Below are 115,343 nucleotides of genomic sequence, written 5' to 3'. Positions count from 1 at the left end.
CGCCAACACCCGCGAGGTCGCGGCCGCCTATCTCGCCGCCGGCATCGACCCGAAGACACAGATCATCTTCAACCAGAGCCAGGTGCCGCAGCACGCCGAGCTCGCCTGGCTGTTCAACTGCGTCGCCCGCATGGGCTGGCTCAACCGGATGACCCAGTTCAAGGAAAAGGCCGGCAAGGACAAGGAGAATGCCTCGGTGGGCCTGTTCGCCTATCCGACGCTGATGGCCGCCGACATCCTTCTTTACCGCGCGACCCATGTGCCGGTCGGCGACGACCAGAAGCAGCACCTGGAGCTGACCCGCGACATCGCGCAAAAATTCAACAACGACTTCGCCGATTCGATTGAAAAGAACGGCTTCGAGGACGCCTATTTCCCGCTGCCGGAGCCGCTGATCACCGGTCCCGCGACGCGCGTCATGAGCCTTCGCGACGGCTCCAAGAAGATGTCGAAGTCGGACCCTTCCGACTACAGCCGCATTGTTCTCACCGACGACGCCGACACCATCGCCAAGAAGATCAGGAAGGCAAAGACCGATCCGGAGCCGCTGCCGAGCGAGGCGGAGGGCCTTGACGGCCGGGCCGAGGCGGAAAACCTTGTCGGGCTCTATGCCGCGCTCTCCGACCGGACGCGGGACGACGTGCTGAAGGAATATGGCGGCTCGGCCTTTTCCGTCTTCAAACCGGCGCTTGCCGAGCTGACCGTTGCGAAGATCGCGCCGATCGCCGACGAGATGCGCCGGCTGACGGCCGATCCGGGCGCCGTCGATGCGATCCTGTCCGACGGCGCGGAAAAGGCGGCGGAAATCGCCGAAAAGGTCATGGCGGAGGTCAGCGCCATCGTCGGCTTCGTCTCGGGCCGCAAGCGCTGAAGCATGAAGATCTTCGTCGACGCGGATGCCTGCCCGGTCAAGGACGAGGTCCTTCGCGTCGCCGACCGCCACGATCTTGTCGTCCACATGGTCGCCAATAGCTGGATGCGGCTCGACGACCATCCGCTGATAAAGCGCGTCATCGTCTCCGAGGGCCCGGATGCGGCCGACGACTGGATCGTGGAGAACGTCACCCAGGGCGACATCGTGATTACCGCCGACATCCCGCTCGCCTCACGCGTCCTGAAGAAGGGCGCGGCAGCCCTTTCCGGCACCGGCAAGCCGTTCACCGACGACAATATCGGCATGGCCCTCGCCATGCGCGACCTCAACGCCGAACTCCGCGACAGCGGCACCATCCGCGGCGGCGGGCCGGCGTTTTCGGCCAAGGATCGCTCGCGGTTTTTGAACGAGTTGGAAAACATGGTGCAGCGGCTGAAGCGGGGATGAGGCGGCGCTTTCGTTTGCACGTGACGCCCCTCCCTGTTTACGTCGCTGAGGCGCTAAGATTGCTTTCGGTAATTCGCTTTTGTTTTCACCGTCATCGCGAGCGTAAGCGAAGCGATCCAGAGCGATTGAAGCCCTGAGCGTTTGGAATGCCACCTGGATCGCCGCGTCGCCTGCGGCTCCTCGCGATGACGCCTGAGTGTGATGCGAGGCCAATCGAAGCCGCAAGGCTTCGCAAGGCCGACCGGCCGCCGGCGCCGATGCGCCGCCCCGTCGGAGGCGCGAGCGAAGCGAGCCTGCCGTGAGACAGAAATCAAGCCCCGTCGTGTGCGGCGGCGCTGCGCAGGTCGTGGAGCAACTGGGTGAGCGAGGGCTCCGAAAGGCCGGCGATCTTGTCGGCCAGCAGATTGGCAAGTTCGGTTGCCTTGGGATCGAGGCCGGCGGTGTCGACGACGACGCGGGGGTCGGAGATCTCGGCGAGCCGCTGCAGCTCCTCCGCCTCGTCCCAGATGACGTTGAAGAAGGCGATGATCCTCTGGACCATGAACCAGGTCGGGCGGCCGCGCTTGCCGTGTTCCAGGGCCGAGAGATAGGCGCTGGTGACGTCGAGGCTTGCTGCCATCTCCTTCAGGGTGATGCCGCGTTCGCGCCGCAACTGGCGGATCTTTGCGCCGAATGGGGTCATGGCCCTATCTCTTCAGTCGGTCTCTTCAGTGGTTCTTTTCTTGTCGGCTCTGCCGTTTGTGTGGCCCGGCTGGAAGCCTATGGGCGCCGTGGCGCCTTGTACAGGAAGCGCGGGGCCGCAGACCCGAAATCAGGGCCTGCGCTTCTTGATGCGGACATAGAAGGCGCCGGCGCCGCCATGGGCGATATGGGCCTCCTCGAAGCTGGAGACGTAATGCCGGAATTCCGGCATCGACAGCCAATGGGGGACGACCCGGCGCAACACGCCGCGCTCGGAAAAATCGTGACCGTAGCGGTCGGCGCTCCAGGGGCCGCCATTGCCGCCCTTGCCGGTGATGACGAGGACGTGGCGCCGGCCCTCCATCTGGGCGACGGAGAGGAACGCGCGCAGGCGCGTATGCGCCTCCCTCTGGGTCATGCCGTGGAGGTCGAGGCGGCCGTCGATGGGGATGTTGCCGCGGGCGATGCGCTGCTTCGTGCGCCGGTCGAGGGTCGGCGGGGCCGGCGGATGGTGGGTCCTTGCCGGCGGCGCGGGCTTTTTCGGCGGCGGATTGCGGCCCGGTTTCAGGGCGGCCGCGGTCTTGGCGGTGCGCTTGGCGGCGCCGTCGACCGGCGCTTTCGGGGCGGAGACCTCGTCCTCCAGCGCCCGGGCCGTGCGCTCCACCACGCGCTCATCGCGGAGCGGCTTGACGGTCTTCTTCACCGCGTCCCAGAGGGCGCGGTCCTCGTCGGAAAGCTGGCCGCGCCGGCGCCTACCGCTCGCCATCGGAAACGGCTCCGGTGCGAGGGACGAGAACGTAAAGATCGCCGCGGTGGCGGATGCGGCCGGCAAAGAGGCCGGCGGCCTCGCCGGAGCCGACGAAGATATCGCCGCGTGCGGGGCCGACGATCGCCGATCCGGTGTCCCCGGCCACCATCAGGCGGCGATACGGCATCGGCTGCTGGCCGGGCTCGGGCGGCAGGTCGACGGCCACATAGACCGGGGTGCCGAGGGTGTGGAGCCGCCTGTCGACGGCGATGCTGCGCCCGGCGGTCAGTTGGACGCCAGCGGCGCCGACAGGACCGAGATCCGGATCGAGGCCGGTCAGCTCGCGAAAGAAAATGTAGGAGCGGTTCCTGGCGATCAGGTCTCGGGCGCGCTCCGGATGTGCCTTCAGCCAGGCCTTCAGGACGTCGGCGGTGAGATCCTCCGGCGCGAATTCACCGGCCTCGACCAGCATCCTGGCGACCGAGGAATAGGGATGACCGGTCTTGCCGGCAAAGCCGACACGCATGCTTGTGCCATCGGTCAGGCGAATGCGGGCGGACCCCTGGACGTGGATAAAAAAGGCGTCGACGGGATCCTCGAGCCAGACGAGTTCCAGGCCGCGGCCATCCAGCGCGCCGTCCATGATCGCCGCCCTGTCGGGGTGCTCGACAAGACCGCTTTCCGTCCGGCGCGCCCATTCCAGCTTGGCATCGAGGGTTTTGGGGTGGGCCTCAGGGGTCAGCTTGACCAGATCGTCGGGCCGCTTCAGGAGCGGGGTGGAAAAACGCTTTGTCTTCTGCCGAGACCCGAGGACTTCCGGCTCGAAATAGCCAGTAAAGAAGGCCTTTGCCGGCCCATTGACCCGCATAGGCACGAAATTGCTTTCGAAAAAGCGGCGGGCCGCCGCGGCGTCCTCGATCCGAAGCCCTTGCGCCTTGATGCACAGGACGTGGACCGCGGCGGCGTCGATGCCGAGGCTACCGGTCTCCGGGGCGTGGGCAGTCGGTCCGCAACTGTGCCTGAAGGTTTCGAATGCGGCGAGGTGGTCGTCCCCGGCCCATCCCGGCAGGTCGTCGAAGTCAGCCAAGGGGGAGACGATCGGCGACACGGGACCCTTCTCGTGGTCTTGCGCCGTTGCCTGAGGCGACAGGCCGACGGCCGTAAAAACGAAAAGCGCCGCGTGAAAAACGCGGCGCGTTCGCGGCCCGTGGCGGCGCACCGGCCCCGGCCCCCAAAAACGGCTCAGTCGCCGCTTTCGGTCGCCACCAGCTTCCAGTTCGGATCGGGCGATTCGGTGTCGCGGGCGAAGGTCCAGATATCGGTCACCTCGTTGACGGCGTTGGGATCGCCCTCGACGATGCGGCCTTCGCTGTCCTTGGTGACGGAGATGAGCTGGCTCTTGAAGCGCACGGTGATCTGCGCCGTCGTGCCCTGCAGGGCGGCTTCCACGATCTCCGCCTTGTCGATGCCGATGAAGGTGGATTCGATGGTCTCGCCGCGGGATTCCCGGTCGGCGATGGCTCCGACGAAGCTGTCATAGACGTCGTTGGCGAGAAGGTTCTGCAGCGCGCGCCGGTCGCCGTCGGCAAAGGCCGTGACGATCATCTCGTAGGCGCTGCGGGCACCGGTCAGGAAGTGCTTGGCGTCGAACGAGCGGTCGGCGGAGACGATCGTGCGCAAGGCCGTGTTGAGGGCGGAGCCCTCCGGCGCCATGCGGTCGACATTCTCCATGCGCTCGTCGGTCTCGATGCCGGTCGCCGGCGGCTCGTCCCGGTGGCGCGGCAATGTGACCACGTTGTCGCCGCCGGAGCGGGCCGGTTTTTCCTGCTCGCCCCTTGAGGAATAGGGGTCGAAGGGCGGGCGCTCATGGCCGGTGCGCCGGCCGAGCACGCTGCGCAGACGCAGGAAAATCGCCACCGCGAGGATCAGGAAGAAGATGTTATAAACGTCGAGAAATTCGGTCATCACCGGATACCGGAAGCCTTCATAGCGATTTGTGGCCTGGCGGTTTGTGGCCGGATGTCGCAGAGAACGGTCCCGACGGTCTTTCTATTGTCGAGGCACCACTTATCTATGTCTCGATACGGCATCCGCACACGATTCCGCAACCGCCGTTCACCCCCCTTTTTCGCAGTGTCCACCCTAAACGACGCTGCAAGGGACGGCAAAGAGCGATTTGTCTTTTTCCTTATGTAGGTAGCAAGGGCGGATCGCCAAAGGGTCAAAAGGACTAAAGGTTTTTTCATGCCGCTCGGTTTTCTCCTGTTTCTGCTCTTCCTCGGTGTCCCGCTGGCGGAAATCGCCGCCTTCGTGGTCATCGGCGGCAAGATCGGCCTTTTCTGGACGCTGGCCATGGTCGTCATCACGGCGATCATCGGCAGCGCGCTCCTAAGGTTCCAGAGCTATTCGGTGATCAACAGGATCCGTGCGGAAATGGATGCCGGGCGGTTGCCGGGGGAGCAGATCGGCCATGCGGCGATGATCTTCGTTGCCGGCATCCTGCTCCTGACGCCCGGTTTCGTCACCGACGCCATCGGCTTCCTCCTGTTCGTCCCGCCCGTGCGCGAGGCGATCTGGGCGTTCGTGCGTTCGCGGCTGAAGGTAACCGTGGTCACCGCCGGCCAGGGCCGCGCCGGGCCGCGGCCGGATGCCCGATCCGATCCGCACACCGTCGAGCTCGATGCGGACGACTATGCGGAAACGCCCAACCCGGACACGCCGTGGCGCCCGGAAGACCGCAAATAGCGCTTTGACGCCGGAAATTCGCGGCGGCGCTTGTCCTTAACCCCGGCAGCGTGGTAGCCACCGGCCAAATCCCGTGGCGGCCGATGCCGGCCACTCCAATCACGTTCCAGATCGGAAACGACATACCATGAGCACGAATTCCCAGAACGGCGACGGTGCCGCTGCGGCCGGCGCCGCCAACGCCCAGAACGCCCCGGGCATGAATATCCTCGGGCAGTATGTGAAGGACTTTTCCTTCGAGAACCCGAACGCGCCGCGCTCGCTGGCGCCGCGCGAGAACTCCCCGGCCATCAACATCCAGGTCAACGTCAACGCCAACCCGCTCTCGGACAACGAGTTCGAGGTGTCGCTGGTGATGAACGCCAAGGGCGGCACGGACGACGACCTGATGTTCAACGTGGAACTGACCTATTGCGGCGTGTTCCGGATCCAGAACGTGCCCCAGGAGCACCTGCACCCCTTCGTGCTGATCGAGTGCCCGCGGATGCTGTTCCCGTTTGCGCGTCAAATTGTCGCAGAAGCGGTGCGCGCCGGCGGCTTCCCGCCGCTGATGATCGACCCGATCGATTTCGCCGCGCTCTACCAGCACAACGCCGCCCGGAACACCGGCGAGGGCGCCGCCGCGCCGACGCCGAACGCCTGACCGGCGGCAACGGGTTACGACCATTCAGACGGCGCTGCGGAGAAATCCGCGGCGCCGTTTTTGTTTTTGCCTTCGGCGTAGGGATCGGTCTTCGGCGAAGGCAGTTCAGGCTTCTTAATGACACCCCGCACGTCATCCTTGCCGGGTCAAGCCACTTGCGATCCGGGCGACGGCTCGCGAACTCCCAGCACCACCCACTCTGCGCCACCACCGGGCTCGACCCGGTGGTCCATGATGAGTTGCGGCGCGATCTCGCCTAACGGTTTGAAATGAAAGGCCTCATGGATTGCCGGGTCAAGCCCGGCAATGACGCATGAGAGGGGTCTGGATAGGGGAGTGCGACCGCAATCGCATCACCTGTCCATCCGCCATCCCGCTGTTTTATAAATGGATTTTCGCTTGATGAGTCGTCGAGCGATCAGTCCGCGTCGCGGTAGCGCCGCCAGAGGGCGTTGTCGCCGAGGGTTTCCACGAAGGCCCGGTGGGCCGCGGCCTCGTCGGCCGTGATGCGCGGCGGCAGGGGTCCCGGGCGGCTTGCGACGGCCTTGGGGCGCATCCGCGGGGCGTAGGCGTCCTCCGCGTCGCGATCGGTGGCAAAGCCGAGGGCGGCCTGCTTGCCGCCGATGAGCTCGATATAGACCTCGGCCAGCAGCTCGGCGTCGAGCAGTGCGCCGTGCTTGGTGCGGCGCGAATTGTCGATACCGAAGCGGCTGCAGAGCGCGTCGAGGGAGTGCTGGCCGCCGGGATTACGCCGGCGCGAGATCTGCAGCGTGTCGACGACGCGTTCCTCGCCGATGGCGGCGATGTCGAGGCGGGCGAGCTCGGCGTTGATGAAGCCCATGTCGAAGGAGGCGTTGTGGGCAATCAGCCGGGCATCGGCGATGAAATCGAGCCACTTTCCGGCGATCTCGGCGAATTTCGGCTTGCCGGTGAGAAACTCCTCGGACAGGCCGTGGACGTTATAGGCCTCGACCGGCATCGACCGCTCCGGGTCGATATATTCGTGGAAGACCGCGCCGGTCGGGATGTGATTGACGAGCTCGACGGCGCCGATTTCCACGACGCGATCGCCGCCATTGGCCTTGAGGCCCGTGGTTTCCGTATCGAAGACGATTTCCCGCATGGCTTCAGGGAATCACGGCAGGCTCAGCCGCGCAAGTCCGGCGCGATGCCTTTCCCCGCCATTTGCGCCAGCACCCGGCAGACGCCCGCGACCTGACGGCGGGCCGGCTCGAAGCCGTGGCCGCTGTCGATGAGGAAATGGGCGCGGCGGCGTTTTTCCGCATCCGGCATCTGGCGGGAGAGAATTTGCTCGAATCGGTCCTCGGTCATGCCGGGACGCGACAGCACGCGCCCGGCCTGGATGTCGGCATCGGCGGTGACGACGACGACGGCATCGACCCGCGCATCGCCGCCGATCTCGAACAGGAGCGGGATATCGAGGACGACGGCAGCGGCGCGGCTGTTGGCGGCGTCCCGCAGGAACGTCCGTTCGGCCTCACGCACCAGGGGGTGGACGATAGCCTCGAGGCGCGACAGCGCCTTGCGGTCGCCGAGCACCCTGTCGGAGAGTTTGGTCCTGTCGACGGTGCCGTCCTCTGTCGTACCGGGAAACTCCGCCTCGATCAGCGGCGCGGCGGGTCCGGAATAGAGCCTGTGGACGGTGGCGTCGGCGTCGTGGACCGGCAGGCCGGCGGCGGCGAACATGGCGGCCGTCGTCGACTTGCCCATGCCGATCGATCCGGTCAGCCCGAGGACGATCATTCGTCTTTGGAAAGGTCGGCGACGACGTGCGCGCGCAGCTCGTCGGTGACTTCCGGGACCTTGCCGAACCATTTGGCAAAGCTCGGAACGGCCTGGTGGAGGAGCATGCCGAGGCCGTCGACGGCGACAAGATCGCGGGCGCGGGCCGCCTTCAGGAGCCCGGTTTCCAGCGGCGCATAGACGGCATCGGCAACGAGGCAGGTGTCCCGCAACGGCGACAGGTCGATCTCCAGCGGCGGCTTGCCGGTCATGCCGAGCGAGGTCGAATTGACGAGGATATCGGCCTTTTCCAGAACGCTGGGCAAGTCGCCCCAGCCATGGGCGCGGGTGCCGGCGCCGAAGAAGGCGGCAAGGCTTTCCGCCTTTTCGAAGGTGCGGTTGACGATGCGGACCGGATCGAAGCCGCGGGAAAACAACGCCCAGACGATGGCGCGCGCAGCACCGCCCGCCCCAAGCACCACGGCCGTGCCCGGGTTCTTGTCCCAGCCGGGTGCGGCCTGGTCGAGATTGGCGAGGAAGCCGTAGGCGTCGGTGTTGGCGCCGTGCAGCCGGCCTTCGTCGAGCCATAGCGTGTTGACGGCTTCGAGCGTGCGGCCGACCTCGTCGACGTCGTCGCAGGCGGCAAAGGCGGCCTGCTTGTGGGGCAGGGTGACGTTGCAGCCGATGAGGCCGTGGTCGGAAAACCGGGACAGGAACGCCTCGATCTGGTCCGGCGGCACGCCGTAGCGGTCGTAGGCGCCGTCGATGCCGTATTTCGCGATCCAGTAGCTGTGGATGACCGGCGAGCGGGAATGGCCGACCGGCCATCCGATGATGCCGGTGCGCAGGAGTGCTGTCTTGGCGTCCGTTGTCATTTGTCGATGGCTCCCTCGGCACGCAGGAAATCGAGAAGCGGCAGCATCGGCAAGCCGAGAATGGTGAAAAAGTCGCCGTCGATCTCTTCAAAGAGCTGCACGCCGCGGCCCTCGAGCTGGTAGGCGCCGACGCTGGTCAGCGCCGCCTCGCCGACATCGGCTAGGTAGCGGCCGACGAATTCCGGTGAGAAGGCGCGCATCTTCAGGTGCGCCGTGGAGAGGTAGCGCCACAGCGTCTCGCCGTTGCGGGCACAAGCGACGGCGGCGTGCAGCGAATGACTTTGACCGGAAAGGTCGAGCAGCAGCCGGCGGGCATCCGCCATGGTCTCCGGCTTCGACAGGCACGCGTCGCCAAAGCCGAGCGTCTGGTCGGCGCCGATGACAAGGGCGTCGGGATGGCGTTCGGAAACTGCCAGCGCCTTCGCCTCGGCAAGGACCGTGGCGATGTCGTCCGGCGGCATGCCGCTGACGAGGAGCGGCGCCTTGACGGTCTCCTCGTCGATGGCAGCGCCTTCCGACGTGAAGGAAACGCCGGCATTTTCCAGGAGCGTGATCCTTGTGGTGCTTTCGGAGGCCAGGATAATCGAAGGCAAAGGCCTTTTCCTTTCAGATACTTATTGGTCGTGCTGGCGGGCCCGGTGCTGGCTGAGGAGGGACAGGATCTCCGCCGCCGTCTCCTCGATGGAGCGGCGGGTGACGTCGATCAGCGGCCAACCCTGCTCGGCGCACATGCGCCGCGTATAGGTCACTTCTTCCGCAATGGCGCGGCGGTCCACATAGCTGGAATTGGCGTCGCTGGCATTGAGGGCGAGCAGCCGGTTCTGGCGGATCTGGCCGATCCGCTCGGCGGTGGCGATCAATGCCACGATCAGCGGCTTTTTCGCCTCGAACAGCGCCGGCGGCAGGGGAATGCCGGGGACGATCGGGATGTTGGTCGCCTTGATGCCGCGGTTGGCGAGATAGATCGAGGTCGGCGTTTTCGACGTCCGGCTGATGCCGATGACGACGACGTCGGCGGAATCCACATTGTCCGGGATCTGGCCGTCGTCATGGGCCATGGTGAAATTGAGGGCCTCGATGCGGTCGAAATATTCCGCGTTCATCTCGTGCTGGCCGCCGACGCGGCGGGCGAGCGGCGTGTTCAGGTAGTTCTGGAACACGTTGAGCACCGGGTCGAGCACGTTGACGCAGGGAAGGCCGAGCTCCAGGCAGCGGTTTTCCAGGCGGGCGGCGATCTCCAGATCCATGACGGTATAAAGGACGATTCCCGGCGCATGTTCCAATTCCACCAGCACCCGGTCGAGGGCGCGGTCGGAGCGGATCATCGGATAAACGTGCTCCACGGGCTGGGTTTCGCGGTACTGCACGCCGGCGGCGCGGGCCACCGTCATCAGCGTCTCGCCCGTGGAATCGGACACCAGGTGGAGATGGAAGTAGTCGAGATTGTTGCGCACGCCTTCATCCCCAGCGCTGTGAACAAAATCCGGAAAACCGCGTGACGGGCGCGGCGGGTGGAGCGGCGGGCGGGACAGCCCGTCGGGTTTTCAACAAAACCGCTCGCGGGAAAAAGGACAAGCCCGCAGCGGTGAAAAGCGGGGATCGGGGACCGGCTTTCCCCGGCCGTCAACCCGGAGTTTTCCGAAATAGCGCCGCCATCCCTTTGAATGCCATATGGCACGCGGTCCTGTCCCCGAACTTAACAGGCTCCGGGGTTTTGCGACCCTATGGCGCAAGGCGTCCCCGGAAAAAACTGTATCGTATGTGGATGATGCTTTATCCCGATAATCCACGCGCAAACAACAAAATCAGTCTGGATTCTAGACTCTATTAGAGGATCGCCGTGGATTATCGCAGTCAGGAAAACACCCGCACCGAGCGCCGGATCGTCCAGGCTCTGGATGGCAGGACACTGTCGCCGCCACCCATCTGGATGATGCGCCAGGCCGGACGCTATCTCTCCGAATACAAGGCGACGCGGGCCGAGGCCGGCAGCTTCCTCGATCTTTGCTACAACCCGGAGCTGGCTTGTGAAGTGACGCTGCAGCCGATCCGGCGTTACGGCTTCGATGCGGCGATCCTGTTCTCCGACATTCTCGTCATTCCCGATGCGCTCGGTCAGCCTGTGCGCTTTGAAGAGGGGATCGGTCCGATCCTGGAGCCGATCGGCCTTGAGGCGGCGGCAAAGCTCGACCCGGGCGTGGTGACGGAAAAGCTGGCACCGGTGCTCGATGCCGTCGGGCTCATTCGCGCCAACCTGCCGTCGGAGACGACGCTTCTGGGCTTTTGCGGCGCGCCCTGGACGGTTGCCACCTATATGGTCGCCGGCCGCGGCTCGTCCGACCAGGCACCGACGCGGCGAATCGCCTTTTCCGATAGCGCCGGCTTCGACCGGCTGATCGACCGGCTGGTGGAAGCCTCGATCCGCTATCTCGTTGCCCAGTTCGAGCGCGGGGCCGATGCGGTTCAGGTCTTCGACAGTTGGGCCGGGGCGCTCGACGAGGAAGGGTTCGAGCGCTGGGCGGTGGAGCCGATGCGGCGTATTGTCGCCGGCGTGCGGGCGGAAGTGCCGGGTGCCCGGATCATCGGCTTTCCGAAGGGCGTCGGCATGTTCCTGGAGCGCTATGTGGATGTGACCGGCGTCAACGCGGTCGGCCTCGACTGGTCGGTGCCGCTCGATTTCGCCAAGAACCTGCAGAAGACCTGTGCGGTGCAGGGCAATCTCGATCCGATGCGGCTGGTTGCCGGCGGCGAGGCGCTGAAATCCGGTATCCGCCGGGTGGTGGATGCGCTCGGCTCGGGACCCTTCATCTTCAATCTCGGGCACGGGGTGACGCCGGACACGCCGGTGGAGAATGTTGCGGAAATGGTCGCGCTGGTGCGCGGCGAGGCGGTTTGACCAGAGGACATTGACAACCTTCGCCCCGGACCGGGCGGAGGAAATGGACAAAATGGCTTTTCCGGCGGCTCGGCGAGCCGCGGTCGGTGTCCGTACCAATTGAGCAAAAGGGGCGTTCGACGGTGTTCGACGATCTTTATTCCTGGCAGAAGACACTGCACATCATTTCGATCATTGCCTGGATGGCGGCGTTGTTTTACCTGCCTCGGCTTTATGTTTATCACACCATGGTGCCCGTTGGCTCCGATCAGTCCGAACTCTTCAAGGTAATGGAGCGGAAGCTTCTTCGGATGATCGGCAATCCGGCGATGATTTCAAGCTGGATATTCGGCTTGTGGATCGCGTGGGATATGGATTACTATTTCGATGTCTGGTTTATTCTTAAGTTTATCTTTGTCGCGCTGTTGACCTGGTACCATATGTGGCTCGGAAAGCTCAGAAAGGCCTTCGCGGCCGATGCCAACGAGCATTCCGAACGTTTTTACCGGATGATCAATGAAATCCCGACCTTGATCATGATCGTTGCGGTAATCCTCGTCATCTTCAAGCCGTTCTGAAACTTCAGGCCGTTCCGGTCGCTCCGGGTCGAGAAGCGGCCCGGATGCACCCATTGGTTATATTACCACGGGTCTTGTCGGCTTCGGCCGAAGCGACTATGTTCCCAATAACCTCTCTGAAAGACAGGCGGGCGCCCGGGCTATATGCGACGAGGCGCCGAGGTTCGGCGAGCGATCGAACCTAAGATCTGTCGAATTTTCCCAAACCCTCAAAAGCAAGCGACGTCTTCAACCGTCGCGGTCCCAAGGAATCTCAACCCCATGCGGGAAATCAAACTTCAGGAATTGAAGGCGAAGACGCCGACCGATCTGGCTGCCTTCGGCGAAGAGCTCGAAGTCGAAAATGTCAGCACCATGCGCCGCCAGGAGCAGATGTTCGCGATCTTGAAGCAGCTCGCGGCGAATGACGTGGAGATCATCGGCGAAGGCGTCGTGGAAGTGCTGCAGGACGGCTTCGGCTTCCTGCGCTCGCCGGACGCCAACTATTTGCCCGGTCCGGACGATATCTATGTGTCGCCGTCGCAGATCCGGCGGTTCTCATTGAAGACCGGCGATACGGTCGAAGGCCAGATCCGCAGCCCGAAGGAGGGCGAACGCTATTTCGCGCTCCTCAAGGTCAACACGATAAATTTCGAGGATCCGGACAAGACCCGCCACAAGGTCCATTTCGACAATCTGACGCCGCTCTATCCGGACGAGCGGTTCCACATGGAAACGGAAGATCCGACGCGCAAGGACAAGTCGGCGCGGGTGATCGACCTGACCTCGCCGCTCGGCAAGGGCCAGCGCGGACTGATCGTGGCACCGCCGCGCACCGGTAAGACGGTGCTTCTCCAGAACATCGCCCACTCCATCACCAGCAACCACCCGGAATGCTACGTCATCGTCCTTCTGATCGACGAGCGGCCGGAAGAAGTCACCGACATGCAGCGCTCCGTTCGCGGCGAGGTCATTTCCTCGACCTTCGACGAGCCGGCGGCGCGGCACGTGCAGGTGGCCGAGATGGTGATCGAAAAGGCCAAGCGCCTGGTCGAACATGGCCGCGACGTGGTGATTCTTCTCGACTCCATTACCCGGCTCGGGCGCGCCTACAACACCGTCGTGCCGTCCTCCGGCAAGGTGCTGACCGGCGGTGTCGATGCCAACGCCCTGCAGCGGCCGAAGCGGTTCTTCGGCGCGGCGCGTAATATCGAGGAAGGCGGCTCGCTGACGATCATCGCGACGGCCCTCATCGATACCGGCAGCCGCATGGACGAGGTGATCTTCGAGGAGTTCAAGGGCACGGGTAACTCCGAAATCATCCTCGACCGCAAGGTGGCGGACAAACGCGTGTTCCCGGCGATCGACATCCAGCGCTCCGGCACCCGCAAGGAAGAGCTGCTGGTCGATCCCAAGCAGCTCAAGAAGATGTACGTGCTGCGCCGCATCCTCAATCCGATGGGCACGGTCGACGCCATCGAGTTCCTGCTCGACAAGCTGAAGCAGACGAAGAACAACGACGAGTTCTTCGACTCCATGAACACCTAAAGCGCCAAATCCGGGTCGCGCGGCATGTATGTCCTGAAACCGGGCATCAAGCGCGATCCGGAACGCCGCTGGGCCCTTCCCGACCGGATATTCTTCGGCTTTGGCGCCTGCCATATCCTGGCGGGCGTTTTTCTGCGCCGTTCGCCGCTGGCGGGTTTTTACGGTGAGCGCGTTGTGCCCGACGAGGGCTTTTCCGGAAACCATATTTTTGTCACGGACGGGACGGTTGCCTTCGACTTCCACGGCTATGTGCTGCGCGAGCGTCTTGTTGCTCATCACTGCAATTGCTGGCGCCGGCAGCAGGCGGGATGGCACGGCCGCATGGAGCGCGTCGATTTCGATCTCCTCGACACGGCCGACCTGAACCGGCGCAAGATGCTCGGGCCGGACCAGTATTTCGGCGACGCCGTTGCGCGAGCCGAACGTTTCCTCGCGCGAGTCGACCACGCCAAGAGGTATGAAAAAGCGGCCGGCTCGGGCGGTTGCGACGCCTAATGTTTCACGTGAATCGTTTTCAGAAGAGCATCCGGATCCGTCACTGGCGGACCGCAGCGGTCGTCGTGGCAGACATAGGCGGTCTCCTTGTCGTCGATCGGCGTCTTGCCGGCGGCCGGGTGCGAGGGCGGCAGGGATGCAGTCGATTCGGTGACGAAAGGAACGACGTTGAGATGGTCGCAGCGGCGGACGGCCTCGACCATCGGCGAGACCTCGCCTGGCATTCCGCCGACGATGACGACGGAAACCGGATCGAGCCGGAAGTCAAAGGCATTCAACAGTGCCGCCGTCATGAAGACGTTCTTGGCGATGTCCTCGGCAAAGATGGAGAGGATGCCGTCCGCACGCTGGCGGTAGATATCGTTGCCGGTCAGAGTCCAGAGTTTTACCAGGGCCTTGGCGGCGACTGCATTGGCGTTGGGCGTTGCCTCGTCGGCCGATGATTTCGGCCTGAGGATCAGGTCGTCGGCGTCGTCGGCCGTGAGGAAATAGCCACCGGCATCCCTGTCCGCATAATGCTGTTCCAGGTTCTCCGCGCGGGCGACGGCATCCTGGAGATAGGCGTCTTCGCCGGTTGCCTCGTAAAGAGTGAGGGCGGCCTCGCAGATTGCCGCGTGGTCGGAGGCAAGGCCCGGATAGACGAGTTTCCCGGCGCACCAGCTATGGCCAAGGCGACCGTCCTTCACCATCGATTCGGAGATGAAACGGTAGGCGGACATCGCCCGTTCCAGCCAGACCGGTTCGTCGAAGACGGTGGCGGCGCGGGCAAGGGCGGAGATGGCAAGGCCGTTCCAGTCGGCAAGCACCTTGTCGTCGCGGGCCGGGGGGATGCGGCCTGCGCGATCTTCGAACAGCCGCTGGCGAAGGATCGTCAGCCGCTCGTCCGTTTCCGCATCGTCGGTGCCGGGTGTGTTCAGCCGGTTGAGGACGACCTTTCCTTCCCAGTTGCCGCCGGGCATGGCGTCGTAAAGGTCGCAGAAAAAGCCGCCGTCGTCCTCGCCGAGGAGGGTCAGGATTTCGCCCCGGGTCCAGACATAGAACCGGCCCTCCTCGCCTTCGGAATCCGCATCGAAGCTGGCGGCGAACGCTCCGCAGTCGAGTGTCATCTCCCGTTGCATCCACGCGACGGTTTCCGTGATGCGGCGGCGGAAGAGGTCGTCGCCGGTCTCAAGCCAGGCGGACGTCATCAGCGAGACGAGCTGGGCATTGTCGTAGAGCATCTTTTCGAAATGGGGGACAAGCCAGCGGTCGTCGACGGAGTAGCGGGCGAAACCGCCGCCGAGATGATCGTAGATGCCGCCCTGGGCGATCCGGCGCAGCGCCAGGAGGACGGCATCGCGCATTTCCATGTTTCCCGTGCGCCGATAGGCCCGCCAGAGAAGCTCGAAGACGGAGGCGTTGGGGAATTTCGGCGCGCCCTTGGTGCCGCCATTGACCGGGTCCATGACGCCGAGAAGGCCCTCGGCGGCCTTGTCGAGGACGCCCGGATGAAGGCTCGAGCCTGTTTCTGTGCGTGCGGAAATGTGGGCGACGATGGCGCTCTGGTTGGCTTCCACCTTGTCCGGTTCGTCGCGGACGATGCGCGCGATCTCTTCCAGCACAGTGACGAAGCCCGGCCGGCCGAAGCGCGCCGTCTTCGGAAAATAGGTGCCGCCCCAGAACGGCTCCCCCTTCGGCGTCAGGAACATGGTCAGTGGCCAGCCGCCCTGTTCGCCGAGCGCATGGAGCGCGGCCATATAGATCTGGTCGACGTCCGGCCGCTCCTCCCGATCGACCTTGACGTTGACGTAGAGACGGTTCATCACCGCCGCCACGTCCGGGTCCTCGAAGCTCTCATGGGCCATGACGTGGCACCAGTGGCAGGCCGCATAGCCGACGGACAGAAGGATCGGCTTGCCGGCGGCCTCGGCCTCCTCGAAGGCGGCCTTTCCCCAGGGTCGCCAATGCACGGGATTGTCCTTGTGCTGGAGGAGATAGGGGCTGGTCTCGTGCTTCAGGAGGTTTTCGGTCACGGGAAATCCTTTTGGCGAAATCGCAAAAACGGGTTCCGTTCGTAACTAGCGGGACGGTCCGGGGAGAAAAGGCCGGCGTGGACAATCGGGGTGAGACGATCTTTGCGCTTTCAAGTGGCGCGTTGCCCTCGGCGATCGCCGTCGTGCGGCTGAGCGGGCCGCGGGTTCGAATCGTTCTCGAAACGATGGCCGGGTCGGTGCCGGAGGCGCGGCGGGTGGTTCTCCGGGCGCTGAAGGACCCGCGGGACGGGTCGGTGCTCGACGAGGCCGTGGTGCTTTTTTTCGAAGGGCCGGCGAGCGCTACCGGCGAGGATGTGGCGGAACTCCATGTCCATGGCGGACGGGCCGTGGTCGGCGCGGTGCTGGAAGCGCTTGGGACGGTCGACGGCTTGCGGCCGGCGGAGGCGGGGGAATTTTCGCGGCGGGCCTTCGACAACGGCAAGCTGGACCTGACGCGGGTCGAGGGGCTGGCCGATCTGATCGCGGCGGAGACGGAAGCGCAGCGGCGCCAGGCCCTGTCGCAGCTTCGCGGGAGCTTTGGCGATCTGGTGGAGGAGTGGCGTCGGCGCCTGATCGGGCTCCGGGCGCGGATCGAGGCCGGGCTCGACTTCGCCGAGGAGGAGGACGTGCTCGGCTCGGTGACCGATGCGGACCGGGCGGAACTGACCGATCTTCGAATCGGTATCGAAACGAAGCTCGAAGAGGGCCGCGGCGGCGAGCGGCTGCGCGACGGGCTTCAGGTGGCGTTGATGGGTCCGCCCAATGCCGGCAAGTCGAGCCTGATGAATGCGCTGGCACGGCGCGATGTCGCCATCGTCACGGAGGAGGCGGGGACGACACGGGATGTGCTGGAAGTCCATCTCGACCTTGCCGGCTATCCGGTGACGCTGATCGACACGGCCGGGCTTCGCGAGGCGGAGGGGGTCGTCGAGAAGGAAGGCATCCGCCGGGCGCTGGCGCGGGGGAGTGATGCCGACCTCGTCCTGTGGATGGAGGATGCATCGGGACCGATGGCCGGTGCGCCGGGCGAAGTGGTGTCAGCGGCGGGAACGGTCTGGCCGATCGCTAACAAGGCGGATCTCGTCGGAGACGGTTTTGAGGTTGGAGACGATGCGCTCGCGATCTCTGTGAAGACCGGTGCCGGTCTCGGCGGCCTTCAGGAAAAGCTCGCGGCCTTTGCCGGGGAAAAGTTCGCCGGGCTCGGCTCGGCGATGGCGACGCGGGAGCGGCACCGGGCGGCGCTGTCCGATTGCCGGGATGCGCTCACTCGGGCGGAAAGCGTCGTCGATCCGGAACTGATGGCCGAAGAGCTTCGGCATGCCGGCGATGCGCTCGGGCGGATCACGGGGCGGATTGACGTGGAGGATGTGCTCGACGTGATCTTCGCGGAGTTCTGTATCGGCAAATAGGCCGAGTGTTTCACGTGAATCCGATATACGGCCGAGACGCCGGATTCACGTGAAACAGGTTTTCGCAAAAGTCGACTCAAAACCGGCTTTGCGAATTGATTTTCCACATGTTTGTACCCATAACCGGGACAAATCGGCGGCGCGAATTGCGCCGCGCGGGCGATGAAATTACGGAAAGCGGATGACGAGGACGGCTGATTTCGACGTGATGGTGATCGGCGGCGGGCACGCTGGCATGGAGGCCGCAAGCGCTTCCGCACGGCTCGGAGCACGCACGGCCCTCGTCACCCATAGGCTCGACACGGTTGGGGCGATGTCGTGCAATCCGGCGATCGGCGGGCTCGGCAAGGGCCATCTGGTGCGCGAGGTCGACGCCCTCGACGGCCTCATGGGCCGGATGGCGGACAAGGCCGGCATCCAGTTTCGCCTTCTCAACCGGCGCAAGGGTCCGGCCGTGCGCGGGCCGCGGGCCCAGATCGACCGCAAGCTCTATCGCGAGGCCATGCAGGCCGAAATCGCGGCAACGGAAAACCTGACGGTGATCGAGGGCGAGGCGGAGGATATTTCGTTTTCCGGCAATCGGGTCACGGGGCTCGTGCTGGCGGATGGGCGGTCCTATTCGTGTGGCGCCGTCGTTCTGACCACGGGCACCTTCCTGCGCGGCATGATCCATATCGGCCGGAAAAAAATCCCGGCGGGCCGGGTCGGCGAAGCGCCGGCGGCGGGACTGTCGGCGAGCCTTGAGCGGTTCGGGTTCCGGCTCGGGCGCCTGAAGACCGGGACGCCGCCGCGGCTGGACGGGCGGACCATCGACCGGACCGCGCTTGCAGTCCAGGAAGGCGACGATCCGCCGGTGCCGTTCTCCACGCTGACGGATCGGATCGCGACACCGCAGATCGTCTGCCACATCACGCGGACGACGGAACGGACCCACGACATCATCCGCGACAATATCGGGCTGTCGCCGATCTATTCTGGCCAGATCGATTCCACGGGTCCGCGCTACTGCCCGTCCATCGAGGACAAGGTGGTCCGGTTCGGCGATCGCGACGGCCACCAGATCTTTCTGGAGCCGGAGGGCCTCGAAGATCACACCGTCTATCCGAATGGGATTTCGACCGGCCTGCCGGAGGATGTGCAGGAGGCCTATGTCCGGACCATCCCTGGCCTTGAGCGCGCAACCATCCTGCAGCCGGGCTATGCCATCGAATACGACCACATCGATCCGCGCGAGCTGCGTCCGACGCTTGAGACGAACCGGGTTGCGGGGCTTTTCCTTGCGGGCCAGATCAACGGCACGACGGGCTATGAGGAGGCGGCGGCGCAGGGGCTGCTCGCCGGCCTCAATGCGGCGCGGCTGGCGGGCGGCGGCGACGGCGTCACGGTCGGCCGTGATGAGGGCTATCTCGGCGTCATGGTCGACGACCTCGTCACCCGCGGTGTTTCCGAGCCCTATCGGATGTTCACCTCGCGCGCCGAATACCGGCTCTCGCTGCGCGCGGACAATGCCGACCAGCGGCTGACGCCGCTCGGGGAGGCCTGGGGCTGCGTCGATGCAGGCCGGGCGCAGTGTTTTTCGAAAAAGATGGCGCTTCTTCAGCGCGGCCGGGAGATGCTGAGCACTCTCAGCCTGACGCCCAGCGAAGGCCAGCGGCACGGCCTCTCGCTCAACCAGGACGGCACGCGCCGCAGTGCCTTCGAACTTCTGTCCTTTCCGGGGATCGATGCGGACCGGCTCTCGGGCATTTGGCCGGAGATCGGTGCTCTGTCGCTGGATGTCCGCGAGCAGCTTCAGATCGAAGCGGTCTATGCCGTCTATCTGAAGCGTCAGGATGCGGACATCGCCGCGTTCCGCCGCGACGAGGATCTGCGGCTCGCGGCCGATCTCGACTATGGGTCGATTTCCGGGCTTTCCAACGAGGTGCGGCACAAGCTGGAACAGGTCCGCCCGGAAACGATCGGCCAGGCCTCGCGCATCGACGGCATGACGCCGGCCGCGCTCACCCTCCTCCTCGCCCACGCCCGGCGCCGGCGGGCGAACGAGGATGCCGCGTGACGAGGCCGCTGCCGGAGAGCGTCGAGGCCGTTCGAGCCATCCTCGATGTTTCACGTGAATCCGCCGAACGGCTCTCGATCTATGTGGATCTCCTGAAGCGCTGGCAGAAACGTATCAACCTCGTCTCTGGAAAGACGGTGGAAAACCTGTGGACACGGCACGTCGCTGACAGTGCGCAGGCGCTCGCCGCGGCACCCAATGCGCGGCGCTGGATGGACCTCGGCAGCGGGGCCGGATTCCCCGGGATCGTAACTGCGATCCTCCTTGCCGAGACGCCTGGGGCGTCCGTAGATCTCGTGGAAAGCGACCAGCGCAAGGCCTCGTTTTTACGGACGGTTTCACGTGAAACCGGTATTCCCGCCACGGTCCATGTGGCGCGCATCGAGGACGTGGTGGCCGACTGGACCGCGCCGGTCGATGCGGTCTCGGCCCGTGCGCTGGCGCCGCTTTCCCGGCTTTGCGGTTATACTGAGTCAATGGTTGGACACGGCGCTGTTGCTGTTTTCCACAAGGGGCGGGATTTTTCCCGGGAACTGGAAGAAGCAAATCGTTTCTGGATCATCGATCTGGTAGAAAAGGTGAGCAGTATCGAACCGGACAGCCGGATCGTCGTGATTCGGCACCTGCAGCGGCGGTAGCAAGCGGGCCGGTTGCGAGAGGTGACCACCATGATTTCCAAGACGAACGGTTTGCGCGTCCTGTCCCTTGCCAACCAGAAGGGCGGGGTCGGCAAGACGACGACGGCAATCAATCTCGGCACGGCGCTGGCCGCGATCGGCGAACGGGTGCTGATTCTCGACATCGACCCGCAGGGCAATGCCTCGACCGGGCTCGGCATCGACCGGCGCGCCCGCGAGGTCTCGACCTACGACGTCATGACCGGCGAGGCGCCGCTTCACCGCGTCATCCTGGAGACCTCGGTGCCGCGGCTGTGGATCGCGCCGTCGACCCTCGACCTTCTCGGGGTCGAGCTGGAAATCTCCCAGGAGCGGGACCGGTCCGTCAGGCTGAGGAAGGCGATCTCGGCGCTTCAGGACCAGATGCAGGCGCTCGATCCGGAGGAACGGTTCTCCTACGTCCTGATCGACTGCCCGCCCTCGCTCAACCTGCTCACCATCAACGCGCTCGTTGCGTCCAACGCCATCCTCGTGCCGCTGCAGTGTGAATTCTTCGCGCTGGAAGGCCTGACCCAGTTGCTCTCCACCGTTGAGCAGGTGAAGACCGCGCTCAATCCGGGGCTGTCCATCCACGGCATCGTGCTGACCATGTATGACAGCCGCAACAATCTGTCGGATCAGGTCGCGGCCGATGTGCGCGAGACGCTCGGCGACAAGGTCTACCAGACCGTCATCCCGCGAAATGTGCGGGTGTCGGAGGCGCCGTCCTATGGCAAGCCGGCGCTGCTTTATGATCTCAACTGCGCCGGCAGCCAGGCCTATCTGAAGCTGGCCTCGGAGATCATCCAGCGCGAGAAGCGCCTCAACAACGCCGCGGCATAACCGAAACGATGTAGACTGGCGAAGGGCGGATTCGCTTCCGAAATGATTCGGAGTCTGCTTACCGGAATGACATTCAGGAGAAATCGATGAGCGAGGCAGCATCGAAAAAGCGGCTCGGCCGGGGGCTTGCCGCCCTGCTCGGCGATGTGGAGACGGAAGATGCGGCGGTCGAGCGCGCGCACAGCCAACGCCGGCTTCCCGTGGAATTCCTGCGCGGCAACCCGCGCAACCCGCGGCGCAATTTCAACGAGGACGACCTTGCCGACCTCGTCGCCTCGGTGAAGGAAAAGGGCATCGTCCAGCCGATCGTGGTCCGGCCCGTCGACGACAGCGGGCGCTCCTATGAGATCATCGCCGGCGAGCGGCGCTGGCGGGCGGCGCAGCGGGCGGGCCTCCACGAGGTGCCGGTCGTCGTCCTCGACGTCACCGACCGCGAGGCGCTGGAACTTGCCATCATCGAGAACGTGCAGCGCTCCGACCTCAATGCGATCGAAGAGGCGCTCGGCTATGAGCGGCTGACCGAGGAATTCTCCTATTCCCAGGCCGAACTCGCCAAGGTCATCGGCAAGAGCCGCAGCCATGTGGCCAACACCATGCGGCTGCTGCGCCTGCCGGAGGTGGTGCGGACTTATGTGCTCGACGGCAAGCTGACCGCCGGCCATGCGCGCACGCTCATTACCCGGGATGACGCGGAAGACCTCGCCAAACAGATCGTCGACGGCAATCTCAGCGTCCGCGAGGCAGAGCTGATGACCCAGGCGGCTTCGGACCGGCCGAAAAAGCCGGCCAAGGCCAAGCCGGAAAAGGACGCCGATACCCGTGCGCTGGAAAAGAGCCTGACCGACGCCATCGGCCTAAATGTCGTCATCGACCATCGCGGCGAAGCCGGCGGCTCCGTGCAGATCCGGTACAAGACGCTGGAACAGCTCGACGAGATCAGCGCGCGGCTGAGGGGATAGTGGTCGCGCGGCGCTGTTGTTCTCCGGTCAGGCTGAGCAAGTGAAAGCGGCTGATTTCCAGCGGTTCATTCGGTTCCGAAATGAAAAAGATGCGTTGCTTTCCGTGCCGCGTAGTGCGTTTTTGGTCCTGCCGGCTGGCGGACGTTACTTACCATCGCCGCGGGGCTCGAAAGGCCGCTTCTGGAGCGTATTCCCGAAAAGTGGGAACCGGCTTTCGGACCAGAATACGCGTCAAAACAATAAGTTAGAGCGTTTCGGGCGATTCCGTGATCGCATGAAACACTCTAGATTGCTTCGCTTCGCTCGCAATGACGGCTGCAGATGCGGTTCCTCAGAATTTGTGTCGTCATCGCGAGGAGGCCGAACGGCCGACGCGGCGATCCATACGGCGCTAACTAACTGTTCTGAAATAGTTATCCGGTTCTGCGGGGCAAGCGCATTACTGTCCGGTTTCCGGGTTACGTATGGCAGCACCCCCACGCTCTGCGTCACCACCGGACTTGATCCGGTGGTCCATGGGGCAGCGCGGCCACTCTCATCTTAAGTAATTGAAATCAGGGCATCATGGATTGCCGGGTCTAGCCCGGCAATGGCGCATGAGAGGGATGAGATGGCGAGAAAATCTGCGGATTGATTGCCTGATGCCCACGCATCAGTTTTTTCAAGCGATGGCCGGCCGGAAACTATCCGGAACCGGCGGGCGCTGCCAGGTCCGGAAAGGGAGGCCGGTTGCCCGATCGATGGAATCGGAAGCCTTCGGTCCCTCCCGTTCCTATCCCGGCGCCCGCGCCGCCCTGGCGATCAGCAACAGCGCCTCGCCGAGGATCTCGTCTTCCAGATCGCGCAGACGCCGTGCGTTGAGGATCGCTTCGTTCAGCACCCCCATGGCATGTTCCAGCCGGTGCGAGCTCCAGCGGGAAAGCGCGCGGGTGATGTGCGGGCGGCGGCGGAAGAAGATCGGCGGGCGCGCGCGGGCGACGACGGTCTCCGCGCTGGAGCCGGCATCGACGTCGGCGCGGGCCCGGTGCAGCATCTGCATGTGCCGGAGTGTCGCCGTGCCGATCGAGGCGGGCGAGGTGCCGGCCGCGATCATGCGGCGATAGTTGCGCACGACCTGGTCTATGCTGCCCGCAAAGACCGCGTCGATCAGCTCGTCCACCGCCAGACCGGAGGCGTCGCCGACGACGGCGGCCACATGCTCGATGGTGATGCGCTTGTCGCCGCGGGCGTAGAGGCAGAGTTTTGCCAGTTCACCGCGCGAGGCGAGGCGGTCGGCGCCGATCAGCGCATGGAGGGCCTGCCGGGCGTCGCGGTCGATCTCAAGGCCGGCCGCATTCGCCTCCTCGTCCATCAGGCGGTCGAGGTCGGCGGCGGCATCGGCGTAGCAGGCGATCGCCACGGCTTTCGAATCGGCTTCGAAACGACGCCGTAACCCCGTGCCTTTTTTAAGGTCTCCAGCCTCGATGACGACGAGGGAATCGGTCGGCGGTTCGGCGATGAGCGGCTCGACGGCGGGGACGATGTTCTGGGTGCCGGCGTTGCGCACCCAGACCGTGCGGCGATCGCCGAACATGGCGATCTGCAGCGCCTCGTCGGCAAGCCGGCTCGGATCGGAGGCGATTTCCGAGGCATCGAGGGTGACGAGGGCGAAGGGGTCTTCGGAGCCGGCGGTCGCCGTCTTCACCAGGGCCTTGCAGCGCTCGTTGACGAGGCCGGTGTCGGGCCCGAAGACGAGGACGAGCGCAAGGTCGGCGGGCGGGGACTTCAGGAACCGGTCGATGTCGCGGCCCTTGATCAAGGCCATGGCGGGCTCCCGGGGTCGGGCATCGGGTCAGCCGGCGGTGGCGAAATGGGCGGCGATGCGGGTGCGGATGTCGTCGGAAATCACCTTGACCGCCCGGTCTTCCGCGTCGCGCTTGGCGCGCAGATTGGCAAAGCGCTGGGTGGAGAAGTCGTAGGACGCGCTGGCAAAGCTCGATCCGGACAGCACCGTGGTTCCGGTGGCGATCTCGGTGAGAACGAAGGACGCGCGCACGAGAATGAAATAGGCGGCCGGAACGTCGGCGAGCTTTTCAACGCCGACGGCCGATTCATGTTCGGACAGCACGATCCTGAGGCTGTAGCGGTCCTCCGCCGCGGCGCTGCCGCCGCCGGTAAAGGCGAAAATCAGCTCGTTGCGCAGTTCCTGGCCGACGCGGGTGGTCGCCGGCTCGATGCGGATCGCCCGGGTGTCGTCGCGGACCGTGCCGCCGGACGGCAGCGTGCCGTAGAGCGGGGTGACCTGGCAGCCGGCAAGGCCGAAGCCTGCCGCAGCAAGCATGCCGAGAACCAGGGTCCGGCGTGTCGGCTCCCGTCGATGAGACATATCAGGCGACCACGTTCACGATGCGTTGCGGGACGACAATGATGCGGCGCGGCGGCTTGCCCTGCAAGGCCTTCTGCACGGCGTCGATCTCAAGGGCGGCGGATTCGATCTCGGCGTTGGCCGCATCCCGGGCGACGGTGACCTCGCCGCGCCGCTTGCCGTTGACCTGGACCGGCAGGACGATGGTATCCTCGGCGAGAAGGTCCTTCTCGACCGCCGGCCACTCGGCCGAGGCGAGCAGCGTCTCCTGGCCGAGGGCCTTCCAGCATTCCTCGGCCAGATGCGGCGTCATCGGTGCCATCATCCGGATCATCATTTCCGCGGCCTCGCGGAGGGCGAAGGCGGTGTCGTGCGACGGGTCCCTGGCGGCCGCCAGGGCCTTGCCGAGGCCGTTGCCGAGCTCGTAGAGGCGGGCGACGGCGCGGTTGAAGGCGAGCTGCTCGATGTCGCTCTCAACGGCGGCAAGGGTCTTGTGGGCGAGCTTGCGGACCTCCAGCGCCGGGGCGGAGAACTCCGCCGGGCGTGTCGCCGGCACGTCCTTCAGCTCGGCGACTTCCGAGGCGATGCGCCAGACGCGCTGGACGAAGCGGTGAGCCCCTTCCGCGCCGGCATCGGTCCACTGGATGTCGCGGTCCGGCGGGGTGTCGGAGAGCATGAACCAGCGGGCGGTGTCGGCGCCGTAGGTCTGCAGGATGTCGGTGGGGTCGACGGTGTTCTTCTTCGACTTCGACATCTTCTCCACCGGGCCGATCTCGACCGGGGCGCCGCCCTCCAGCATTTCCGCGCGGCGCGTGCCGCCGTCCTCAAAGATACGGATATCGGCCGGGTTGACCCAGTCGCCGCCCTTTGAGCGGTAGGTCTCATGGGTGACCATGCCTTGGGTGAAGAGGCCGCCGAAGGGCTCCTTCAGGTCCAGATGGCCCGTCGCCTTCATGGCCCGGGTGAAGAAGCGCGAATAGAGCAGGTGCAGGATGGCGTGCTCGATGCCGCCGATATACTGGTCGACGGGCAGCCAGGCGTCGGCGACCTTCGGATCGGTCGGCGCGTCGTTCTTGGGGTCGGTGAAGCGGGCGAAATACCAGGACGAATCGACGAAGGTGTCCATGGTGTCCGTCTCGCGCCGGGCCGGCTTGCCGCATTGCGGGCACGGCACGTCCTTCCAGGTCGGATGGCGATCGAGCGGGTTGCCGGGGGTGTCGAAGGAAACGTCCTCGGGCAGCTTCACCGGCAGGTCGGCCTCGGGCACCGGCACGGTGCCGCAGGCCTCGCAATGGATCACCGGGATCGGGCAGCCCCAATAGCGCTGACGGGAAATGCCCCAGTCGCGCAGGCGGAAATTGACCTTGCGGGTCGCCTGCGGCGCGCCGTCGATGGTGACGGCTTCCAGGCGGCTTGCGACCTCCTCCTTGGCGTCCGGGATCGACAGGCCGTCGAGGAATTCGGAATTGATCAGCCGGCCGTCGTCGACGAAGGCCTCGTCGCCGACCTCAAAGCTTGCCGCATCGGCATCGGAAGGGGCGACGACGGGCGTCACCGGCAGGCCGTAGGCACGGGCGAAGTCGAGGTCGCGCTGGTCGTGGGCCGGACAGCCGAAGATGGCGCCGGTGCCGTAGTCCATGAGGATGAAGTTGGCGATATAGACCGGCAGGGTCTTTTCCGGATCGAACGGGTGCTTGACCCTGAGCCCGGTGTCGATGCCCTTCTTTTCCGCCGTTTCGATGGCGACGACGCTGGTGCCCATGCGCCGGCATTCCTCGGCAAACGCCGCAATTTCCGGGTTGGTCTCGGCGAGCGCCTTCGCCACCGGATGCTCCGACGACAGCGCCATGAAGCTCGCGCCGAACAGCGTGTCCGGCCGCGTGGTGAAGACTTCCAGCGTGGCATCGCCCGAGGGCGGCGTGTCGGTGAATTCGAAGCGGACGTGCAGCCCTTCCGAACGGCCGATCCAGTTCGCCTGCATCAGGCGCACCTTGTCCGGCCAGCGGTCGAGGGTGCCGAGCGCTTCCAGAAGGTCCTCGGAAAAGTCGGTGATCTTGAAGAACCACTGGGTCAGGTCGCGCTGTTCGACGAGGGCGCCGGAGCGCCAGCCGCGACCGTCGATGACCTGCTCGTTGGCGAGCACGGTGTGGTCGACCGGGTCCCAGTTGACCTTCGACTTGCGGCGGTAGGCAAGGCCGGCCTTCAAAAAGTCCAGGAACAGCTTCTGCTGGCGGTGGTAATAGTCGACGTCGCAGGTGGCGAATTCGCGGGCCCAGTCGAGCGACAGGCCCATCGACTTCAACTGCGCGCGCATCGCCGCGATGTTGGCGTAGGTCCACTCCTTGGGGTGGACCTTGTTCTGCATGGCCGCGTTTTCCGCCGGCATGCCGAAGGCGTCCCAGCCCATCGGATGCAGCACGTTGAAGCCCCTGGCGCGCTTGTAGCGGGCGACCACGTCGCCCATGGTGTAGTTGCGCACGTGGCCCATATGGATGCGCCCGGACGGATAGGGGAACATCTCCAGGACGTAGTATTTCGGGCGCGGGTCGTCATTGTCGGTGCGAAAGACGCCCGCCTCGTCCCAGATCTTCTGCCATTTCGGTTCCGCCTCGCGGGCGTTGTATCGCGCGCTCGCCATCGTGCTGTCTGTGTCTTTCGGAGTGTGAGGGACGTTCGGTGGCGCGACCTTCACCAGAAACCGGGTCACCGGTCAATGGCTTGGGCCGATCAACGCGCCCTTTTTGGCCATTTCCCCGAGGGCCTGTGGTGCAAGCGCGACGGTGCGGTCGAGCCGGGCGGAGGTCCGCCGCCACGATCGCAAGTCGGTTTACTGCGTTGTCTTCGGTCGCGGGCCGGTGCGCCGGACTGCGACGACTTGACCCTTTCGCGTTCTCTGCGCCTAATACCGCACGGGACGGGGCGTCGAGCGGGCATCAAGGCCGCCAGGGAGGAATTCATCGTGGAGCTTTCCCGACGGGACTTCATTGCCGGTGCGGCCGCGCTCGCTGCGGTCGGCACCAGTGGTACAGCTCATGCCTCTGCGGCCGCCTATTACGGCGCGCCGGTCACCGACAACGGCATCACCTTCCGCTCGACGAACTTCAAGAAGATCGACAAGCGCTGGCAGCGGCAGATGGTGAAATACCTCAGCTCGGAAAAGCCCGGCACCGTCGTCGTCGATACCAAGCACCATTTCCTCTACGTCATCTGGGAGAACCAGACGGCGCTGCGCTACGGCGTCGGCGTCGGCCGCGAGGGCTTCAAGTGGTACGGGCGGGCGCGCATCGATCGCAAGGCGATCTGGCCGCGCTGGGTGCCGCCGCCGGAAATGCGCAAGCGCCAGCCGAACCTGCCGACGGCCGTCGAAGGGGGCGCCCGCAATCCGCTCGGGCCGCGCGCGCTCTATCTCTATCGCAACGGCGGCGACCTCGGCTACCGGCTACACGGGACGACCGAGCCCTGGACGATCGGCGGCGACGTCTCGTCCGGCTGCATCCGCATGTTCAACGAGGACGTCATCGACCTCTACCAGCGCTGCCCGATCGGCACGGAGGTGCTGGTGCTGAAGCATATCGCCGAGCACAAGGGTTAAATCCCCGGGGGGAGTTCCAGATGAGCATGTTCACGGGGGCTGGCGGCCGGCGGATCGGCCTTTCGGTACTGGTGGTTGCCGCGGCATTGGCGCTCGGCGCCTGCGCAGGCGGTCTTTCGTCCGTCGCAACGCCCGACAAGACCAACGCGCCGGCGCCCGGCTTTGAAAACATGCGGACCGGCAGCGAAGAGGACTTCATGCTGAATGTCGGCCGGCGAACCTATTTCAAGGCCGGCTCGGCGGAGCTCGACGACACCGCGAAGGTGACCCTCGACAAGCAGGCGGTCTGGCTGAACGAGCACACCCACTGGAAGATCAAGGTGCAGGGCTTTGCCGACGACCCGGGCTCTGACGCGGCCAACAAGGCGCTGTCGGAAAAGCGGGCGGCGAACGTGCGCGACTACCTCGCGGCCAGGGGCGTCGACGCCAAGCGCATGTGGATCAAGGGCTACGGCAAGGAGCGCATCGTGCGCGACTGCGCCGACCTCGTCTGCAAATCCCAGAACCGGCGCGCGATCACCAATCTGCGTGAGGATTTCGAGAGTTAGTTTTGTCTCTGGGTTTTTGCCGCTCACGCCAGGCTCGCTTCGCTCGCGGCTCCGCGGGGGCGGCGCATAGGCGCCGGCGGGCAGTCGCCCTTGCGAAGCCTGGCGGTTTCGGGGAGGGCACTCGCCCAAAATTCAGCCGTCATCCCGGATTTAGTCCGGGATCCAATGCCCATATCCACACGGTATGCCCGCACGGGTCCTTTCCCGGCGTCGATCCGGGATCACATCCATTCCACCAAACACCCGACATACCGCGCTGACAGGGGCTCCGATCCCCCGCTTCGCTGCAGCCGGGGGTGACGGCGGGTGGTTGGGCGGGTCAGAATCCGCACGATATGGCGCCGTCGCGCTATGGATTGACGGACCAAGCCCGGCAATGACGCGGAGCAGGTTGCCGTGGCCTTCCGCGGCACCCCGCCCTAATGCCGGAAGTGGCGGACGCCCGTGAAGACCATGGCGATGCCGGCGTCGTCGGCGGCCTTGATCACCTCGTCGTCGCGCATGGAGCCGCCCGGCTGGACGACGGCCGTCGCGCCCGCCTCGACCGCGGCCATCAGGCCGTCGGCGAAGGGGAAGAAGGCGTCGGAGGCGACGACGCAGCCCTTGGTGAGGAGCTCGTCGAGGCCCGCCGCTTCGGTCGCGTCGGCGGCCTTGCGGGCTGCGATGCGGGCCGAATCGACCCGGCTCATCTGGCCGGCGCCGATGCCGACCGTGGCGCCGTCGCGGACATAGACGATGGTGTTCGACTTCACGTGCTTGGCGATGCGGAAGGCAAAGCGCAGGTCGGACAGCTCCCGGTCGCTCGGCGCGCGCTTGGTCACCGTCTTCAGGTCGAGATCGTCGACGACGGCGTTGTCGCGGGTCTGGACCAGCATGCCGCCGGCGACCGATTTGAAGGTGAGGCCTTCGGCACGAGCCTCCGGCAGGGCGCCGACGAGAAGCAGGCGCAGGTTCTTCTTCCTGGCGACGATCTCAATGGCCTCGTCGGTGGCGTCCGGCGCGATGATCACCTCGGTGAAGATCTCGACGATCTTTTCGGCCGCCTCGGCGTCGAGCGTGCGGTTGAGGGCGACGATGCCGCCGAAGGCCGAGACCGGATCGCAGCGCAGCGCCTTTTCATAGGCTTCCAGCAGCGTCGCGCCCTCGGCGACACCGCACGGGTTGGCGTGCTTGATGATGGCCACGGCGGCCGTGCGGCCCGGATCGAACTCGGCGACCAGCTCATAGGCGGCGTCGGTGTCGTTGATGTTGTTGTAGGAGAGCTCCTTGCCCTGGAGCTGCCGTGCGGTGGCAACGCCCGGCCGGTCGTCGCCGGTGCGGTAGAAAGCGGCGCTCTGGTGCGGGTTCTCGCCATAGCGAAGGGTCTGGGCAAGGCTGCCGGCAAAGATGCGCCGGTCCGGGGCGGTGTCTTCCAGATGGCCGGCGAACCAGCCGGAGATCGCCGCGTCATAGGCGGCCGTCCGCTGGAAGGCCTTCGCCGCCAGCCGGGTGCGCAGCGCCTTGGTGGTGGCGCCGCCGGTCTCTTCCAGGCCCGCGAGCAGGTCCGCGTAGTCGGCCGGGTCGGTGAGGACGGCGACATAGGCGTGGTTCTTGGCGGCGGCGCGGATCATCGCCGGCCCGCCGATGTCGATGTTCTCGATCGCGGTCGCCGCATCGGCACCGCCGGCAACCGTCTTCTCGAACGGGTAGAGGTTGATGGCGACGATATCGAAGCCGGAAATACCGTGCTCCTCCATGGCCGCGGCATGCTCCGGGTCGTCACGCACGGCCAAAAGCCCGCCATGGACCTTGGGGTGCAGGGTCTTGACCCGTCCGTCCATGATCTCCGGAAAGCCGGTGACTTCCGAGACGTCGACGACCGCAATGCCGGCGTCCGCGATCGCCTTGCGGGTGCCGCCGGTGGAGACGAGTTCGACGCCGCGCTCGCTGAGCGCGCGGGCGAAATCGACGAGCCCCTCCTTGTCGGAGACGGACAGGAGCGCGCGCTTTACGGCGACGTGATCGGGAGTTTCAACGGCTTTCACGGTGACGGACATGTCGGGCAACCATTCAGGGATCGGGAAGGGGTTGGCCGCGCGATAGCACGAAATTCCGTCCGCGAACAGCGGGCGGATGGTCGTGACCGGGAATCCGTGGGGTGGGTGGCAGCCGTCGCTGCTCAGAGCGGCAGTTCGGGTTCGCCGTAGGAGCGGCCGCGGGCGGCGGTGGCGGCGGCCTGGCGGGTCAGCGACCAGGTGACGGTGGGGGCATGGCGGATGCGGCCATAGACGACGATCTGCTCGGTGCGCCGGTGGCCGTGGGTGTCGGAGAGGTAGATGGACTCCTCCAGCATGGCATCGAGCTGCTCGGCGTCCGGATCGCCCGGCTCGCTGGAATGGGCGGTGAATTCCCAGGCCTCGCCGTCCGGGCAGACGATGAGGATGGCGTCGCCGCTGCGCAGCCGGCTCGCCTTCACCGTCGGGTGCAGGTGGAAGCGGATGGCATATTGGTCGGCCTCCCGGCGCGGGCCCTTGCCGACGGTGCGGAAGCGGTCGACGCCGATGATGCGGCCGCCGTCGGCGGTCATCAACAGGCCGCGCTCGTGGACGATGTTGAAGCGCCGCGCATAGCCGTCATGGCTGGCGGTGACGCTGATGACGCCGTCGTCCTCGCGTCGGTCGACCTCGATCTTCTTCGGGCCGGAGAGGATCGGCGTGCCGATCCAGCGGCGCAGCCAGGCGGCGGCGAGGAACCGGCAGGACGAGGTGTCGTTGAGAACGGCGGTGGAATGGGCCGCGGTGGCGCGCACCACCTGCCACAGGGCCTCGCGATCCCTTGTCGGGGCGCCGCAATTGACGACGACGATGTTGCGTCCCGAACTCATCTCGAAGGACAGGCACCCGGCATGGGCGCGGTGGCTGACCGCGGCCGGCGGCGGCGGCCCGGTGTCGAGGATGACGACGGTGCGCCCGGTGGCGATGCGCTGGTAGCCGGAATGGGAGGCGTTGTTGGGCGGTGCGCCGCGGGCATCGTCATAGGCGAGGATGGTGGCGACGAGGTCCGTCGGCGTCGTGCCCATGCCGTTGAAGAGCGCGAAGCTGCCGTCGCCGTGCCAGAAGAAGCGCAGCATCGGCATCATCCGGTCGATGGCGTTCATCATGGCCTGGGAGGGGGCAATGCCGCGGGCGTTGAAGGCCTGGCGGACCGGCAGGAGGTCGGCGAGAATCTCGATGATGGCGCCGGGGCTGCGGGAGATATGGCCGCCATCCGGCAGGATCTGGTGGTCCAGCTCGTAGTCGAGGCGCTTCGCGGCCTGGCGCACGAAGCGCGACGAGCCGGAGGCCGAGGCGGAGGCGGCGGCGAGCGCGATGGCGACGCGCATGCGCGCCATACCCTCCGGCGCCTCGTTGATGATGTTGCGCAGGTAGACGATCTGCTTGTGCAGGGAGCGCATGAAGCGGCGGTAGAAGGTGCGGTTGCAGCCTTCCAGGAACAGCGGCGACTGGGAGAGCCAGGACTGGACGCGGCGCGCCACCACCTCCGGCGCCCAGGCGATCGGGTGCTTGCGCGGGGTCAGGCGGATCCAGTCCTCGATCAGCGCCCTTGCGTTCGACTGCGACAGCGCCCGGTCGGAGACGCGCAAATGGCGCAGCCAGCCGAATTCGTGCAGCGCGCGGGCCCATTCGGCAGACGGCGGCCGTACCTCGAAGGGCGACTGGCCGCCGACCTCCACGAGCTGGCCGACGAAGGCGAAGCGACCGGCATAGATGTCCTCGGCGATGATCGGATCAGCGGTGCGGATGTCCTGGGGCGCGATGACCAGGCGGTCGGGCAGCGGCGCGCCGGGCAGAATCCGTCCGACAAGGCCGGCGCGCATCCAGCCCATGGCATGGCGTGAGATATGGCTGAGTACGAGCCGCCAGATCTGTAGCTGCTCGGACAGGACGCGCGCTACCATCGGGTCAGTTTGCCTTTTCCTCTATTTCCTGGCGGTGCGGCTGATCCGGGCGGTCCGAGCACACCTTCCGTCCCGTCATAATCAATCATTAAGGTTACGAGATCGTTGATATTTATCCGACTTTGCAATCCGGAAAATCAGGGCCGCCGGAGTCGCGCGGCAAAAAAACCATCGAGGCCGGAAAGGCGGGCCTCGGCCGAGGAAAGGTGGCACGGCAGGGTGCGCAGGTCGCCGTCTGCGGTGACGAGGTCGGCAAGGCCACCGATTTCGCCTGCTTCGATCGGGCGGCGCTCAAGGCCGGGCATCTCCTGCAAGGCGCGCGCGACCTGCGCCTCGCCCTCCTCCGGCTCCAGCGAGCAGGTGCAATAGACGATCTCGCCGCCGGGCTTCAGCCAGGAAAGCGCCTGCCGCAGCATCTCAGCCTGCAGGGCGGCAAGTGATTCGATCTCGGTGCCGGAGCGGCGCCAGGGAAGGTCCGGATGGCGGCGCACCGTGCCGGTCGCCGAACAGGGCGCGTCGAGCAGAATCGCATCGAAGGGTGCTTCGGGCGTCCAGTCCGTCAGGTCTGCGGCGACGATTTCCGCGCCAAGGCCGAGCCGGGCGAGATTTTCTTCAACGCGTTTGAGGCGCGCGGCGGAAATGTCGACGGCAGTGACATTGGCGCCGGCAGCGGCGAGCTGGGCGGTCTTGCCGCCGGGGGCGGCGCAAAGGTCGGCGACGCGCTTGCCCGCGATGTCGCCGAGCAGCCGGGCCGGCAGGGCCGCGGCGGCGTCCTGCACCCACCAGGCGCCTTCGGCAAAACCGTCCAGCCGGTCGATGGGGCCGGAGGGTATGAGCCGCAGGGACCCGGTCGGCAGGACCGCGGCGCCGAGGCGCTCTGCCCAGCCACCGGGATCGCTCCGCACCGTGATGTCGAGGCTCGGCTCCAGGGCGTGCATGGCGGCGAATCGGCGGGCGTTTTCCGGGCCGTAGGCCTTTTCCCAGCGCTGCCACAGCCAGTCCGGCGTGTTGAGCCTTTCGGCGTCCTGGCCGGAAAGGATGGCGTCGCGCTGGCGGCCGAGATTGCGAAGCACGCCGTTGACGAGGTTCTTGAAGGGGCGCAGGCGCGGCTCGGCGACGGCCTGCGTCACCGCAAGGGAGACGGCGGCATGGTCCGGCACGTCCATGAAGAGGATCTGGGCGGCGCCGACGGCAAGGATGTGGTCGAGGCGATGGGCCTTTGCCGGCGGCCGCGATTTCATCAGCCTTCCGAGGGCATCCGTTATCTGGCCCTTGCGGCGGAGCGCGGTGCCGACGATGGCGCGGACCAGCGCCCTGTCCTTGGCGATGAGGGCGCTCGCGGCACCCGCGTTGAGGGCGCTCTCAAGGACATCTTCCAGACGCCGTCCGCGATCGGTCACGGATTCCAGGATATCGACGGCAACGCGGCGGGCAGCAAGTCCCGCCTGGGCAAGGTCGGCCGATTGTGAGCGTTTGGAACTCACCCCCAGGGCCCGCGGCGCCGGCCCGTGCGGGGCGGCCGCCCCGGTGTGCTGTTTGCGTTGCCGCGTGGCCGCGACGGGCCGCTGCCGCCCCACGGACCCGAAGCGGATCCGTTCGTCGGCGCGGGGCCGCCGGACGCCTCGGGTCGGTCCGCACGCGAGGACGGCATCGGCCGCCAGGGCGGCGCGCCGCGCGCCATTTCCTGAAGCGCGGCGATGCGGTTTTCCGTTGCCGGGTGGGTGGAGAACAGATTGTCCATGTTCTGGCCCGACAGCGGATTGATGATGAACATGTGGGCGGTCGCCGGATTGTCCTCCGCATTGCGGTTGGGGATGTGGGCCGCGCCGCCGGCGATCTTGCCGAGCGCCGAGGCGAGCCACAGGGGCTGGCCGCAGATCTCCGCGCCGGCCTTGTCGGCGGCGTATTCCCGTGTGCGGCTGATCGCCATCTGCACCAGCATGGCGGCGAGCGGCGCGACGATCATGGCGGCGATGACGCCGATGATGCCGAGCGGGTTGTTGTTGCGGTTGCCGCCGAAGAACAGCGCGAAATTGGCGAGCATGGAGATGGCGCCGGCGATCGTCGCCGTGATCGTCATGATCAGCGTGTCGTGGTTCTTCACGTGGGCGAGTTCGTGCGCCATGACGCCGGCGATTTCCTCCTCGCTCAGCGACTGCAACAGGCCGCGCGTGGCCGCGACGGCGGCGTTTTCCGGGTTGCGGCCGGTGGCGAAGGCGTTCGGCTGGGCCTCCTCGATGATGAAGACCCGTGGCATCGGCAGACCGGCATTCTGGGCGAGCCGGGCAACGAGATTGTAGAAGCGCGGCTCGGAATGCGCGTCGACCTCCATAGCGTTGTGCATCCTGAGGACGAGCTTGTCCGCGTTCCAGTAGCTGAACACGTTCATTGCCGCCGCGACGACGAAGGCGATCGTCATGCCGGTCGCGCCGCCGATCAGATAGCCGAGCCCCATGAACAGCGCCGTCATGGCGGCAAGCAGAAGGGCCGTGCGGAAATAGTTCATCGCGTCGTTCGTCTCCAGCAACGTCACACAAAGGCACGAACCCGCACAGGGATTTGCCCTGTGACGCCCGTGCCATAGTATATGATGGGTTCGGCGGTGGCCCGCTGCAAGGCGCCGCAGTCGGGGACCTTCTGGCAGGGTGCAGCGTTCAGCGGAGATTTGGTGATGGCGGACGGCGGGGAAAAGGGCGTCGAAGGGACCGGGCTGGAGCTCTCGGAGGCGGAGAAGGCCCGCCGCGCGACGCTCTCGCCGGCCGCGCAGCGAGCGCTTGCCGAGGCCGACGAACGGCGGCGCCTCGCCGATGCCGCCGAACCGCAGCCCAAGGAAATCGGCGGCCGGCGCAAGGGGCTCGAACCGGTCCGCTACGGCGACTGGGAGAAAAAAGGCATCGCGGTGGATTTCTGAAGTTTTTTTGTCTCGCGGCAGGCTCGCTGTCGCTCGCGCCTCCGACGGGGCGGCGCATCAGCGCCGGCGGCCTTCGGCCTTGCGAGCCCGTTGGGCTCGATTTGTCGCTCCCGCCAGGCTCGCTGTCGCTCGCGCCTCCGACGGGGCGGCGCACAGGCGCCGGCGGCCATTCGGCCTTGCGAGCCCATTGGGCTCGATTTGTCGCTCACGCCAGGCTCGCTATCGCTCGCGGCTCCACGGGGGCGGCGCATAGGCGCCGGCGGCCGTTCGGCCTTGCGAGCCGGTCGGGCTCGATCGTCTACAATCGCGCAAATATTTTGCGTGCGGGGCCTTCTACAAATCCACGGCGGGCAATCCGCGCCTGAGGCGCGCGGCGGTTACCGTGTTGGCGAGGAGGCAGGCGATGGTCATCGGGCCGACGCCTCCCGGCACCGGGGTGATCGCGCCGGCGACCTTCGACGCCTCCTCGAACGCGACGTCGCCGACGAGGCGGGTCTTGCCCTCGCCCCTTTCCGGTGCGGGGATGCGGTTGATGCCGACGTCGATGACGCAGGCGCCCGGCTTCACCCAGTCGCCCCGGATCATTTCCGTCCGGCCGACGGCGGCAACGAGGATGTCCGCCTGGCGGCACAGCGACGGCAGGTCGACGGTGCGGCTGTGGGCCATGGAGACCGTGCAGTTCTCGTTTTGCAGCAGGAGCGAGACCGGCTTGCCGACGAGGATGGAACGGCCGACGACGACGGCGTGCTTGCCGGTGAGGTCGCCGATGGCCTCCTTGGCCAGGATCACACAGCCGCGCGGTGTGCAGGGGACGAGGCCCGGCCGGCCGAGGACGATCCTGCCGGCGTTCATCGGGTGGAGGCCGTCGACATCCTTGGCCGGATCAATGGCCTCGACGACGCGGTCCGTATCGATGTGCTTGGGCAGCGGCATCTGGACGAGGATGCCGTCGACGTCCGGATCGGCGTTGAGATGGGCAACGAGTTCCAAGAGCGCCGCCTCCGAAGTCTCTTCCGGCAGCTTGTGCTCGAAGGAGACCATGCCGGCTGCCACCGTCTGCTTGGCCTTATTGGCCACATAGACCTTGGAGGCCGGGTCCTCGCCGACCAGCACCACGGCGAGGCCGGGTGTCACGTCGTGGTCGCGCTTCAGGGTCGCGACCTCCGCCGCCACGTCCTCGCGAAGGGCCGCCGCCCGTGCCTTTCCGTCGATGATCGTCGCCGTCATGGCCCCACTCCCCTTGAAAGCATTTTCCGGCGCTGGCCGCACTTAGGCGGTGTCGCCGAGCGCCATTTGCAGCGCCGATGCGAGTGCCGCGCCGTCACCCGCGATCCTGACCGTCTTCAGCCGCGACGTTGCCCCGGAAACGACCGTCGCTTGGCTCTTGCCGACGCCGAGGGTCTTGGCGAGAAGCTTTTCCAGCGCCGCATTGGCCGCCCCCTTTTCCGGCACCGCCCGGACCCTGGCCGCCAGCACAGAGCGGCCGTCGGAGAGCGCCTTGATGCCGTCGATGCCGTCTTTCGACGCCTTCGGCGTCAGCCGGACCGTCAAAGTCAGGGCGTCCGGCCCGATCTCCGCTATTCCGTCAAGGTCCGCCATCGACGCCGGTCAGAAGCAGAACATCGGCACCAGGTTGTTGCGGATCAGCATGTCGAGGAAAAAGATGATCAGGAGCACGATCACCGGTGACAGGTCGAGGCCGCCGAGATCGGGCAGGAAGCGGCGGATCGGCCGGTAGAGCGGCTCCGTCAACTGGTAGAGCGCATTGCCGATCATGGCGATGAACTGGTTGCGCGGATTGACCACGTTGAAGGCGTAGAGCCAGGAGAAGATCGCGCTGGCGACCACGATCCAGATCATCAGGTTGAGGATAACCAGCAGCAATTGGGTGACAGAGCACATGAAGCGGATCCGCTCGCTTTGGGACGTTGCATCGATTTCGGCAAGATGTAGCGGTGCGGGCGTCGCCCCGCAAGACCGCGGCACCCGCAAATTGCCGCGCGAAAACGGGACGGTCCGCCGCATTGCGCTTGACAGGTTCCGGGGCCGGACTCTAAATGGCCGACATTCCGGGGCCGTAGCTCAGATGGGAGAGCGCTGCAATCGCACTGCAGAGGTCAGGGGTTCGATTCCCCTCGGCTCCACCATTTCTCAAATCTCACGCCAGTTCGCTTTCGCTCACGACTCCGATGGGACGGTCTGACCGACCGGCGCGCCCGTTCGGGCTTGCGAGCCCGATGGGCTCGAAGTCGTTCCAGTTGCGTCCACCCTTTCTCCGATAGTATCGCCCACGCCAGCTCACGTCGTTCGCGGCTCCGCGGGCTGACGCGGATTGTTCTTTTGCTCGATGCGACCCAATTCCCGCCGGCATAGTCGCAAACGCCAGGGTGCTCGGACGGTGTCAATGCCGTTGTGATTGCGGTTCAATCAGGTTCCTACTAAACAACCCACAAACGACTATGCCAGGAGCAGACCGTGATTGGACGCGGAGAACTGACAGCCGATCTGCGCAGGAAATTCGAAGCGTCCGAGGACGCCGGTTTTCTGCCGATCTGGGAGATGGCCAAGCCGCATACGATGACATCGTTTGAGCGCGGCCACGCCCTTTTCCGCGCCTGCCGCTATATTGTCGAGCGCCGGCTGCCTGGCGCGTTCGTCGAATGCGGCGTTTGGCAAGGCGGATCGGCGATGATCGCCATGGCGACCCTGGACCTCCTCGGTGCGGGAGATCGGGAGTTCTTCCTCTTCGATACGTTCGACGGAATGACGCCGCCGACACCGGAAGACATGGACTGGCAAGGCCACGATGCGGGGGCATTGATGGAAAAGGATGCCGGTAACCGGGAAGACTCGCTTGTCTGGGCGATGGCATCGATAGATGTCGTGCGCGAAAATGTGGCAAAGACCGGCTACAATCCCGATCTCGTGAAATTCATCAAGGGCGATGTGGGCGATACGCTTCCCGGAACGGAGACGGGTGAGATATCCCTTCTTCGCCTGGATACGGATTTTTATCGCAGCACCTTGACCGAACTGGAGATATTGTATCCGCGGCTGACCCGGCAAGGAGTGTTGATCGTCGACGACTATGGTCATTGGCAGGGGGCCCGCCGCGCCGTCGACGAATACTTTTCGCGAAGCGATGCGCAATTCCCCGATGCGCCGATCCCGCCGCTGTTCCATTGGATCGACTACACCGGTCGAATGGCGGTCCGCATCTAGATCGTCTCCGGTGATAGGTGCCTCACGCGGGATGCTCTAGACAAAACTTCTCAATCGTTGCGACCTCATGTCCACCACCTACGTTCATATCGGCGTCCCCAAGACCGGCTCGACGGCCATCCAGCATTTTGCGACCGAAAACCGTCAACGGCTGCGCGATCGGGGACTGCTTTATCCGGCTGCCGCGTTGCGCGGTTTCGGGCACCACGATTTCGCGTTCCTGCTGGACGGGGGCTATCCCGACTGGGCGAAGCCGCAGGATCAGCCGCTTGATGACCTCGCCGGCGCGCTGCGATCGGAATGCGAGGGGTTTGACGGCGATATCCTGCTTTCCAGCGAAGATTTCTATCTCTTTCCGCAGCCGGAGAAGTTGAGCGAATTCCTGACAGAGACCGGTCTTGCCACCGGTCGCGCGGTCAGGATCGTCGTTTACCTGCGTCGCCAGGACGATCTCATGGTGTCCTGGTACAACCAGATCGTGAAGGCGCAGGGGTTTTCCGGCACCTTCTCCGATGCGCTCGAGGCGCATCGGTGGCTCGGCGACTACCGGGGCCAGCTTGCGCGCTGGGCCAACGTCTTCGGCGCGGGGAACATGCTGGTCCGGCGCTATCCGAGCCCGGGCGGGGACGGCCATGGGCTGATGGCGGATTTCTGGGGCCTCACCTGTCCGGACATCGCTGCCGAGGCGGAGCGGGCGGCGGGGCAGCCGACGAATGTCAGCCTCAATCGCGATCTCCTGGAAATCCAGCGCATCATCAACCGCCTGCCGCTGGAAATCGTCGAAAAGCGCCGCTTTCACCATGAGCTGATGAAGCTGACGATGCAGATGGACGGGTTCTTCTGCGACGCGCCGGTGGCGAGTGGGAGCGACCTAGACCGCCTCCTAGCCGGCTTTGACGATGGTAATGATGAGGTTTCCCGAACCTATCTGGAGGGCGAACCGCTCTTTGCCAAGCCGCTCCGGTCGGCCGAGCCGGACGAGCATTATGAGGGCGTCGCGCTCGAAAAGGCCGTGGCGGCGCTCGCCTGGATGCTGCTCGGCAAGTAGCGTTACGTTCGATTGGACCGCCATGGCGGCGTCCTGACCGTCAGCACATGACCCTGGAGCGTGAGATGAATCAGTTGGGCCCGAACCGCTGGACCGTCGGTGACCTGGAGGGCCACATGTTCCCCATTCCACAAGTCGAGGCATTGGCCGGGCGCCACGACTTGGTGCCCAATGCGACCGAGATGCCACAGAACGATGCCGTCGTTTCGGTGGCGACCCGAACGGGCGCGGCAAACGGATGACGGCACCGGGCATGCAGTCGGGAGTGGTTGTCGACGGGGATTTCTATCGCCAGCACTACCAAGGCCTGTTGGGCGGGCAGGCGCCGGCTCTGCACTACGAGACGGAGGGGCGTGCCCGGGGGCTGATGCCGAACGCCTCCTTCGATCCGCTCGTTGCCGCGATACGGTTCCCGGGTGTCCCGGAGGCCGAAGCGGCTGCGTTGATCGAGGAGCAAGGCCTCGAGCCCCTGTTGAAAGCGCTTGCCAAAGAGGTTTTTGAGCGGGTCGATCACGCCGATGCCTTCGATTGGCGTTTCGCGGATACACAGGTCCACACGGATCATCCCGAGCGCCAGCAGGCGCTGCTCGCCCATTGGGAGGAAATCGACGCGGACGGGGCCGTGGAATTCGATGCCGGCGGAAAGCACTACTGCATCCGCAAGCGCTCGCCGGACTATTGGAAGGACCTGATCACCAGCGGCAAACCCTCGGTCAGGGCCCGCCTGCCGCACGGGCTGATGGACGCTCTCGGTCGTATCGCGATCGTGGAGCGCGTGGTGCAGGAGCTTTGGGGCGAGACCCTTGCGACGGCGGAGCGAATTGGTCGCCTTGCGACCCGCCTGGTCCGCGTCCTTTATGCCCAGAGCCCGGTCTTCACCGAGAATTTCATTGCCGAGGTGGCGGAGCTTTGTCGCACCGGCGATGATCCGGTTTCGCCGTGTCTGGCATTCAAGGCGCACCCCGACTATCCGGACCGCCTTTTCGGCTCGGCCGATCCCTCGCAGGTTCGCTGGGACGCGGCGACCGATTTCATCGCTCGGAATTTTGCCGACGGAACCGTCTTTGAAGATGGCATCGCCTGGAAACGCTTCGCCTCGACGGGCAGCATCGGGACCCTCATCGAGGCGATGCGGGAGAGGAAAGTCGTCCTCGTTTCAAACAAGGGATTCGCGGCGCTCGGCGAGCGATGGGAGCTCCCGGATTTCCACCATCTGGAAGTGCCGCCGGCGAACAGCCACCTGACGCGCTATGACATCCTCGATGGTATCGAAAGCGAACTGAATGAGGCGGGCGTCGGACAACGCGATCATCCGCCGGCCATTGTGCTTACGCAGGCGGGCGGGTCGTTCTCGTTCTGGCTGCTCTGCAACCTGTCGCGCCGGCTTCCCTATGCGGTCTATTTCGATCTCGGGCAGGCGATCAATCTGTGGTTCTTGGACGACGCTCCGACCGGCAAGCCGGAAATGCTATGGCTGCAGGACTTCTGGGAACGTATCCTCGATGCCAATGATCTCTTCGATTTTTACGACCGGCTTCTCGACGTTCCCGACAGCCGCTCCCACTTTCGCGAGGCCGTCTTCACCGGCGAAATCCTCGCCAAGATGCCGAAACACAGCGGCGACTTCAACTTTGCCTGGCGCATGGTGCATCTCGGCCTTAGCGAGCGCGCGCTGATGTTCGCCGAGCGGGCGCATGCCAAAACGCCGGACGCCGTGCCGCCGCTAGTGCTCCTGACGCGCCTTTATCGACATTTTCGCCGGACGGACGAGGCGCTCGAGGCCTGCCAAAAGGGACTTGCGATGGATCCCTCGCACGCCGTGCTCAAGCAGTTCCATGCCGAACTGACCGGCCACGATTGAGGCGCCGAGAGCAACGGGGACGGGAGTTCCAGGGCTCACACGGTGCGGTCCTGCTTTGCCTTTCGCTGATCGATGAACCGCAGCAGGGCCGGGTCATCGGGCGTTTGCGAGAGCGCACGTTCGACGAACAGATCGGCGACATCGTCCAGGCCGCGGGCGGCAGCGAGCTGCGCATATTGCAGGAACCGACTTGAGGGCGACCAGCGTTGCGCCGGTTTCGCCTCGCCGTGCCGCTCGATGTGGAATGCCGCAAAGTCGGCAATTCCGCATTTGGATCGATAGAACTCCGCCAAATTGTTGATTTCAATCTGTTTTCTGAAGTTGGGCGACCATGGCAGGCCGCCTTTTCGCACAAAGCCGTCGCGGTCGAGGAACCACAGGTCGGCGGATTGTCCCAAATCCACGAACGAGGTCTGGGGAAACTCCCGCGCCAGCCGATTGATCAGATGAAAGGCAAACGAGCCTCCGCAGCGGGTCAGAACGATCGGCGGTGCGTCTGGGGAAGCGGCGCTCACGATAGGGGAGAGTGCCTGCCGGCATCGCTCCCAGATATCGTCGCGGACAAGGTGCGCCTCGCGCGGCGGGACCTCCACGAAGACGAACGCCGGCAGGTCGAAGCGCTCGCCGAAATCGGACAGGAACTGGTTTGCCACCAGAACCACCGGCCGATGGCGAATGCGGTCCATGAAAGGCTGGAACATGCCCGACATGACGACGCGCTTCATCAGCATGGCATCGCCGAATTCGCGCTGTCCGGGCTTCAGCCACTCCACGGCCTTGAAGACGAAAGGCGCACGCGGCGGATGGACCTCGCTCCGTCCAAAAAGGCCGGTTCCGCCATCGGGAAAGGACTTGAAGGCGAGGGCCGGCGGTCGCTCGGGCGCGCTGCCGGCTGCCAGCGTTCTGACCTCATGAAGGAAGTTCTCGGTGAACAGGATCGATTGGGGGTCGTTCGGACGGAGATGCCGCGCCAGGCGGATGGCGAGACGCAACCGCGCCTCGTCCCCGAGCCCGCGTCCGGGAAACTGCTCGGCGAGGATGTGCTCGAGGATAAAGACGCGCGCGATTCCGTCCCAGAAGCCGTGCGGGAGTCTGGCCTGAACTACGGGGTCTTCGCCATTTTCAACCCGGTCGAGGAAGGCCTGGCACGAGGGTTGCCGGATGTCATGCCGGGCGCCGCCATAAAGATAACCCATCCGCCCTGCGGATTCCGGATCGCCGATCAGCGCTTGATCGAACTGTGCCTTGGCCCCGGGCTCGGGCGGCTTGTGGGTTTCGAGAAAGGTCCAGAAATAGCCGTCATAGGCGGGATTGGGAAAGTGACGGATCATCTCCCGGCAGAGCGCATTGTAGCGCTGCTGCAGGGGCCGGTCGGCGTTGCCGGCAACGTCCTTGAATTGCTCGAGCGTCGGATCGAGCTCTGCATTGGGAAGCAGTCCGTTTGCCAGTCCAATCGCTTGAAAATGATCGCCGGGCTGCCTGCCGGCCAGTTCGGCGGCGTAGGTCTTTGCGTAAAACGCATCGTCAACATGGGGGGACGTGAACGTGGCCATCTGCCGGTCTCCAGCTCCTTGAGCGTGCTCGCAAATCCCGATCTAGGGTGCCGCCATGGGCTCGCCCCCGCGGTCCAGGGACAATTCATCGAGATAGGCCAGAATCTCCGTGCCCGGTACCCACATCAGGCAGTCCACTATGGACAGGTGGGGGACGAATTCAAACTTGCCGCCGACGGGATAGCGGAAGTCCGGTAGCCGCGTGAACGCGATGTCGATGCCGGCGGCCTGCCATTCTTCTCTCCGGAAGATCGATTTGCCGCCGGACGGATTGACATAGCCGGTGGCGCCGAGCTGGCGGCAGATTTCCAGCGCCCATTGGCCGGCGTGCTGGACGCCGGCATAATCCAGGTCGAGCTCGGAGCAGATGCGGTAGTCGAACGCGATGCCGAGATGGGCGCAGACCCGGGCAAGGCCGGCGACATTGAGATCGCTGAGGCGGACCGGGTCGTCGCCGACGTCGTCAAAGGTCTCCTCGACGATGCCGCAGACCGCATCGAAATAGGGCGCGACGTTGCGGTAGACGGCGAGTTGCCGGAGGATCTTCTCGCGCGCCTGGGGCATATCCTTGACCGTGATGTCGCTCAGCATCCGGGAGGAGTGCTTGTCGACCGGCACCGTGATGTATTGCTCGCCCTTGTTCGGCTCCAGGATGCGATTGCGGTTCATCCAGTGCTTGGCCTGGTACTTCACCACATCGAAGACGATCCAGCGGTCGGTCTTCCGGATGACGTCGAAATAGCCGAGATAGGGGAAGAAGTAGGGCTGCATGATGCCAAGTCGCATTCGGCTCTGCTCCGCACTGGGGTGGCGATAATCGGGATAATGCGACGGCTTGGCCCTGACAATGGCTGGTTGCCGGTCTTGCGGACATTGGCCGTCAGCCATTCCGGCGGCACACGAACGACGTCACGCCGACGCCGCACCGTCCTTTGACGTTGCCAGGCGCTGCGAAAACGCGTCGGCATTGTCGAGAATGACCGAGACAAGATTGGCGATCAGCCGCGCGTCCTGCGGTGTCACGAACGCGCCGACGGGAAGCTGGAACAGGGTGTCGCAGAGCTGATCTGTGATCGGAAGGGGAGGACCGTTCCTTCCCTCTTCGAACGGATGAAGCTTGTGGACGCCGGGGGCGAAATAGCGGCGCGCGTGCACGCCTTCGCGGCGCAGCACCGCCAGCAGATCATCGCGCGAAATCCCGGCCTCGTCGCCGAGCTCGAAGACGGCGTACTGGTAGTTCTGGAGCTCCGAGGCATCGAACGCGATCATGCGGACATCGGAACGAGGCCCCAGTTGCTCCCGATAGACCTCATAGATGGCGCGGTTTCTGTCGACGTATTGCTCGAACTCGGAAAGGGCCATCAGCGCCATGGCCGCCTGCGCCTCGGTCATCTTGGCGTTGATCCTGACCTTGCAGTCGCGGTCGGCCGGAGACCGGTGGAAGTTCGCCACGGTGCGCAGACGTGCAGCCAACTCGTCGTCATTCGTGGTGATGCAGCCGCCTTCGGCGCCGTTGACGATCTTGGTGGCGTGGAACGAAAATACCTCGACGTCGCCGAAATTGCCGAGCATGCGTCCGTCATGGCTGCATCCGAAGCCGTGGCAGGCGTCGAACGCCAGACGGAGCGCGTTCTGGCGACAGAATGCCTTCAGGCCCGCGGGTTCGCAGGGCCGGCCCCAGACATGCACACCGAGGACGCAGGTCGTTTCCGGTGTCATGGCCGCGGCGACGGTTTCCGGCGTCAGGTTGTGTGTTACGGGATCGACGTCCGCAAAGACCGGACGGAGGCCCGCCCAGACGACCGCCTGAACCGTCGCCGGAAAGGTGAACGCCGGCACGATCACATCGCCGCTCAATTCAAGGGCCGTGAGGGCCACCATGAGGGCGACGGTTCCGTTCGTGACCGAGACGGCGTTGGCGACCTCGAGGCGATCGGCAATGACCGCGTCCAGCCGCGCCACGAGCGGGCCGTGGTTGGTGTAGAACGCGCGCTCGGAAATCGCCGAAAACCACGTGTCGAAGACCTCGCGGTCCGGCATATAGACTTGGCCGACCACGCGATCGACGTCGAATGTCGGCGATCCCCCAAACACCTGGAAATCTGAAATCGTTGCTTTCACGGCTAGGACTCCGTCCGCGCCTGAAGGCGCATCCGAATGTCTTGCGCGTTCTCACGGACAAACCGGAAAAAATCCGCAAGACCCTCAATGTCGGTCGTGGCCACGTGACCACCCACCGGCATCTGGATGATACGTCGCGCGAGCTTGTCGGTAACCGGCATGAACGGCATGACGACATTGCGCGGCACATTCGGCGCCGAGCAGCTCCCGACTTCGGGATAGTCGTCATATCGGTAGAGCGGCTCGTTGTAATAGGCGCGCGCCAGGGCGTTCTCCGCGCGCAGAAGGCTCACGATCGTATCGCGCTCCAACGGCCAGTTCTCGTCGATTTCCAGCAGCGCGAATTCGTAATTCTTGGCCTTGTAGCTGTCTTCGTAGGGGACGAAGGAAAGTCCTTCGATATCGTGAAATGCATTACGGTATTTCAGGAAACGCTCTTCGTTTTCCGCGATCACCGTGTCGACCTGTTCCAGGGACGCAAGGGCCATGGCGGCGTGGACTTCGTTCAGCTTGCCGTTCAGGCCTATCGCATCCGTGGATATCTCGGTCGTGTAGCCGAAATTCCGCAGGCTCTTCAGCGTGTGCGCAAGGTCCGGGTTGTTCGTCGTGATGTAACCGCCTTCGAAGCCGTTCAGGATCTTCGTCGCGTGCAGGCTGAACACTTCGGCTTCGCCGAGCCCGCCGATCGGCGTTCCATCGGGCAGGCTGCAGCCGAGCGCGTGAACGGAATCGTACACCACGGGAACGCCCGTTCTCGACGAGAAGTCCGCAAACCATTCGTGATCGCACGGCGCGTTCACCTGATGGACGGCGAGAATCGCAGCCGTCTCCTCCGTCACGGCCGCTTCGACTGCGGATGGCGACAAGGACTGGGTCCGCTCGTCGATATCGCAAAACCGTGGTTGGTAGCCGGACCATACGATGATGTGCGGCAGGCCCACATAGGTGAATGCCGGCAAGATGATTTCGCGTGCGGTCGGCAGCGCCACGGACTTCAGCAGCGCGACGATCGCGAGCGAGGCATTGGCGAAGGTCACGCAGTGCTCAACGCCGTGGTACTCGGCGAGGCGATGCTCCAGGGTTCGCACCAGGGCACCGTTGTTGGACCAGCGGCGTTCTTCGTAGATCGTGTCCACGTAGCGGGAGAAGGCCGTGGAAGACGGCTTTGCGAGCTGTCCGATCGGGCGCGGCTGCGTCCGGTCGAACAGCGGGGGACCGCCGAAGGCGGCAAGATCGTCGAGTTTCGCCTTTGTCGGCCCGAGGCGCAGGGGTCCTTTGGGTCCTCGCCAGCCCGCTCCGACGGCCAGGGTCCGGGCGTCGCAAAAACGCGCGAGCGGGGTGCCGACGAGCTCCCGGCCGATCGTGTAGCGGATCTCCGGATCGATCTCCCCGGTCCAACGCTCCGAGACGTTGGGATCCTTGAACACCGCCCGCTTGTGGCTCTTGTTGGACGATTGGGACGCCGTCAGGAATGCGCTTGTCTGGGGATGCAAATCGAGGCCGAGACGATCGAACAGGCGCGCGGTCTCACCGCCGGCATCGCGCACCAGGTCTTCGTAGACCACCACCGTGACCCTGTCCGGCCGGGCACGGGCAAGGGCCAGTTGCTGCCGTGTGACGGCCTTCCAGTCGTCGAACCCCCAGAACTCTCCGGTGCCGGTCTTGCGGCAGGCGCCTGAACGCCATTCCGTCGCCGGATCGGCGCCGTCCGGAAACTCATGCGGGTTGGTCAGCCAGGAATGGATGGACGCTGCGGGATTGCGGACCAGGACGACAAGGTGAAGCTCGGGAACGAGGTCGAGGAGGTTCGGCAGCAGATGGTGGTACCGGGTCGACTTGATGCACAGGACGCTTGGAGCGTCCGACTTTTCCTCGAACGTCGGCAGAAGACCGTCCTTGCGAAGGTACTCCTGGTCGAGATACGCGTCGCTCGTGGTGTAGACGGCTTCAAACAGCTTGTTCCAGTCGTCCGCCGTGCTGTTTTCGTCGCAGGCATTCTTGAAGGGATAGGAAAACAGCGGGCAGAACTTGAGCCTCACGTCGGGGTGGGACGCGAAGATCTGGGAGGCCCAGTTCGTCCCCGAGCGGGGCATGCCGGCAAGCCAGACGACTTTCTTGAACATTCCTGACATCAAACCTGTGCCGGCCGCAAAACCGCATCGAAACGATAATGACTGGCGTAAAACGTGTCTGGCATGCGCCTGATCTCGGCGGACCAGCCCGTATCGCGGGCCATCTCTTCGAACGCCTGGCGCGACCACCAGACACCTATCGCCGAATCCGCCCTGTCTTCAATGCCGTCTTCGTACTGGTCTGCGAAAAATGCATGAATCTGGGCAAGATCCGCGACATTGCCGACGACGAAACGCGATACTCCCGTGAACCGTTCGCGCAGGACGCGGAGCATGCTGCGCGCGGCTTCGCGCGGGAAATAGCTGATCGAGCCGTAGATGACCGCCTTGGTGAAGCGCTCCGGGTCGGCTGCATTCTCCAGAAAATCGAGCGCCTCGCCGACGTCGTACGCGACGCCCGGCCCGCCGGAGAAATACTTTCGTGCGACACCGATCAGCGTCTGCGAATAGTCGATGCCGAGGCCGCCGGCGCAGTCCTCGAAAAACCGGGCGCTCAGCGCTCCGTTGCCGCAGCAGATGTCGAGCAGGATGTCGTCGGCCTGCAGGTCGAGGGCGTCTTTCATCTGGTCGATGATCAGGGCGATCTGCTCTTCGGGAACCGGCTTGCCGTTCACCGTGCGGCGGACCTGGCCCCAGAAGTCGGTCTCATCGCAGTTCTTCGCGATGTTCTCGTACATCGCTGCGAGGTCTGCCGGGATGATGTCCTTGTCGGCGGTCACGGGGGATGCACCTGTCGTCAGATGTGGCGGGGCCGGGTGGAGCGCAACTTGCCCGCAAGGCGCGGCGGCAGGGGCAGGCAACCCATGTTTCCAGTCGCCGCCAACTTATGAAGATCGGCACGGAATAGCAACATCCCGGCGGGCCGGACCGGCCAGGTCTCGGGCTGAAACCGTGGCCGGAACGGCCGCTCGGCAAGGGCGCCGGGAGTGACAAGGTGCGCAGCAGCATCGCCGCCGTGACAGGCGGCGCCGAGGCTTGGGGCTGGTGGCGGTATCGGGAGCTTCGCCGGCGAGGCCCGTCCTTCGGAACGGAAGTGGTCGTGGGGCCTGCCGGGCGCGTCAAAACGCTTCGAAGTGGCTGCGAAGCGCCTTGATCAGATCGGCCCAGCCTTCGCGGTCGTAGCAATCGGCCTGCGCATAGGTCGCCAGCTCCCTGACATAGCCGATGAGGACGCCGTCGTCGCGGGTCTCGAACGTGCCCGGCCGGTCCGGATCGGCCGTCAGCACCATCAGACGGTTCCCCGGATTGAATTCCCGCAGCAGCGCGTCCAACCGGCTGATCTCCGCTTCCGTCAGTTTCCTGGTGCGGCGGATGACGTGAAGGCGCGCCTCGTCCCGCAAGGTGCTCTGGAACTTCTGCAGGAGGTAGGAAAACTTGCTTTCCTCGTTGCCGTGTATCTCGCGGCGGGGCTCTTCGGGCAGGTCGAAGACGAAAACGCCGGTCTCGGGATCCTTGGACGAGCGCATCTGGGAATGGAACAGCAGCCCGGTGACGGGCTCGCGAACCATGCCGGCATTGTGCGGTCGAATCTCCGGAAAGTCATAGAAGCCTTCGAAGGAATCGCCGGCGGAGATCCTTTCAAGAAGGGAGATGACGTTTTCCGGCCAAGCGATGGCCCAGCGGAGCAGACCCGACGGCTCAAGCCCGAGATGCCGCTGCACGAAGCCGAATTCGCAATTGTCGCCGAGGGAAACAATTCGACCGGCCAGTTCCAGATCGTCTTCCGTCATGTCCTGGCACCTCTGCCAAATCTCAGCGGCGGCATGTGTCGGCTGTCGCGCGATGCGCGCTCGTGAGAAAAATCAATCGCGGTGATAGCCACTCGACCAGTCTTTCGCAAGCCTGCCTGGAATGGCTTCCGGCCCGTCCTCCAGTCGGGTCGCGACGGGAGCCGTGTGATGTCAAAGCGCCGCCCGCCGTGGCCCTTTACCCCTCGTTGCCGCGGGGCGTCACGTCTTTCAGACGCGTGAGGTCCCCGGCAGCGAGAATGCGGGCGTCCGTTCGTCCGGGATATGCTCGAACGGCTCGAAATCGCCGCGCCAGGCGACGCCCATCACCTGCATCGTGTTGTAGATGCGCGTGTTCCAGCCCATCTCGCCCGCTGCCCGGAAGCCGCCCGCAACGGCCGGCGAGACCAGATCGTGAAACACCAGGCACGCCGTTTCCGCGCAAAGGGGCGCAACCGTCTCGACGTCGAGCCGGGGCGCCTCGCCGTCGTGGTTTCCGTCGATGAACGCGAACGAAAACGGCCGGTCGTCGGCGGCCGCGACGGCCGGCACGACGGAGGGCGAAAATCCGGCCCACAGGCGCACGGTTGCATCGGGATTGCTGCGCCGGATCGAGTCCGCCACCGCGTCGTGGTGCTCGCCCTTGATCAATCGGGGATCGATGACGTCGAGGTCGATGCCGCCGGCAAGGATATGGGCCGTCGACCAGCCGAGATGACAGCCGATCTCAAGGCCGCGCTTGCCGGCAAAGGCCCGCGCCAGGTTGTAGAGGATGTGGGCCTCTTCCATGGAGAGGACGCCGATATTGGGCACGACCGACCTGAGGTCGGTGCGGAAGATATGCGGCACTTCCTTGCGCAGGTAACGCCAGCCGATCGTCCTCGTGTCCGTCTCCGCAAGCGAGGGGAAATGCGGCAGAAGATCGATCTTCTCAAGGTTCGGCGGAACGTAGTCATAGCGCCAGGCCTGGAGCCGCGGCGTCGGCGCGGAGCGGATCGCGACGCACCTCGTGAAGTCGATCCACTGGAACAGCGGCTTCCTGATCTGGTAGCCGTTGTCGGCGGCATCGCGCGAGAAATACGCCTCGAGCGCCTTGCGCATCCCCTGCCAATGGTCGCCGCCGTCGACGGCGATCACGCCGTGCTGGGTAAGGCGCTGATAAAGCCCGTCGATCTCCACGAGGGTCACCTCATAGGATGCGGCATCGAGCTTGACCAGCGCCGCCGCGCCGGTGCGCGTTTTCGCAAGGGTCTCGGTCACGTCGCCGTCGACGAAGACCACGCGCTCCATGTCGTATCCGGTGCCGGCAAGGGTCTCGCGGAGCGCATCGACCGAGCCGGGCGCCTTCACCTCGCCGTCCGTCGCCGCCTCGAAGCTGCCCAGCACGAAGAACGGCCGGTCCGCGGACCCGAACGCCTTCAGGGTTGCCATGATCACCATCGCCGACCCGACATCCTCGATACCGCATTGGACGATCGAGCCCGGCACCGGGCGCTCCGCCAGATAGCGGCAGGCCCGGAACAGCGCCAGCCCGTATTCGGCCGAGATCGCCGTATGGGCCCGCACGGCATCCCAGATGTCCAGGAACGCCGCCTCGCCCGACATCTCCAGTTTGCCGCGCGCGTCGTCGCTCAGTTCGCCGCTTCCAATCACTTCCAGTTCTCCAGACCAAGACCGATCGGCCGTACGTACAGAATTTCGAATGCATGCGAAAGCCGGCCGCGGCCGCGCGGCAGCTTTTCACATGGCGGCGCCGTTTTCCCCGGGCGCCGGCGGGGGAATACGCTCTAGTCCTGCTTCGCCGGATCGTGCCAGCTGTAGCGCTGAAAGGGATGGAACGGCGGCAGGGCCCGCCGTGCCTTGGCTTCCACGCTCTGCGAGCGGATGCGGCGGCGTTTGAAATGGACCGTATCGGGGGCAACCACGTGTTCGACGCCGGCGCAATAGGTCTCCCAGCCCCAATGCCAGTCCTCCAGCGCAAATCCGTTCGCGATATCGCGGCGCTCATAGGGATGGTCGAGGAAGATCGAGCGGTCGGCAAAGCACAGCGCATCCCAGTAGTTGAAGGCGCGGAACGCGTCGTCGTCGAACAGCTCGGAGTCCGAGGGGATGTTGACGAAGGTGCCGTGGTAATTCTCGAAAAAGATGTTGAATTCGGGGTGCACGATCACCGGCGCCGGCGCCGCCTGGCAGAGCTTGTGGGCCTCGGAAAGCCAGTTGAAACTCCACAGGTCGTCCCCGTCGAGCATCGCCACGTACCGGCCGCGGGCCTTCGACGCACCGTGGTTCCGGGTCAGGCCCTGGTCGCCGAAATCGACCTCTTCGACCTGGAAGGCGCCGTCCATCGGGGCGCCGGGGCCGAACATGGCGCGGGTGCCGTCGCTCGCCCGGTCGAGGACGGCGATGCATTCGACGGAAAGCCCCTGGCCGCGCGCGACGTCCGCCGCCTCGCACAGACTTGCCAGCGTCGGACCGAGGAGCACGCCCTCGCCATGACCCGTGACGACGGCTGTGATGTCGATGTCTCCGCTCATGACCCCTCTCCCAGCATCTGCTTCAGATCGTCCGCATAGCGGTCCTGCGCGTGGCGCGTGATGGCCAGCTCATGCAGCCGGCGGGTCTTTTCCACGGCGACCTCCGGGGCCTGCTGAATGGCCCTGATCTGCTCGATATAGGCGCGCGGGTCATCGAAGGCATCGACCGGATAGCCGGTCTCCTCCGACACGAGTTCGCCGACGCCGCCCACCCGGGAGGCAACGATCGGCAGGCCGGCGAGCCCGACCTCGATCAGCACCGTGGGCAGGCCGTCCCACTGGGACGTGTAGAGCCAGAGGTCGCATTCGTCGATCGGCAGCGTTTCGAACGACTCGTAGGGGTCGTTGAGCGTGAGATTGTCCGGGAACGTGCTCGGGTCGTAGGGGTTTTCGTCCAGCACCGCCGCGCCCCAGCAGACGAAATCGATATCGGGCATGGCCCGGGCGATCTCGATCACCACGTCGAAGCGTTTCTGGCGGTCGAGGCGCCCGCCCCAGAACACCCGCCAGCGGCCGTCCGGCCGGTCGCGCGCGGCAAGCGTGTTCACGAGCGGCTCGTCCCGAGGCGGCATCGGCACATAGGAGTAGATGGGCCAGAGCTTGTCCTGGATCGCCTTCGGCAGCTTGAAGATGTCGGTAAGCTGGTTCTTCAGGTACTGCGTATCGAGCATCACGCCGCTCAGATTATCGATCGTGGTGTCGAAGAAGCGCGCCGGATAGCCGGTCAGGACGTCCTGCTTGTTGTGGTCGAAGCAGAACATATAGGCGTAGAGGTCCGCGAAAAGCTTCAAGCGGTCGCCGAACTCCAGGAACGTGTTCCACGCCAGATAGCTGTTGACGTTGACGATCATCGACGGTGCGACGCCGATCAGGAGATCCATCAGCAGCCGGTCGCGATCGTGGGGCGGGATGCTCCTGGCGAAAGAGCTGATGTCAACGTTGCCGATCTCTTCGGGAAACCATTCCGGCCGCTGGAAATAAGGCCCGTCGGTGCGCACCAGCAGCATGGAGCGTTCCGGATAGGCCTTGCGCATCGCCTTGCAGAACGCACCGGCGACGAGGGCGGCCCCGGACATGCGGCAGTGCGGCACGCAGACCACGGTGTCGTATTGCGATCGTTCCAGCATGCGGCGCATCGGCTCGACGACATTTGCAAGGGCCGACTGGAATGGCGGTATCGCCAGGCGAAATGTGTGATCGGAGTGACCGACGCGCGGCTCCAGCTCCGTCGCCCGGCGCCAGATCTCCGAGATCACCGGCCCTTTCAGGCGCGCGCGGATTTTGTCCGGCCGGGCGTTCTTGAGGTATGTCTCAAGCCGGCTGAGCGCGAACGACACGCCGTTGGGATAGGTGCGCGTCCCGACCGCTGCGACTGACGGACCGGCATCGAAATACTCCTCCTCGTTCTCGGCGAAGAGCAGGTAGCGATAGATGCCGGGGATTTCGCCGGCGCTGATGCGCATCGCCTTGTCGAGAAGGGCCCGCGTCACATCGGGTGCCGGGGACAGGCGGTTTGCGACCCCTTCGGTCAGGTAATGGACCAGCGGATCGGCGGCCGCCGCCGCCGCGTCCGCCCTCTCCACCTGGTCGAGGTAGTAGTCGCGATCCATCAGGAGCGTCGGGACGATGCCGTGGTCCTTGCGGTGTTCCAGCCAATGGCGAAACGCCTGCTCCGGCTCGGGCAGCGCGTGGCCGGCCTCTGCGAGCCGTTCGACATAGATGTCGGGGTCGAAGAAGGGCGTCGGCGGCAGGCCCCGGTCGAGGCCGGTCCTCAGGAAATCGAAAAAGGCGTCCACATGGGGCGTCATCGGGTCGAGCTCGGCAACCCGGACGTAGAATTCCCGCTGGAAGATCGTCACCAGCATGGAGACATGCCGGAAGTGCCGCCGCACGTCGTCGCCCTCCCATCCCCGGCAAAGGGAATCCAGAAGGCGTCTCGGCGGCATCCCGCCCACCGGCTCGATCGGCGGCGAGCCTTCCGGCAACCAGGCCGGGCCGTAGGGGCGGCCCCAGGTCCGCAGGTACGGATTGAAGGGCCGGCTCAGCTTGTTGCCGGTGTGCAGGCAGGCCTCGTAGACGCGGTCGGGCGGGAACGGGGTGCTGCCCGGCGCGAGAAGCTGCTCGGGCGAAAACCACGGATTGGGACGAAACCGGAGCGGCTCGAGACGCCCGCGCGTCAGGTAGTGCTCGAACCCCCACTGGCCGTCGGCCAGGTCGTCGGCGTACTGGTCCTCGTACCATTCATTGTCGAAATGGATGGTCGGCACGATCCGCCTGGCGACGCCATTCTTGACCCAGTCGAAGAACACACCCTTGGCAAGTTCCGGTCCGGCGCCTTCGTCCGCGCTTCGAACGCGGCGGTAATACTGGATGGAAAAGAGCGGACTGGGGGAAATATTTCGCTCGGCTCCGAAGGTGACGAAATTCTCCACCGTCGAATCGTTGTCGCGGAATTTCTTGTCGATCTTCTTTTCGGAGTAGAACGGCTCGTAAAAAAGCGCTTCCGCCCAATGGAATACGCTGTCATCGTGCAAAACTTTCGTATCGTCTGCAGACGTCATGTGTTCACCTTGTGCTATCGCTTGAGGGCAACAGGGCGGCGCCTGCCTTGTGGCAAGCCTTTCTTATGTCGTCGGACCGGACCGGCTCCAGGTCGAAGGCTTCCCGGCTCTTCGACATGTCGAGCCAGAAGTTGTCGAAATCGCGAAGGTCGGTGACCAGCAGCTCGCCGCCACCGAAGCCTTCCGAAAGCCATTGCGCGATCCGGCCGACCGGCGTTCCGAAACCGGAGCCGAGATTGAAAATCCCGGGCTTGGGCGCATTCGCGATGCGCACGATGTCCTCCGCGCACTTCTCGACCGGGAGGAAGTCGCGCTCCACGCAGGGGCTCATGTCGAAGACCATGCGGTTGTCGGCCTTCAGGGCACCCTGCGCCAGGGACAGGAAGCTGCGCCGTCCGTCTTCAAGCTCGTTGCCGAAAATATTGGACAGCCTGAGGACGGTCAGGCGATCCCCGAGGACCGCCCGGGCCGCTTCCTCGGCCTTCAGCTTGGCGATGCCGTAGGGCGCGACCGGCGCGCAGGGATCGTCTTCGCAAAGGGGGCGTCCGGGCCGTGCCGGTCCATAGGCGGCGCGCGAGCTCAGCATCACCATGCGAGCGTCCGGCCGCTCCGCCAGTCGCCGCGCCACCGTCAGATCGAAGTCCCGGTCCTCGTGGTAGCCGTCGTGCACCAGACCCTTGTTGTAGGCGGCATTGACGACGACCGAGGCGCCATCCAGGCAGGCCGGGTCGGCGAGCACATCACGGTGGGAAACGGCCTGCCATTGCGGGGCTATCGTCGATATGGCCCGACCAATGAAGGAATGCGCACCCACCAGGAGGATCATGCTTGTCCAGCTCTTTGATCGCCGGCATTTCCGGTGATTGCTGAACCACGCGAAATGCACCGGCCGTGTGTCTTGGCGCGTATCCCTGTCCGAAGGCCGGGTCCCGCCTTTGGCTGGCGCGGAGCGTCGGGCCGGGAATACGCTCTAGAAATCGCCGATCGTCCCGAACAGCGGTTCGTATCGAAAGAAGTTCTCTTTGTACCAGGCGACGACGTCGGGCAGGTTGTCGGCCAGCCGGCGCCGCGGCGACCACCCCAGACCTTCCAGCTTGGAGAAATCGACCGAATAGCGGGCGTCGTTGAACGGGCGATCCGGCACGTATTCGACAACCGATGCCAGGTCCTTCTGGAAAAACCCGGCGATGGTCTCGGCGATATGGATGTTCCGGTACTCTTCGTCGGTGCCGATATTGTAGGTCTCGCCGACGGTGCCGTGCTCGGCCACGTGAAGGACCGCCTCGGCAAAGTCCTCCACCGCCAGGTAGTGGCGCCGGTTCGAGCCGTCGCCATGCAGCGTCAGCGGCCGGCCCAGCATCATGTGGCAGATGAAGCGGGGAATGATCTTTTCCGGGTATTGGCGCGGGCCGTAGAGGTTGTTCGCCCGGATGATCTTGACCGGCAGCTTGAAGCTCTGCGCGTAGCCGCGCACGATCATCTCGGCCGCCGCCTTGGAGGCCGAATAGGGATTGGTCGGCAGCAGCGGCGCATCCTCCGGCGCCGATCCGTCGATGACCTCGCCGTAGACCTCGTCCGTCGAAATATGGACGAATGCGGGCACCTCCAGATCGCGGCAGGCTTCCACCATCGCGTGGGTGCCGAGGGCGTTCGACTTGGTGAAATTCAGCGAGCTGTGAAACGAGTTGTCCACATGGCTTTCGGCGGCCGCATGGATGACGAGATCCGCCCCCTTGACGGCCCGATGGCAAAAATCGATGTCGCTCACATCGCCAACCATGAGGTTGACCCGGTTCGACGATATCAGGGGGAGAATATTGCGGATGTCCCCGGCATAGGTCATCTTGTCGGCAACGGTGACTTCCGCATCGGGAAATCTTTGACACACTAAATCAACGATATGTGAGCCAGCGAAACCGGCGCCGCCGGTTATGACTACATTTTTACAATCTAGCGACAACAGATTTTCCTTTGCAAGGAGCCTTCAGGCTACCTGTTCACACAAGCAAATACTGAATGCGTGAGGTTTTGTACTTGCTGCATACTTACAGATCGGCAACATCAGCGATTTGTCGAGCAGTGATAAGCGGAGACCGTAAGGTAGTCAACCGCTTCGCGGGCGCGGTGTCCCGGCCTGTCGGAGCGCCGGATTCGAAATGTTCAGAGGGGGACGCGACCGGTTGCAGGACGGGACAAAACGGCCGGAATGCCGGCGATGTCGGCCGGGTCGATCGCGCATTCGCCTGGCCGGCGCCGGATGGCCGGGCCGTCAGCCGCCGAGCAGCAGGGACAGGCGCCTTTCGCGCAGGGCGCCGGCGATCGGCGTCACGCCGCCGACGGGGCGCACCGTCACGGTCTGCAGCCGCTCGGCCTCCGGCAGCGCCCCCAGTGCGGCTTTCAGGTCGAAGGTAAAGGTGCCGATGCCGTTGCGGCTGAGCTGGCGGGTCAGCAGCCATTTGCTGAAGCCGTCGGCGCGGACACGGCCGATGATCGCCTCGCCAGAACGCACCTCCAGCTCGACGGCGCGCTCGCTCACCCCGTCGACCGCCCAGCCGGTCAACGTGCCCTCAAGCGTCGCCCGCATCCGCCCGGCAACGCCGATGCCGGCAAGCGCCGGCGGCAGGGGGTCGGCCACCGCTTCCCCGGGCGCGCGATCGAGGAAGAACTCGTAGAGCGCCTGGTCCTCGGCGTTGAGCTCGCGGATCCGGTGCCGCAGCGCCGCGTCCTTCATGTGCCCGGCGACGGTCTCGTCATGGACGCCGATATTGGTCCGCGGCACCTTCAGCCTGACGCCGAGGACATCGGAGAGGCGGGGAATATCCCGCTCCAGGCGTTCCGATATGCCGATGAAGCCGAAGCGGCGCGGGTCGGTGCCGCGCAGGTAGCGCGCCATGACGTTGCGCAGCCGCGGCCGCTCGATGAAGACCTCGATGGGATCCTCGTAGCCGTAGCGTCCGCGATGGTGGGAGAACTCCGACAGCACCCGCTCGACGGGATCGCGCAGGACGGCGATGAAGCTCTCCGGGGCAAAGAGGTTCCAGTATTTGAAGGCCTCGAAGTGCCCGGCAAGGAGCACCCGCCCACGTTCCGCGATCGCCTGGCGGAAGCCGGCGAGCGCCATCGGGTTGTCGGCAACGGCGAGCGCCTCGCGCCAGGCCTCGGACGTCGCGGACGACTTCGGCCCGTAGTCGAAGACGGCCTCGTAATCCGGCAGCGCCTTGACGAGCGCACCGCGCACCGCCGTGCCGGCGGTCTTGGGGATGTGGACGAAGACGATTTCGCGGGGAGCGCTCGATCCGGACATGGGATCCCGTGACAACGCGGAGTGAACGGGCCCGCCGGAATACGGCTCGTGCCCGCGGGGCGCGAGAGATGTACTCCGCACGCCCGGCGCTGTCGAGAGGAAGGGGCCGCCCCGCGATTGCGCTTGGCCGCGAAAGCGGGCTACATCCGGCGGGCGGCACGCCGCCGCAGGAAGGACGCCACCCATCGCCATGGCCGCCCCGCTCTCCCTCTGCGTTGCCGTCCCGCTCGATCCGGCCGCTCCCGGCGCCGGCCGCCGCTGGCAGGCAATCGCCGGCGCCAAGGCGCTGGCGCGTCTTCTCGCCGAGGCCGGCCATACGGTGACGCTCGCCCATTGGCCGGGAGCGATGCCTTCGGTGTCCGGCGATGAGGGCATTCGCGCTGAGGAAATCTCCGCGCCGCAGACGCCGCGCCGCAACTTCCAGCCCCATATGAGTTCTCCCGGCTCGGCCCTCCTTCGTGCCGAGACGTTCTATCGCTGGCTCAAGGGCCAGAGCTTCGACGCGGTCTATGTGGTCGGCGCGCCGGAATGTGCCGCGGTCGCCGCCATGGACCGGGCGATGGGGCTCGGCGGCATCGCGATGCCCGTCGTCGCCGTCATCGATGGGCCCGTCGCCGATCCGGCGCTGTTGCAGGACGCGACGCTCGCGCACCCTGAGCTTCTGCTCTGCGATGCCCTGGAGCGCGACGTCGTCCGCCTCGCCGATGCCGTCGTCGTCCCGCACCTTGCCGTTGCCGATCGCCTTATGGAGATCGTCCCGGAGGCGCCGCAACCCGCCGTTCTGCCGGTCCCGATGGCGGAGCGAGCGGCCGGAACGGGCAGCGCCGCGGCGATCGAGGAAATCGTCTTTGTCGGGAGGATCGATGCGGCCTCAGGCTTCTGGCTGTTCTGCGATGTCATTGAAACGCTGATCGCCCGCGGCGGCCTTTCCGGAGTTAAGGTGACGGCGATCGGTCCGCTGGCGCGTGGCGGCGACGGGTTGTCCGCCCGCTCCCTCGGCTATCGCACGGCGCGCTGGGGCATCGATTTCGAACATGTGCCGGCGGAGACCTACGGCACCGCCCTCGCCGCCCTCGCAGAGCGTCGCGACCATGTCCTCGTCGTCGCGCCGTTCCTTGCTGTTCCCGATCGGCGGCTGGTCGCCGATCTCCTTGCCGGGAGCTTTTCGTTCCTCACCACCGACATCGATGGCGTCGGCGAGATGCTGGCGCCGGAAAGCCGCGGCAGCGTCGTGGCGCCGGAGATGAACGCGCTTGCGGACGCCGTCTCCGCTGCGCTGGCGGACGGCCTCGCGCCGCCCGCACCGGCGGTTTCGCGCAAGGACATCGCCGCCGTCTGGTCGGCCCATGCGCAAGACCTTGCCGGCCGCACCAGACTGCCCGCGCCGCTCAAGCACAGCCTTTCGGTCATCGTGCTCCACCGCGACCGGCCGGATTTTCTGCGCCAGGCGCTGAAGAGCCTCGATGCCCAGACCCGGCGGCCGGACGAGGTCGTCCTCGTCGACAACGCCAGCGAGACCGGGGCCGCGCGGGCCCTGCTCGACGAACTCGCGGCCGACTTCAGAGCCAGGGGCTGGAAGATCGTCCGTCTCGACAAACATCTGTCGCCGATGCTGGCTCGCAATGCCGGCTTCGACGCCTCGACGGGCGAGGCCGTCGTCTTCCTCGACGACGACAACGCCCTGACCCCGGAGGCATTGGACGCTTACGGCAAAGCCGTCGACAGCGGCCGGTTCGACGCCGTCGCCTCGCCGCTCGACTGTTTCGAGGGCGATGCACCGCCGACGGACGCGGCCGGCATCCACCGGCGCCAGCTCTTTGCCGGCAGCGCGGGTGCCCTGTCGCTCTTTTCCAACGCCATGGGCGACACCAACATGGTCGTCACCCGCAAGGCGTTTCAGGCCGTCGGCCGGTTTCCCGATCCGGGCTACAGCTATGTCAGCGAGGACTGGTACCTGATGGCGCTGCTCAGGGCCCGCGGCCAGCGCATTGGCGTGCTGCCTGAGGCCGTGGTGCTGTTTCGCGAAAGCGCCGGGACGGTCAAGAAGAACTGGAAGAAGGCCAACCACGAGGGCGCCCGGCACCAGGTGTTCCGGCTGCTCGCGGGGACCGATCCGCGCGACACGCGGTTGGCGCTGCTTTACGCGCAAGGCCTCTTCCACCGCGGCGGCGTCGATCCCTCGCAAGGGATGGAGCCGCCGCCGGCGCCCGTGCGCAAAAAGGGGCTTTGGGCGAGGGTCCGGCGACTTCTCGGAGCGTGACCCGGGAGTACTTTGATCAGAAGGATGCCTGCAGGCGCGGGATATATCCGAACAGCATGATTCTGGATTGCCGCGTCGGCCTAGCGGCCTCCTCGCAATGACGTTGAAATGATTGAGAAAACGTCATTGCGAGCGGAGCGAAGCAATCCAGCGCGGCCTATCGGTTAATCAACTGATTTTCGCGATTTTCGGCGTTCGGTCGGCAATCCGGTATGGCTTTGCAAACAATCCGTTGACGGAAAGCGAGCGAACGCTGAAACGCATCAGCCATCCCGATGACCGGTCCCGGCGCAGCGCTTGCGCGCCGCCGGGGATGTCGGGGATGTCGGCCGAGCTGGGACCCGCCCCTTACGCCGCGTCCTTCTTCGGCTGGATCAGGCCGCGATTGACGAGGGTCTCGGCGATCTGGACCGTGTTGAGGGCCGCGCCCTTCCTCAGATTGTCGGAGACCACCCACATGGCGAGGCCGTTGTCGACGGTCGGGTCTTCGCGGATGCGGCTGATATAGGTGGCGTCCTCGCCGGCCGCTTCATAGGGCGTGATGTAGCCGCCGGGCTCGTGCTTGTCGATGACCAGGCACCCCGGCGCCTCGCGCAGGATGTCCCTTGCCTCGTCGGCGGTGATCGGCTCGGCGAATTCCAGGTGCACGGCCTCGGCGTGGGAGATGAACACCGGCACGCGTACGCAGGTCGCCACCAGCTTGATCTTCGGGTCGAGAATCTTCTTGGTCTCGGCCGTCATTTTCCACTCTTCCTTGGTGAAGCCGTCCTCCATGAAGACGTCGATATGCGGGATCGCGTTGAAGGCGATCCGCTTCGGAAACTTCTTGGCTTCCACCGGGTCGGAGACGAACACCGCGCGGGTCTGGGTGAAGAGCTCGTCCATCGCCTCCTTGCCGGCGCCGGAGACCGACTGGTAGGTGGCGACGACGCAGCGCAGGATCTTCGCCTTCTCATGCAGCGGCTTCAGCGCGACGACGAGCTGTGCGGTCGAGCAGTTCGGATTGGCGATGATGTTCTTGCGGGTAAAGCCTTCGATGGCGTCGGCGTTCACCTCCGGCACGATCAGCGGCACGTCCGGGTCCATGCGGAAGGCGGAGGAGTTGTCGATGACGACGCAGCCGGCCTTGCCGATCTTCGGCGACCATTCCTTCGAAGTCTCGCCGCCGGCCGACATCAGCGCGATGTCGATGTCGGAGAAATCGACGTGCTCCAGCGCCTTCACCCGCAGCGTGGCGTCGCCATAGGAGACCTCCACGCCCTGGCTGCGGCGGGAGGCGACGGCAACGACCTCGTCGGCCGGAAAGCCCCGTTCCTTCAGGATATCGAGCATTTCGCGGCCCACATTGCCGGTGGCGCCGACGACTGCGACTTTATAACCCATGGTTCTGGTTCCTCGTTCCCTCTCCCCGCGCCCGTTTCGTCAACGGGCTCTTCGATCCCCCGCGCCGCGCCGGGGGAGATATCGGCGGACGAGAGGACCGTCAGGCGGTCGGAGTGGTTTTCGTGGTCTTGGTGATCTTGACGGTCGCGCGCGCGGCAACGCCCGGAAAAGCCCAGGACGGCGTCTTCTGCTCGATGATCCGATCGAACGGGCGCATGGCAACCTCTGTTACAGCGCGCTTCTCATGACGTGGAACGCGGGGGCTGTCAAGGTTGGGGGTGGCGGCGTAGTGGCCGCTGCCGCGCGCTCTTCCGTCACGCCGGTCGGTGAGCGGGACGGTTTGGACGGCGCGGGCGCAACGCTCGACCGTCATCCCGGCCTTGAGCCACTGCTGTCCGGTTTACGGCGAATGCACTCTGGCATCCACGCGCTCTGCATCATCACCGGGCTTGACCCGGTGATCCATGAGGCCTTTGATTTCAATCTGTTAGGGGAGTTTTCGCCGCTCGTCATCATGGACCACCGGATCAAGTCCGGTGGTGACGCGGAGTTTGGGGAGATGGCGGTGGCAAACCCGAGGCGAGCTGCCAAGCGTTGACGTCCGGGCTCCATCGAAGCCGCAAGGCTTCGCAAGCCCGACCGGGCGCCGCGCGACAGCGCGCCCTCGCGGAGCCGCGAGCGCAGCGAGTTGGCGCGAGCGGCAAACTAGGAAGCCGGAAGGCTTCGCAAGGTCGAACGGCTGCCGGCGCTGATGGGCCGCCTGTGTCGGACCGCGAGCCAGGCGTGAGCGGCAAAAGACCTTGCCGCCCCGCGGAGACTAGCGAGAGCTTAGCCGTGAGTGAAAGCTCGGAGCCGTCAGGCTTCGCAAGGGCAAGCGCCCGCCGGCGCTGATGCGCCGCCCTCGCGGAGCCGCGAGCGAAGCGAGCCTGGCGTGAGCGGCAAATAAACTTGCCGCCCCCGCGGAGGCTAGCGGGCGAAGCCCGCGCTCAGCCGTGAGCGCTAAAAAACCTAGCGCTAAAAACTCGCGAAAACCTACCCCGCCAGTCGATCCATCTCGGCAAGGATCGCCGTGCCCATCTCCATAGTGGAGACCGTCGGGGCGCCTGCCTCGGCGATGTCGCCGGTGCGGAGCCCGCGGTCGAGGGCGGCGGCGATGGCGGATTCGACGAGGTCGGCTTCCTTGGTCAGTTCGAAGGAGTAGCGCAGCGCCATGGCGAAGGAGGCGATCATGGCGATGGGGTTGGCGATGCCCTTGCCGGCGATGTCGGGGGCCGAGCCGTGCACCGGCTCGTACATCGCCTTGCGGCGGCCGGTGGCCGGGTCCGGGGCGCCGAGGGCGGCGGACGGCAGCATGCCCAGCGACCCGGTCAGCATGGCGGCGACGTCAGACAGCATGTCGCCGAAGAGGTTGTCGGTGACGATGACGTCGAACTGCTTCGGCCAGCGCACGAGCTGCATGCCGCCGGCATCGGCCAGCATGTGCTCAAGGGTGACGTCTTCGTAGCTGGCCTTGTGGGTCGCGGTGACGACCTCGTTCCAGAGCACGCCCGACTTCATGACGTTGCGCTTTTCCATCGAGGTGACCTTGTTGCGCCGCGTGCGGGCAAGGTCGAAGGCGACAGAAGCGATGCGCTCGATCTCGTAGGTGTCGTAGACCTGGGTGTCGACGGCCCGCTTCTGGCCGTTGCCGATGTCGGTGATCTCCTTGGGCTCGCCGAAATAGACGCCGCCGGTGAGCTCGCGCACGATCAGGATGTCGAGGCCTTCCACGACGTCGCGCTTCAGGGAGGAGGCATCGGCGAGCGCCGGATAGCAGATGGCGGGGCGCAGATTGGCAAAGAGCTTCAGATCCTTGCGCAGGCGCAGGAGCCCGGCTTCCGGGCGCACGTCATAGGGAACGCCGTCCCATTTCGGCCCGCCGACGGCGCCGAAGATGACCGCGTCCGTCGCCAAGGCCTTTTCCATGGTGGCGTCGGAGACGGCCGCGCCGTGGGCGTCATAGGCCGCGCCGCCGACCAGATCTTCCTCATACGTAAAGGTAAGGTCGGTCTTGTCGTTGAACCAGGCGATGACGCGCTTCACCTCCTCCATGATCTCGGTGCCGATGCCGTCGCCGGGGAGGAGCAGAAGATTGTAGTCGGTCATGTGCGGGTCATCCTTTCGGGGGCGTCATCCCCTGGGCGCGTAATCGCTTGGGGAGAGCGTCGTTCTGGCGGGTTTTTCTGGAAGGTTGGTTAGCCGGAATGGCGACCGACTGCAAGCGGACGTATACGGCTCGCGGCAAGGCGCGGCGACCGGGCGGAGACCACCTTCCGCAATTTTGCGGAAGGTGCATGTTCGGAACGGCTCGCGTCAGGGAGAGATGCGCGGCCCGTCGTCGTCGGATGTTTTGGGCCCGTCGTCGTCGCTCGCCTCGTCGCCGGTCTTCTCGTCGCCGGTCTTCTCGTCGTCCGGGCTTTCATCCTCGAAGGCCTCGTCTCGGGAGGCCTTGTCGTCAGCAGGCTCGGAGCCGGCATCCGGGTCGCCGGAGCCTTCGGCGTCGAGCAAGACCTCTGCGCTCGCGTCCTCCTCGGCAGAGAGCTCCTCCGCCCCGGCGGCGACAAGGGCCGGCTCTTCGCCGACGGGTTCGATGTCGTCGTCGTCAGCGTCCCCGAACGCGTCCTCAGGCCCGTCTTCCGGCTGCTCGTCCGTCTCCTCGCCGACGTCCGGCATGGGCTCGTCGGGTGCCGGGCCGTCGGGCGTCGGACCATCCTGGGCCAGGTCGAAGGCGCCGAGGTCGAGGGCGGCGGCGAGGTTGTCGGCCATCGCCTGGGGATCGAACTCCGAATGGAGCGGCGGCGCCTCCGCTGCGGCGTCCTCGACGGGCGCATCGAAGTCCACGGCGCCCTGCTCGGCGAGGGTGTCGCCGTCGGCCGGCGCTGTCTCCACGGTGGCCTCGTCGGTCTCTTCGGCGGTCTCGTCCGGGTCGGGTGCGCCGACGGCAAGGGCCTCGGCGAAGACGTCCTCCAGGTCCGGCGCATCGTCCCCCGCGGGCGCATCGGCCCCGGCGGCTTCCGCGTCCCCGTCGCTGTCGTCGCCGGCCGTCGCCTCGGCGACCTTTTCCAGCGCGTCGGGCATCAGCTCGCTCGACAGAAGTTCGGCGGCGATGATGTCGGTCGCCACCCGCTCGATCGAAAACGGCGCGCGGGCGCCGGCCGGGCTCGCCTGGGGTGCGGGGCGGGCGAGCGCCTCTTCAAGCTGGGCGAGATCGGCGTTGCCGCCGCAGATGAGGACGCCGACCCTCTCGTTGCGTTCCGGCCGGTAGGCGCCGGTGAGGAGAGCGGCCAGCGCCGTGGCGCCGCCGGGTTCGGTGGCGATGCGGAAGTCGCGCCACAGCCGCTGCTGGGCGAGGAGGATGGCCTCGTCCTCGACCAGGAGCACCTCCTCGACACGGTCGCGGGCGATCCGGAACACGTTGTCGCCGCAGCGGCGGGCGCCGAGCGCGCCGGCGGCGACGGAGTCCACGTCGACGTCGACGGGCCGGCCTTCGGCGAGGGCATTATGCAGGGTCGGGCAGCCGGTCGGCTCGACGCCGATGACCCGGGCTCGGTTGTCGAACCAGGCACCGATGCCGGCGATCAGCCCGCCGCCGCCGACGGCGACCAGCACCGTATCGAGGCCGAGGGCCTGTTCCTCCCATTCCAGGCCGAGCGTTCCTTGGCCGGCGATGGTGTCGAAGCTGTCATAGGGGTGGACGAGGAGGGCGCCGGTGTCGGCGGCGTATTCCTCGCAGAGCGCGGCGGCGTCGGCATAGGTCTCGCCCTCGATGTGGACGTCGGCGCCGTAGCGGCGGATGAGGTCCGCCTTGGCCGGGGCCACAGTCTCGGGCACGTAGATGCGGGCAAGCTCGCCGAGCCGGTCGGCGGCAAAGGCGACCGCCGCGCCGTGGTTGCCGCCGGAGGCGGCGGTGACGCCCGTCGGCGGGATCTCGTTGCTGAGCAGCGTGTTGAAGGCGCCGCGGGCCTTGAAGGAGCCGGCGAACTGCATCTGCTCCAGCTTGACGACGACGGGGGCGGGCAATTCGAAATCGCCCGGCGCGGTGTGCAGTACGGGCGTGCGGCGGATCTGGTTGCGGATGCGCGAGTGCACGGAGCGGATCAGTTCCGGGCTGACGGTATCGAACATGGTTTTCTCCTTCGCACCCCTTTTACACGTCTTCACGGGAACTTGACCGCGAAATGGGGAGAGAACGTGTCACGGCGCCAAGGGCTTATCGCGGGCGCCCCGGCGCGGGCCGCGCTTTGGCGGGGTCAATCGAGGGGCATTGCCGTTTCCACCAGGCTCACCCAGTAGGAACAGCCATAGGGGATGGCGTCGTCGCTGAAGTCGTATTCCGGGTGGTGCAGGCCGGCGCTGTCGCCGTTGCCCATATAGATGTAGGCGCCGGGCCGGGCCTCCAGCATCCAGGCGAAATCCTCGCCGCCCATGATTGGGGTCGGGTCGCGGTCGAGCCGGTCGGGGCCGACGATCTTTTCGGCGACGGATGCGGCAAGGTCGGCCTCAGCCGGGTGGTTCATGGTGACCGGATAGTCGCGCTGGTAGGTGAGGCGGACGCTGGCGCCGAAGGCCTCGGCGGTGGCGGCCACATAGGCGCGGATGCGGGATTCGAGCGTGTCGCGGGTCGCCGCATCGAGGGCACGCACGGTCCCCTTGAGGTAGGCCGAGGGCGGGATGACGTTATCGGCCTCGCCGGCCCGGAAGATCGTGATGGAGATGACCGCGGCCGCGCGCGGATCGACGTTTCTGGAGACGATCGACTGCAATCCGGTGACGATGTGGCTGCCGACGAGGACCGGATCGACGGTGGTGTGCGGGAAGGCGCCGTGGCCGCCGATACCGTCGACCTCGATGGTCAGCCGGTCGGTGGCAGCCATCATCGCCCCTGATTTCACAGCGAAATTTCCGGATCGTATACCAGGTATATTATGTAGACCGTATATTTCCTGAATGCCGAAACGCTCCATCAGGCCGTCTTCGATCATTTCCTTGGCCCCGGCGCCGCCCTCTTCGGCCGGCTGGAAGACCATGACCGCCGTGCCGTCGAAATTGCGCGTCTCGGTCAAGTATCGGGCGGCGCCGAGCAGCATTGCCGAGTGGCCGTCATGGCCGCAGGCATGCATCAGGCCCTCCGCCTCCGACGCATAGGCGTGGCCGGTCGCCTCCTTGATCGGCAGGGCGTCCATGTCGGCGCGAAGGCCGATTACCTTGCCGGAGCCCGCCTTGCGGCCCCTGATGACGCCGACGACTCCGGTGCGGCCGATGCCGGTTGCGACCTCGTCGCAGCCGAACGCTTCCAGCTTGCGGGCGACGATGCCGGCGGTGCGGTGGACGTCGAAGCGCAGCTCCGGGTGGCGGTGGAAGTCATGGCGCCAGCCGGCGATCTCCTCGTGCAGGTCGGCGAAGCGGTTGATGATCGGCATCGGGGCCTCTTTGCAAGGATTCGCGTATCGCCGTGAAGCCTATCGCGGTTCGGCCGTTCGGCAAACGCGCCGGCCTCATCCGGAGCGGGCGGCTACGGCCCTGCGCCGGCGGTCGGCGCGGATGTTGAGGGCGAAGATGCCGAGCACGACGGCGGCGCCCGCGGCCTCCAGATAGGGCGTGTTGGGCCAGACAAGGGCAACGCCGGCGGCGGCAAGGAGGATGCGCAGGGGCCAGGGGATCGGCGCTTCCATATGGCCTTCGATGGCGGCACCAAGCGCATAGACGCCGAGGGTGGCGACGGCAAAGAGCGTCAGCATTTCCGGGATCGTGCCGGTCAGGAACGGCGTGTAGGCAAAGAGGATCGGCACCAGATAGAGGCCCTTGGCGAGGCGCCAGGCGGTGAAGCCGGTCAGCATCGGCGGCGTCTTGGCGATGGCCGCGGCGGCAAAGGCGGTGAGGCACACCGGCGGCGTGACGTTGGAATCCTGCGAAAGCCAGAAGACGATCATGTGCGCTGACAGGAGCGCCCCGGTGGTCAGCGCGACCGGCAGGGCGAGGCGCTGTTGCGCCATGATCTGGGTGACGACCTCCGGCGGTAGGGCGTTCCAGAGCGCCTCGGCGTCGGCCGGCGGCATTGGCGCCGACAGCTTGGCCATCACCGAGGGGTCGGCGAGCATGAAGAAGGGTTTTATCGCGTCCGACAGGGTGCCCTCGGCAAGGGCCGCGATGATGTCGGCCCGCATCATCTCCGGCGACACGATCTGGTTGATGATCAATGTCTGCAGGGCCGGGGCGGAGAGGGTGGCGAGCACGATATAGGCGGCCGTCACCGGCAGGCCCATTCCGAGCACCAGCGAGGCAAGCGCCACCAGCACGATGGCGATCATCAGGTTGCCGCCGGCCCATTGGGTGATCATCAGCGAGAAGGTGTTGCCGATGGAGGCCATGGCGATGACGTTGACGATGAGGCCGATGGCGATCAGGAGCACGCCCGTGGTGACCATGTTGCGGGCGCCCATGGCGAGCGCCTCGATGATGGCGCGCGGTCCCATCGGGTTCGGCGTCAGCCAGGAGGCGACGACGACGGCAAGGATCGCCCAGCCGCCGGCATAGGTCGGCGTGAAGCCGTAGACCAGGAGGCCGATGAGGACGCCGATCGGGATCAGGAAGGCCGGGCCGCCCTTCCTCAGGACTTCGGCGACCCGCGGCGCGTCGTCGTCATGGGAGACGATGTTGTGGCGCTTGGCCTCGATGCGCACGAAGAAGGCGACGGAGAGGAAATAGACGAAGGCCGGCAGGAACGAGACGGTGACGATGTCCAGATAGGGGATCTGGGTGTAGTTGGCCATGACGAAGGCGCCGGCGCCCATGATCGGCGGCATGAGCTGGCCGCCCGTGGAGGCCGCGGCCTCGACGCCGGCGGCAAAGCGCGGCGGAAAGCCGGAGCGCTTCATCAAGGGAATCGTGATGACGCCGGTGGAAGTGGTGTTGGCGACGGCCGAGCCGGAGATGGTGCCGGTGAGGCCGGAGGCGATGACGGCGATGAAGCCGGGCCCGCCGGTGAGCCGGCCGGAGATCGCGCGGGCGATGTCGATGATGAATTCGCCGGCCCCGGAGCGCACCAGGAAGGCGCCGAACAGGATGAACAGGAAGACGAAGCTCGCCGAAATCCGGCCGATCATCCCGAACATGCCCTCGTCGGAAAAGATCGAGCGGAAGACGACGGTCTCCACGGACAGCCCGGCAAACCGGAACACGCCGTCGATGTGGTCGCCCCACCAGGTGACGTAGGTCAGCGCCGTGAGGATGAGGACCGGAATGATCCAGCCGGTGGTGCGCCTGGTCAGCTCGATGGCGCCGAGGATGGTGAGGAAGGCGAGCGCCCATTCGTGCGGCGCCAGGTGAACGCCGCGGGCATAGATGGCGTTTTCCGAGGCGATGAGGACGACGGTGCCGACGGCAAGCGCGAGGCCGAAGACGACATCGACGGCAAAGACGGCGTTGCGCCCGCGCCGGCTGCCGGCATGGACGAGCGGAAAGCGCAGGGCGCAGAGAAAGGCGAGGCCTGCGAAATGGACGCCGGCGAGCCACAGGGTCGACAGGGTCGCGAACAGGTTGGCCCAGAGGTGGAACAGCGAGACGGCGACGGCGACCGCGGTGAACACCGCCTGCCAGCGGCGGTCTTCCAGGCGCCCCTCGTCGGCGATGATGGCAACGTCCGGCAGCGCGGCGGCAGCCGTTCCACCGGGAGTGCCGCCCGCAGCGCCATCGGGCCCGTCGCCGGGCGCGTCTTTGTCGGACATTCTGTTCCCCGACCTTGTGCCCCGGCCACGGTCCTGGTCTGAGGTCCCGGCTCTCGGGGGCAGCCCGCCTGCAGCGGGCGGAGACGACCGGTCCGGACGGGATTGTCCCGCCCGGACGTTGCAAACCGATCAGACGGCCGGGGTTACGGCTTCAGGGCGTCCGGAATGGTGAGGCCGGCTTCCTCGTAGTAGCGCAGGGCGCCCGGATGCAGCGGCAGCGGCAGGCCGGCGATGGAGCGCTCCAGGCTCATGTTCTTGGTCGCCGGATGGATGCCGTTGAGGAAGGCGAGGTTCTCGTAGATCGTCTTCGTCATCAGGTAGATGGTTTCCTCCGGCACGTCGTCGCGCACGGCAAGGAAGTTGGGCTGGGCGATGGTGTTGATGTCGGCGCTCTGGCCCGGATAGGTGCCGGCCGGCACGACGAAGCGGGTCCACAGCTCGCCGAAGTCACCGTTCGCCTGCTTGATCTGGTCGTCGGTGAAGTCGAGCACCTTGAGGTTGGCGCCCATGGCGGCAAACACCCGGGTGACGGCGGAGACCGGCGGGCCGGCCGGGGTCGACATCGCCTGGATCTGGCCGTTCTGGATGGCATCGGCCGAGGGGCCGTAGCCCATATAGGCGAGGTCGTAGGCCTCATCGATGTCGATGCCAAGATTGCCGAGGATGGTGCGGTTGGAGCCGAGGGTGCCGGAATTCTGGCTGCCGAGGGAAACCTTCTTGCCGGCGAGCCCTTCCATGTCGTCGATGGTGCCGCTCTTGGCGTATTCCTTCCTGACGACGAAGTGCTCCACATTCGGCCACAGCATGGTGATGGAGCGCAGCGATTTCTGCGGCCCGTCGGCCTCAAGCGGGCCGGTGCCGTTCTTGGCGTAGGCGCCGTAAAGGCCCTGGACGATGGCGAACTGGACCTCGTTCTCGCGCAACAGCTTGATGTTCTCGCCGGAGCCGGCGGAGTTGATCGCCGACATGTTGATGTTGTTCTTGGGCTGCAGTTTGACCTTGATCAGCGTCGCCAGCGCGACGCCGACCGGATAGTAGGTGCCGCCGGTCGAGGCGGTCGCCAGGAGATAGTTCTGGGCCTCCTGGGCCTTCGCCGGTCCGTGCGCTGCCGCGCCGAGGAGTGCGGCGCCGGTGGCGGCGGCAAGAACGGATTTCAGTACGGTGCGTCGTGCCAGCATGGTGTCTGGTCCTCCCTGGTAAGATCTGGTTGGTTTGTTTTTGTTTTATCAAATCTGTTGCATTTGGCCGCCGCTGCCAACCGCTTTTGTTAAGAAAAAGTCCGTAGTGCGGAATGCGTGTATGATCGGGCTAGCATCGCTGGCTGGTAGAAATGCAGCCCGGTTGCGGTTTGCCATTGCCAAGCGGCGGCTGCGGCGCCATCTGTCGGGCAAGGTTCCGGGGCAGGCGCCCGCATGGCCAGCGATCGCGGTACGGTGCAGGTGCCGGCCGCTCCGGGACAAACCCGTTGAGGACCTCCGAACCGGGCTGCGCCGCCGCCGCGGAATCTTTGCAATCCGGGCGGCGTTTGCGTTAGTGTGTCGCGGCCGTTGGGGGGAGCAGATTGCGCGCCGGGGTGTGGAGCCCCGCGCCCGGATACCGGAAAAAGGACACGGCATCTTGCATTTCAGGTTCGGTTCGTCAGCGGTCGCCAGGAAACCCGCGATCGTCGCCGCGATCCTTCTCGCATGCGCCCTGGTGCAGGGGGCGCAGACGGCGCCGGCGCGCGCCGAGGACGACATCGCCGCCTATCTGGTCATGGATGCCGACAGCGGTACGGTGCTCGATTCCATGAACCCGCTGCGGCCGTGGCATCCGGCGTCGCTGACCAAGATGATGACCGCCTATGTGACCTTCAAGGCGCTGAAGCTCGGCTTTTTGCGGCCGTCCTCGCCGGTCTACTATTCGGCCAATGCGCGGTCCGAGCCGCCCTCCAAGATGGGCTTTCGGGTCGGCACCGTGCTGACCGTCGACAACGCCCTGAAGATGATGCTGGTGAAGTCCGCCAACGACGTGGCGGTGGCAATCGGCGAGACCGTCAGCGGCAGCGAGGCGGCGTTCGTTGCGGCCATGAACCGCGAGGCGCAGCGGCTCGGCATGCGCTCGACGCGCTACACCAATCCGAACGGCCTGCCCGATCGGGCGCAGATCACCAATGCCCGCGACTACGCCATCCTGGCGCGGGCGCTGCACAAGGATTTCCCCGAATACGGCCATTATTTCCGCGTCGGCGCGATCACGTTCGGCAAGCGGACGATGAAGAACTACAACATCCTTCTGCACCACTATCGCGGCGCCGACGGCTTCAAGACCGGCTATATCTGCGATTCCGGCCTCAACCTGGTGGCGTCTGCGACCCGCAACGGACGCCGCGTCGTCGCCGTGGTGCTCGGCGCGCGCACCGGCTACCAGCGCGCTGCGATCGCCCGCAAGCTGCTCGACCGCGGCTTCGGCAAGGGCGGCGGGTTCTTCTCCAGCGGCGGCACGCCCGTGGAATCGATCCGCGCGACCCGCACCTGGCCGGCGCTGCCGCCGAAGGGCTATTGCCGCGGTGCCAAGCCGAAGATCGCCGACCTCCTGGAACAGTATGACCGCTACAAGGTGACCGAACCGCGCCGCGACCTGTTCGGCGGCGCCCGCCCGGACCGGGCGAGCATGGTCTCGGCACCAAAGGCGCTGAAGAAGAAGGGCAAGGGCAAGCTTACCGCCGACGAGGTTCTGGACCGGCTGGTCGGCCCGCCGCAGTCCTATTCGGTGGTCAAGGTCTATGTGGGCGGTGCGGACGACAACCTGCCGGCCAAGGCGCTGGAGCCGATCGACGGCTTCCAGATCAGCCACCGCGGCCGCTCCAACGTGCTGCCGAGCCCGCATCCGCTGCGCACGCCGGGGATCGCCACCGGCAATTCGCCGGCCCTTGCCATTCGCCCGGTGACGCCGCCGGAAGATGCCGCCAAGGCGGTCAGCCTGTTCTCGCGCAGCGGCCGCATCACCGGCCGGCCGGAGGTGCTGCTGCCCCAGAAGCTGGTGCCGCCGGCCTTCGTCGACGGCAAGCCGCTGCCGCGGCCCAATCCCCGGCGCTAGTCCCGCCCGTTTCTTAGAGTATCGCAGCCATGAGCCAGTCGCCGGATCGTCGTCGCATGCCGATTCCGATCACCGTCCTGACCGGGTTTCTCGGCTCGGGCAAGACGACGCTGCTCAACCGCCTGATCAGCGATCCGGCGATGGCGGATGCGGCCGTCATCATCAACGAGTTCGGCGAGGTCGGGCTCGACCACATGCTGGTCGAGGCGGCCGAGGACGGCATCGTGGAGCTCTCCTCCGGGTGCCTGTGCTGCACCGTGCGCGGCGATCTCGTAAAGACGCTCGAAGACTTTTTGCGCCGGCTCGACAACGGCCGGCTGGAGACGCTCTCGCGCATCGTCATCGAGACGACGGGGCTCGCCGACCCGGCGCCGATCCTCCACGCCATCATGCTGCACCCCTATCTGGTGCTGCGCTACCGGCTCGACGGCGTGGTGACCACCGTCGACGCGGTCAACGGCATGGCGACGCTCGACGCCCATGAAGAGGCGGTGAAGCAGGTCGCGGTTGCCGACCGCATCGTGCTGACGAAGAGCGATATCGCCGAGGACGCCGGCGTCGCCGCGCTGCGCGAGCGCCTTGCCGCGCTCAATCCGGGGGCGCCGGTGGTCGATGCGGCCGGCGCGACGGCCGGGGCCCTCCTCAATTGCGGCCTGTTCGATCCGACCCGGAAGATCCCCGACGTTGCCCGCTGGCTGCACGAGGAGGCCTATCGCGACAGCGGGCACACCCATGATCATGGTGATGGTCACGGGCACCATCACCACCACGACGTCAACCGCCACGACGACCATATCAGGGCGTTCTCCCTGGCGACGGACCGGGCGGTGCCGGCGACCGCGCTGGAAATGTTCATCGACCTTCTGCGCTCCGCCCACGGGCCGAAGCTCCTTCGGGTCAAGGGCATCGTCAAGCTCGCCGAGGATCTGGACCGGCCGGTGGTCATCCACGGCGTCCAGGAGGTGTTCCATCCGCCGGCGACCCTGCCGGAATGGCCCGATGCCGACCACCGCACGCGGCTCGTCTTCATCACCCGCGACATGCCCGAAGACTTCGTGCGGCGGATGTTCGAGGCGATCGCCGGGACGCCCGTCATCGATACCCCCGATGCTGCGGCGCTGACCGACAACCCCTTGGCGGTCAGCGGATTTTCCGGCACATTCAAGCCTTGAGTCGACCACCCGAAGGCAGCCGCCGGCAGCCGCGGAACGGCCCCTGAAGGACCGTCCCGCGCGGCCGATGCCGTTGCTGCCGCCAAATCCAGGAGTTCCTCCCTTGTCCGACACCCTGCCCGGCCCGCTCGACGTCCTCGATTTCTGGTTCCGCGCGGGGCCGGCGAAATGGTTCACCAAGGACGCCGGTTTCGACGTGGAGATCCGCGAACGGTTCGGCGCGCTGATGGCGCACGCCGCGGACGGCTCGCTCGACCGCTGGACGGAAAAGCCGCACAGCGCCCTCGCCCTGATCCTCCTGCTCGACCAGTTCCCGCGCAACGTCTACCGCGACAGCCCGAAGGCCTTCGCCACTGACGAAAAGGCGCGGACGATCGCCGACATGGCGCTCGGCAAGGGGTTCGAGCGGGCCTATCCCGTAGAGGTCAGAAAGTTCTTCTTTATGCCCTTCATGCATTCGGAAAGCCTCGACGACCAGGGGCGCTGCGTGGAGCTGATGATGGGGATCGGCGACAAGGACGGGCTCTTCTATGCCTTCCAGCACCTGGAGCTGATCCGCCGCTTCGGCCGCTTCCCGCACCGCAATCCGGTGTTCGGGCGCGAGACGACGGCCGAGGAAGAGGCATTCCTCAAGCTCGGCGGGTTTGCGGGATGAGCGCGGAGGCCGTCCGCCGGCTGGCGGAAATCCATACCCGGATCGCCCGGGCCGAAGAGGATGCCGACCGGCCCGAGGGTGCCGTCACGCTGGTCGCCGTTTCCAAGACCTTCGAGGTCGACGACATCCGCCCGGTGCTGGCCGCCGGCCAGCGGGTGTTCGGCGAGAACCGGGTGCAGGAAGCGCAGAAGAAGTGGCCGCTCCTCAAGGATGAGTTCCGCGACGTGGAGCTTCACCTGATCGGGCCGATGCAGTCCAACAAGGTGAAGGACGCCGTGGCGCTCTTCGACGTCATCCACACCGTCGACCGGGAGAAGATCGCCCGCGCGCTTTCCGAGGAGATCGAGAAACAGGGCCGCGCCCCGGCGCTCCTCGTCCAGGTCAACACCGGCGCGGAGCCCCAGAAGGCCGGGGTGTTGCCCGACGACACGACCGATTTCGTGAAGCGCTGCCGCGAGGAGTACGGGCTCGCCCTCAAGGGGCTGATGTGCATCCCGCCGGTGGAAGACGTCGCCGCGCCCCATTTCGCGCTGTTGCAGAAGCTCGCCGACGGGCTGGAGCTGCCGTGGCTCTCCATGGGCATGTCGGCGGATTTCGAGACGGCGGTCGGCTTCGGCGCCACCCATGTGCGGGTCGGCTCGGCCATTTTCGGCGCGCGGGACTACGGGTAAGACGCGGCTCCGGACCCCTTTCGGGCTCCGGCGCCCCTATCCCATCGCTCGACCTCGAAAGGGGTCTAGTACTTGAACATCGTCGCCGCGGCCGGACGGGCCGGCGCGCCGTCGCGCGGCTGCGGCATCGGTCCGCCGGTGCAGAACAGGACCTCGGAATTGGAGGTGATGTCGGCGATTGAGATGTTGTCGAGATGGTGCATGAACTGCTCCATGGCGCCGTCGAAGGCGTTCTTCAACAGGCAGGTCTCGACGATGTTGCAATGGGCCGGATGCTGGGTCTGGCATTCGGCCATGATGATGTCCGTCTCGATGGTGCGCACGATCTCTCCGACGGAAATTTCCGACGGGTCGCGGGCCAGCGCGATGCCGCCGTTGCGGCCCTTGCGCGAGGTGATGTAGGCGCCGTTGCGCAGCGACTGGATCGCCTTCACGGCCTGCGGCCGCGGGCAGAGGCACTTGACGACGACATCGTCGATGATGGTTTTCTCGTCCCGGTTGATGGCGAGATACATCAGGATGCGAAGGGCGATGTCGGTTTGCTGGGTGAGTCGCATGTGCGTTGCTTGCCTGTTGCCGCTCCGACGGGCGGGGAGCGGTGGGAGTTCAGTCCGGTTACGACTGTAACAATAAAAGGCTCGTGTGCGCCACCGGTGCCTCTGTGTGAGTGCGCCTAAAACGCGGCAAATCAAAAGTGGAGTTTGGACGCATTTTCCCGCATGGTCCATAGTTCTATACAATTTATTCATCAGCGTCGAAGGGACGTGATGACGCGGGTTGCAGGCCTTGCATTTTTCCCCTTGGGGGTTTTCCGGGGGTGCGCCCGCCGGATTTCCGGCAAAGCGAGCCATTGCCGGACGCCCGTTCGCGGATCGGGGGCAAGGGTGCCGGGATGCGGCCGTTGCGCGGGTTTTCGGGAATTGCTTGACGCGGCGGCCGCAACTCCATAAATTCCACGCCGGTTTTCGACATCTGCCGACGACTTGAGCCGACCGGGGCCCGCAAAGGTATAAAGAGACCCCGGAGGCCAACACCCGCCAGCGCGTTGCGCCCGCGGGTGCGTTTTGCGTTCGGCCGATGGATGGTTTCATTGCCGCGCTTGTCAGGGCCTCTCGGCCCCGCGCGGCTGACAAAAGACAGAACGAAGCGAGAGCTCATGTTCGACAATCTGTCAGATCGCCTCGGCGATATTTTCGACAAGCTGACGCGGCGCGGCGCGCTTTCGGAAAAGGACGTCGGCGAGGCGCTGCGCGAGGTGCGGCGCGCGCTGATCGAGGCCGACGTGGCGCTGGAGGTGGTGCGGTCCTTCACCGACAAGGTGCGCGAGCGCGCCGTCGGCGCGGAGGTTGTCAAGTCGGTGACGCCGGGCCAGATGGTCATCAAGATCGTCCACGACGTGATGATCGAGACGCTCGGTGCCGAGGGCAAGCCGATCGACCTCAACGCGCCGAGCCCGGTGCCGATCATGATGGTCGGCCTGCAGGGCTCGGGCAAGACGACGACCACGTCGAAGATTGCCCTCAGGCTCACCAGGCGCGAGAAGCGCAAGGTGCTGATGGCCTCGCTCGATACGCGCCGCCCGGCCGCCCAGGAGCAGCTGAAGGTGCTCGGCGAGCAGTACGGCATCGACACCCTGCCGATCGTTGCCGGCGAGACGCCGCCGCAGATCGCCAAACGGGCGATGACCGCCGGCCGGCTCTCCGGCTACGACGTCGTCATCCTCGATACCGCCGGCCGCACCCATATCGACGAGCCGCTGATGATGGAGATGGCGGAGATCCGCGACGTCGCCCAGCCGCACGAGACGCTGCTCGTCGCCGATGCGCTGACCGGCCAGGACGCCGTCAACCTCGCCAAGAGCTTCGACGAGCGGGTCGGCATTACCGGCATCTGCCTCACCCGAATGGACGGCGACGGCCGCGGCGGCGCGGCGCTGTCCATGCGCGCCGTCACCGGCAAGCCGATCAAGCTCATCGGCACCGGCGAAAAGGCCGACGCGCTGGAGGAATTCCATCCCTCGCGCATCGCCGACCGTATCCTCGGCATGGGCGACATCGTCTCGCTCGTCGAAAAGGCGTCGGAGGCCATCGATGCGGAAAAAGCCGCCAAGATGGCCAAGAAGCTGCAGAAGGGGGCCTTCGATCTGGAGGACCTCGCCGACCAGCTCGGCCACATGCAGAAGATCGGCGGCATGTCCGGCATGCTCGGCCTGATGCCCGGCATCGGCAAGATCAAGAAGCAGCTCGATGCGGCCAATCTCGACGACACCATCGTCAAGCGGCAGATGGCGATCATCAATTCCATGACGGTGAAGGAAAAGCGGGCGCCGAAGCTGCTCAATGCCAGCCGCAAGCGGCGCATCGCCGCCGGCTCCGGCACCGAGGTCCAGGACGTCAACAAGCTCCTCAAGATGCACCGCCAGATGGCGGACATGATGAAGAAGATGGGCAAGGGCAAGGGCCTTCTCGGCGGCATGATGGGCGGCAAGGCCCCGCAGGTCGACCCGGCCGCTCTGGAAGAGATGGCCAAGGGCGGCGGCATGCCCGGCCTTCCTCCCGGTGGCCTCGGCGGCGGCCTCCCCGGCGGCATGGGCGGACTGCCCGGCGGCTTTCCAGGCCTTCCCGGCGGCAAGCTGCCCGGCATGGGCGGTTTCCCGGGCCTTCCCGGCGGCAAGGGCAAGAAGAAGTGACGATCCCGGAGCTTTCCACCGAGCGGCTGCGCTTCCGGCAGTGGCGGAACGAGGACCTTGCGCCCTTCGCCGCCTTCTATGCCGATCCTGCTGCATCGCGCTTCATCGGCGGTCCGAGCAACCGGGAAGCCGTGTGGCGGCGGATCGCCAGCTATGTCGGCCACTGGACGCTGCGCGGCTACGGCCTTTGGGCGCTGGAAGACAAGGCCACCGGCCGCTTCGCCGGCTATTGCGGCCTCTGGTATCCGGACGGCTGGCCGGAGCCGGAGATCGGCTGGGGCCTGATGAAGGAGTTCCAGGGCCGCGGCCTGATCACCGAGGCTGCGCTTCGGGTCCGCGAATACGCCTATGGCGTCCTCGGCTGGACGACCGCGGCAAGCTGCATTGCCGACGAAAACGGCCCCTCGCGGCGCGTCGCTGCCCGGCTCGGCGCGCACCCTGAACGCAACATCATCATCCTCGGGAATGTCGCCACGCTCTACCGGCATCCCGCCCCGGAACAGTCCGGACAATCGTAACACCCGATCAACTACTGACATCGAAACCAGGAGACCCTGAATGGCCCTTAAAATTCGTCTTGCCCGCGGCGGTGCCAAGAAGCGCCCGTTCTACCGGATCGTCGTTGCCGACGTGCGCTCGCCGCGCGACGGCCGCTTCATCGAGCGCATCGGCACGTTCGACCCGATGCTGCCGAAGGACGGCCAGCGCGTGACCCTCAACGAGGACCGCGTCCGCCACTGGCTCGACAACGGCGCCAAGCCGACCGACCGCGTGCTGCGCTTCCTCGACGAGGCCGGCATCCTGACCCGCAAGCCGCGCAACAATCCGAAGAAGGCGCTGCCGGGCAAGAAGGCGCAGGAGCGTATCGACGCCGCCAAGCAGGCCGAGGAAGAAGCCGCCGCCAAGGCCGCTGAAGCCGCTGCCGCTCCTGCCGAAGAAGCCCCGGCCGAAGAGGCGAGCGCGGAGTAACACCGCGCCTCGCCGCCTAGAGCGTTTCACGCGATTACGGAATCGCCCGAAACGCTCTAGCTTTTTATTTTGACGCGTATTCTTTTCCGAAAACCGGTCTCCACGTTTCGCTGACGCGGACCTTCGGTTCGGGAATACGCTCAAGCGGTGATCCATGGCCGACCCGGACCGCATCCTTCTGGGACAGATCGGTGCCGCCCACGGCATCAGGGGCGAGGTGCGCCTGAAATCCTTCACCGAGCCGCCCGAGGCGATCGCCGACTACGGCGCGCTTTCGGCTGGCAACGGGCGGGAATTCGAGATCATCGACTGGCGCGCCTCCAAGGGCGTGCTGATCGTCCGGCTCAACGGCGTCAAGGACCGCAACGCGGCGGAAGCGCTGAACGGCACGGAGCTGTTCGTCTCCCGCGACCAGCTCGGCGCGCCGGAGGAGGACGAGTTCTTCCACGCCGACCTGATCGGGCTCGACGCGGTCGATGTCGACGGCATGCCGTTCGGCAAGGTCATCGCGGTCCACGACTTCGGCGCCGGCGATCTCCTGGAGATCAAGCCGGCGGACCGGCCGAGCGCCTATCTGCCGTTCACGCTGGAAGCCGTGCCGGAGGTGGATATCGCCGCCGGGCGCATCGTCGTCGCGCCGCCGCCGGGCCTCTTCGATGACGGCACGGACAAGGACGAAGACGCGGCGGAGCGGTCGCCGGGCGCGGGGTCATGACCGTCTGCTTCCGCAGCGCCGTTGCGGCGGATCTCCCCGTGCTCATTGCCATGATCGCCGCCGATTCCCTCGCCGCTTCCCGCGAAGGCGCGGGCGATCCGGACACTCCGGCGATCCGGGCCGCCTTCGAGGCGATATCGGCCGACCCGAACAACGACATCCTCGTTGCCGAGCGGGACGGCACGGTCATCGGCTGCCTGCAGCTCACCTTCATTCCGGGCCTCACCTATGAGGGCGGCACGCGCGCCCATATCGAGGCGGTGCGGGTCGCCAAGCATGCGCGGGGCGGCGGCGTCGGCCAGAAGCTCGTCGAGGAGGCGATCTCAAGGGCGCGGGCGAAAAACTGTGCCCTCGTCCAGCTCACCACCGACCGGCGCCGGGAAGATGCCGCGCGGTTCTACGAGCGGCTCGGCTTTGCCCCCAGCCATATCGGCATGAAGCTGTGGCTCAGATGACGGCCTTTCCGCGATGACCTGGAACGCCACCGTCCTCACCCTTTATCCGGAGATGTTTCCGGGCCCGCTCGGCGTCTCGCTCGCCGGGCGCGCGCTGGAGGCCGGGACCTGGTCGCTGATGACGGAGCAGATCCGCGACCACGCCCTCGACAAGCACCGTTCGGTCGACGACACGCCGGCCGGCGGCGGGCCGGGCATGGTCATGCGCGCCGACGTGCTCGCCCGGGCGATCGATGCCGTTGCACCTGAGGGCGACCCGCGCCCGAAATTCCTCATGAGCCCGCGCGGCCGGCCGTTGACGCAGGGCCTGGTGCGCGATCTCAGCAGTGGACCCGGTGCCGTCCTCGTCTGCGGCCGCTTCGAGGGCGTCGACGAGCGGGTGATCGAGGCGCGCGGCCTCACCGAGCTTTCCGTCGGCGACTATGTGCTGTCCGGCGGCGAGGTGGCGGCGATGGTGGTGCTCGATGCCGTGGTGCGGCTGCTGCCCGGGGTCATGGGCGCCGAGGCGTCGGGCACGGAGGAGAGTTTCGAGACCGGGCTCCTGGAATATCCCCACTACACGCGGCCGGCCGAATGGGAGGGGCGGACGATCCCGGAGGTGCTGTCCTCCGGGCACCACGGCCGCATCGAGGCCTGGCGGCGCGACGAGGCCGAACGGCTGACAAGGGAGCGCCGGCCGGACCTCTGGGCGCGGCACAGGGGCCGGGACGGCGACTGACCGCGCGCCGGGCCTTCCTTGACAGGCTCCCGCCCCCGGCCTATCGCTCCCGCCTTGGCCGCTCCCCCAGGTCGATCCTCTTTTCGCGGCCGCCAATCCGGAGTTTCCGCCCGACATGGCAAATTTCCTCGACATCGGCGGAGAGCGCTTTGCCGTCGGCACGCGCACGCTCGTCATGGGCATCCTCAACGTGACGCCCGATTCGTTCTCCGACGGCGGCCGCTATGACGACCACGGCGCGGCCCATGCCCATGCGCTGGCGATGGTCGAGGACGGCGCCGACATCATCGATATCGGCGGGGAATCGACCCGGCCGGGCTCTGAGGAGGTGTCGCTGGAGGAGGAGGCCGCGCGGGTCATTCCGGTGATCGAGGCGCTTGCAAAGGCGATCTCCGTGCCGATTTCGGTCGATACCTACAAGGCCGAGGTGGCGCGCCGGGCGCTTGCGGCCGGAGCCGCCATCGTCAACGACGTCTGGGGCCTGCAGCGCGATCCCGACATGGCCGGCGTCGTCGCCGATGCGGACGCGACACTCGTTGCCATGCACAATCGCGCGGAAATCGACGAGACCGTCGATATCTTTTCCGAGCTGATGGCGTTCTTCGACCATACGCTGGCGATCGCCACCATTGCTGGCATCGACCGCTCGCGCATCGTGCTCGATCCGGGCATCGGCTTCGGCAAGACGGCGGCGCAGAACGTTCAGGTCCTGTCGCATCTCGACGACCTGAAACGCTTCGGTTTACCGATCCTCGTTGGCACGTCGCGCAAATCCATGTTCGGCAAGTTTCTCGGCCTTCCCGTCGACCGGCGTCTCAACGCCACCCTCGCCAGCAATGTGCTGGCGGTCGCCAAGGGGGCGGATATCGTCCGCGTCCACGACGTCAGGGAGCATGTGGAGGCCTGCCGCTTTGCCGACCTGGTGACGAGACCCGCAACGGGGCCGGCAATTGGGGAACCGAATGGCTGACCGCATTGTTCTGAAGAATATCGTCGTGCACGCCTTCCACGGCGTGCACGCGGAAGAGGCGCGGCTCGGCCAGCGGTTCGAATTCGACGTCGCCTGCGTGACCGATACGCGGGAGGCGGGCGCGAGCGACGACTATGCAAAGGCCCTCTGCTACGAGAGCCTGTTCCGGACCGTCGAAGACGTCGCCACCGGCGCCCGTTATCATCTGCTGGAAGCGCTGGCCGAAACGGTTGCCGCGCGCATCCTGGAGCGGTTCGAGACCGTGAGCGCCGTCGACATCACCGTGCGCAAGCCCCAGGCGCCGATCGCCGGGATGTTCGATTTCGTGGCGGTCGAGATCTTTCGCGAGAGGCAGTGAGTGTCACAATGACGGAAGCGGCCATCGGCCTCGGCAGCAATATGGGCGACAAGGCGGGCACCATCGCGCGAGCGATCGGGCTCTTGGACGCCGCGCCCGGCGTCACCGTCACGGCGCGGTCCGGCTTCTTCAAGACGGACCCCTGGGGCGTCACCGACCAGGACTGGTTCGTCAATGCCTGCGTGCTCGTGGAGACGACGCTGTCGGCGCGCGACCTGCTCGACCTTTGCCTTGCCATCGAGGCCCGCCTCGGCCGCAAGCGCATCAGCCGCTGGGGCCCGCGGGTGATCGATCTCGACGTCCTCTTCTTCGGCGAGGAGACCATCGACGAGGCCGGGCTCACCGTCCCCCATCCGCACATGCTCGAGCGCGCCTTCGTGCTCGCCCCGCTTGCCGACATCGCGCCGGAGAAGATGATTGCCGGCGTTTCCGTCCGCGACGCGCTCCACCGCCTCGGCGGCGACGGCATTCACCGCCTGGAGCCGGCCGGTGCCGCGGAGTGAAGGAATTCCCTTTATATTTCAGCCCATTCTGACTTTTTGAATATATCGTTTACAATTTATTAATTGTATTCATTTGGCTGAACGGGCGCCTTTTCGAGCGGTTTTGGACCTGACAGGCGCCGTTCTGCGTCCGTTGCGAGGGGGGCATTTTCGGAGTGCTCGCGCGCGCCTTTCGTGGTGCCGGAGCCTCACCCGCCGCCCACCGGTTCACGTCTTCGGCAGTCGACTCAGCAGCAGAAACGCTCCGATGAACCGGCCTCCGTTGTGGCCGAACGGTCCGGCACGTGGGGAAGGCCCGGTGATACCTCCGGCGCCATGTCCGACGGCGCGGGCGAAAAATGTCTTGCGATTGCGGACTCGCTTGAAACGGGTTGGCCGCCTATTTTGGGCGCCCGTTCCGATCCGAACCTGTTATCGGGGAATACGCTTTAGGGAGACGCTTTGATGAAACGGATTCTTTCTCCAATCCTTGCCGCGGCGCTCGTCGGCGGACTTGCCGGCGCGCTGTCGGTCGCGGCGACCGCTCCGGCGTCGGCTGCCTCGGAGCGCTTTGCGCGCGTCGGCGACTGGATCGTCTTTGCGGTCTTCCGCAACGGCGACTTCCGGGCGTGCCGGGCACGCTTGCACAGCCGCACCGCCGGCGACCTCATCTTCAGCCATGACGGCCGCATCTGGCGCGTCGGCGTGCCGGGCACCGGCAGCAGTACCAAGATCGCGGGCGATCTCTTCGTCGACGATCTCGCACAATTTGCCGATTTCGCCGGCTCGCCCAACGGCAAGCGGGCGGGAACGCGGGTCGGCGATGCCTTCATCGACGAGGTGCGCGCCGGCCGCGTCTTCGGGGTGAGCCTCGGCGGGCGCGAGCGGCGCTGGTCGCTGAACGGCTCGGCCGCGGCGCTGTCGGCGGCGGAGGACTGCGTCGCCCGGTACGGCGGCCCGGTGGAGCGGCCGAAGCTGAAGCGCTTTGAGATGCCGAACGCCCGCGGCGCGCGCTCCGAGCCGCGGGCGGCGCGCCCGATGGCAAACAATGCGGCCCGGCCCGGGCCCGGCTGCCCGGATTTCGGCGCCATGGCGTCTCCGTCCTCCGATGTCGGGCGGCAGGTGCGGTTCACCAACCGGGCGGACCAGGCGGTCAATATCTACTGGCTCGATGCCGGCGGCACGCCGGTGGAGTTCGCCGCGCTGATGCCGGGCGAGACGACGGCGCTCGACAGTTTTTCCGGCCACCACTGGATCGCCCGGGACTTCCAGGGCCGCTGCCATGGCGGCGTGATGACCGTAGGCAACGGCGGCAACCGGTTCACGATCCGGTAGCCGTTTCGACAACGCATGGCGAGAGGGCGGGCCTTCGGGTCCGCCTTTTCTTTGTCGCCCGCTCAATCCCGCATCAGGGCGACGACCGGGTCGAGCCGCGAGGCGTTGCGGGCCGGCAAATAGCCGAAGGCGACGCCGATGAGGCTGGAGCAGAGGAACGCGGCGACGATCGAGGTCGTCGAATAAATCAGCGTGAAGTTGGAGCCGACCAGCTTGAAGAGCGCGCCGAAGCCGAGGGCGGCGGCAATGCCGAGGACGCCGCCGATCAGGCAGACCAGCACCGCCTCGATCAGGAACTGGCGCAATATGTCGCCGCGGCGGGCGCCGACGGCCATCCGGACCCCGATCTCGCCGACCCGCTCCGACACCGAGACCAGCATGATGTTCATCACGCCGATGCCGCCGACGAACAGCGAGATCAGCGCAATCGCCGCGATCAGGAGCGTCAGGGTCTCGGTGGTGGAGGTGATGGTGCGGCGAATGTCGTCGGTGTTGAGGATGAAGAAGTCCTTGGTGCCGTGCCGCGAGATGAGGAATTTGGTGACCGCCTTTTCGGCAAGGTCCGTATCCGTGTCGTCGCTGACCTGGACGGTGATGGAGCGCAAGCGCGTGTCGCCTAGGATGCGGGTCTGGACCGTGGTGTAGGGCAGGTAGACGGACGGGTTGTTGGAGGCGCCGAAGCCGCCGCTGCGCGGCTCCACGACGCCGACGACGCGGCACGGCACCGGCCCGACGAAGATCACCTTGCCGACCGGGTCGATGCCATCCTTGAAGAGGGCCGACTGGGTATTCTGGTCGATGACGGCGTCCTGGCTGCGCCTTGCGACGCTATCGGCATCGAACAGGCGACCGGCCGCGAGCTTCAGGCCCTCGGCGGCGAAATAGGTGTCGCTGACGCCGTTGATGCGCCCGCTCGCCTCCTCGGCGCCGAAGCGGATGGTGTCGCTGGTCGTCACCGTCGGCGTGACGGCGGCGACATAGGGTTGCCTTGCCAGCGCGTTGGCGTCGGCGACCACCAGCGTGGTGATGCGCCCGGACCGCACGTCGCCGAAATCCCTTCCGGGAAAGACCTCCAGCGTGTTGGTGCCGAGGCTGGAGATGTTGGCCAGCACCTTCTGGCGCGAGCCCTCGCCGAGGGCGACGACGGCGACGACGGAAGCGATGCCGATGATGATGCCGAGCATCGTCAGGAAGGCGCGAACCTTGTGGGCGCGCATGGCGACGACGGCCATGCGGAACGCCTCGCGGAACCGGGCGGCCTCGGCGCGCAGGGAGCGTGCGCCGGCGTTCAGCTTTTCGCCCTCGCCGCCGCTGGCCGACGCATGTTCGGCTGTGGTCCGCTCCGTGCGGGTGTCGGCGACGATGATGCCGTCCTTCAATTCGATGGTGCGGTTGGCATGGGCGGCGATCGCCGCATCGTGGGTGACCATGATCACCGTCTTGCCGTCGGCGTTGAGCTCCTGGAGGATTTTCAGGACCTCCTCGCCGCTCTGGGAATCGAGCGCGCCGGTCGGCTCGTCCGCAAGGATCACCTCCGCGCCGTTCATCAGGGCTCTCGCGATGGAGACCCGCTGCTGCTGGCCGCCGGAAAGCTGGCCCGGGCGGTGGCCGAGGCGGTCGTCCATGCCGAGCCGGGAAAGAAGGGCAACGGCACGCTCGTGCCGTTCCTCGCCGCCGCGGCCGGCATAGATGGCCGGGATCTCCACATTGCCGACGGCGGTCAGCTCGGCGAGCAGGTGGTAGCGCTGGAAGATGAAGCCGAAATGCTCGCGGCGCAGGGCGGCCAGCTCGTCGGCGTCGCGCTCGGCGGTCTCGCGGCCGTTGATGCGGTAGCTGCCGCCGGTCGGCCGGTCGAGGCAGCCGAGGATGTTCATCAGCGTCGACTTGCCGGAGCCGGAGGCGCCGACGATCGCCACCATCTCGCCGCGCTCGATGGTCAGGTCGATGTGGTCGAGGGCGAGCAGCTCGTCCTCGCCGGCGCGGAACGCCCTCGTGAGGCCCCTGACCTCGATCAGCGGCTGTCGGTCGGCCGCCATCTCAGAGCCCCATCGGGCCCCGCGGCCCGCGGCGCTCGCGGGTGGCGGATTCGCCGCTGCGGGTGCCGGTGACGACGCGCGTGCCCTCCTCAAGGCCGGAGCGGACCTCGGCGACGGACTTGTCGTTGAGGCCGATCTCAACCTTGCGGGAGACGATCGCGCCGTCCGCTTCAAGCACGTCGACGGTGCGGCTGCCGTCCGGCGCCCGCGCGCCGATGGCGACGGCCGGGATGGTGAGGACGTCGCGGGCCGCGCCGAGCACGATATGGACCTCTGCGGTCATGTAGGTCCTCAGGTGCCCGTCCGGGTTCGGCACGTGGAAGATGCCGTTGTAGTAGATCGCCTCGGTGGAGGTTGAGGACGAACTGGACGACGAACTGCTGATGGCGGCATCGTTGACGATGGAGTCCGGGGCCGGTTCGATCGATTCCAGGACGGCCTCGTAGCGGGTGTCGAGGTCGCCGACGATGGTGAAATAGACCGGCTGGCCGGGCTTGACGTTGACGATGTCGGCCTCGGAGATCTCCGCCTCCACCTTCATCGTGTCGAGCTGGCCGAGGACGACGATGGTCGGCGCCGACTGGGCCGCGTTGACCGTCTGGCCCTCCTGGTTGACGATCGCCAGCACCGTGCCGCCCATCGGCGCGGTGATGCGGGTGTAGCCGAGGTTTGCGCGGGCCGTCTCGACCGCGACCTGGGCTTCCACCACCTGGGCGGCGAGCGCGTCGATCTGTGCCTCGGTGGTCTTGACGGCGGCCTCTGCGGATTCGAAGTCGGCCTGGGAGGTCGCCTGCTGGGCGAGCATGCGCTGCTGGCGCTCCAGGGACTGGCGGTTGAGGGCGAGGGTCGCCTCCTTCTCCACCTTCTGGGCGCGGACATTGGCGAGCGTCGCCTCGGCTGTGCGCAGGGCGTTTTCCTGGGTCACGGAGTCGATTTCCGCGATCAGGTCGCCCTCCTTCACCGTGTCGCCGAGGGCAACGTGCAAAGCGGTGATGCGGCCGGAGACCTGGGCGCCGACGGCAACCAGCTTGGCCGGCCGCAGCGTGCCGCTGGCGAGCACGGTGACCTCCACGTCGCCGCGGCGCACCGGCGCGGTCATCACGTCCGGCGCCTCTTCCTCGATCAGGTAAGGACGCGCGAACCAGGCGGCGATCGCGGCGACGACGAGGACGACGAGCGCGACAGCGATGCGGCGGGTGAGGGAGCGTTTGCGTGCCGGTGCGCTCATCGGCGGGTCTTCTCCGTGGCGCGGAAGACGATCAGGAGGAGCCCGGCGACAAGGCCGCAGCCGAGGATGGCGCCGGACATCGGATAGGCCGTGTCGTTGTGGATCGAGCCGATGACGGCGCTGACGATCGACGCCGTGCCGAACTGCAACAGGCCGAGCAGGGCCGAAGCGCTGCCGGCATTGCCGCTGCTCTGGGCCATGGCGATCGCCATGGCGTTGGTGGAGATCAGCGGGATGACGCCGACGATGAACCAGAGCGGGATGACGAGAAGGATCAGCGATCCCGTCGCAACGGCGAGGTTGAGGGCGATCGCGGCGGCGATGGAAAGGGCAATGCCGATCGCAAAGACGGTGCGCGGCTCCAGGGTCTTCAACAGGGCGCGGTTGACCTGCGCCCCGACCATCAGGGCGGCGGCGACGATGCCGAACAGCCAGCCATAGTGCTGCTCGCTGAGGCCGTAGATCTCGATGAAGACGAAGGACGAGCCGCTGATGAAGGAGAACAGGCCGCCGAAGGCGAAGCTGCCGACGAGCGCCGGCAGGATGAAGGCGCGGCAGGTGGCGAGCCGCAGATAGGTCATGACGATGGAGCCAAGATTGGCGGTGTTGCGCTCGTCCACCGGCAGGGTCTCGGGCAGGTACCGGGCGGCGGCGGCAAGGCAGGTCAGGCCGAACAGGCCGAGGAGGACGAAGACGGCGGGCCACTGGCCGACCGTCAGCACATAGCCGCCGAGGATCGGCGCGACGATCGGGGCGATGCCGATGACCGTGATCAGCATGGAGAACACCCGGGCGGTCTCGCGCTCATCGAACAGGTCGCGGACGGCGGCGCGGCCGACGACCATGCCGGCGCAGCCCGAAAGCCCCTGCAGCAGCCTCAGGCCGATGAAGGCCTCGATGGTCGGGGCAAAGGCGATCAGGAAGGAGGTGACGGTGAAGATGCCGACGCCGATGAGGAGCGGCAGGCGGCGGCCGAGCCGGTCGATCAGCGGGCCGTAGATGATCTGGCCGACGGCAAGTCCGAGGAAGAACACCGACAGGCTGAGCTGGACGTGGCCGGAATCGGTGCGAAAGCTCGCCGCGATCTCCGGCAGGCCCGGCAGGTAGAGGTCGGTGGCAAAGGGGGCAAATGCGGTCAGCGCGCCGAGAAGCAGCGTCAGACCGGCAATGTTTATTCCCTTTGCGTCAAGGTCAGTTCTTTCAACAGGCGTCATTCGGGTCCTGGCGACCCGGCGGCGAACGCCGGACCGCTCCATGTCGGCGCGCGCGCCGCGCCGGATGCGTGAATTCCATTTCGATCCGTCCCGCGGGCCGTGGAGGCGCCCCGCGGGCGGTGCGGTCAGAGCCGCAGCGTCGTCACCGCGCAGGCGCACTCATCGCCACGGCGCGGGACGGGGCCTGATATCGACGAAATGTGGCCCGGTGTTGGTGTCGACGATCTCCGGCTTGGAGCTGTCGACCTCGCCGGACCAGCCGCCGCCGAGCGCCTTATGCAGGGAGATGTAGTCCTGGGTGATGGCGACGCGGCTGGCGATGAGGGCGTCCTCGGCCGAGTAGAGCGAGCGTTCCGCGTCAAGCACGTCGAGGAAGCTCGACGAGCCGGTGTCGTAGAGCGAGCGGGCAAGGCTTGCCGACTTGCGGTAGGACTGCACCGAGGAGGCGAGCCGGCCGTGCTTGATGCGCTCCTGGCGCAGGGCGACGAGGGCGTTCTCCACGTCTTCCAGGGCGGTCAGAACGGCGCTGCGATAGGCAATGAAATACTGGTCGCGCTGGGCTTCGGCGATTTCCACGGCGGCCTTCAACTGGCCGCCGTTGAAGATCGGCACGGAGATCGCCGGGCCGAACGACCAGCTTACCGACGACGACTTGCCGAGGTCGCCGAGCTTGCGGGCCGAGGTGTCGATGTTGCCGGTCAGGCTGACCTTGGGATAGCGCTCTGCCTCGGCCTGGCCGATGCGGGCGGTGGAGGCAGCGAGCTGGCGCTCGGCGAGCCGCACGTCGGGCCGGTCGACGAGGACGTCGGCGGGAATGCCGGCGGGGATCGGCCAGCGCGGCCGCGGGATCGCCTTCGGCTTGCCCATGCGGTCGGCGAGCGAGGCGGGCGGCTTGCCGGTGAGGACGCCGAGCCGGTGGACCGCCTGGTGGAAGGCGGCGCGCAGTTCCGGGATGTTGGCTTCCGTGTCGGTCTGCTGGCCGGAGGCGTTGGCGACGTCGAGGGCCGTGGCGGCGCCGGCCTCGAACTTGTTGCGGGTGAGGTCGGCGGTCTCGCGCTGGGAGCCGGCGGTGCGCTGGGCGAGCGCGATGCGCGCCTGATAGCCGCGGGCGTCCACATAGTTGGCGGCGACGTCGCCGATCAGGGTGAGGAGCGTTGCCCGAAGATCCTCCTCGGCGGCGTCGAGGCCGTACTGGGCGGCTTCCACGGCGCGCTTGTTGGCGCCGAAGAGGTCGATCTCCCAGCTTGCGTCGAAGCCGGCCTGGTAGAGCCGGTAGTGCTCACCGTTGCTGGCGCCGGAGCCGGTGCTCTTGTTGCTGGTCGCCGAACCGCTGCCGGAGACGCCCGGCAGCATGGCGCCGAAGCTCTGGCGGTAGGTGGCCCGGGCCTCGCGCACGCGGGCCTTGGCCGCGGCGACGTCGAGATTGCCGGCGACGGCCTCCTCGATGATCTGGCTGAGCAGCGGGTCGTTCAGCCGGCGCCACCAATGGGCGAGCTGCGGCGGGCGCGGCGTCGCCGTGTCGCTCTTGGCGTGGCTCCAGCCGTCCGGCATCGACAGGAACGGCGTCTGGTAGTCCGGACCGACGGCGCAGCCGGCCAGCAGCGCCGCGGTCAGGCCGGCGATCGCCATCCGCGGGGCCTTTCTCATGCGGGCAGCGGGGGATGCGGCACGGGGCAACGTCGCAGGTCTGGCACGCCGGGTCACTGTCTTCATCCTTGCGATTCGACGGCCGGCTTCTCATGGCCGGCAGGGGGAGGTGTCGAGGCATCATCGCGCCTCTTGTCGCTGCGGAAAATACGCCGAACGACGACAAAGAGAAGGGGGACGAAGAAAATGCCGAGGAATGTGGCTGCAATCATGCCGCCCATGACGCCGATACCGATGGAATTCTGCGCGCCCGAGCCCGGACCGTTGGCGACCGCCAGCGGCGTCACGCCGAGGATAAAGGCGAAGGATGTCATCAGGATCGGGCGGAGGCGCTGGCGCGCCGCCTCCTGGGTCGCCTCGATGAGCGGCTTGCCCGTATCGAGCTGGGCGAGCGCGAACTCGACGATGAGGATGGCGTTCTTGGCGGCAAGGCCGATCGTCGTCAGAAGGCCGACCTTGAAATAGACGTCGTTGGTCTGGCCGAAATAGAGCGCGGCGGCGACGGCGCCGAAGAAGCCGATCGGCACCGACAGCATGACGGCGAGCGGCGTCGCCCAGCTTTCATAGAGCGCGGCCAGGCTGAGGAAGACGACCAGCATGGAGATGGCGTAGAGTGCCGTCGCCTGGTTGCCGGAGAGCTTTTCCTGGTAGGACAGGCCCGTCCATTCGAAGGAGAAGCCGCCGGGCAGTTGCTCGATCAGCCGTTCGATCTCGTTCATCGCCTCGCCGGAGCTGATGCCGGCTGCGGCAGAGCCCTGCATCTCGACCGCCGAGGAGCCGTTGTAGCGCTCCAGGCGCGGCGAGCCGAAGGTCCAGCGGCTGTCGGAGAAGGACGAGAACGGCACCATCTGGCCGCCGGCGTTGCGCACATGCCAGCGGGCGACGTCCTCCGGCTGCATGCGGAATTCCTTGTCCGCCTGCAGGTAGACCGGCTTGACGCGGCCGCGGTCGATGAAGTCGTTGACGTAGTCGCTGCCCCAGGCGATCGACACCGTCTGGTTGATGTCGGCAATGCCGATGCCGAAGGCGCTCGCCCGTTCCTGGTCGATGTCGATGGAGAACTGCGGCGTATCCTCCTGGCCGTTCGGCCTTGTGTTGGCGAGCAGGCTCGACTGGCCGGCCATGCCGAGGAGCTGGTTGCGGGCCGCGATCAGCTTGTCGTGGCCGGCACCGTTGATGTCCTGGAGATAGAAATTGAAGCCGTTGGTGTTGCCGAGGCCGCGGATCGCCGGCGGCGCCAGGGCAAAGACCCGGGCGTCCTTGATCTTCATCAGCGCTGGCATTGCCCGTCCGGCCATTTCCTGGGCCGACGTGCCGGGGCCCTCGCGCTCGTCGAACGGCTTCAGCCGGATGAAGGACAGGCCGACATTCTGGCCGCGGCCGCCGAAGCCGAAGCCGGCGACGGTGAAGACGCTTTCCACCAGCTCCGCTTCGTTCTTGCGGAAATGGTCGTCGATCTGGTCGAGGACGGCGAGGGTGCGGTCCTGGGTGGCGCCGGCCGGCAGGGTGGCCGAGGCGATCAGGAAGCCCTGGTCCTCTTCCGGCAGGAACGAGCCCGGCAGCTTTTCGAACAGCCAGACGGCGGCGACGACGATCGCCAGGAACACGGCGACGAAGCGGATCGAGCGGTGCACGATGGCGCCGGTGCTGGTGTGGTAGCCGCGCGTGGTGCGGTCGAACATGCGGTTGAACCAGCCGAACGGGCCCTTCTGGGTCGCATGGTCCGGCGGCGGCTTCAGGATCGTGGCGCAGAGCGCCGGCGTCAGCACCAGGGCGACGACCAGCGACAGCACCATGGCCGAGACGATGGTGACGGAGAACTGGCGGTAGATGACGCCGACCGAGCCGCCGAAGAAGGCCATCGGGATGAACACGGCGGACAGCACCGTGACGATGCCGATCAGGGCGCCGGTGATCTCGCGCATCGACTTGCGCGTCGCCTCGCGCGGCGGCAGCTTCTCGTCGTGCATCACGCGCTCGACGTTCTCCACCACGACGATGGCGTCGTCGACCAGCAGGCCGATCGCCAGCACCATGGCGAACATGGTCAGCGTGTTGATGGAAAAGCCGAAGACGGCGAGCACCCCGAAGGTGCCGAGGAGGACGACCGGGACGGCCAGCGTCGGGATGATGGTGGCGCGGATGTTCTGCAGGAACACGAACATGACGATGAAGACGAGGACGATGGCCTCGACCAGCGTCTTCACCACCTCTTCGATCGACAGGCGCACGAACGGCGTGGTGTCGTAAGGGTAGACGACCGTGACGCCGGCCGGGAAGGTCGGCCGCATGCGCTCGATGGTGTCGCGGACCCGCTGTGCCGTCGACAGCGCGTTGGCGCCGGTCGCCAGGCTGACGCCGACGCCGGCCGCCGGCTGGCCCTGGTAGCGCGCCGTGGTGTTGTAGCTTTCCGAGCCGATCTCGACCCGGGCGACGTCGTTGAGGCGGACGATGGAGCCTTCGGTCGTGCTCTTCAGGATGATGTTGCGGAACTGCTCGGGGGTCTGCAGGCGACTGCGGGCGGTGACCGTGGCGTTGAGCTGCTGGCCCTCGATGGCCGGCAGGCCGCCGAGCTGGCCGGCCGAGACCTGGGTGTTCTGGGACTGCACTGCGGAGGCGACGTCGCCAGGCATCAGGGCGTATTTCGCCAGCTTGTCCGGATCGAGCCAGATGCGCATGGCATAGCCGGAGCCGAAGACCTGGGTCTCGCCGACGCCCTCGACGCGGTTCAGCGTGTCGATGAGCGTGCTGTCGACGTAGTCGGCGAGGTCGGTCTGGGTCATGTCGCCGGTCTCGGAGATGAACCCGATGACCAGGAGGAAGCCGGAAGACGACTTGTTGACCGTCAGGCCGTTGTCCTGCACCGCCTGGGGAAGCTGCGGCGTGACGAGCTGCAGCTTGTTCTGGACCTGCATCTGGGCGACGTCGGGGTCGGCGGCGCTGGTGAAGGTCAGGACGATTTCGGCGCGGCCGATGGAGGTCGACGTCGCCGACATGTAGTCGAGGTGGTCGATGCCGGTCATGCCGCTTTCGATCACCTTGGTGACGGAGTTCTCAACCGTCTGGGCGTCGGCACCGGGATAGGTGCCGGAAATGCGCACGGTGGTCGGGGCGATGTCGGGATATTGCGAGATCGGCAGGGTGTTCAGGGCCAGAAGGCCGCCGAGCATGATAACGATTGCAATGACCCAGGCGAAGATCGGCCTGTCGATGAAGAAAGATGACATTCGGGTCTCAGTCCTTCGCCGCGCCGGGCTTCTGTTTCTGTCCGGCTTCGGCGGCGAGCGCGAGCGTGTCGGGATCGCCGGGCGCCGCGGCGCCCTGCTTCAGTTCCGACACCTCGCCGGTGGTCTCGTCGATGACGACCTCCACGGTCGTCACGTCGGCACCTTCGCGCACGAACTGTGACCCGGTGACGACGATGCGGTCGCCGTCGGAAATGCCGTCGCTGACCAGCCAGTTGTTGCCGACGCTCGAATTCGTCTCCAGGACGCGCTGCTCGATCTTGTTGTCCTTGTTCACGAACAGCGCCGTCGCCTCGCCCTTGGTGCTGCGGCTGACGGCGCGCTGCGGCACCACGAAGCTGTTTTCGGCAATGCCTTCCTCGACCAGGGCGCGGACATACATGCCGGGCAGGAGGAGCCGGTCCGGATTGGGGAACTCGGCGCGCAGCGTGTAGGTGCCGGTGGTCTGGTCGACATAGGATTCGACGAAGGCAAGGGTGCCGGACTCCGCGTAGAGCGTTCCGGTCTCCAGCTTCAGGCGCACGGTGATGTTGTCGCCGCGCAGCTTGATCCGGCCTTCCTCGACCGCCTTTCTGAGGTTGAGCAGGTTGGTGCTCGACTGGGTGACGTCGACATTGATCGGATCGAGGGTACGGATCGTCGTTAGCGCGGTCGACTGATTCGCGGTGACGAGGGCACCGACGGTCAGTTGCGATTCGTCGACCCGGCCGTCGATCGGCGCCAGCACCGTCGTGTAGGTCAGGTTGATGCGGGCCGTCTCGACCTGGGCCTTGGCGACCGCGACGTCGGCACGGGCCTGGGCCAGCGTCGCCTTGGCATCGTCGAGCTCCTGCTTGGAGATGGCATTCTGCTTGATCAGGTTCTCGTAGCGCGCGACCTTGGCCTCCGCGCTCGGCACCGCGGCCAGCGCCTTCTGCAGGCTGGCGCGGGCGCTCTGGTAGGTGGCGCGGTAGGTGGCGTCGTCGATCTGGTAGAGCGGCGCGCCGGCCTCCACCTCGCTGCCTTCGGTGAACAGGCGGCGGCGGATGATGCCGTTGACCTGCGGGCGCACTTCGGCAACCAGCGAGGCCGTCGTGCGGCCCGGCAGTTCCGCGGTGATCGCCACCGACTGCGGGTGCAGCGTCAGCACACCGACCTCGGGCTTCGGCCCGCCGCCCGGTGATTGGGCATGGGATTCGGACGCGGCAACCAGGGCTGCAGCGGTGAAGAGGGCGACAAGGCCCGTCCGGAGCAGCGTCCGGACCGAATGCCGCTGCGCAATGGCGAAAGCACAACGGCGCGGCGCCGACGCTCCGGCTGACCACGTGACTGTTTGGCGCAAAGGTTGGAACCCTTATTTACAAAACCTTCGATTACCAATATTCAGGTAGGCAGGCGATGTCAACTGCCGCGAGGAATGCCGAATGACTTCCATTGTCCGACCGTTGCCGGAAAGCCACGAAGGGCCCGGGGACAAGCACGCCGGAGCAGGGCGCCGAAAGCGCGGTCGCCCGAAGGCCATGCCGGACAACGTGCAGCGGGAAATAATCGTCGAACAGGCCCATGAGCTGTTCCTGGCCAACGGTTATGGCGGCACCACCATGGATCATATTGCCGCGTCCTGCCGGGTGTCCAAGCGCACGCTCTACCGGCTGTTCCCCGGCAAGCTCGACCTGTTCGCCGCGATCATCGACAAGAACCGGCAGCGCATGCTGCTGTTGCCGGGCAATTACGACGACATGCCGTTGGACGAAGCGCTGGAAACCATCTTCCGCGTCGAAATCGATCCGGAGGACAACCGCAAGCGCCAGGCGCTGATCCGGCTCGTCATCATCGAGACCCGGCAATATCCGGAATTGCGCACCACGGCCCGCAAATACGGCGCCATCCCGTCGCGCCTGGAGCTTGCGGCTTGGTTCGACCGGCAATGCGCGCGTGGCCGCATGGTAATCGACGACACCGAAGCGGCGGCGCAGATGCTGTTGGACATGGTGTTCGGCGCGATCGCGGCCAAGGCGACCGGCGGAGACCTGGACTGGCCCGGCGAAGACGACCGGGAAGGCTATATCAAGCGCTGCATCCAGGTGTTTCTGCACGGCGTGCAAAAGCGGGACGGCGTTCCCGCATAAGGGCCCGGCGCCCGGCGCCCGGCGCATTGCAGCCTTGCCGCCGAGCCGGCGCGGTCAGCCGAGGTCGACATCCTCGCCGGCGCCTGCCTCGGCGAGCGGTGGGTCGACGAGGTCGGCGACGGCCCGGAAGGCGGCGACGATACGCTGCTGCTCGGTCTCCGGAAGGTCGGCAAATCCCGTCACGAATCGTTTTCCGAAAAGGGCCGGGGCGCCCTTCAGGATGCGTTCGCCCTCCTCTGTCAGGCGGGTGCGGACGATGCGCCGGTCGGTGTCGCTGCGCCGCCGGGTGACCAGGCCGCGCGCTTCAAGCTTGTCGAGAATGGTGACGGTGGTCGCCGCGCTGAGGTCGGCCTGGCGCGACAGCGCCGCCGTCGTCAGCTGGCCGAAATCGCGCACGGCTTGGAGGACGACGATCTGGGGAATCGTCAGCCCGGCCTCGCGGGCGACCTTCTTGGACCGGACGTCGTTGGCCCTGACGATGCGCCTGATCGCCTTCATGACATGGGCGGCGTTGTCGATCGCGTGTGCGTCGGGCGTGGTGGCATCGCTCGCCGGATCCGGCGCGGTCTTTTGCGCATATCCGTCGTGTCTTGCGGCGTTGTCGCCGGCGGGGCCGAGCGGGTCGCTCACGTTTCAGGGTCTCCAGTCCGATCGTGGCGCAAACCGTTACACCAAAAAATATTTGATTTCAAATCATTTGTGTTCTAATGAATTTGCCGGCTGGCGCGGGTTGTCCCGCGCCTTAACTTTAAGGGGAAGCCCCTTTCCGGGAACGCGCGGGCGCTCCTTGCGTTGTTGCCGGGGCAGACCCAAAGGGCATCGATGGCCTTCGCCGCGGGGGTTGGCGAAGGCCATCATAGACAGGGCCTCCGCAGCGGCCGCACGGCCGTCGCGGATGCCCCTTCGTTTCGTCGCAGACATCGGGAGAACTCAGTCCAGCATGTGTGGAATTGCCGGAGAAATCCGCCTAGACGGCAGCTTTGCCGACGGTGAGGCCGTCGCGCGCATGACCGAAACGCTGGCCCCGCGCGGGCCCGACGGCACGGGCATCCTGGCGCGCGGGCCGATCGCCTTCGGCCATCGCCGGCTGAAGATCATCGACCTGTCGGAAAAAGCCGCGCAGCCGATGACGGACCCGGAACTCGGGCTGACCATCGTCTTCAACGGCTGCATCTACAACTATCCGGAGCTGCGCGGCGAGCTGGTCGAGAAGGGCTACAGGTTCTTCTCCCATGGCGACACCGAGGTGATCCTGAAGGCGTTCCATGCCTGGGGCCCCGACTGCGTCAAGCGATTCCACGGCATGTTCGCCTTCGCCATCGCCGAGCGCGACAGCGGCACCGTGACGCTCGCCCGCGACCGCTTCGGCATCAAGCCGCTCTACTATTCCGAGACCGATGCCCGGCTGCGCTTTGCCTCCAGCCTGCCGGCCCTGCTTGCCGGCGGCGACGTCGACCGGACCATCGATCCCGAAGCGCTCCACAACTACATGACCTTCCACGCCGTGGTGCCGCCGCCGCGCACGATCCTGAAGGGCGTCAGGAAGCTGCCGCCGGCGACCGTGCGCCGGATCACCACGTCGGGCGAGATCACCGACACCCTCTACTGGCAGCCGCCCTACGAGCGCGATCCGGCGCTTTCCGGCCTTTCCCGCGAAGACTGGCGCGACCGGGTGCTGGAAGCGCTGCGGGTCGCCGTGCGCCGGCGCATGGTCGCGGACGTGCCGGTCGGCGTGCTTTTGTCCGGCGGCGTCGATTCCAGCGTCATCGTCGGGCTCCTGGCTGAGGAAGGCCAGAAGGACCTGATGACCTTTTCCATCGGCTTTGAGGAGGCGAACGGGGAAAAGGGCGACGAGTTCGTCTATTCGGACCTCATCGCCAAGACGTTCCAGACCGACCACCACAAGATCTTCGTGCCTTCGGCCGATCTCATCGGCTCGCTGCCGGACACGATCTCGGCGATGTCGGAGCCGATGGTCTCCTACGACAATATCGGCTTCTTCCTTTTGAGCCGCGAGGTCTCCAAGCACATCAAGGTGGTGCAGTCCGGCCAGGGGGCCGACGAGGTGTTCGGCGGCTATCACTGGTATCCGCCGCTGGAAAACACCAACGACGTGGTCGGCGATTACGCCAGGGTGTTCTTCGACCGCAGCCACGAGACGCTGAAGACCCATCTTTCCCCCGAGTGGATGCCGGATGCGGATATCAGCCGCGATCTCGTCGCCGAGCATCTCCTGATGGACGGCGCGGCGACGCCGGTCGACCGGGCGCTCCGGCTCGATTCTCAGGTCATGCTGGTCGACGATCCGGTGAAGCGGGTCGACAACATGACCATGGCCTGGGGGCTGGAGGCGCGGGTGCCGTTCCTCGACCACGAGCTGGTGGAACTTGCCGCCACCGTGCCACCGGAGCTGAAGCTGATGGAAAACGGCAAGGGCGTCCTCAAGGACGCCGCGCGCCAGGTGGTGCCGAGCGAGGTCATCGACCGCAAGAAGGGCTATTTCCCGGTCCCGCAGCTCAAATACATCGAAGGGCCCTATCTCGATCTCGTGCGCGACACGCTGACCAACCAGGCGGCGCGCGAGCGCGGCCTCTTCCGGAAGGACTATCTCGACCGGCTGTTCGACGACCCGACGGCCCATATCACGCCGCTGAGGGGCTCCGAGCTCTGGCAGGTGGCGCTTCTGGAGATGTGGCTGCAGGCCCACGACATCTGATTCCCGATCATTCAGGACCAACGTCATGGCCGATACTCTCAACCATCCCGACGCCGCGGACGCCACCGACGGCCCCCCGCCGGCGCCGAAGACGAATTACGCCCTCGATTGCGGCTGGGGGCGGCTGATCTTCGGGCAGACCTTCACCGATCCGGAGACCCTGATCTCCGTCCTGCAGAAGGAGTTGCCGGAGCGGCGCGACATTGCCTTCTACATCAAGGACCCGCATGTGCTGCTGGCCAACGCGCCGCAGGAGGTGTTCCTCGATCCCTCGCACAGCTTCCGTCTGGACCTGACCACGTACCGGCCCTCGGACCGGCCGCTGTCGGGCTTCTTCGTGCGCCGCCTGACGTCGAAGGGCGATGCCGACGCGATCAACCGCATCTTTGCCATGCGCGGCATGGTGCCGGTGCCGCTGGAATTCTTCTGGGCCCAGCGCGACGCGCGGGCGATCTGCTATTTCGTGGCCGAGGACGAGGTCACCGGCGAGGTGCTCGGCACCGTCACCGGCGTCGACCACGCCAGAGCCTTCGGCGATCCGGAAAAGGGCTCGTCCCTGTGGTGCCTTGCGGTCGATCCGCAGGCGCGCCAGCCGGGCGTCGGCGAGGCGCTGGTGCGCCGACTCGCGGAATACTCGGCCGAGCGGGGCGCCGCCTATCTCGACCTTTCGGTCATGCACGACAATGAGCAGGCCATCGCGCTCTATGAAAAGCTCGGTTTCGAGCGGGTGCCGCTGTTCACCGTCAAGCGCAAGAACCCGATCAACGAGACGCTGTTCACCGGCCCGGAGATCGACGAGGCGCTCAACCCCTATGCCAAGATCATCGTCGACGAGGCGCGCAGGCGCGGCATCCTGGTGGAGGTCACCGACGCCACCGGCGGGTTCTTCCGCCTCTCCTATGGCGGCCAGACCGTGAAGTGCCGGGAGAGCCTGTCGGAATTTACCACGGCGGTCGCCATGTCGATCTGCGACGACAAGGCGGTGACGCGGCGCATGGTGGAGGCGGCCGGCGTGCGCGTTCCCGAGCAGATGCCGGCAGATGCGGGCGAAGAGGCTATCGCCGCCTTCCTCGGCAAGCACGGGCGCCTCGTCGTCAAGCCGGCACGCGGCGAACAGGGCCGCGGCGTCTTCGTCGGGCTGGAAAGCCTTGAGGACGTGCAGGCAGCCATCGAGGCGGCGCGGAAATTTGCCGACACGGTGCTCCTGGAAGAATGCGTCGAGGGCCAGGACCTGAGGCTCGTCGTCATCAACTACCGGCTGGTCGCAGCCGCGATCCGCCGGCCGGCCTGCGTGGTCGGCGACGGGCGGCGGACCATCCGCCAGCTCATCGAGGCGCAAAGCCGGCGCCGGTCGGCGGCGACCGGCGGCGAATCGACCATTCCCCTCGATGTGGAGACGGAAAAGGTCGTCGCGGCCGCCGGCCACGGCCTCGACACCGTGCTCGAGGAGGGAACCGAGCTGGAGGTCCGCAAGACGGCCAACCTGCACACCGGCGGCACTATCCACGACGTCACCGACGGCGTGCATCCGGCGCTGGTGGAAGCGGCCGTCAAGGTCGCCCGGGCGATCGAGATTCCTGTGGTCGGGGTCGATTTCATGGTGAAGTCGCCACGCGGCCCGGACTATGCTTTCATCGAGGCCAACGAACGGCCGGGCCTTGCTAATCACGAGCCACAGCCGACGGCGGAACGCTTCATCGACCTGTTGTTCCCGCTGTCGATGCCCTCCGCCATGCGCCAGGCGGCGCAGGAACTGGCGCCCGCCGGAAAAACGGCACAACGATAACGAACGATCCGGGAGAGGAACCAGAAACCGATGACACGCCTTCGCATCGACGTCGACTATCTGACCGACACGCTGAGGAAACTGCTCGAGACGCCGAGCCCGACCGGCTACACGGACTCCATCGTGCGCTGGGTTTCAGCGGAACTGGAACGGCTCGGCCTCGATGTGGAGCTGACCCGCCGCGGCGCCATCCGGGCGATCCGGCCCGGCAAGGAACAGCGCGGCGCGAGAGCCATCGTCTCCCATGTCGACACGCTCGGCGCGCAGGCGAAGTTCCTGAAGGAAAACGGCCGGCTGGCGCTGGTGCCGATCGGCAACTGGTCGGCGCGTTTTGCCGAAGGCGCGCGGGCGACCGTCTTTACCGACAAGGGCACCTATCGCGGCACCATCCTGCCGCTGAAGGCCTCCGGCCACACCTTCAACGACGAGATCGACGAACATCCCATCGGCTGGGAGCATGTGGAGATGCGGGTCGATGCGCTCGCCCGCAGCGCGCCGGACCTTGCCCGGCTCGGCATCGAGGTCGGCGACATCATCGCCATCGATCCGCTGCCGGAATTCCTCGACAACGGCTTCATCGTCTCGCGCCATCTCGACAACAAGGCGGGCGTCGCCGTCATGCTGGCGGCGTTGAAGGCGATGCAGGAGGAAAAGGTCAAGACTCCGGTGGACATCCACTGGCTGTTCACCATCGCCGAGGAAGTCGGCGTCGGCGCCTCGTCCGTGCTGAAGCACGAGGTCGCCTCGATGATCACCGTCGACAATGGCACGACGGCGCCGGGCCAGAACTCCAACGAGTTCGGCGTCACCATCTCCATGGCCGACCAGACCGGCCCGTTCGACTATCATCTGACCAAGAAGCTGGTCGAACTGTGCCGCTCGAACGAGATCCTGTTCCAGAAGGACGTGTTCCGCTACTACCGCTCCGATTCGGCAAGCGCCATCGAGGCCGGCGCCGACGTGCGCACCGCGCTGATCACCTTCGGCGTCGACGCCTCGCACGGCTATGAGCGCATCCACGTCCATGCCCTTCGCTCGCTGTCGGAACTGATCACCGCCTATGCGGCAAGCCCGGTGGCGATCAAGCGCGACTTCGAGGAGACCGGCAGCCCGAAGGGTTTCACCAAGCAGCCGGTCAGCAAGGCGCAGCAGACCCTGTCGCCGAATGTGCGCGCCGCGCAGCTCGACCTGGAAAAGAAGCGCAAGGGCGAAAAAGAGCCCGAGCCGGCGAAATAGGCGGCCGCTTGCCGCGCCGGCGCTGCGACCATCGGTCCGGGCCGGCCGGCCTGCAGCCGCTGCGCTGTTGACAGGGGCGGCGACGTCGGCGATGCGATGATCCCCTCCCGGCGCCGACCGATGCGGCCGCGCCTTTTTCGTTGCGGCCCTGGCGCACCATGACCCTTATCGTCGTTACCGATCTCGACGGAACGCTCCTCGACCACGACAGCTATCGCTGGGACGCGGCGATACCGGCGTTGGATCTGCTGAAGGACCGCGAGATTCCGCTGATCCTGTCGAGCAGCAAGACGGCGGCGGAAATCGCGCCGCTGCGCGAGACCCTCGGCTTTTCGCACTGTCCGGCAATCGTTGAGAACGGTGCCGGCATCCTGGAAGGCGGTGATGCGGCCGGCGAAGACGATGCGGGCGAGACGCCCTACGGGCGCCTGCGGGACGTGCTCGACGCATTGCCGGCGGACTTGCGCGAACCCTTCGCCGGCTTCGGCGACTGGACCGTCGAGGAGGTCGCCGAGCGCACCGGCATGGATATCGAGAGCGCGGCCCGCGCGCAGGCGCGCCGGTTCTCCGAACCGGGCCTGTGGTCCGGCAGCGAGGGCGACCTCGACGCCTTTCTGGCGGCACTCGGAAAACACGGTGTCTCGGCGCGGCGGGGCGGTCGTTTCCTGACGCTTTCCTTCGGCGCCGACAAGGCCGACCGCATCGCCGAGATCGCGCCGCGCTATGCCGTGGACGGCAGCGACCCGACCGTGATCGCGCTCGGCGATGCGCCGAACGACGTCGGCATGCTGGAAGCGGCGGATATCGGCATCGTCATCGCCAATCCGGCCCACGATCCCCTGCCGGCGCTGAAGGGCGAGGCGGACGGGCGGATACGGCGCTCACGCCTCCCAGGTCCTGAGGGCTGGAACGAATCCCTTCTTTCGGTCATCAATGACACGAATTTCGGGGTGTAGGATCCGGCGTCGCGGACGACCCCTTTGACGGAGAACGGCCTTGGGCGACTACCATCAGAACGGCAATGTGGCGACGCTGCATCGCTTCGGCACCCTCGATCCGGCGGATCTGGAGCGCGAGCTCAACCACTATGCGCAGACGCGCAAGATCTCGCTGATCCTGCCCTCGCTCTATTCGGAACTCGAGGCCCAGGCGCTGTCTGACATCCTCGACGAGCTCTCCACCGCCTCCTTCGTCAACCAGATCATCATCGGCCTCGACCGGGCCGACGAGGAGCAGTACCGCTACGCCAAGGAGTATTTCTCCCGGCTGCCCCAGGACCATGTGGTGCTGTGGAACGACGGGCCGCGGCTGAAGGCGATCGATTCCCGGCTCGGTGAGATGGATCTTGCGCCGAGCGAGCCCGGCAAGGGCCGCAATGTCTGGTACTGCATCGGCTATGCCCTGTCGGCCAAGAACTGCGACGTCATCGCCATTCACGACTGCGATATCGTCACCTATTCCAAGGAGATGCTGGCGCGGCTGGTCTATCCGGTGACCAATGCCCGCTTCCCCTACCAGTTCTGCAAGGGGTTCTATCCGCGGATCGCCGACCGCAAGATGAACGGGCGGGTGACGCGCCTCCTGGTGACGCCGCTGCTGCTGGCCCTGAAGAAGGTCATCGGCCAGAACGCCTATGTCGATTATCTGAAGTCGTTCCGCTATCCGCTGGCCGGCGAATTCGCCATGCGCACCGCGATCCTGCCGGAAATCCGCATCCCGTCGGACTGGGGCCTTGAGATTGGCGTCCTGTCTGAGGTCTACCGGAACCTTTCCTCCAACGCCGTCTGCCAGGTCGACATCGCCGATGCCTACGACCACAAGCACCAGCCGCTGTCGGAGGACGACGCGACGAAGGGCCTGTCGCGGATGTCGACGGATATCTGCAAGGCGATCTACCGCAAGCTCGCCATCGACGGGGTGATCTTCTCGCCGGAGATCTTCCGCACCCTGAAGGCCACCTACTACCGGATCGCGCTGGACCTCATCGAGGTTTACTACAATGACGGCCTGATCAACGGTCTCCATGTCGACCGCCACGTGGAGGAGCGCTCCGTGGAGCTGTTCGCCGCGAACATCGTGGAGGCCGGCCAGGTGTTCCTGCAAAACCCGATGGAAGCGCCGTTCATCCCCAACTGGAGCCGGGTCCAGGCGGCCGATTCCGACCTCATGCGCGAATTGTTCGAGGCGGTGAAGGCGGATAACGAGGAATTTGCGGCGTAGGCGGTCCGGGTGCGCCATTGCCGGCGATCGGTGCAAGCTGCACTGGATTGCTTCGCTGCGCTCGCAATGACGGTTTTCTCAATCCTTTCAACGTCATTGCGAGGAGGCCGTCAGGCCGACGCGGCAATCCAGATATGGCCGTTCGCGCTAAATCACCGGTCGCGGTTGGCGATCCAGCGGCACTGGTAGGGCGCCAGCACGATTTCCTCCGCCGAGGTCGTCATCCGTTCGCCGGTGAGAAGGTCGGCCCAGTCCTTGCCGTCGATGAGGTTGATGGCGAGCACCGGGATCGAGATCTCCTCTTTCGTGACATTGGCGATGGAAAAGATGCTCTGGGACCGGTCGAGGCTCTGGCGCCAGATGCCGAACACCTGGTCGCCGAGATGCAGGGTGAACTGGGTGGCGTTGGGGTGGAAGCCCGGCTGCTCGGCCCTGATCCCGATGCGCCGTGTCAGTTCGGCGAGCACGCGGGCATGCAGGCTCGTCTTGTCGGCGAGCAGGCCCTTCAGGTCCTCGAAATCCCACTGGCGGCGGTTGATGGCGCGGTTGATGCCGGCCTTTTCCACCCCTTCCAGGTCGTTCGGCGTGCCGAGCAGGGAATGGATGTAGAAGGCGGGAATGCCTTCCAGCCCCATCATGATGGTCTGGCTGCAGATGAAGCGCTCGAACTGCCACTCGTCGGGGCCGTCGACGGTGCCCTTCATGGCGTCGATCAGCGACACGTTGAGCTCGTAGGGCGACTGCTTGCCGTCGGAGGTGGAGCGCATGGAGACGAGGCCGCCGAAGCCCTTCACCGTCTCGATGACCCGATCGAGTTCTTCCGGGGCTATGAGGCCCTCGGCGGGCCTGAGGCCGATGCCGTCATGCGAGGCGGTGAAGTTGAGATAGGCGCAGCCGAGCTGGGCCGGCGGCATGCGCATCTGCCAGATGTTGAGGGCGCGCGAGGAGCCGGTCAGCAGCGCCTGCAGCAGCAGCGGCGGCAGGGAGAAATTGTAGATCGCGTGGGCTTCGTTGCGATTGCCGAAATAGGAGAGGTTCTCGTCCTTCGGCACGTTGGTCTCGGTCAGCAGCACCACCGGCTCGGCCGCATAGTCGCAAAGTACCCGCATCAGCCGGACGATGGCATGGGTCTCAGGCAGGTTGATGCAGGAGGTGCCGATCTCCTTCCACAGGAACGCCACGGCATCGAGGCGGATGATGCGCACGCCCTTGTCGATGTGGAGCCGCATGATGCGCAGGAACTCCAGCAGCACGTCCGGATTGGAGAAGTCGACGTCGACCTGGTCGTGGCTGAAGGTGCACCAGACATGGCGGGTGCCCGATGGCGTCTCGACCTCGCGCAGCAGGGCGTGGGCGCGCGGGCGCACGACGGCGGACAGGTCGTCGTCCGGGCTCGCCTCGCAGAAGAAGCGGTCATAGGGCGCGTGGCCCTGAAGGTACTCGCTGAACCAGGTGCTCTGGCTGGAAACGTGGTTCAGGACGAGGTCCGACATCAGCTTGAAGGAGACCGCGATGCGCCGGATGTCCTCCCAGTCGCCGAGCCCGGAATTGACCGAGTAATAGTCGGTGACGGAAAAGCCGCCGTCGGAGGTGTAGGGAAAGAACGGCAGGATGTGGACGCCGGTGATCGTGCCGCTGAGATATTCCTGGAGGAAATTGTAGAGCACGTCCAAAGGCTTGTGCTTGCCGTCGACGACCGTGTTGCCATAGGTGATGACGAGGCTGTCGCGCTCCGACCACAGCGTGTTGCCGGGCTGGCGCGAGCGGTGGCGCGGCGCGCGCCCGTTTGACCAGAAGGTCTCGATGACCTCGTGGGCCAGGGCGTCGATGTCCCGGTCCGGATAGATCGTCTTCAACAGCGCCTTCAGTTTTCCGGTCAGCTTGCTGGAGACGGTGCTGGAATCGGGCAGCGCGGAGTGCGTCTCGGTCATTCTCGTTTCAACTTTTCTTGCCCCGGCATGGGGGCGGTATCTGCCCCCGGGAGGAGGGGGCGAAAGGCCAGTTGCGAAGCTTTGGCGATTTTGCGGCCCGCGACAAGCCCCGTTGACGGTGGCCCATCGGGAACCGGCGTGCCTTTTTCGCGTTCTCATCGGTATATGGGGCGGGGCCGGCTAACTTTGCCTAAAATTTGAACGTCCGGTCAAATCCCGGTTAACGCGTGGGCACATTTGTTCTAACCTTGTCCAAGAAATCGCGAAGACGGGACGTTAAGCCTGCAGCGAACGGTGGCACGGGACTTGCTCCACCCCATCGTGTTTTTGCGTATTACGCGGGAGTAGAATGAGCGAGGAAACAACCGACTCCATCGTCAGCTTCGATGAAATCGTCCTGCCCAGCGGCCAGCCCCGGCCGGGAATGGAACAGATCGCGGAATGGATGGTCTCCGCGTCGCGCAGCCTGTTGAAGGCGCGCCAGGCGGAGGCGGAAACCCTGTTCCGCCGGATCGGCATCACCTTTGCCGTCTATGGCGAAGGCGGTGACCCGGAACGCCTGATCCCGTTCGATATCGTGCCGCGCATCCTGCTTGCCAGCGAATGGGATTTCCTGGCCCGCGGCCTGGAGCAGCGGGTGCGCGCCCTCAACATGTTCCTCAACGACGTCTACCACGACGGCGAGATCCTCGCCGCCGGGCGGGTTCCGGCCAAGCTGGTGCTGCAGAACAAGGCCTATCTGCCGGAAATGCGCGGCGTCTCGGTGCCCGGCAACGTCTATACCCACATCGCCGGCATCGACCTGGTGCGCACCGGGCCGGAAGAGTTCTACGTGCTGGAGGACAATACCCGCACGCCCTCCGGCGTGTCCTACATGCTGCAGAACCGCGAAGTGATGATGCGGTTGTTCCCGGACCTCTTCAACAACCACGCGGTGGCGCCGGTCGAGCGCTATCCGGAGGACCTGTTCGAGACGCTGCACTCGGTGGCACCGGCCGGCTGCGACGGCGACCCGACGGTGGTGGTGCTGTCGCCCGGCCTCTACAACTCGGCCTATTACGAGCACACCTTCCTCGCCGACAAGATGGGCGTGGAGCTGGTCGAGGGCCAGGACCTGTTCGTCAAAAACAACTTCGTCTTCATGCGCACGACCCATGGGCCCCAGAAGGTCGACGTCATCTACCGGCGCATCGACGACGCCTTCCTCGATCCGCTGACCTTCCATCCGGACAGCATCCTCGGCGTGCCGGGCCTGATGAACGTCTACCGGGCCGGCAACGTCTCGCTCGCCAACGCGGTCGGCGGCGGCATTGCCGACGACAAGGCGATCTATATGTACGTGCCGGAGATGATCGACTTCTATCTCGGCGAAAAGCCGCTGTTGAAGAACGTCGACACCTTCTGGTGCGACAAGCCCGACGACTGCGCCTACGTGCTCGACCATCTCGACGAGCTGGTGGTGAAAGAGGTCGCGGGCTCCGGCGGCTACGGCATGCTGGTCGGCCCCAAGGCGGACGCCAAGGAGCGCGCCGCCTATGCCGAGCGGGTCAAGGCGAGCCCCTCGGAATTCATCGCCCAGCCGACGCTGTCGCTGTCGACCTGCCCGACCTTCGTCGCCGAAGGCTATGCGCCGCGCCATGTGGACCTCAGGCCGTTCGTGCTGGTCGGCGCCGACAAGGTGCGGCTGGTGCCGGGCGGCCTCACCCGGGTCGCCATGCGCGCCGGATCGCTGGTAGTCAATTCCTCCCAGGGCGGCGGCACCAAGGATACCTGGGTGCTGAATCCGCCGGTCGGCGCCGCCGACGAGGGAGGCGCCGATGCTTAGTCGCACCGCCGCCAACCTCTACTGGATGGGCCGCTACATGGAGCGGGCCGAGAACCTCGCCCGCATCCTGGAAGTCGGCTACCGGATGAGCCAGATGCCGGACCTGGCGAATGGCGGGACCCGCAACGAGTGGAGTTCCTTCGCGATCGCCACCGGCTGCGAAGAAGAGATGCTGGCCAAGCACGGCGAGCCCGACCTCGACGCTTCCATCGCCTTCATGGTGCTCGACGGCGACAACCCGTCCTCCATCCATTCCTGCCTCCGGGCCGCGCGGACCAATGCGCGGGCCGTGCGCACGGCGATGACCAGCGAGATGTGGGAAAGCCTCAACGACGCCTGGCTGGAATTCCGCGGCCACTGGCTGCAGACGCTGAAGCGGGAGAACCTGGCGCCGTTCCTGGAATGGGTGCGCAACCAGACGAGCCTTTTCCGCGGCGCCCACAGCGGCACCATGCTGCGCGACGATGCGTTCTCGTTCCTCAATGCCGGGACCTTCATCGAGCGCGGCGACAGCACGGCGCGCATCCTCGACATGAAGTACCACATCCTCCTGCCGCCCGGCGAAAGCCTCGGCGGGTCGGTCGACTACTACCAGTGGACGACGCTCTTACGCTCGGTCTCCGCGCTCGGCTCCTATCACTGGGTCTATCGCGAGCCGATCAAGCCGTGGCTGGTGGCGGAACTCCTGATCCTGCGCGAGGAGATGCCGCGCTCGTTGCGCTATTCGCTGTCGCGGGTGAACGAGTTCCTCGGCAAGATCGCGGAGGGGCACGGCCAGCGCTTCGAGTGCAACCGGCGGGCCGGCCAGCTCTATTCCCAGCTCTGCTACGACAACATCGAGGACGTGTTCCAGAGCGGGCTGCACGAGTACCTGACCAAGTTCATCACCCGCAACAACGCCCTCGGCGTCAGCATCGCCCAAAGCTTCCATTTCTGAGCGAGCCCCCAACTGAGCGACCCCCAATGAAGATCACCATCGATCACGAAACGGTCTATCGCTACGAGGAGGAGGCGAGCTACTCGATCCAGAGCCTGCGCCTGACGCCGCAGCCCTTCGACGGCCAGGTGGTGCGTTCCTGGTCCGTGTCCTCGCCGATTGCCGGGGCGCTGCATGCCGTCACTGACAGTTTCGGCAACGTCACCCACACGCTGGTCGTCGACCGGCCGCACCGGGAGATCGTCATCCGCGTCCGCGGCAAGGTCGACACGCAGAACACCGACGGCCTGGTCGCCGGTGCGGCAGAGCCGTTCCCGCCGATGTTCTACCTGCGCGAGACCGAGCAGACCCAGTCGGACGGGGCGATCCGGGCGCTCGGCAAGGCGGCGGAATCGGGCTCGGAAAACGTGCTCGACTGCCTGCACCGGCTGATGGGCGGCATCCACGAGGCGATCGAATACAAGAACGGCGAGACCAGCGCCACGACGACCGCGATCGAGGCGCTCGCCAACGGCGCCGGCGTCTGCCAGGACCACGCCCATGTCTTTATCGCCGCAGCGCGCACGCTCGGTATTCCCGCCCGCTACGTTTCCGGCTATCTGCTGAGCAACGATACGGGCGATGACGGCGATGCGGCGCATGCCTGGGCCGAGGCCCTGGTGCCGGATCTCGGCTGGGTCGGCTTCGACGTCGCCAACCGGGTCTGCCCGACCGAATACTATGTCCGGCTCGGGGTCGGCCTCGACTACCGCGAGGCAGCGCCCGTGCGGGGCGTCCGGCGCGGCGGCGGCGAGGAAACCATGTCGGTGGTGGTGCGCGTCGCCCAGACCGGGGCCAGTGCACAATAGGATAAGTGCACAATAGGATAGCTGCACACTAGCATGCCGCGGCCCTTGAGGCCCGGCAGGTGAGAGAGGGCTTCGGGCAATGACCTATTGCGTCGGGCTGTTGCTGAAGGACGGCCTGGTGATGCTGGCGGACACCCGCACCAATGCGGGCGTCGACAACGTTTCCACCTATTCCAAGACCTTCGTCTGGGAGGAGCCGGGCGAGCGGACCATCGTCCTGATGACCGCCGGCAACCTCGCCATCACCCAGTCGGTGGTCAATCTGGTCTCCGAAGGCATTCCCGACCCGGAGGACCCGCACGGGCCGCGGGCAACGCTCTCCAACGTGCCGAGCCTGTTCGAGGCGGCACGGCTGGTCGGCCGCGCGATCCGCCAGGTGCACGACTACGATGCCGAGGCGATGCGCGCCCAGGACACGCCCTTTGCCGCCTCGTTCCTGCTCGGCGGCCAGCTCAAGGGCCGGACCATGCGGCTGTTCCAGATCTATGCCGCCGGAAACTTCATCAACGCCGCGCCGGATACCCCCTTCCTGCAGATCGGCGAGCACAAATACGGCAAGCCGATCCTCGACCGGGCCCTCGACTATGGTGAGACGACCCTGGAGGACGGCGTCAAGCTGGCGCTGCTGTCGATGGATTCCACGGTGCGCTCGAACCTTTCCGTCGGCTTTCCGCTCGACCTGGTACTTTACCGCAAGGACGGCCTGAAGATCTTCCGCCAGGTGCGGATCGAGGACGACAACGCCTATTTCCAGAAGATCTCGCGGCAATGGTCCGAGGCCTTGCGCGACGCCTATCACGTGCTGCCGCCGCCGGAATGGAGCTGAGGTCCCGGCAAGAGGTGCGCGCGTGCGGCCGCGTTACTGTCCGGGGCAGGTGTAGCGACGGGGCGCCGGCAATTGGCCAGTAGACATAATCTCGCCAAGCCGCTATATTGGATACGCTGGTGAAAATACTGAAACGCTCTACTACTGCATTGAACTCAAACGAAAAAATAATTGATATGCACGGGTTGGCGGTGTCGGTTCCGGCCAGCACCACGGCGCATTTGCGCGATCTTGCTGAGGATTAATCGACGCGCTGTGCTCTTCCCGGATCCCTGACGACTTATCTGCGCCCGACTCCAGGCGACGCGTGTCGCCCGCTCGATAGTTCCGGCCAGCGATCCATCCATCAACTGACTTCAAGGACGAACGAACATGCCGACCGGAACGGTAAAGTGGTTTAATCGCGACAAGGGCTACGGCTTCATCAAGCCGGACGAGGGTGGCCCGGACGCCTTTGTGCACATCACTGCCGTGGAGCGCGCCGGACTTCCCGGCCTCGACGAAAACCAGAAGATTTCCTACGAGCTGGTCCAGGGCCGCAACGGCAAGAAATCCGCCGACAACCTGCAGCTTCTCTAGGGCGTGCCTGCCGAAACCGGGCACCGGTTTCGGGACAGGGAGACGCGCAAGAGCAGACAACCGAAGCATGGTGCGTGGATCGAACGCGGGCATGTTTCAGGATCGTTGACGATCGAAGGCGCCGGATCGTAGCCGGGAACGGCCACTGAAAGACCGCGCAATCGCGGCATCCGGCATCTTTAGACATCCGGTCTCGCCATCGGGCGGGGTCGATCGCCTTACGGCAGCAGACGCCGCGTTTTTCGGAGCGGAATGCGTTCGATCGGAACCGCATTGCCGCTCTTTTTTTATGAATATCTTCCCGGTTTCTTCTTTTCGATGTCTCCGAGCTCTTTTCAAAAAGAGCTAAATTGTCCTTGGAGAAGATAGAATAATTTCATGCAGGATAAATAATTCTCGCAAATTGATTCCAGTTTTAGCTCGAAGCTGAGTCAGGACTTCGCGTGCTTTCGAATACTCAACAAATTCGTTTGGATTTTAATTATCGAGGGGCCGCTGTATACCATCAATAAACCAAGCCAACCGACGTTTATCGATATTTTTCAGCCAATTGTTAATATTCAACGGATAGGTTTTCCATCTTTCGGCAACTCCGGACCAGTGCCGGGATTGGGGAGTTGGAGTGTTGTCGTCGCCTCAAGCGATGTCGGTACGGCGGAGTAGGTCATGAAGCGTTCCGTGCGCGTCCCCCGACAAAAGACACCCGTCCATCGGTTTGCGGTCATTGCGGGCGCCGGCCGCAGGGAGGCTGCCGACGGCTGTATGCAGACGGCGCTCGCCGCGCTTGCCGCCGCCTGCTCGCCGGTCACCCGCCCCAAGCACTTCTTCGAGGAATGCCTGCGCAACCTCGCCGCCGCCTACTCGGCCGAGTTCGCTTTTTGCGGGGTCTTCACCGACGCGACGGAGACCGCCATCAAGACCGTGGCGGTAGTTACCGGCGGCCGCGGCAGCAGGAACGTCACCTATGAACTTGCCGGAACGCCCTGCGAGGACGTTCTCAACTCCGACAATGTGTTCATCGAGCGCAGCGTGCAGGGGCTCTATCCGGCCGACCACCTGTTGGCGGAAATGGGCGTCGAAAGCTATTTCGGCGCGCCGCTGGTCACCGCCGACGGCGAGGTGATGGGGCTGGTGGCGGTGCTCGGCCGCAAGCCCATGGTGCGGCATCCTTGGACCGATTCCGTGCTCGGGCTGTTCGCCAACCGGATTGCGCTGGAACTGGAGCGCCAGCGCATCGAGCAGGAAATCGAGCTCTCGGCCAGCGTCTTTGAGAACAGCCATGAAGGCATCATGATCTTCAGCGCCGACTGGGAGATCCGCAAGGTCAACCGCGCCTTCACCAAGATCACCGGCTACGAGGCGGAGGAAGTGATCGGCAAGCACGCGCGGATCCTCGCCTGCGATCGGCACGACGAGGCCTTCTATCTGGAGCTGATGCGGGTTGCCGAGGAGGAAGGCCGGTGGGAGGGCGACCTGTGGAGCCTGAACAAGGCCGGCGGCCTGTTCGGCGAACGGCGTACGATCACCGCGGTGCGCGACCCGGCGAGCGGGCGCATCCTGCACTTCGTCAGCATCTTCACCGACATCTCCGAGGAGAAGTTCGCCGAGCAGCGGATCAACCGCCTCGCCCATTACGACCAGACGACGGAGCTGCCGAACCGCCTGTTCTTCAGCGAAAAGCTCAGCCAGACGATCGCCGGCGCGCGCAACGCCGAGACCTGTTTCGCGCTGATGATGCTCAACCTCGACAAGTTCAAGGCGATCAACGAAAGCTACGGCCACATGACCGGCGACCGGCTGCTGAAGGCCGTCGCCGACCGGCTGCAGACGCTGCCCTCCGACCACTATTTCGCGGCCCGGCTCAGCGGCGACGAGTTCGCCATCATCTGCCGGGTGCCGCAGGACCCCAACTGCGCCGAGCAGCCGCTCGCCATCCGCGCCCGGGCGCTCCTCGACCTGATCGGCACGCCGTTCATGCTCGACGGCGAGCAGACGACGATTTCCGCCAGCATGGGCATCGCCATCTATCCGCGCGATGGCACCGATTCCCAGGCGATCATCCGCAGCGCCGATTTCGCCCTCGCCGCGGCCAAGGCGAACCCGCACCGGCGCACGGAGTTCTACCGCACCGAACTCTGCGAGCAGGCCGAGCGGCAGGTGGCGCTCACCAAGCTGTTGCGCAAGGCCGTGTCGAAACACCAGTTCCGCGCCCACTACCAGAGCAAGCACGCGGTGGAGGACGGCCGCCTCACCGGCTACGAGGCGCTGATCCGCTGGCAGCTCGACGACGGCGTGCTGGTCAGTCCGGCCCAGTTCATCCCGGTGGCGGAGGAAACCGGCCTGATCGTGGAGATCGGCCGCTGGATGCTCGCCGAAGTGTGCCGGCAGATCACCGAATGGCGCCGCCTCGGCTATTCCTTCGGCCGGGTCTCGGTCAACATTTCCGGGCGCCAGCTCACCGATCCGGAGTTCGTCACCACGGTGGCCGAGATCATCGGCAAGACCGGGGTCGATCCGTCCGACCTTGAGCTGGAGATCACCGAAAGCTGGCTGATGGTCGACCCGGAGCGCTCCACGGAGATCCTGCGGGCGCTGCGCGGCATGGGCTTCAAGCTGTCGATCGACGATTTCGGCATCGCCTATTCGTCGATGAACTACCTGAAGCATTTCCCCGTCGACGTCATCAAGGTCGACCGGTCCTTCGTGCGCGACATCCTCACCGACCGGGACAGCCAGGCGATCGTCTCGGCGATCATCGCCATGGGCCACAATCTCGGGCGCGAGATCGTCGCCGAAGGCGTGGAGACACGGGGCCAGCTCGACATGCTGCGCTCGGCCGGCTGCGACGAGGCGCAGGGCTATCTGTTCTCGCGCCCCGTGCCGCCGGAGGACGTGGAGCGGGCGCGGCGGATGCCGCTGCGCCAGGAGGCCGTCGCGTCCTGACGGGTGCGCACGAGGCCGGCTTACGCTCCTTCTATTTCCTCGCGCAGCACTTCCAGTTCCAGCCAGGCTTCTTCCTTTTCGGCGAGTTCTCCCTGCAGCTTGGCAAGGGCGTCGGCGGTCCTGGCGAAGCCTTCCGGGTCGCGGTCGTAGAGGCCGGGGTCTTCCAGGCGCTTCTGCTCGGCCGCGATCTTTTTCTCCAGCGCTGCGATCTCACCGGGCAGGGTGTCGAGGGCGTATTGCTCCTTGAAGGAGAGCCGACGTTTTTCTGCGGACTTTGACTGGGCCTTCGCGGCCTCGCCGGGCTTGTCCTTTTCCGGCCCCTTGGCGCTTGCGGACGCCGCCTTCGCCGCTTCCGCCTCGCGCTCCCTGATCGTGCGCTCCACATAGCCGTAGCCGCCGGGATAGAGCGTCGAGGCGCCGCCGCCTTCCACGGCGACGACGGAGGTGACGATGCGGTCGAGGAAGTCGCGGTCGTGGCTGACCAGGAAGACCGTGCCGGAATAGTCGGCGAGCAGCTCCTGCAACAGGTCGAGGGTTTCAAGGTCGAGGTCGTTGGTCGGCTCGTCGAGGACCAGGAGGTTCGACGGCCGGGCAAAGGCGCGGGCGAGCATCAGCCGGCCGCGCTCGCCGCCGGACAGCGCCTCGATGGGCGTGCCGATCTGTTCCGGGCGGAACAGAAAATCCTTCATGTAGCTGACGACGTGGCGCTGGGTGTCGCCGACCATCACCATGTCGCCGCCGCCGTCGGTCAGCGCATCGCGCAGGGAGGTGGTCGGCGGAAGGCTCTCGCGCTTCTGGTCGAGGGTGACGACCTCAAGCCGTGTGCCGAAGCGGATGGTGCCCTCGTCCGGCTCCAGATCGCCGGTGAGGAGCCTGAGAAGCGTCGTCTTGCCGGCGCCGTTCGGGCCGATGATGCCGATGCGGTCGCCGCGGTCGATCTTGATGGAAAAATCGCTGATTGCCGGGGTGCCGTCCCAGCTCTTTGAGATGTTCTTGGCTTCGACCACCTGCTTGCCGGAGCTTTTCGCCTCGGCGGCCGTCATCTCCACGGTGTCGCGGGCGTCGCGGCCGCGGGCGGTCAGCCGGCGCTTTTCCTCGCGCAGCTCGTGGAGGTCAGCGAGGCGCTTCTGGTTGCGCTTGCGCCGGCCGGAGACGCCGTGGATCACCCACTGGTTCTCGCGGTGGATCTTGCGCTCCAGCTTGTGGCGGTCGCGCTCCTCCTCCTCCAGCATCTCGTCGCGCCAGGGCTCGAACTCGGCAAAGCCGCGCTCCAGGGTGCGGGCCGTGCCGCGGTCGATCCAGCAGGTGCGCCGGGAAAGGTTTTCCAGGAACCGCCGGTCGTGGCTGATGAGCACGACGGCGGAGCGCTCGCGCTTCAGCTCGTCCTCCAGCCATTCGATGGCCGGCAGGTCGAGGTGGTTGGTGGGCTCGTCGAGAAGGAGGATATCCGGCTCCGGCGCCAGCGCACGGACCAGCGCGGCGCGGCGCATCTCGCCGCCGGAGAGGGTCTTCGGGTCGCCCGCGCCGTCGAGGCCCAGGTGCTCCAGCAGATAGGTCACCCGGTGCGGGTCGGAGCCGGCGTCGAGCCCGGAGCCGGCGTAGTCGGCAACCGTTGCATAGGCGGAGAGGTCCGGCTCCTGTTCCAGGTAGCGCACGGTCACGCCGGGCTTGACGAAGCGCTCGCCGGAATCGGCTTCCACGATGCCGGCGGCGATCTTCAACAGCGTCGACTTGCCCGAGCCGTTGCGGCCGACGAGGCACAGCCGGTCGCGCTCGAAGACGGAAAGCTCCGCGCCTTCGAACAGCGGCGTGCCGCCGAAGGTCAGGTGGATGTCCTGCAGGGTCAGAAGGGGTGGCGCCATGGCTGCCGATGTAGATCAGTTCGCCGGCCATGGAAAGACGGGCGTTGGCGCTCCCTGTCGATACCGGCTTGCCCATGTCGCCTGAGACGGGTCCAAGGTCGCATTCAAGCCACCTTCGAAAGCCGCTCGATTGCAATGCTAGGGCACCTTTCGGACAGTGGGCGGCGGGCGCAGATAGCGGCCGCCGCAGCGTCCCGTGGCTCGGCGCGGGGCGCCAGAAAACAGGGGAGCGGTCGGCATGAAGACGCATGCGCGGGTGGTTGTGATCGGTGGCGGCGTCGTCGGCGTCGCAACGCTCTATCATCTGGTCAAGAAAGGCATCACCGATGCCGTCCTGATCGAGCGGCGGGAGCTGACCTCCGGCTCGACCTGGCACGCCGCCGGCCTGTTGCCGCTGTTCAACATGAGCTACGCGGTCGGCCAGATCCACAAATACTCCGTCAAGCTCTACGACCAGCTTGAGGAAGAGACCGGCCTCAATGTCGGCTTCAAGAAGGTCTCCAACATCCGGCTCGCCCGTACCAAGGATCGTATGGACGAGTACAACCTCTATGCCGGCGTCGCCGAGACCATCGGCATCGACGTGAAGTTCCTGACGCCGCAAGAGGTCAAGGAAATCTGGCCGCTCTGCGAGATCGACGGGCTCCTCGGCGCGATCCAGCATCCGGATGACGGCTATATCCAGCCGGCGGACCTGACCCAGGCGCTCGCCCGCGGGGCGCGGGCCGGCGGCGGCGAGATCAACCGCTTTACCACCGTCACCGGCATCGCCCAGAAGGCGAACGGGGAATGGGTGGTCTCCACCGACAAGGGCGACATCACCTGCGAACACGTCGTCTCGGCGACCGGCAACTTCGCCCGCAAGACCGGCGAGATGGTCGGTCTCGACATTCCCGTCATTCCGGTGGAACACCAGTTCATC

Annotated in this window: 97 protein-coding genes and 1 tRNA gene (2 of these 98 cut by a window edge); 50 read left to right on the top strand and 48 right to left on the bottom strand. The window is 65.9% G+C overall.

Annotated elements, in window-relative coordinates:
- Both trpS and M2319_RS15055 read left to right on the top strand, forming a co-directional pair.
- Window positions 1–871, top strand: the 3' portion of a protein-coding gene (gene trpS, locus M2319_RS15060) for a tryptophan--tRNA ligase (RefSeq protein ID WP_264602287.1). Its footprint begins 188 nt before the window's first position; the window shows 871 of its 1,059 coding nt (coding positions 189–1,059); its start codon lies beyond the left edge, outside the window; its stop codon occupies window positions 869–871.
- 3 nt (window positions 872–874) lie between these two features.
- Entirely contained in the window at window positions 875–1,321 is a 447-nt protein-coding gene (locus M2319_RS15055; RefSeq protein ID WP_264602286.1) for a YaiI/YqxD family protein, read from the top strand.
- Window positions 1,322–1,631: 310 nt separating this feature from the next.
- On the opposite strand, the gene M2319_RS15050 is transcribed toward M2319_RS15055, so the two are convergent.
- From M2319_RS15050 to M2319_RS15035, 4 genes are all read right to left on the bottom strand, one after another.
- Entirely contained in the window at window positions 1,632–2,003 is a 372-nt protein-coding gene (locus M2319_RS15050) for a helix-turn-helix domain-containing protein (protein ID WP_264602285.1), read from the bottom strand.
- A gap of 129 nt (window positions 2,004–2,132) precedes the next feature.
- Window positions 2,133–2,768, bottom strand: coding sequence for a Smr/MutS family protein (locus M2319_RS15045; RefSeq protein WP_264602284.1), 636 nt, complete (start codon window positions 2,766–2,768; stop codon window positions 2,133–2,135).
- Window positions 2,755–3,858 (bottom strand): murein transglycosylase A, encoded by a 1,104-nt coding sequence (gene mltA / locus M2319_RS15040; protein ID WP_264602283.1) that lies wholly within the window; start codon window positions 3,856–3,858, stop codon window positions 2,755–2,757. The genes M2319_RS15045 and mltA overlap by 14 nt, the downstream gene beginning before the upstream one ends.
- 134 nt (window positions 3,859–3,992) lie before the next feature.
- Entirely contained in the window at window positions 3,993–4,715 is a 723-nt protein-coding gene (locus tag M2319_RS15035; RefSeq protein ID WP_264602282.1) for a Tim44/TimA family putative adaptor protein, read from the bottom strand.
- A 279-nt stretch (window positions 4,716–4,994) separates the two neighbouring features.
- On the opposite strand from M2319_RS15035, the gene M2319_RS15030 reads away from it, so the two are divergent.
- Window positions 4,995–5,495 (top strand): FxsA family protein, encoded by a 501-nt coding sequence (locus M2319_RS15030; protein WP_264602281.1) that lies wholly within the window; start codon window positions 4,995–4,997, stop codon window positions 5,493–5,495.
- A gap of 127 nt (window positions 5,496–5,622) precedes the next feature.
- The gene (secB, locus tag M2319_RS15025) at window positions 5,623–6,138 is read left to right on the top strand and encodes a protein-export chaperone SecB (RefSeq protein ID WP_264602280.1); all 516 of its coding nucleotides are present in this window, start codon (window positions 5,623–5,625) and stop codon (window positions 6,136–6,138) included.
- Between the two features lie 418 nt (window positions 6,139–6,556).
- Here secB and dnaQ read toward each other — a convergent pair whose 3' ends face one another.
- From dnaQ to M2319_RS15000, 5 genes are read right to left on the bottom strand one after another with little or no spacing between them, the layout of a single operon-like run.
- Window positions 6,557–7,261: a DNA polymerase III subunit epsilon gene (gene dnaQ, locus M2319_RS15020; RefSeq protein WP_264602279.1), complete on the bottom strand. Its 705-nt coding sequence runs from the start codon at window positions 7,259–7,261 to the stop codon at window positions 6,557–6,559.
- Between the two features lie 23 nt (window positions 7,262–7,284).
- A complete protein-coding gene (gene coaE / locus M2319_RS15015; RefSeq protein WP_264602278.1) occupies window positions 7,285–7,902 on the bottom strand; it encodes a dephospho-CoA kinase in 618 nt (205 codons plus the stop codon).
- The gene (locus tag M2319_RS15010) at window positions 7,899–8,756 is read right to left on the bottom strand and encodes a shikimate dehydrogenase (RefSeq protein ID WP_264602277.1); all 858 of its coding nucleotides are present in this window, start codon (window positions 8,754–8,756) and stop codon (window positions 7,899–7,901) included. The genes coaE and M2319_RS15010 overlap by 4 nt, the downstream gene beginning before the upstream one ends.
- Window positions 8,753–9,349, bottom strand: coding sequence for a Maf-like protein (locus M2319_RS15005; protein WP_264602276.1), 597 nt, complete (start codon window positions 9,347–9,349; stop codon window positions 8,753–8,755). Before M2319_RS15005 ends, M2319_RS15010 begins: the two co-directional genes overlap by 4 nt.
- 21 nt (window positions 9,350–9,370) lie before the next feature.
- Entirely contained in the window at window positions 9,371–10,210 is an 840-nt protein-coding gene (locus M2319_RS15000) for a pyruvate, water dikinase regulatory protein (RefSeq protein ID WP_264602275.1), read from the bottom strand.
- A gap of 386 nt (window positions 10,211–10,596) precedes the next feature.
- Between M2319_RS15000 and hemE the strand changes: the two genes are divergently transcribed.
- The 4 genes from hemE to M2319_RS14980 all read left to right on the top strand — a co-directional run bounded on the left by hemE (window position 10,597) and on the right by M2319_RS14980 (window position 14,231).
- The gene (gene hemE / locus M2319_RS14995; protein WP_264602274.1) at window positions 10,597–11,652 is read left to right on the top strand and encodes a uroporphyrinogen decarboxylase; all 1,056 of its coding nucleotides are present in this window, start codon (window positions 10,597–10,599) and stop codon (window positions 11,650–11,652) included.
- A 182-nt stretch (window positions 11,653–11,834) separates the two neighbouring features.
- Entirely contained in the window at window positions 11,835–12,209 is a 375-nt protein-coding gene (locus M2319_RS14990; RefSeq protein ID WP_406682167.1) for a CopD family protein, read from the top strand.
- 261 nt (window positions 12,210–12,470) lie between these two features.
- Window positions 12,471–13,736 (top strand): transcription termination factor Rho, encoded by a 1,266-nt coding sequence (gene rho, locus M2319_RS14985; RefSeq protein ID WP_264602272.1) that lies wholly within the window; start codon window positions 12,471–12,473, stop codon window positions 13,734–13,736.
- A 24-nt stretch (window positions 13,737–13,760) separates the two neighbouring features.
- Window positions 13,761–14,231 (top strand): hypothetical protein, encoded by a 471-nt coding sequence (locus M2319_RS14980; protein ID WP_264602271.1) that lies wholly within the window; start codon window positions 13,761–13,763, stop codon window positions 14,229–14,231.
- Here the strand turns inward: M2319_RS14980 and M2319_RS14975 are convergent.
- Entirely contained in the window at window positions 14,228–16,243 is a 2,016-nt protein-coding gene (locus M2319_RS14975; RefSeq protein WP_264602270.1) for a thioredoxin domain-containing protein, read from the bottom strand. The two genes, M2319_RS14980 and M2319_RS14975, sit on opposite strands and share 4 nt — an antisense overlap.
- 77 nt (window positions 16,244–16,320) lie before the next feature.
- Between M2319_RS14975 and mnmE the strand changes: the two genes are divergently transcribed.
- The 5 genes from mnmE (at window position 16,321) to M2319_RS14950 (ending at window position 22,166) form a co-directional block, all read left to right on the top strand.
- Window positions 16,321–17,652 carry a tRNA uridine-5-carboxymethylaminomethyl(34) synthesis GTPase MnmE gene (gene mnmE, locus M2319_RS14970; protein ID WP_264602269.1) on the top strand — a complete coding sequence of 444 codons (1,332 nt, stop codon included), beginning with the start codon at window positions 16,321–16,323 and terminating at the stop codon, window positions 17,650–17,652.
- A 181-nt stretch (window positions 17,653–17,833) separates the two neighbouring features.
- Window positions 17,834–19,708, top strand: coding sequence for a tRNA uridine-5-carboxymethylaminomethyl(34) synthesis enzyme MnmG (gene mnmG, locus M2319_RS14965; RefSeq protein ID WP_264602268.1), 1,875 nt, complete (start codon window positions 17,834–17,836; stop codon window positions 19,706–19,708).
- Window positions 19,705–20,346: a 16S rRNA (guanine(527)-N(7))-methyltransferase RsmG gene (gene rsmG / locus M2319_RS14960; RefSeq protein ID WP_264602267.1), complete on the top strand. Its 642-nt coding sequence runs from the start codon at window positions 19,705–19,707 to the stop codon at window positions 20,344–20,346. The genes mnmG and rsmG overlap by 4 nt, the downstream gene beginning before the upstream one ends.
- 30 nt (window positions 20,347–20,376) lie before the next feature.
- Window positions 20,377–21,207 (top strand): ParA family protein, encoded by an 831-nt coding sequence (locus M2319_RS14955; protein WP_264602266.1) that lies wholly within the window; start codon window positions 20,377–20,379, stop codon window positions 21,205–21,207.
- 86 nt (window positions 21,208–21,293) lie between these two features.
- Window positions 21,294–22,166, top strand: a complete 873-nt coding sequence (locus M2319_RS14950; protein WP_264602265.1) for a ParB/RepB/Spo0J family partition protein — start codon at window positions 21,294–21,296, stop codon at window positions 22,164–22,166.
- Between the two features lie 772 nt (window positions 22,167–22,938).
- Here M2319_RS14950 and holA read toward each other — a convergent pair.
- From holA to leuS, 3 genes are read right to left on the bottom strand one after another with little or no spacing between them, the layout of a single operon-like run.
- Window positions 22,939–23,970: a DNA polymerase III subunit delta gene (gene holA / locus M2319_RS14945; RefSeq protein ID WP_264602264.1), complete on the bottom strand. Its 1,032-nt coding sequence runs from the start codon at window positions 23,968–23,970 to the stop codon at window positions 22,939–22,941.
- 27 nt (window positions 23,971–23,997) lie between these two features.
- Window positions 23,998–24,486, bottom strand: coding sequence for an LPS assembly lipoprotein LptE (gene lptE / locus M2319_RS14940; RefSeq protein WP_264602263.1), 489 nt, complete (start codon window positions 24,484–24,486; stop codon window positions 23,998–24,000).
- A gap of 46 nt (window positions 24,487–24,532) precedes the next feature.
- Complete coding sequence (leuS, locus tag M2319_RS14935) at window positions 24,533–27,148, bottom strand: leucine--tRNA ligase (RefSeq protein ID WP_264602262.1); 2,616 nt, start codon at window positions 27,146–27,148, stop codon at window positions 24,533–24,535.
- A gap of 321 nt (window positions 27,149–27,469) precedes the next feature.
- Here leuS and M2319_RS14930 point away from each other — a divergent pair, with 321 nt between their 5' ends.
- Window positions 27,470–28,102, top strand: a complete 633-nt coding sequence (locus M2319_RS14930; protein WP_406682154.1) for a L,D-transpeptidase — start codon at window positions 27,470–27,472, stop codon at window positions 28,100–28,102.
- A 20-nt stretch (window positions 28,103–28,122) separates the two neighbouring features.
- The gene (locus tag M2319_RS14925; RefSeq protein ID WP_264602261.1) at window positions 28,123–28,650 is read left to right on the top strand and encodes an OmpA family protein; all 528 of its coding nucleotides are present in this window, start codon (window positions 28,123–28,125) and stop codon (window positions 28,648–28,650) included.
- A 419-nt stretch (window positions 28,651–29,069) separates the two neighbouring features.
- On the opposite strand, the gene purH is transcribed toward M2319_RS14925, so the two are convergent.
- The 4 genes from purH to htpX all read right to left on the bottom strand — a co-directional run bounded on the left by purH (window position 29,070) and on the right by htpX (window position 35,093).
- Complete coding sequence (gene purH, locus M2319_RS14920; protein WP_264602260.1) at window positions 29,070–30,686, bottom strand: bifunctional phosphoribosylaminoimidazolecarboxamide formyltransferase/IMP cyclohydrolase; 1,617 nt, start codon at window positions 30,684–30,686, stop codon at window positions 29,070–29,072.
- A gap of 122 nt (window positions 30,687–30,808) precedes the next feature.
- Window positions 30,809–32,587 (bottom strand): heparinase II/III family protein, encoded by a 1,779-nt coding sequence (locus M2319_RS14915; RefSeq protein WP_264602259.1) that lies wholly within the window; start codon window positions 32,585–32,587, stop codon window positions 30,809–30,811.
- A gap of 137 nt (window positions 32,588–32,724) precedes the next feature.
- Window positions 32,725–34,071, bottom strand: coding sequence for an RsmB/NOP family class I SAM-dependent RNA methyltransferase (locus M2319_RS14910; RefSeq protein ID WP_264602258.1), 1,347 nt, complete (start codon window positions 34,069–34,071; stop codon window positions 32,725–32,727).
- A complete protein-coding gene (htpX, locus tag M2319_RS14905; RefSeq protein ID WP_264602257.1) occupies window positions 34,068–35,093 on the bottom strand; it encodes a zinc metalloprotease HtpX in 1,026 nt (341 codons plus the stop codon). Before htpX ends, M2319_RS14910 begins: the two co-directional genes overlap by 4 nt.
- 165 nt (window positions 35,094–35,258) lie before the next feature.
- Between htpX and M2319_RS14900 the strand changes: the two genes are divergently transcribed.
- Complete coding sequence (locus M2319_RS14900; protein ID WP_264602350.1) at window positions 35,259–35,498, top strand: DUF1674 domain-containing protein; 240 nt, start codon at window positions 35,259–35,261, stop codon at window positions 35,496–35,498.
- 333 nt (window positions 35,499–35,831) lie between these two features.
- Here the strand turns inward: M2319_RS14900 and folD are convergent, their stop codons facing one another.
- The 3 genes from folD to M2319_RS14885 are packed head-to-tail and all read right to left on the bottom strand — an operon-like array spanning window position 35,832 to window position 37,400.
- Entirely contained in the window at window positions 35,832–36,725 is an 894-nt protein-coding gene (gene folD, locus M2319_RS14895; RefSeq protein ID WP_264602256.1) for a bifunctional methylenetetrahydrofolate dehydrogenase/methenyltetrahydrofolate cyclohydrolase FolD, read from the bottom strand.
- A gap of 42 nt (window positions 36,726–36,767) precedes the next feature.
- Window positions 36,768–37,097 carry a DUF167 family protein gene (locus M2319_RS14890; protein WP_264602255.1) on the bottom strand — a complete coding sequence of 110 codons (330 nt, stop codon included), beginning with the start codon at window positions 37,095–37,097 and terminating at the stop codon, window positions 36,768–36,770.
- Window positions 37,098–37,106: 9 nt separating this feature from the next.
- The gene (locus M2319_RS14885; protein WP_264602254.1) at window positions 37,107–37,400 is read right to left on the bottom strand and encodes a YggT family protein; all 294 of its coding nucleotides are present in this window, start codon (window positions 37,398–37,400) and stop codon (window positions 37,107–37,109) included.
- 169 nt (window positions 37,401–37,569) lie between these two features.
- Between M2319_RS14885 and M2319_RS14880 the strand changes: the two genes are divergently transcribed.
- The 5 genes from M2319_RS14880 (at window position 37,570) to M2319_RS14860 (ending at window position 41,629) form a co-directional block, all read left to right on the top strand.
- A tRNA-Ala gene (locus M2319_RS14880) sits at window positions 37,570–37,645 on the top strand.
- Window positions 37,646–37,973: 328 nt separating this feature from the next.
- On the top strand, window positions 37,974–38,720 hold the full coding sequence (locus tag M2319_RS14875) for a TylF/MycF family methyltransferase (RefSeq protein WP_264602253.1): 747 nt from the start codon (window positions 37,974–37,976) through the stop codon (window positions 38,718–38,720).
- 67 nt (window positions 38,721–38,787) lie between these two features.
- On the top strand, window positions 38,788–39,768 hold the full coding sequence (locus M2319_RS14870) for a hypothetical protein (protein ID WP_264602252.1): 981 nt from the start codon (window positions 38,788–38,790) through the stop codon (window positions 39,766–39,768).
- 47 nt (window positions 39,769–39,815) lie between these two features.
- Complete coding sequence (locus M2319_RS14865; RefSeq protein ID WP_264602251.1) at window positions 39,816–40,010, top strand: hypothetical protein; 195 nt, start codon at window positions 39,816–39,818, stop codon at window positions 40,008–40,010.
- Window positions 40,007–41,629 (top strand): hypothetical protein, encoded by a 1,623-nt coding sequence (locus tag M2319_RS14860; RefSeq protein ID WP_264602250.1) that lies wholly within the window; start codon window positions 40,007–40,009, stop codon window positions 41,627–41,629. Before M2319_RS14865 ends, M2319_RS14860 begins: the two co-directional genes overlap by 4 nt.
- Window positions 41,630–41,664: 35 nt before the next feature.
- Here M2319_RS14860 and M2319_RS14855 read toward each other — a convergent pair whose 3' ends face one another.
- From M2319_RS14855 to M2319_RS14800, 12 genes are all read right to left on the bottom strand, one after another.
- On the bottom strand, window positions 41,665–43,182 hold the full coding sequence (locus M2319_RS14855; RefSeq protein ID WP_264602249.1) for a hypothetical protein: 1,518 nt from the start codon (window positions 43,180–43,182) through the stop codon (window positions 41,665–41,667).
- Window positions 43,183–43,224: 42 nt separating this feature from the next.
- Window positions 43,225–43,968, bottom strand: coding sequence for a WbqC family protein (locus M2319_RS14850; RefSeq protein WP_264602248.1), 744 nt, complete (start codon window positions 43,966–43,968; stop codon window positions 43,225–43,227).
- 123 nt (window positions 43,969–44,091) lie between these two features.
- Window positions 44,092–45,303, bottom strand: a complete 1,212-nt coding sequence (locus M2319_RS14845) for a DegT/DnrJ/EryC1/StrS family aminotransferase (protein ID WP_264602247.1) — start codon at window positions 45,301–45,303, stop codon at window positions 44,092–44,094.
- A 2-nt stretch (window positions 45,304–45,305) separates the two neighbouring features.
- A complete protein-coding gene (locus tag M2319_RS14840; RefSeq protein ID WP_264602246.1) occupies window positions 45,306–47,426 on the bottom strand; it encodes an aminotransferase class I/II-fold pyridoxal phosphate-dependent enzyme in 2,121 nt (706 codons plus the stop codon).
- Between the two features lie 8 nt (window positions 47,427–47,434).
- Window positions 47,435–48,154, bottom strand: coding sequence for a class I SAM-dependent methyltransferase (locus M2319_RS14835; protein WP_264602245.1), 720 nt, complete (start codon window positions 48,152–48,154; stop codon window positions 47,435–47,437).
- 339 nt (window positions 48,155–48,493) lie between these two features.
- Window positions 48,494–49,165, bottom strand: a complete 672-nt coding sequence (locus M2319_RS14830; RefSeq protein WP_264602244.1) for a hypothetical protein — start codon at window positions 49,163–49,165, stop codon at window positions 48,494–48,496.
- 228 nt (window positions 49,166–49,393) lie between these two features.
- Entirely contained in the window at window positions 49,394–50,815 is a 1,422-nt protein-coding gene (locus tag M2319_RS14825) for a class I SAM-dependent methyltransferase (protein ID WP_264602243.1), read from the bottom strand.
- A 134-nt stretch (window positions 50,816–50,949) separates the two neighbouring features.
- A complete protein-coding gene (locus M2319_RS14820; protein WP_264602242.1) occupies window positions 50,950–51,696 on the bottom strand; it encodes a glycosyltransferase family A protein in 747 nt (248 codons plus the stop codon).
- Complete coding sequence (locus tag M2319_RS14815; protein WP_264602241.1) at window positions 51,693–54,257, bottom strand: glycosyltransferase family 4 protein; 2,565 nt, start codon at window positions 54,255–54,257, stop codon at window positions 51,693–51,695. The genes M2319_RS14820 and M2319_RS14815 overlap by 4 nt, the downstream gene beginning before the upstream one ends.
- A 4-nt stretch (window positions 54,258–54,261) precedes the next feature.
- On the bottom strand, window positions 54,262–55,083 hold the full coding sequence (locus M2319_RS14810; protein WP_264602240.1) for an NAD-dependent epimerase/dehydratase family protein: 822 nt from the start codon (window positions 55,081–55,083) through the stop codon (window positions 54,262–54,264).
- A 144-nt stretch (window positions 55,084–55,227) separates the two neighbouring features.
- Complete coding sequence (locus M2319_RS14805; RefSeq protein WP_264602239.1) at window positions 55,228–56,217, bottom strand: GDP-mannose 4,6-dehydratase; 990 nt, start codon at window positions 56,215–56,217, stop codon at window positions 55,228–55,230.
- A 309-nt stretch (window positions 56,218–56,526) separates the two neighbouring features.
- Window positions 56,527–57,561 (bottom strand): sulfotransferase family protein, encoded by a 1,035-nt coding sequence (locus M2319_RS14800; protein WP_264602238.1) that lies wholly within the window; start codon window positions 57,559–57,561, stop codon window positions 56,527–56,529.
- 190 nt (window positions 57,562–57,751) lie between these two features.
- Here M2319_RS14800 and M2319_RS14795 point away from each other — a divergent pair, with 190 nt between their 5' ends.
- A complete protein-coding gene (locus M2319_RS14795) occupies window positions 57,752–59,821 on the top strand; it encodes a glycosyltransferase (protein WP_264602237.1) in 2,070 nt (689 codons plus the stop codon).
- 348 nt (window positions 59,822–60,169) lie between these two features.
- Here the strand turns inward: M2319_RS14795 and M2319_RS14790 are convergent, their stop codons facing one another.
- Window positions 60,170–61,204, bottom strand: a complete 1,035-nt coding sequence (locus tag M2319_RS14790; RefSeq protein WP_264602236.1) for an aspartate-semialdehyde dehydrogenase — start codon at window positions 61,202–61,204, stop codon at window positions 60,170–60,172.
- 289 nt (window positions 61,205–61,493) lie between these two features.
- On the opposite strand from M2319_RS14790, the gene M2319_RS14785 reads away from it, so the two are divergent.
- Window positions 61,494–61,802, top strand: a complete 309-nt coding sequence (locus tag M2319_RS14785; RefSeq protein WP_264602235.1) for a hypothetical protein — start codon at window positions 61,494–61,496, stop codon at window positions 61,800–61,802.
- Window positions 61,803–62,236: 434 nt separating this feature from the next.
- Here the strand turns inward: M2319_RS14785 and leuB are convergent, their stop codons facing one another.
- The 5 genes from leuB to M2319_RS14760 all read right to left on the bottom strand — a co-directional run bounded on the left by leuB (window position 62,237) and on the right by M2319_RS14760 (window position 70,145).
- A complete protein-coding gene (leuB, locus tag M2319_RS14780) occupies window positions 62,237–63,349 on the bottom strand; it encodes a 3-isopropylmalate dehydrogenase (RefSeq protein WP_264602234.1) in 1,113 nt (370 codons plus the stop codon).
- Window positions 63,350–63,556: 207 nt separating this feature from the next.
- Window positions 63,557–65,368: a serine/threonine dehydratase gene (locus M2319_RS23180; RefSeq protein WP_319801786.1), complete on the bottom strand. Its 1,812-nt coding sequence runs from the start codon at window positions 65,366–65,368 to the stop codon at window positions 63,557–63,559.
- Window positions 65,369–65,493: 125 nt separating this feature from the next.
- Complete coding sequence (locus tag M2319_RS14770; RefSeq protein ID WP_264602233.1) at window positions 65,494–66,663, bottom strand: M20 aminoacylase family protein; 1,170 nt, start codon at window positions 66,661–66,663, stop codon at window positions 65,494–65,496.
- A 75-nt stretch (window positions 66,664–66,738) separates the two neighbouring features.
- On the bottom strand, window positions 66,739–68,967 hold the full coding sequence (locus M2319_RS14765; protein WP_264602232.1) for a TRAP transporter permease: 2,229 nt from the start codon (window positions 68,965–68,967) through the stop codon (window positions 66,739–66,741).
- A gap of 143 nt (window positions 68,968–69,110) precedes the next feature.
- Window positions 69,111–70,145 (bottom strand): TAXI family TRAP transporter solute-binding subunit, encoded by a 1,035-nt coding sequence (locus M2319_RS14760; protein WP_264602231.1) that lies wholly within the window; start codon window positions 70,143–70,145, stop codon window positions 69,111–69,113.
- Between the two features lie 439 nt (window positions 70,146–70,584).
- Between M2319_RS14760 and M2319_RS14755 the strand changes: the two genes are divergently transcribed.
- The 4 genes from M2319_RS14755 (at window position 70,585) to M2319_RS14740 (ending at window position 74,543) form a co-directional block, all read left to right on the top strand.
- Window positions 70,585–72,045: a D-alanyl-D-alanine carboxypeptidase family protein gene (locus M2319_RS14755; protein ID WP_264602230.1), complete on the top strand. Its 1,461-nt coding sequence runs from the start codon at window positions 70,585–70,587 to the stop codon at window positions 72,043–72,045.
- A gap of 56 nt (window positions 72,046–72,101) precedes the next feature.
- Complete coding sequence (locus M2319_RS14750; protein WP_264602229.1) at window positions 72,102–73,217, top strand: CobW family GTP-binding protein; 1,116 nt, start codon at window positions 72,102–72,104, stop codon at window positions 73,215–73,217.
- 103 nt (window positions 73,218–73,320) lie between these two features.
- Window positions 73,321–73,872 carry a DUF924 family protein gene (locus M2319_RS14745; RefSeq protein WP_264602228.1) on the top strand — a complete coding sequence of 184 codons (552 nt, stop codon included), beginning with the start codon at window positions 73,321–73,323 and terminating at the stop codon, window positions 73,870–73,872.
- Window positions 73,869–74,543 (top strand): YggS family pyridoxal phosphate-dependent enzyme, encoded by a 675-nt coding sequence (locus M2319_RS14740; RefSeq protein ID WP_264602227.1) that lies wholly within the window; start codon window positions 73,869–73,871, stop codon window positions 74,541–74,543. Before M2319_RS14745 ends, M2319_RS14740 begins: the two co-directional genes overlap by 4 nt.
- 65 nt (window positions 74,544–74,608) lie before the next feature.
- On the opposite strand, the gene M2319_RS14735 is transcribed toward M2319_RS14740, so the two are convergent.
- On the bottom strand, window positions 74,609–75,100 hold the full coding sequence (locus tag M2319_RS14735; RefSeq protein WP_264602226.1) for an RrF2 family transcriptional regulator: 492 nt from the start codon (window positions 75,098–75,100) through the stop codon (window positions 74,609–74,611).
- A 599-nt stretch (window positions 75,101–75,699) separates the two neighbouring features.
- Here M2319_RS14735 and ffh point away from each other — a divergent pair.
- From ffh to M2319_RS14685, 10 genes are all read left to right on the top strand, one after another.
- The gene (gene ffh, locus M2319_RS14730) at window positions 75,700–77,232 is read left to right on the top strand and encodes a signal recognition particle protein (RefSeq protein WP_264602225.1); all 1,533 of its coding nucleotides are present in this window, start codon (window positions 75,700–75,702) and stop codon (window positions 77,230–77,232) included.
- The gene (locus M2319_RS14725; RefSeq protein ID WP_264602224.1) at window positions 77,229–77,750 is read left to right on the top strand and encodes a GNAT family N-acetyltransferase; all 522 of its coding nucleotides are present in this window, start codon (window positions 77,229–77,231) and stop codon (window positions 77,748–77,750) included. Before ffh ends, M2319_RS14725 begins: the two co-directional genes overlap by 4 nt.
- Window positions 77,751–77,790: 40 nt before the next feature.
- Window positions 77,791–78,201, top strand: a complete 411-nt coding sequence (rpsP, locus tag M2319_RS14720) for a 30S ribosomal protein S16 (RefSeq protein WP_264602223.1) — start codon at window positions 77,791–77,793, stop codon at window positions 78,199–78,201.
- Between the two features lie 154 nt (window positions 78,202–78,355).
- A complete protein-coding gene (rimM, locus tag M2319_RS14715; RefSeq protein WP_264602222.1) occupies window positions 78,356–78,916 on the top strand; it encodes a ribosome maturation factor RimM in 561 nt (186 codons plus the stop codon).
- Window positions 78,913–79,371, top strand: coding sequence for a GNAT family N-acetyltransferase (locus tag M2319_RS14710; RefSeq protein ID WP_264602221.1), 459 nt, complete (start codon window positions 78,913–78,915; stop codon window positions 79,369–79,371). Before rimM ends, M2319_RS14710 begins: the two co-directional genes overlap by 4 nt.
- Window positions 79,372–79,384: 13 nt before the next feature.
- Entirely contained in the window at window positions 79,385–80,089 is a 705-nt protein-coding gene (gene trmD, locus M2319_RS14705) for a tRNA (guanosine(37)-N1)-methyltransferase TrmD (protein WP_264602220.1), read from the top strand.
- Between the two features lie 115 nt (window positions 80,090–80,204).
- Complete coding sequence (folP, locus tag M2319_RS14700; protein WP_264602219.1) at window positions 80,205–81,059, top strand: dihydropteroate synthase; 855 nt, start codon at window positions 80,205–80,207, stop codon at window positions 81,057–81,059.
- Complete coding sequence (gene folB, locus M2319_RS14695; RefSeq protein ID WP_264602218.1) at window positions 81,052–81,417, top strand: dihydroneopterin aldolase; 366 nt, start codon at window positions 81,052–81,054, stop codon at window positions 81,415–81,417. The genes folP and folB overlap by 8 nt, the downstream gene beginning before the upstream one ends.
- 8 nt (window positions 81,418–81,425) lie before the next feature.
- Window positions 81,426–81,920, top strand: a complete 495-nt coding sequence (gene folK, locus M2319_RS14690; RefSeq protein ID WP_264602217.1) for a 2-amino-4-hydroxy-6-hydroxymethyldihydropteridine diphosphokinase — start codon at window positions 81,426–81,428, stop codon at window positions 81,918–81,920.
- A 444-nt stretch (window positions 81,921–82,364) separates the two neighbouring features.
- A complete protein-coding gene (locus tag M2319_RS14685; RefSeq protein ID WP_264602216.1) occupies window positions 82,365–83,234 on the top strand; it encodes a VHL beta domain-containing protein in 870 nt (289 codons plus the stop codon).
- Window positions 83,235–83,296: 62 nt separating this feature from the next.
- On the opposite strand, the gene M2319_RS14680 is transcribed toward M2319_RS14685, so the two are convergent.
- The 6 genes from M2319_RS14680 to M2319_RS14655 all read right to left on the bottom strand — a co-directional run bounded on the left by M2319_RS14680 (window position 83,297) and on the right by M2319_RS14655 (window position 93,865).
- On the bottom strand, window positions 83,297–85,270 hold the full coding sequence (locus tag M2319_RS14680; RefSeq protein ID WP_264602215.1) for a MacB family efflux pump subunit: 1,974 nt from the start codon (window positions 85,268–85,270) through the stop codon (window positions 83,297–83,299).
- 1 nt (window position 85,271) lies between these two features.
- A complete protein-coding gene (locus M2319_RS14675; RefSeq protein WP_264602214.1) occupies window positions 85,272–86,498 on the bottom strand; it encodes an efflux RND transporter periplasmic adaptor subunit in 1,227 nt (408 codons plus the stop codon).
- Window positions 86,495–87,712 (bottom strand): multidrug effflux MFS transporter, encoded by a 1,218-nt coding sequence (locus tag M2319_RS14670; protein WP_264602213.1) that lies wholly within the window; start codon window positions 87,710–87,712, stop codon window positions 86,495–86,497. The genes M2319_RS14675 and M2319_RS14670 overlap by 4 nt, the downstream gene beginning before the upstream one ends.
- 159 nt (window positions 87,713–87,871) lie before the next feature.
- A complete protein-coding gene (locus tag M2319_RS14665) occupies window positions 87,872–89,341 on the bottom strand; it encodes an efflux transporter outer membrane subunit (RefSeq protein ID WP_264602212.1) in 1,470 nt (489 codons plus the stop codon).
- Between the two features lie 80 nt (window positions 89,342–89,421).
- Window positions 89,422–92,586, bottom strand: a complete 3,165-nt coding sequence (locus tag M2319_RS14660) for an efflux RND transporter permease subunit (protein ID WP_264602211.1) — start codon at window positions 92,584–92,586, stop codon at window positions 89,422–89,424.
- A 7-nt stretch (window positions 92,587–92,593) separates the two neighbouring features.
- A complete protein-coding gene (locus tag M2319_RS14655; RefSeq protein ID WP_406682165.1) occupies window positions 92,594–93,865 on the bottom strand; it encodes an efflux RND transporter periplasmic adaptor subunit in 1,272 nt (423 codons plus the stop codon).
- 238 nt (window positions 93,866–94,103) lie between these two features.
- Here M2319_RS14655 and M2319_RS14650 point away from each other — a divergent pair, with 238 nt between their 5' ends.
- Window positions 94,104–94,712: a TetR/AcrR family transcriptional regulator gene (locus tag M2319_RS14650; protein WP_264602210.1), complete on the top strand. Its 609-nt coding sequence runs from the start codon at window positions 94,104–94,106 to the stop codon at window positions 94,710–94,712.
- Between the two features lie 54 nt (window positions 94,713–94,766).
- On the opposite strand, the gene M2319_RS14645 is transcribed toward M2319_RS14650, so the two are convergent.
- Window positions 94,767–95,342: a MarR family winged helix-turn-helix transcriptional regulator gene (locus M2319_RS14645; RefSeq protein ID WP_264602209.1), complete on the bottom strand. Its 576-nt coding sequence runs from the start codon at window positions 95,340–95,342 to the stop codon at window positions 94,767–94,769.
- A gap of 310 nt (window positions 95,343–95,652) precedes the next feature.
- Here M2319_RS14645 and M2319_RS14640 point away from each other — a divergent pair, with 310 nt between their 5' ends.
- From M2319_RS14640 to M2319_RS14620, 5 genes are all read left to right on the top strand, one after another.
- A complete protein-coding gene (locus tag M2319_RS14640) occupies window positions 95,653–97,428 on the top strand; it encodes an N-acetylglutaminylglutamine amidotransferase (RefSeq protein ID WP_264602208.1) in 1,776 nt (591 codons plus the stop codon).
- Window positions 97,429–97,453: 25 nt separating this feature from the next.
- Window positions 97,454–99,214 (top strand): N-acetylglutaminylglutamine synthetase, encoded by a 1,761-nt coding sequence (gene ngg, locus M2319_RS14635; RefSeq protein ID WP_264602207.1) that lies wholly within the window; start codon window positions 97,454–97,456, stop codon window positions 99,212–99,214.
- A gap of 30 nt (window positions 99,215–99,244) precedes the next feature.
- Window positions 99,245–100,450 (top strand): osmoprotectant NAGGN system M42 family peptidase, encoded by a 1,206-nt coding sequence (locus M2319_RS14630; protein WP_264602206.1) that lies wholly within the window; start codon window positions 99,245–99,247, stop codon window positions 100,448–100,450.
- 158 nt (window positions 100,451–100,608) lie between these two features.
- Window positions 100,609–101,406, top strand: a complete 798-nt coding sequence (locus M2319_RS14625; protein ID WP_264602205.1) for an HAD-IIB family hydrolase — start codon at window positions 100,609–100,611, stop codon at window positions 101,404–101,406.
- Window positions 101,407–101,446: 40 nt separating this feature from the next.
- Window positions 101,447–102,670, top strand: coding sequence for a glycosyltransferase family protein (locus tag M2319_RS14620; RefSeq protein WP_264602204.1), 1,224 nt, complete (start codon window positions 101,447–101,449; stop codon window positions 102,668–102,670).
- A 152-nt stretch (window positions 102,671–102,822) separates the two neighbouring features.
- Here the strand turns inward: M2319_RS14620 and M2319_RS14615 are convergent, their stop codons facing one another.
- A complete protein-coding gene (locus tag M2319_RS14615) occupies window positions 102,823–104,601 on the bottom strand; it encodes a sugar phosphorylase (protein ID WP_264602203.1) in 1,779 nt (592 codons plus the stop codon).
- Between the two features lie 349 nt (window positions 104,602–104,950).
- Here M2319_RS14615 and M2319_RS14610 point away from each other — a divergent pair, with 349 nt between their 5' ends.
- The 6 genes from M2319_RS14610 to M2319_RS14585 all read left to right on the top strand — a co-directional run bounded on the left by M2319_RS14610 (window position 104,951) and on the right by M2319_RS14585 (window position 112,559).
- The gene (locus tag M2319_RS14610; protein WP_264602202.1) at window positions 104,951–106,426 is read left to right on the top strand and encodes a circularly permuted type 2 ATP-grasp protein; all 1,476 of its coding nucleotides are present in this window, start codon (window positions 104,951–104,953) and stop codon (window positions 106,424–106,426) included.
- Window positions 106,419–107,363: an alpha-E domain-containing protein gene (locus M2319_RS14605; RefSeq protein ID WP_264602201.1), complete on the top strand. Its 945-nt coding sequence runs from the start codon at window positions 106,419–106,421 to the stop codon at window positions 107,361–107,363. Before M2319_RS14610 ends, M2319_RS14605 begins: the two co-directional genes overlap by 8 nt.
- Window positions 107,364–107,389: 26 nt before the next feature.
- Window positions 107,390–108,211 carry a transglutaminase family protein gene (locus M2319_RS14600; protein ID WP_264602200.1) on the top strand — a complete coding sequence of 274 codons (822 nt, stop codon included), beginning with the start codon at window positions 107,390–107,392 and terminating at the stop codon, window positions 108,209–108,211.
- Between the two features lie 79 nt (window positions 108,212–108,290).
- Window positions 108,291–109,037, top strand: a complete 747-nt coding sequence (locus M2319_RS14595) for a proteasome-type protease (protein WP_264602199.1) — start codon at window positions 108,291–108,293, stop codon at window positions 109,035–109,037.
- 372 nt (window positions 109,038–109,409) lie between these two features.
- Window positions 109,410–109,616 (top strand): cold-shock protein, encoded by a 207-nt coding sequence (locus M2319_RS14590; protein WP_111435121.1) that lies wholly within the window; start codon window positions 109,410–109,412, stop codon window positions 109,614–109,616.
- A gap of 762 nt (window positions 109,617–110,378) precedes the next feature.
- Window positions 110,379–112,559, top strand: a complete 2,181-nt coding sequence (locus tag M2319_RS14585; RefSeq protein ID WP_264602198.1) for a putative bifunctional diguanylate cyclase/phosphodiesterase — start codon at window positions 110,379–110,381, stop codon at window positions 112,557–112,559.
- Between the two features lie 20 nt (window positions 112,560–112,579).
- Here M2319_RS14585 and M2319_RS14580 read toward each other — a convergent pair whose 3' ends face one another.
- On the bottom strand, window positions 112,580–114,421 hold the full coding sequence (locus M2319_RS14580) for an ABC-F family ATP-binding cassette domain-containing protein (protein WP_264602197.1): 1,842 nt from the start codon (window positions 114,419–114,421) through the stop codon (window positions 112,580–112,582).
- 238 nt (window positions 114,422–114,659) lie between these two features.
- On the opposite strand from M2319_RS14580, the gene M2319_RS14575 reads away from it, so the two are divergent.
- Window positions 114,660–115,343, top strand: partial view of a GcvT family protein gene (locus M2319_RS14575; RefSeq protein WP_264602196.1) — the beginning only. It continues 1,830 nt past the right edge of the window; 684 of the gene's 2,514 nt are visible here — the first part of the coding sequence; its start codon is at window positions 114,660–114,662; its stop codon lies off the right edge, out of view.

This window comes from Rhodobium gokarnense (assembly GCF_025961475.1).
GTDB lineage: Bacteria > Pseudomonadota > Alphaproteobacteria > Rhizobiales > Rhodobiaceae > Rhodobium > Rhodobium gokarnense.
This window is presented reverse-complemented; position numbering and strand designations above follow the sequence as displayed.

What these genes read in the sequence shown, in the direction of transcription:
- M2319_RS15055 (WP_264602286.1), top strand. Translation starts at nt 875, where the DNA reads ATGAAGATCTTCGTCGACGCGGATGCCTGCCCGGTCAAGGACGAGGTC.
- M2319_RS15050 (WP_264602285.1), bottom strand. Translation starts at nt 2,003, where the DNA reads ATGACCCCATTCGGCGCAAAGATCCGCCAGTTGCGGCGCGAACGCGGC.
- M2319_RS15045 (WP_264602284.1), bottom strand. Translation starts at nt 2,768, where the DNA reads ATGGCGAGCGGTAGGCGCCGGCGCGGCCAGCTTTCCGACGAGGACCGC.
- M2319_RS15035 (WP_264602282.1), bottom strand. Translation starts at nt 4,715, where the DNA reads ATGACCGAATTTCTCGACGTTTATAACATCTTCTTCCTGATCCTCGCG.
- M2319_RS15030 (WP_264602281.1), top strand. Translation starts at nt 4,995, where the DNA reads ATGCCGCTCGGTTTTCTCCTGTTTCTGCTCTTCCTCGGTGTCCCGCTG.
- secB (WP_264602280.1), top strand. Translation starts at nt 5,623, where the DNA reads ATGAGCACGAATTCCCAGAACGGCGACGGTGCCGCTGCGGCCGGCGCC.
- dnaQ (WP_264602279.1), bottom strand. Translation starts at nt 7,261, where the DNA reads ATGCGGGAAATCGTCTTCGATACGGAAACCACGGGCCTCAAGGCCAAT.
- coaE (WP_264602278.1), bottom strand. Translation starts at nt 7,902, where the DNA reads ATGATCGTCCTCGGGCTGACCGGATCGATCGGCATGGGCAAGTCGACG.
- M2319_RS15010 (WP_264602277.1), bottom strand. Translation starts at nt 8,756, where the DNA reads ATGACAACGGACGCCAAGACAGCACTCCTGCGCACCGGCATCATCGGA.
- M2319_RS14990 (WP_406682167.1), top strand. Translation starts at nt 11,835, where the DNA reads ATGGCGGCGTTGTTTTACCTGCCTCGGCTTTATGTTTATCACACCATG.
- rho (WP_264602272.1), top strand. Translation starts at nt 12,471, where the DNA reads ATGCGGGAAATCAAACTTCAGGAATTGAAGGCGAAGACGCCGACCGAT.
- M2319_RS14980 (WP_264602271.1), top strand. Translation starts at nt 13,761, where the DNA reads ATGTATGTCCTGAAACCGGGCATCAAGCGCGATCCGGAACGCCGCTGG.
- mnmG (WP_264602268.1), top strand. Translation starts at nt 17,834, where the DNA reads ATGACGAGGACGGCTGATTTCGACGTGATGGTGATCGGCGGCGGGCAC.
- M2319_RS14955 (WP_264602266.1), top strand. Translation starts at nt 20,377, where the DNA reads ATGATTTCCAAGACGAACGGTTTGCGCGTCCTGTCCCTTGCCAACCAG.
- M2319_RS14950 (WP_264602265.1), top strand. Translation starts at nt 21,294, where the DNA reads ATGAGCGAGGCAGCATCGAAAAAGCGGCTCGGCCGGGGGCTTGCCGCC.
- holA (WP_264602264.1), bottom strand. Translation starts at nt 23,970, where the DNA reads ATGGCCTTGATCAAGGGCCGCGACATCGACCGGTTCCTGAAGTCCCCG.
- lptE (WP_264602263.1), bottom strand. Translation starts at nt 24,486, where the DNA reads ATGCTTGCTGCGGCAGGCTTCGGCCTTGCCGGCTGCCAGGTCACCCCG.
- leuS (WP_264602262.1), bottom strand. Translation starts at nt 27,148, where the DNA reads ATGGCGAGCGCGCGATACAACGCCCGCGAGGCGGAACCGAAATGGCAG.
- M2319_RS14925 (WP_264602261.1), top strand. Translation starts at nt 28,123, where the DNA reads ATGAGCATGTTCACGGGGGCTGGCGGCCGGCGGATCGGCCTTTCGGTA.
- purH (WP_264602260.1), bottom strand. Translation starts at nt 30,686, where the DNA reads ATGTCCGTCACCGTGAAAGCCGTTGAAACTCCCGATCACGTCGCCGTA.
- M2319_RS14915 (WP_264602259.1), bottom strand. Translation starts at nt 32,587, where the DNA reads ATGGTAGCGCGCGTCCTGTCCGAGCAGCTACAGATCTGGCGGCTCGTA.
- htpX (WP_264602257.1), bottom strand. Translation starts at nt 35,093, where the DNA reads ATGAACTATTTCCGCACGGCCCTTCTGCTTGCCGCCATGACGGCGCTG.
- M2319_RS14900 (WP_264602350.1), top strand. Translation starts at nt 35,259, where the DNA reads ATGGCGGACGGCGGGGAAAAGGGCGTCGAAGGGACCGGGCTGGAGCTC.
- folD (WP_264602256.1), bottom strand. Translation starts at nt 36,725, where the DNA reads ATGACGGCGACGATCATCGACGGAAAGGCACGGGCGGCGGCCCTTCGC.
- M2319_RS14890 (WP_264602255.1), bottom strand. Translation starts at nt 37,097, where the DNA reads ATGGCGGACCTTGACGGAATAGCGGAGATCGGGCCGGACGCCCTGACT.
- M2319_RS14885 (WP_264602254.1), bottom strand. Translation starts at nt 37,400, where the DNA reads ATGTGCTCTGTCACCCAATTGCTGCTGGTTATCCTCAACCTGATGATC.
- M2319_RS14870 (WP_264602252.1), top strand. Translation starts at nt 38,788, where the DNA reads ATGTCCACCACCTACGTTCATATCGGCGTCCCCAAGACCGGCTCGACG.
- M2319_RS14865 (WP_264602251.1), top strand. Translation starts at nt 39,816, where the DNA reads ATGACCCTGGAGCGTGAGATGAATCAGTTGGGCCCGAACCGCTGGACC.
- M2319_RS14860 (WP_264602250.1), top strand. Translation starts at nt 40,007, where the DNA reads ATGACGGCACCGGGCATGCAGTCGGGAGTGGTTGTCGACGGGGATTTC.
- M2319_RS14855 (WP_264602249.1), bottom strand. Translation starts at nt 43,182, where the DNA reads ATGGCCACGTTCACGTCCCCCCATGTTGACGATGCGTTTTACGCAAAG.
- M2319_RS14850 (WP_264602248.1), bottom strand. Translation starts at nt 43,968, where the DNA reads ATGCGACTTGGCATCATGCAGCCCTACTTCTTCCCCTATCTCGGCTAT.
- M2319_RS14840 (WP_264602246.1), bottom strand. Translation starts at nt 47,426, where the DNA reads ATGTTCAAGAAAGTCGTCTGGCTTGCCGGCATGCCCCGCTCGGGGACG.
- M2319_RS14830 (WP_264602244.1), bottom strand. Translation starts at nt 49,165, where the DNA reads ATGACGGAAGACGATCTGGAACTGGCCGGTCGAATTGTTTCCCTCGGC.
- M2319_RS14820 (WP_264602242.1), bottom strand. Translation starts at nt 51,696, where the DNA reads ATGAGCGGAGACATCGACATCACAGCCGTCGTCACGGGTCATGGCGAG.
- M2319_RS14815 (WP_264602241.1), bottom strand. Translation starts at nt 54,257, where the DNA reads ATGACGTCTGCAGACGATACGAAAGTTTTGCACGATGACAGCGTATTC.
- M2319_RS14810 (WP_264602240.1), bottom strand. Translation starts at nt 55,083, where the DNA reads ATGATCCTCCTGGTGGGTGCGCATTCCTTCATTGGTCGGGCCATATCG.
- M2319_RS14800 (WP_264602238.1), bottom strand. Translation starts at nt 57,561, where the DNA reads ATGTCCGGATCGAGCGCTCCCCGCGAAATCGTCTTCGTCCACATCCCC.
- M2319_RS14795 (WP_264602237.1), top strand. Translation starts at nt 57,752, where the DNA reads ATGGCCGCCCCGCTCTCCCTCTGCGTTGCCGTCCCGCTCGATCCGGCC.
- M2319_RS14790 (WP_264602236.1), bottom strand. Translation starts at nt 61,204, where the DNA reads ATGGGTTATAAAGTCGCAGTCGTCGGCGCCACCGGCAATGTGGGCCGC.
- leuB (WP_264602234.1), bottom strand. Translation starts at nt 63,349, where the DNA reads ATGACCGACTACAATCTTCTGCTCCTCCCCGGCGACGGCATCGGCACC.
- M2319_RS23180 (WP_319801786.1), bottom strand. Translation starts at nt 65,368, where the DNA reads ATGTTCGATACCGTCAGCCCGGAACTGATCCGCTCCGTGCACTCGCGC.
- M2319_RS14770 (WP_264602233.1), bottom strand. Translation starts at nt 66,663, where the DNA reads ATGCCGATCATCAACCGCTTCGCCGACCTGCACGAGGAGATCGCCGGC.
- M2319_RS14765 (WP_264602232.1), bottom strand. Translation starts at nt 68,967, where the DNA reads ATGTCCGACAAAGACGCGCCCGGCGACGGGCCCGATGGCGCTGCGGGC.
- M2319_RS14760 (WP_264602231.1), bottom strand. Translation starts at nt 70,145, where the DNA reads ATGCTGGCACGACGCACCGTACTGAAATCCGTTCTTGCCGCCGCCACC.
- M2319_RS14750 (WP_264602229.1), top strand. Translation starts at nt 72,102, where the DNA reads ATGCCGATTCCGATCACCGTCCTGACCGGGTTTCTCGGCTCGGGCAAG.
- M2319_RS14740 (WP_264602227.1), top strand. Translation starts at nt 73,869, where the DNA reads ATGAGCGCGGAGGCCGTCCGCCGGCTGGCGGAAATCCATACCCGGATC.
- M2319_RS14735 (WP_264602226.1), bottom strand. Translation starts at nt 75,100, where the DNA reads ATGCGACTCACCCAGCAAACCGACATCGCCCTTCGCATCCTGATGTAT.
- ffh (WP_264602225.1), top strand. Translation starts at nt 75,700, where the DNA reads ATGTTCGACAATCTGTCAGATCGCCTCGGCGATATTTTCGACAAGCTG.
- rpsP (WP_264602223.1), top strand. Translation starts at nt 77,791, where the DNA reads ATGGCCCTTAAAATTCGTCTTGCCCGCGGCGGTGCCAAGAAGCGCCCG.
- rimM (WP_264602222.1), top strand. Translation starts at nt 78,356, where the DNA reads ATGGCCGACCCGGACCGCATCCTTCTGGGACAGATCGGTGCCGCCCAC.
- M2319_RS14710 (WP_264602221.1), top strand. Translation starts at nt 78,913, where the DNA reads ATGACCGTCTGCTTCCGCAGCGCCGTTGCGGCGGATCTCCCCGTGCTC.
- trmD (WP_264602220.1), top strand. Translation starts at nt 79,385, where the DNA reads ATGACCTGGAACGCCACCGTCCTCACCCTTTATCCGGAGATGTTTCCG.
- folP (WP_264602219.1), top strand. Translation starts at nt 80,205, where the DNA reads ATGGCAAATTTCCTCGACATCGGCGGAGAGCGCTTTGCCGTCGGCACG.
- folB (WP_264602218.1), top strand. Translation starts at nt 81,052, where the DNA reads ATGGCTGACCGCATTGTTCTGAAGAATATCGTCGTGCACGCCTTCCAC.
- folK (WP_264602217.1), top strand. Translation starts at nt 81,426, where the DNA reads ATGACGGAAGCGGCCATCGGCCTCGGCAGCAATATGGGCGACAAGGCG.
- M2319_RS14685 (WP_264602216.1), top strand. Translation starts at nt 82,365, where the DNA reads ATGAAACGGATTCTTTCTCCAATCCTTGCCGCGGCGCTCGTCGGCGGA.
- M2319_RS14680 (WP_264602215.1), bottom strand. Translation starts at nt 85,270, where the DNA reads ATGGCGGCCGACCGACAGCCGCTGATCGAGGTCAGGGGCCTCACGAGG.
- M2319_RS14675 (WP_264602214.1), bottom strand. Translation starts at nt 86,498, where the DNA reads ATGAGCGCACCGGCACGCAAACGCTCCCTCACCCGCCGCATCGCTGTC.
- M2319_RS14670 (WP_264602213.1), bottom strand. Translation starts at nt 87,712, where the DNA reads ATGACGCCTGTTGAAAGAACTGACCTTGACGCAAAGGGAATAAACATT.
- M2319_RS14665 (WP_264602212.1), bottom strand. Translation starts at nt 89,341, where the DNA reads ATGGCGATCGCCGGCCTGACCGCGGCGCTGCTGGCCGGCTGCGCCGTC.
- M2319_RS14660 (WP_264602211.1), bottom strand. Translation starts at nt 92,586, where the DNA reads ATGTCATCTTTCTTCATCGACAGGCCGATCTTCGCCTGGGTCATTGCA.
- M2319_RS14650 (WP_264602210.1), top strand. Translation starts at nt 94,104, where the DNA reads ATGCCGGACAACGTGCAGCGGGAAATAATCGTCGAACAGGCCCATGAG.
- M2319_RS14640 (WP_264602208.1), top strand. Translation starts at nt 95,653, where the DNA reads ATGTGTGGAATTGCCGGAGAAATCCGCCTAGACGGCAGCTTTGCCGAC.
- ngg (WP_264602207.1), top strand. Translation starts at nt 97,454, where the DNA reads ATGGCCGATACTCTCAACCATCCCGACGCCGCGGACGCCACCGACGGC.
- M2319_RS14630 (WP_264602206.1), top strand. Translation starts at nt 99,245, where the DNA reads ATGACACGCCTTCGCATCGACGTCGACTATCTGACCGACACGCTGAGG.
- M2319_RS14625 (WP_264602205.1), top strand. Translation starts at nt 100,609, where the DNA reads ATGACCCTTATCGTCGTTACCGATCTCGACGGAACGCTCCTCGACCAC.
- M2319_RS14615 (WP_264602203.1), bottom strand. Translation starts at nt 104,601, where the DNA reads ATGACCGAGACGCACTCCGCGCTGCCCGATTCCAGCACCGTCTCCAGC.
- M2319_RS14610 (WP_264602202.1), top strand. Translation starts at nt 104,951, where the DNA reads ATGAGCGAGGAAACAACCGACTCCATCGTCAGCTTCGATGAAATCGTC.
- M2319_RS14605 (WP_264602201.1), top strand. Translation starts at nt 106,419, where the DNA reads ATGCTTAGTCGCACCGCCGCCAACCTCTACTGGATGGGCCGCTACATG.
- M2319_RS14600 (WP_264602200.1), top strand. Translation starts at nt 107,390, where the DNA reads ATGAAGATCACCATCGATCACGAAACGGTCTATCGCTACGAGGAGGAG.
- M2319_RS14595 (WP_264602199.1), top strand. Translation starts at nt 108,291, where the DNA reads ATGACCTATTGCGTCGGGCTGTTGCTGAAGGACGGCCTGGTGATGCTG.
- M2319_RS14590 (WP_111435121.1), top strand. Translation starts at nt 109,410, where the DNA reads ATGCCGACCGGAACGGTAAAGTGGTTTAATCGCGACAAGGGCTACGGC.
- M2319_RS14585 (WP_264602198.1), top strand. Translation starts at nt 110,379, where the DNA reads ATGCAGACGGCGCTCGCCGCGCTTGCCGCCGCCTGCTCGCCGGTCACC.
- M2319_RS14580 (WP_264602197.1), bottom strand. Translation starts at nt 114,421, where the DNA reads ATGGCGCCACCCCTTCTGACCCTGCAGGACATCCACCTGACCTTCGGC.